General features: G+C 45.6%; 113 protein-coding genes, 4 riboswitches and 2 other annotated features (2 of these 119 only partly in view). Of the genes, 76 read left to right on the top strand and 37 right to left on the bottom strand.

Annotated elements, in window-relative coordinates; all coding sequences use genetic code 11:
* From P8596_RS19430 to P8596_RS19420, 3 genes are all read left to right on the top strand, one after another.
* On the top strand, window positions 1-708 hold the 3' portion of the coding sequence (locus P8596_RS19430; protein WP_279724778.1) for an o-succinylbenzoate--CoA ligase. 783 nt of this gene lie to the left of the window's left edge; the window shows 708 of its 1,491 coding nt (coding positions 784-1,491); its start codon lies beyond the left edge, outside the window; its stop codon occupies window positions 706-708.
* Window positions 698-1,807: an o-succinylbenzoate synthase gene (gene menC, locus P8596_RS19425; RefSeq protein WP_279724776.1), complete on the top strand. Its 1,110-nt coding sequence runs from the start codon at window positions 698-700 to the stop codon at window positions 1,805-1,807. The genes P8596_RS19430 and menC overlap by 11 nt, the downstream gene beginning before the upstream one ends.
* Before the next feature lie 80 nt (window positions 1,808-1,887).
* Window positions 1,888-2,259 carry a VOC family protein gene (locus P8596_RS19420; protein ID WP_224522105.1) on the top strand — a complete coding sequence of 124 codons (372 nt, stop codon included), beginning with the start codon at window positions 1,888-1,890 and terminating at the stop codon, window positions 2,257-2,259.
* Window positions 2,260-2,300: 41 nt separating this feature from the next.
* Here P8596_RS19420 and P8596_RS19415 read toward each other — a convergent pair whose 3' ends face one another.
* From P8596_RS19415 to yidD, 5 genes are all read right to left on the bottom strand, one after another.
* Window positions 2,301-3,023 carry a 3-ketoacyl-ACP reductase gene (locus P8596_RS19415; RefSeq protein ID WP_279724774.1) on the bottom strand — a complete coding sequence of 241 codons (723 nt, stop codon included), beginning with the start codon at window positions 3,021-3,023 and terminating at the stop codon, window positions 2,301-2,303.
* A gap of 117 nt (window positions 3,024-3,140) precedes the next feature.
* Entirely contained in the window at window positions 3,141-4,172 is a 1,032-nt protein-coding gene (locus P8596_RS19410; RefSeq protein WP_279724773.1) for a cytochrome d ubiquinol oxidase subunit II, read from the bottom strand.
* Window positions 4,173-4,190: 18 nt separating this feature from the next.
* Window positions 4,191-5,549: a cytochrome ubiquinol oxidase subunit I gene (locus P8596_RS19405; protein WP_224522107.1), complete on the bottom strand. Its 1,359-nt coding sequence runs from the start codon at window positions 5,547-5,549 to the stop codon at window positions 4,191-4,193.
* Between the two features lie 126 nt (window positions 5,550-5,675).
* Window positions 5,676-6,602 carry a metal ABC transporter solute-binding protein, Zn/Mn family gene (locus P8596_RS19400; RefSeq protein WP_347815195.1) on the bottom strand — a complete coding sequence of 309 codons (927 nt, stop codon included), beginning with the start codon at window positions 6,600-6,602 and terminating at the stop codon, window positions 5,676-5,678.
* A 152-nt stretch (window positions 6,603-6,754) separates the two neighbouring features.
* Window positions 6,755-6,991 (bottom strand): membrane protein insertion efficiency factor YidD, encoded by a 237-nt coding sequence (gene yidD, locus P8596_RS19395; RefSeq protein WP_061810775.1) that lies wholly within the window; start codon window positions 6,989-6,991, stop codon window positions 6,755-6,757.
* Window positions 6,992-7,168: 177 nt separating this feature from the next.
* Here yidD and P8596_RS19390 point away from each other — a divergent pair, with 177 nt between their 5' ends.
* Window positions 7,169-7,642 (top strand): S-ribosylhomocysteine lyase, encoded by a 474-nt coding sequence (locus tag P8596_RS19390; protein WP_034765503.1) that lies wholly within the window; start codon window positions 7,169-7,171, stop codon window positions 7,640-7,642.
* Window positions 7,643-7,683: 41 nt separating this feature from the next.
* Here the strand turns inward: P8596_RS19390 and ytzI are convergent, their stop codons facing one another.
* Entirely contained in the window at window positions 7,684-7,857 is a 174-nt protein-coding gene (gene ytzI, locus P8596_RS19385) for a YtzI protein (RefSeq protein WP_224522108.1), read from the bottom strand.
* 157 nt (window positions 7,858-8,014) lie between these two features.
* Between ytzI and P8596_RS19380 the strand changes: the two genes are divergently transcribed.
* The gene (locus P8596_RS19380; protein ID WP_224522109.1) at window positions 8,015-8,197 is read left to right on the top strand and encodes a hypothetical protein; all 183 of its coding nucleotides are present in this window, start codon (window positions 8,015-8,017) and stop codon (window positions 8,195-8,197) included.
* A gap of 56 nt (window positions 8,198-8,253) precedes the next feature.
* Here P8596_RS19380 and P8596_RS19375 read toward each other — a convergent pair whose 3' ends face one another.
* A complete protein-coding gene (locus P8596_RS19375; protein ID WP_060672906.1) occupies window positions 8,254-8,499 on the bottom strand; it encodes a DUF6154 family protein in 246 nt (81 codons plus the stop codon).
* Window positions 8,500-8,710: 211 nt separating this feature from the next.
* On the opposite strand from P8596_RS19375, the gene P8596_RS19370 reads away from it, so the two are divergent.
* The 3 genes from P8596_RS19370 (at window position 8,711) to ytkD (ending at window position 10,063) form a co-directional block, all read left to right on the top strand.
* A complete protein-coding gene (locus tag P8596_RS19370; RefSeq protein ID WP_224522110.1) occupies window positions 8,711-9,100 on the top strand; it encodes a phage holin family protein in 390 nt (129 codons plus the stop codon).
* 56 nt (window positions 9,101-9,156) lie between these two features.
* Window positions 9,157-9,495, top strand: a complete 339-nt coding sequence (locus tag P8596_RS19365; RefSeq protein WP_034765509.1) for a hypothetical protein — start codon at window positions 9,157-9,159, stop codon at window positions 9,493-9,495.
* Window positions 9,496-9,589: 94 nt separating this feature from the next.
* Window positions 9,590-10,063, top strand: a complete 474-nt coding sequence (gene ytkD, locus P8596_RS19360) for an RNA deprotection pyrophosphohydrolase (RefSeq protein ID WP_279724771.1) — start codon at window positions 9,590-9,592, stop codon at window positions 10,061-10,063.
* Here the strand turns inward: ytkD and P8596_RS19355 are convergent.
* From P8596_RS19355 to P8596_RS19345, 3 genes are all read right to left on the bottom strand, one after another.
* Complete coding sequence (locus P8596_RS19355; RefSeq protein WP_034765514.1) at window positions 10,053-10,853, bottom strand: ABC transporter permease; 801 nt, start codon at window positions 10,851-10,853, stop codon at window positions 10,053-10,055. The genes ytkD and P8596_RS19355 overlap by 11 nt on opposite strands.
* Window positions 10,834-11,610 carry an ABC transporter ATP-binding protein gene (locus P8596_RS19350; protein ID WP_279724767.1) on the bottom strand — a complete coding sequence of 259 codons (777 nt, stop codon included), beginning with the start codon at window positions 11,608-11,610 and terminating at the stop codon, window positions 10,834-10,836. The genes P8596_RS19355 and P8596_RS19350 overlap by 20 nt, the downstream gene beginning before the upstream one ends.
* Window positions 11,611-11,679: 69 nt before the next feature.
* Window positions 11,680-12,636, bottom strand: a complete 957-nt coding sequence (locus tag P8596_RS19345) for an ABC transporter substrate-binding protein (RefSeq protein ID WP_279727036.1) — start codon at window positions 12,634-12,636, stop codon at window positions 11,680-11,682.
* A gap of 243 nt (window positions 12,637-12,879) precedes the next feature.
* On the opposite strand from P8596_RS19345, the gene P8596_RS19340 reads away from it, so the two are divergent.
* Both P8596_RS19340 and P8596_RS19335 read left to right on the top strand, forming a co-directional pair.
* Window positions 12,880-13,650 (top strand): alpha/beta hydrolase family protein, encoded by a 771-nt coding sequence (locus tag P8596_RS19340; protein ID WP_224522326.1) that lies wholly within the window; start codon window positions 12,880-12,882, stop codon window positions 13,648-13,650.
* Window positions 13,651-13,676: 26 nt separating this feature from the next.
* Window positions 13,677-13,919 (top strand): DUF2584 domain-containing protein, encoded by a 243-nt coding sequence (locus P8596_RS19335; protein ID WP_079534072.1) that lies wholly within the window; start codon window positions 13,677-13,679, stop codon window positions 13,917-13,919.
* A gap of 39 nt (window positions 13,920-13,958) precedes the next feature.
* Here the strand turns inward: P8596_RS19335 and P8596_RS19330 are convergent, their stop codons facing one another.
* Entirely contained in the window at window positions 13,959-14,291 is a 333-nt protein-coding gene (locus tag P8596_RS19330) for a hypothetical protein (protein WP_279724765.1), read from the bottom strand.
* A gap of 140 nt (window positions 14,292-14,431) precedes the next feature.
* Between P8596_RS19330 and P8596_RS19325 the strand changes: the two genes are divergently transcribed.
* From P8596_RS19325 to P8596_RS19305, 5 genes are all read left to right on the top strand, one after another.
* Window positions 14,432-15,124, top strand: coding sequence for a copper homeostasis protein CutC (locus tag P8596_RS19325; RefSeq protein ID WP_279724763.1), 693 nt, complete (start codon window positions 14,432-14,434; stop codon window positions 15,122-15,124).
* Window positions 15,125-15,205: 81 nt separating this feature from the next.
* Window positions 15,206-15,322, top strand: a riboswitch (TPP riboswitch).
* 149 nt (window positions 15,323-15,471) lie between these two features.
* Window positions 15,472-17,229 carry a phosphomethylpyrimidine synthase ThiC gene (gene thiC, locus P8596_RS19320; protein WP_279724762.1) on the top strand — a complete coding sequence of 586 codons (1,758 nt, stop codon included), beginning with the start codon at window positions 15,472-15,474 and terminating at the stop codon, window positions 17,227-17,229.
* Window positions 17,207-17,404: a hypothetical protein gene (locus P8596_RS19315; protein WP_279724761.1), complete on the top strand. Its 198-nt coding sequence runs from the start codon at window positions 17,207-17,209 to the stop codon at window positions 17,402-17,404. Before thiC ends, P8596_RS19315 begins: the two co-directional genes overlap by 23 nt.
* A 95-nt stretch (window positions 17,405-17,499) precedes the next feature.
* Window positions 17,500-17,610: riboswitch (SAM riboswitch) on the top strand.
* A gap of 71 nt (window positions 17,611-17,681) precedes the next feature.
* Window positions 17,682-17,866: riboswitch (cobalamin riboswitch) on the top strand.
* Between the two features lie 158 nt (window positions 17,867-18,024).
* Window positions 18,025-20,316 (top strand): 5-methyltetrahydropteroyltriglutamate--homocysteine S-methyltransferase, encoded by a 2,292-nt coding sequence (gene metE, locus P8596_RS19310; protein WP_279727035.1) that lies wholly within the window; start codon window positions 18,025-18,027, stop codon window positions 20,314-20,316.
* 361 nt (window positions 20,317-20,677) lie between these two features.
* The gene (locus P8596_RS19305) at window positions 20,678-21,238 is read left to right on the top strand and encodes a biotin transporter BioY (RefSeq protein WP_034765532.1); all 561 of its coding nucleotides are present in this window, start codon (window positions 20,678-20,680) and stop codon (window positions 21,236-21,238) included.
* A gap of 39 nt (window positions 21,239-21,277) precedes the next feature.
* Here P8596_RS19305 and P8596_RS19300 read toward each other — a convergent pair whose 3' ends face one another.
* Window positions 21,278-22,069, bottom strand: coding sequence for a GNAT family N-acetyltransferase (locus P8596_RS19300; protein WP_279724759.1), 792 nt, complete (start codon window positions 22,067-22,069; stop codon window positions 21,278-21,280).
* 182 nt (window positions 22,070-22,251) lie between these two features.
* Here P8596_RS19300 and P8596_RS19295 point away from each other — a divergent pair, with 182 nt between their 5' ends.
* A complete protein-coding gene (locus P8596_RS19295) occupies window positions 22,252-22,401 on the top strand; it encodes a lmo0937 family membrane protein (RefSeq protein WP_106298475.1) in 150 nt (49 codons plus the stop codon).
* Between the two features lie 61 nt (window positions 22,402-22,462).
* Here P8596_RS19295 and pckA read toward each other — a convergent pair whose 3' ends face one another.
* Complete coding sequence (pckA, locus tag P8596_RS19290) at window positions 22,463-24,052, bottom strand: phosphoenolpyruvate carboxykinase (ATP) (RefSeq protein ID WP_224522116.1); 1,590 nt, start codon at window positions 24,050-24,052, stop codon at window positions 22,463-22,465.
* 320 nt (window positions 24,053-24,372) lie between these two features.
* Window positions 24,373-24,516: riboswitch (SAM riboswitch) on the top strand.
* A 215-nt stretch (window positions 24,517-24,731) separates the two neighbouring features.
* Between pckA and metK the strand changes: the two genes are divergently transcribed.
* Complete coding sequence (gene metK, locus P8596_RS19285; protein ID WP_229594245.1) at window positions 24,732-25,934, top strand: methionine adenosyltransferase; 1,203 nt, start codon at window positions 24,732-24,734, stop codon at window positions 25,932-25,934.
* A 113-nt stretch (window positions 25,935-26,047) separates the two neighbouring features.
* On the opposite strand, the gene P8596_RS19280 is transcribed toward metK, so the two are convergent.
* The gene (locus P8596_RS19280) at window positions 26,048-26,563 is read right to left on the bottom strand and encodes a gamma carbonic anhydrase (protein ID WP_034765544.1); all 516 of its coding nucleotides are present in this window, start codon (window positions 26,561-26,563) and stop codon (window positions 26,048-26,050) included.
* A gap of 84 nt (window positions 26,564-26,647) precedes the next feature.
* Between P8596_RS19280 and P8596_RS19275 the strand changes: the two genes are divergently transcribed.
* The 4 genes from P8596_RS19275 (at window position 26,648) to P8596_RS19260 (ending at window position 32,391) form a co-directional block, all read left to right on the top strand.
* On the top strand, window positions 26,648-27,451 hold the full coding sequence (locus tag P8596_RS19275) for an alpha/beta hydrolase (protein WP_224522118.1): 804 nt from the start codon (window positions 26,648-26,650) through the stop codon (window positions 27,449-27,451).
* A 13-nt stretch (window positions 27,452-27,464) separates the two neighbouring features.
* Complete coding sequence (locus P8596_RS19270; RefSeq protein ID WP_279724758.1) at window positions 27,465-28,538, top strand: tetraprenyl-beta-curcumene synthase family protein; 1,074 nt, start codon at window positions 27,465-27,467, stop codon at window positions 28,536-28,538.
* Window positions 28,539-28,860: 322 nt separating this feature from the next.
* Complete coding sequence (locus P8596_RS19265) at window positions 28,861-31,281, top strand: immune inhibitor A domain-containing protein (RefSeq protein ID WP_481900304.1); 2,421 nt, start codon at window positions 28,861-28,863, stop codon at window positions 31,279-31,281.
* A 105-nt stretch (window positions 31,282-31,386) separates the two neighbouring features.
* Window positions 31,387-32,391 (top strand): LLM class flavin-dependent oxidoreductase, encoded by a 1,005-nt coding sequence (locus P8596_RS19260; RefSeq protein WP_224522120.1) that lies wholly within the window; start codon window positions 31,387-31,389, stop codon window positions 32,389-32,391.
* Between the two features lie 40 nt (window positions 32,392-32,431).
* On the opposite strand, the gene mnmM is transcribed toward P8596_RS19260, so the two are convergent.
* Window positions 32,432-33,004 (bottom strand): tRNA 5-(aminomethyl)-2-thiouridylate-methyltransferase MnmM, encoded by a 573-nt coding sequence (gene mnmM / locus P8596_RS19255; RefSeq protein ID WP_279724756.1) that lies wholly within the window; start codon window positions 33,002-33,004, stop codon window positions 32,432-32,434.
* Window positions 33,005-33,019: 15 nt separating this feature from the next.
* Window positions 33,020-33,958, bottom strand: coding sequence for a tRNA modification radical SAM protein MnmL/YtqA (gene mnmL, locus P8596_RS19250; protein ID WP_481900345.1), 939 nt, complete (start codon window positions 33,956-33,958; stop codon window positions 33,020-33,022).
* Between the two features lie 209 nt (window positions 33,959-34,167).
* On the opposite strand from mnmL, the gene P8596_RS19245 reads away from it, so the two are divergent.
* The 3 genes from P8596_RS19245 to P8596_RS19235 all read left to right on the top strand — a co-directional run bounded on the left by P8596_RS19245 (window position 34,168) and on the right by P8596_RS19235 (window position 35,946).
* A complete protein-coding gene (locus P8596_RS19245; RefSeq protein ID WP_279724754.1) occupies window positions 34,168-34,461 on the top strand; it encodes a YtzC family protein in 294 nt (97 codons plus the stop codon).
* On the top strand, window positions 34,458-34,622 hold the full coding sequence (locus tag P8596_RS19240; RefSeq protein WP_060672924.1) for a hypothetical protein: 165 nt from the start codon (window positions 34,458-34,460) through the stop codon (window positions 34,620-34,622). The genes P8596_RS19245 and P8596_RS19240 overlap by 4 nt, the downstream gene beginning before the upstream one ends.
* A gap of 136 nt (window positions 34,623-34,758) precedes the next feature.
* Entirely contained in the window at window positions 34,759-35,946 is a 1,188-nt protein-coding gene (locus P8596_RS19235) for an MDR family MFS transporter (protein ID WP_279727033.1), read from the top strand.
* 332 nt (window positions 35,947-36,278) lie between these two features.
* On the opposite strand, the gene P8596_RS19230 is transcribed toward P8596_RS19235, so the two are convergent.
* Window positions 36,279-36,782, bottom strand: a complete 504-nt coding sequence (locus P8596_RS19230; protein WP_279724752.1) for a cupin domain-containing protein — start codon at window positions 36,780-36,782, stop codon at window positions 36,279-36,281.
* 175 nt (window positions 36,783-36,957) lie between these two features.
* On the opposite strand from P8596_RS19230, the gene P8596_RS19225 reads away from it, so the two are divergent.
* From P8596_RS19225 to P8596_RS19200, 6 genes are all read left to right on the top strand, one after another.
* Window positions 36,958-38,316 (top strand): sigma-54 interaction domain-containing protein, encoded by a 1,359-nt coding sequence (locus tag P8596_RS19225; protein ID WP_279724750.1) that lies wholly within the window; start codon window positions 36,958-36,960, stop codon window positions 38,314-38,316.
* Window positions 38,317-38,586: 270 nt separating this feature from the next.
* On the top strand, window positions 38,587-39,909 hold the full coding sequence (locus tag P8596_RS19220) for a GntP family permease (RefSeq protein ID WP_279724748.1): 1,323 nt from the start codon (window positions 38,587-38,589) through the stop codon (window positions 39,907-39,909).
* Window positions 39,910-39,913: 4 nt separating this feature from the next.
* Window positions 39,914-40,690: a 3-hydroxybutyrate dehydrogenase gene (locus tag P8596_RS19215; RefSeq protein WP_279724747.1), complete on the top strand. Its 777-nt coding sequence runs from the start codon at window positions 39,914-39,916 to the stop codon at window positions 40,688-40,690.
* 155 nt (window positions 40,691-40,845) lie between these two features.
* Window positions 40,846-41,068 (top strand) — a binding site (T-box leader).
* Between the two features lie 66 nt (window positions 41,069-41,134).
* Complete coding sequence (gene leuS / locus P8596_RS19210; RefSeq protein WP_279724746.1) at window positions 41,135-43,549, top strand: leucine--tRNA ligase; 2,415 nt, start codon at window positions 41,135-41,137, stop codon at window positions 43,547-43,549.
* A 171-nt stretch (window positions 43,550-43,720) separates the two neighbouring features.
* Entirely contained in the window at window positions 43,721-44,035 is a 315-nt protein-coding gene (locus P8596_RS19205) for a rhodanese-like domain-containing protein (protein ID WP_261749861.1), read from the top strand.
* A 345-nt stretch (window positions 44,036-44,380) separates the two neighbouring features.
* On the top strand, window positions 44,381-44,563 hold the full coding sequence (locus P8596_RS19200) for a sporulation protein Cse60 (protein WP_034765594.1): 183 nt from the start codon (window positions 44,381-44,383) through the stop codon (window positions 44,561-44,563).
* Window positions 44,564-44,610: 47 nt separating this feature from the next.
* Here P8596_RS19200 and P8596_RS19195 read toward each other — a convergent pair whose 3' ends face one another.
* Entirely contained in the window at window positions 44,611-45,873 is a 1,263-nt protein-coding gene (locus P8596_RS19195) for a BaiN/RdsA family NAD(P)/FAD-dependent oxidoreductase (RefSeq protein ID WP_279724745.1), read from the bottom strand.
* A gap of 197 nt (window positions 45,874-46,070) precedes the next feature.
* Between P8596_RS19195 and P8596_RS19190 the strand changes: the two genes are divergently transcribed.
* Both P8596_RS19190 and P8596_RS19185 read left to right on the top strand, forming a co-directional pair.
* Window positions 46,071-47,690 carry a putative polysaccharide biosynthesis protein gene (locus P8596_RS19190; RefSeq protein WP_224522131.1) on the top strand — a complete coding sequence of 540 codons (1,620 nt, stop codon included), beginning with the start codon at window positions 46,071-46,073 and terminating at the stop codon, window positions 47,688-47,690.
* Window positions 47,691-47,832: 142 nt separating this feature from the next.
* On the top strand, window positions 47,833-48,558 hold the full coding sequence (locus P8596_RS19185; protein WP_347815217.1) for a pseudouridine synthase: 726 nt from the start codon (window positions 47,833-47,835) through the stop codon (window positions 48,556-48,558).
* A 103-nt stretch (window positions 48,559-48,661) separates the two neighbouring features.
* Here the strand turns inward: P8596_RS19185 and P8596_RS19180 are convergent, their stop codons facing one another.
* Window positions 48,662-48,883 (bottom strand): DeoR family transcriptional regulator, encoded by a 222-nt coding sequence (locus tag P8596_RS19180; protein ID WP_034765604.1) that lies wholly within the window; start codon window positions 48,881-48,883, stop codon window positions 48,662-48,664.
* Between the two features lie 1,153 nt (window positions 48,884-50,036).
* Here P8596_RS19180 and pepV point away from each other — a divergent pair.
* The 3 genes from pepV to P8596_RS19165 are packed head-to-tail and all read left to right on the top strand — an operon-like array spanning window position 50,037 to window position 52,612.
* Window positions 50,037-51,443 (top strand): dipeptidase PepV, encoded by a 1,407-nt coding sequence (gene pepV, locus P8596_RS19175; RefSeq protein WP_279724742.1) that lies wholly within the window; start codon window positions 50,037-50,039, stop codon window positions 51,441-51,443.
* A gap of 24 nt (window positions 51,444-51,467) precedes the next feature.
* Window positions 51,468-52,316: a D-amino-acid transaminase gene (gene dat / locus P8596_RS19170; RefSeq protein ID WP_279724740.1), complete on the top strand. Its 849-nt coding sequence runs from the start codon at window positions 51,468-51,470 to the stop codon at window positions 52,314-52,316.
* Window positions 52,317-52,336: 20 nt separating this feature from the next.
* Window positions 52,337-52,612, top strand: coding sequence for a hypothetical protein (locus tag P8596_RS19165; RefSeq protein WP_034765612.1), 276 nt, complete (start codon window positions 52,337-52,339; stop codon window positions 52,610-52,612).
* 48 nt (window positions 52,613-52,660) lie between these two features.
* On the opposite strand, the gene cysK is transcribed toward P8596_RS19165, so the two are convergent.
* Window positions 52,661-53,590: a cysteine synthase A gene (gene cysK / locus P8596_RS19160; RefSeq protein WP_279724739.1), complete on the bottom strand. Its 930-nt coding sequence runs from the start codon at window positions 53,588-53,590 to the stop codon at window positions 52,661-52,663.
* 390 nt (window positions 53,591-53,980) lie between these two features.
* Here cysK and thpR point away from each other — a divergent pair, with 390 nt between their 5' ends.
* From thpR to P8596_RS19140, 4 genes are all read left to right on the top strand, one after another.
* On the top strand, window positions 53,981-54,532 hold the full coding sequence (gene thpR, locus P8596_RS19155; protein ID WP_279724737.1) for an RNA 2',3'-cyclic phosphodiesterase: 552 nt from the start codon (window positions 53,981-53,983) through the stop codon (window positions 54,530-54,532).
* A gap of 23 nt (window positions 54,533-54,555) precedes the next feature.
* A complete protein-coding gene (locus P8596_RS19150) occupies window positions 54,556-55,503 on the top strand; it encodes a nuclease-related domain-containing protein (protein WP_224522138.1) in 948 nt (315 codons plus the stop codon).
* Window positions 55,504-55,742: 239 nt separating this feature from the next.
* The gene (gene pulA, locus P8596_RS19145) at window positions 55,743-57,881 is read left to right on the top strand and encodes a type I pullulanase (protein WP_279724736.1); all 2,139 of its coding nucleotides are present in this window, start codon (window positions 55,743-55,745) and stop codon (window positions 57,879-57,881) included.
* A 192-nt stretch (window positions 57,882-58,073) separates the two neighbouring features.
* On the top strand, window positions 58,074-58,847 hold the full coding sequence (locus P8596_RS19140; RefSeq protein ID WP_034765627.1) for a phosphotransferase family protein: 774 nt from the start codon (window positions 58,074-58,076) through the stop codon (window positions 58,845-58,847).
* Between the two features lies 1 nt (window position 58,848).
* Here P8596_RS19140 and P8596_RS19135 read toward each other — a convergent pair whose 3' ends face one another.
* Window positions 58,849-59,127: a YtzH-like family protein gene (locus tag P8596_RS19135; RefSeq protein WP_034765629.1), complete on the bottom strand. Its 279-nt coding sequence runs from the start codon at window positions 59,125-59,127 to the stop codon at window positions 58,849-58,851.
* 234 nt (window positions 59,128-59,361) lie between these two features.
* Between P8596_RS19135 and trmB the strand changes: the two genes are divergently transcribed.
* Entirely contained in the window at window positions 59,362-60,003 is a 642-nt protein-coding gene (gene trmB / locus P8596_RS19130; RefSeq protein ID WP_279724735.1) for a tRNA (guanosine(46)-N7)-methyltransferase TrmB, read from the top strand.
* A gap of 121 nt (window positions 60,004-60,124) precedes the next feature.
* The gene (locus P8596_RS19125) at window positions 60,125-60,967 is read left to right on the top strand and encodes a YtnP family quorum-quenching lactonase (protein ID WP_279724733.1); all 843 of its coding nucleotides are present in this window, start codon (window positions 60,125-60,127) and stop codon (window positions 60,965-60,967) included.
* Window positions 60,968-61,009: 42 nt separating this feature from the next.
* On the opposite strand, the gene P8596_RS19120 is transcribed toward P8596_RS19125, so the two are convergent.
* Window positions 61,010-61,324, bottom strand: a complete 315-nt coding sequence (locus P8596_RS19120) for a PepSY domain-containing protein (RefSeq protein WP_061811407.1) — start codon at window positions 61,322-61,324, stop codon at window positions 61,010-61,012.
* 234 nt (window positions 61,325-61,558) lie between these two features.
* On the opposite strand from P8596_RS19120, the gene P8596_RS19115 reads away from it, so the two are divergent.
* From P8596_RS19115 to P8596_RS19105, 3 genes are all read left to right on the top strand, one after another.
* Window positions 61,559-62,632: a M42 family metallopeptidase gene (locus P8596_RS19115; protein WP_279724731.1), complete on the top strand. Its 1,074-nt coding sequence runs from the start codon at window positions 61,559-61,561 to the stop codon at window positions 62,630-62,632.
* Window positions 62,633-62,743: 111 nt separating this feature from the next.
* Window positions 62,744-63,274, top strand: a complete 531-nt coding sequence (locus P8596_RS19110; protein WP_224522143.1) for a DUF84 family protein — start codon at window positions 62,744-62,746, stop codon at window positions 63,272-63,274.
* A gap of 115 nt (window positions 63,275-63,389) precedes the next feature.
* On the top strand, window positions 63,390-63,692 hold the full coding sequence (locus P8596_RS19105; RefSeq protein ID WP_279724729.1) for a hypothetical protein: 303 nt from the start codon (window positions 63,390-63,392) through the stop codon (window positions 63,690-63,692).
* A gap of 86 nt (window positions 63,693-63,778) precedes the next feature.
* On the opposite strand, the gene P8596_RS19100 is transcribed toward P8596_RS19105, so the two are convergent.
* Together P8596_RS19100 and P8596_RS19095 are read right to left on the bottom strand one after the other, a co-directional pair.
* Window positions 63,779-65,272 carry a peptide MFS transporter gene (locus tag P8596_RS19100; RefSeq protein WP_159362620.1) on the bottom strand — a complete coding sequence of 498 codons (1,494 nt, stop codon included), beginning with the start codon at window positions 65,270-65,272 and terminating at the stop codon, window positions 63,779-63,781.
* Window positions 65,273-65,487: 215 nt separating this feature from the next.
* A complete protein-coding gene (locus P8596_RS19095) occupies window positions 65,488-65,934 on the bottom strand; it encodes a YtoQ family protein (protein ID WP_224522145.1) in 447 nt (148 codons plus the stop codon).
* Between the two features lie 171 nt (window positions 65,935-66,105).
* On the opposite strand from P8596_RS19095, the gene P8596_RS19090 reads away from it, so the two are divergent.
* The 9 genes from P8596_RS19090 (at window position 66,106) to murC (ending at window position 76,339) form a co-directional block, all read left to right on the top strand.
* The gene (locus P8596_RS19090; protein WP_224522146.1) at window positions 66,106-66,609 is read left to right on the top strand and encodes a hypothetical protein; all 504 of its coding nucleotides are present in this window, start codon (window positions 66,106-66,108) and stop codon (window positions 66,607-66,609) included.
* Window positions 66,610-66,800: 191 nt separating this feature from the next.
* Window positions 66,801-67,832 (top strand): PTS sugar transporter subunit IIC, encoded by a 1,032-nt coding sequence (locus tag P8596_RS19085; RefSeq protein WP_224522147.1) that lies wholly within the window; start codon window positions 66,801-66,803, stop codon window positions 67,830-67,832.
* A gap of 1 nt (window position 67,833) precedes the next feature.
* On the top strand, window positions 67,834-68,151 hold the full coding sequence (locus P8596_RS19080) for a thioredoxin family protein (protein WP_034765661.1): 318 nt from the start codon (window positions 67,834-67,836) through the stop codon (window positions 68,149-68,151).
* Window positions 68,152-68,324: 173 nt separating this feature from the next.
* On the top strand, window positions 68,325-69,134 hold the full coding sequence (locus P8596_RS19075; RefSeq protein WP_034765664.1) for a DUF1444 domain-containing protein: 810 nt from the start codon (window positions 68,325-68,327) through the stop codon (window positions 69,132-69,134).
* Window positions 69,134-69,739: a YtpR family tRNA-binding protein gene (gene ytpR, locus P8596_RS19070; RefSeq protein ID WP_224522328.1), complete on the top strand. Its 606-nt coding sequence runs from the start codon at window positions 69,134-69,136 to the stop codon at window positions 69,737-69,739. Before P8596_RS19075 ends, ytpR begins: the two co-directional genes overlap by 1 nt.
* A gap of 432 nt (window positions 69,740-70,171) precedes the next feature.
* The gene (locus tag P8596_RS19065) at window positions 70,172-72,979 is read left to right on the top strand and encodes a DNA translocase FtsK (protein WP_481900303.1); all 2,808 of its coding nucleotides are present in this window, start codon (window positions 70,172-70,174) and stop codon (window positions 72,977-72,979) included.
* Window positions 72,980-73,091: 112 nt separating this feature from the next.
* Window positions 73,092-74,195, top strand: a complete 1,104-nt coding sequence (locus P8596_RS19060) for a nicotinate phosphoribosyltransferase (RefSeq protein ID WP_079532871.1) — start codon at window positions 73,092-73,094, stop codon at window positions 74,193-74,195.
* 8 nt (window positions 74,196-74,203) lie between these two features.
* Window positions 74,204-74,860: a hypothetical protein gene (locus tag P8596_RS19055; protein WP_224522149.1), complete on the top strand. Its 657-nt coding sequence runs from the start codon at window positions 74,204-74,206 to the stop codon at window positions 74,858-74,860.
* A 159-nt stretch (window positions 74,861-75,019) separates the two neighbouring features.
* Window positions 75,020-76,339: a UDP-N-acetylmuramate--L-alanine ligase gene (murC, locus tag P8596_RS19050; RefSeq protein WP_224522150.1), complete on the top strand. Its 1,320-nt coding sequence runs from the start codon at window positions 75,020-75,022 to the stop codon at window positions 76,337-76,339.
* 86 nt (window positions 76,340-76,425) lie between these two features.
* Here murC and P8596_RS19045 read toward each other — a convergent pair whose 3' ends face one another.
* Entirely contained in the window at window positions 76,426-77,541 is a 1,116-nt protein-coding gene (locus P8596_RS19045; protein ID WP_061811459.1) for an aminopeptidase, read from the bottom strand.
* Between the two features lie 200 nt (window positions 77,542-77,741).
* Here P8596_RS19045 and P8596_RS19040 point away from each other — a divergent pair, with 200 nt between their 5' ends.
* From P8596_RS19040 to P8596_RS19025, 4 genes are all read left to right on the top strand, one after another.
* Window positions 77,742-78,263: a DUF948 domain-containing protein gene (locus tag P8596_RS19040; protein WP_034765684.1), complete on the top strand. Its 522-nt coding sequence runs from the start codon at window positions 77,742-77,744 to the stop codon at window positions 78,261-78,263.
* A 16-nt stretch (window positions 78,264-78,279) separates the two neighbouring features.
* Complete coding sequence (locus P8596_RS19035; RefSeq protein ID WP_224522152.1) at window positions 78,280-78,768, top strand: YtxH domain-containing protein; 489 nt, start codon at window positions 78,280-78,282, stop codon at window positions 78,766-78,768.
* Between the two features lie 122 nt (window positions 78,769-78,890).
* Window positions 78,891-79,205 carry a bacillithiol system redox-active protein YtxJ gene (gene ytxJ, locus P8596_RS19030; RefSeq protein WP_034765690.1) on the top strand — a complete coding sequence of 105 codons (315 nt, stop codon included), beginning with the start codon at window positions 78,891-78,893 and terminating at the stop codon, window positions 79,203-79,205.
* A 453-nt stretch (window positions 79,206-79,658) separates the two neighbouring features.
* Window positions 79,659-80,213, top strand: a complete 555-nt coding sequence (locus tag P8596_RS19025; protein WP_079532882.1) for a YtxH domain-containing protein — start codon at window positions 79,659-79,661, stop codon at window positions 80,211-80,213.
* Window positions 80,214-80,259: 46 nt separating this feature from the next.
* On the opposite strand, the gene P8596_RS19020 is transcribed toward P8596_RS19025, so the two are convergent.
* Entirely contained in the window at window positions 80,260-82,419 is a 2,160-nt protein-coding gene (locus P8596_RS19020; protein ID WP_224522153.1) for a cell division FtsA domain-containing protein, read from the bottom strand.
* Between the two features lie 205 nt (window positions 82,420-82,624).
* Between P8596_RS19020 and P8596_RS19015 the strand changes: the two genes are divergently transcribed.
* The 4 genes from P8596_RS19015 to motS all read left to right on the top strand — a co-directional run bounded on the left by P8596_RS19015 (window position 82,625) and on the right by motS (window position 86,742).
* On the top strand, window positions 82,625-83,701 hold the full coding sequence (locus P8596_RS19015) for a bifunctional 3-deoxy-7-phosphoheptulonate synthase/chorismate mutase (RefSeq protein ID WP_034765697.1): 1,077 nt from the start codon (window positions 82,625-82,627) through the stop codon (window positions 83,699-83,701).
* 455 nt (window positions 83,702-84,156) lie between these two features.
* Window positions 84,157-85,155 carry a catabolite control protein A gene (gene ccpA, locus P8596_RS19010; protein WP_224522154.1) on the top strand — a complete coding sequence of 333 codons (999 nt, stop codon included), beginning with the start codon at window positions 84,157-84,159 and terminating at the stop codon, window positions 85,153-85,155.
* Between the two features lie 59 nt (window positions 85,156-85,214).
* The gene (gene motP / locus P8596_RS19005; RefSeq protein ID WP_224522155.1) at window positions 85,215-86,030 is read left to right on the top strand and encodes a flagellar motor protein MotP; all 816 of its coding nucleotides are present in this window, start codon (window positions 85,215-85,217) and stop codon (window positions 86,028-86,030) included.
* Entirely contained in the window at window positions 86,020-86,742 is a 723-nt protein-coding gene (gene motS / locus P8596_RS19000) for a flagellar motor protein MotS (protein ID WP_224522156.1), read from the top strand. Before motP ends, motS begins: the two co-directional genes overlap by 11 nt.
* 66 nt (window positions 86,743-86,808) lie before the next feature.
* Here motS and P8596_RS18995 read toward each other — a convergent pair whose 3' ends face one another.
* The 3 genes from P8596_RS18995 to fdhD are packed head-to-tail and all read right to left on the bottom strand — an operon-like array spanning window position 86,809 to window position 91,077.
* Complete coding sequence (locus tag P8596_RS18995) at window positions 86,809-87,297, bottom strand: helical membrane plugin domain-containing protein (RefSeq protein ID WP_034765705.1); 489 nt, start codon at window positions 87,295-87,297, stop codon at window positions 86,809-86,811.
* Window positions 87,290-90,235: a formate dehydrogenase subunit alpha gene (gene fdhF, locus P8596_RS18990; RefSeq protein ID WP_224522157.1), complete on the bottom strand. Its 2,946-nt coding sequence runs from the start codon at window positions 90,233-90,235 to the stop codon at window positions 87,290-87,292. The genes P8596_RS18995 and fdhF overlap by 8 nt, the downstream gene beginning before the upstream one ends.
* 38 nt (window positions 90,236-90,273) lie before the next feature.
* Window positions 90,274-91,077: a formate dehydrogenase accessory sulfurtransferase FdhD gene (gene fdhD, locus P8596_RS18985; RefSeq protein ID WP_224522158.1), complete on the bottom strand. Its 804-nt coding sequence runs from the start codon at window positions 91,075-91,077 to the stop codon at window positions 90,274-90,276.
* A 312-nt stretch (window positions 91,078-91,389) separates the two neighbouring features.
* Here fdhD and P8596_RS18980 point away from each other — a divergent pair, with 312 nt between their 5' ends.
* Genes P8596_RS18980 through modB form a run of 7 tightly spaced genes read left to right on the top strand, consistent with a single transcriptional unit; the run spans window position 91,390 to window position 96,431 of the window.
* Complete coding sequence (locus P8596_RS18980; RefSeq protein WP_224522159.1) at window positions 91,390-92,403, top strand: MoeB/ThiF family adenylyltransferase; 1,014 nt, start codon at window positions 91,390-91,392, stop codon at window positions 92,401-92,403.
* A gap of 10 nt (window positions 92,404-92,413) precedes the next feature.
* A complete protein-coding gene (locus P8596_RS18975) occupies window positions 92,414-93,730 on the top strand; it encodes a molybdopterin molybdotransferase MoeA (RefSeq protein WP_279724727.1) in 1,317 nt (438 codons plus the stop codon).
* A complete protein-coding gene (locus tag P8596_RS18970) occupies window positions 93,723-94,199 on the top strand; it encodes a molybdenum cofactor biosynthesis protein MoaE (protein ID WP_224522161.1) in 477 nt (158 codons plus the stop codon). The genes P8596_RS18975 and P8596_RS18970 overlap by 8 nt, the downstream gene beginning before the upstream one ends.
* On the top strand, window positions 94,192-94,422 hold the full coding sequence (locus P8596_RS18965; RefSeq protein ID WP_224522162.1) for a MoaD/ThiS family protein: 231 nt from the start codon (window positions 94,192-94,194) through the stop codon (window positions 94,420-94,422). The genes P8596_RS18970 and P8596_RS18965 overlap by 8 nt, the downstream gene beginning before the upstream one ends.
* Before the next feature lie 21 nt (window positions 94,423-94,443).
* On the top strand, window positions 94,444-94,974 hold the full coding sequence (locus tag P8596_RS18960) for a MogA/MoaB family molybdenum cofactor biosynthesis protein (protein WP_224522163.1): 531 nt from the start codon (window positions 94,444-94,446) through the stop codon (window positions 94,972-94,974).
* A 9-nt stretch (window positions 94,975-94,983) separates the two neighbouring features.
* Window positions 94,984-95,742: a molybdate ABC transporter substrate-binding protein gene (gene modA / locus P8596_RS18955; RefSeq protein ID WP_224522164.1), complete on the top strand. Its 759-nt coding sequence runs from the start codon at window positions 94,984-94,986 to the stop codon at window positions 95,740-95,742.
* A 29-nt stretch (window positions 95,743-95,771) separates the two neighbouring features.
* The gene (modB, locus tag P8596_RS18950) at window positions 95,772-96,431 is read left to right on the top strand and encodes a molybdate ABC transporter permease subunit (RefSeq protein ID WP_061811124.1); all 660 of its coding nucleotides are present in this window, start codon (window positions 95,772-95,774) and stop codon (window positions 96,429-96,431) included.
* Between the two features lie 35 nt (window positions 96,432-96,466).
* Here modB and moaC read toward each other — a convergent pair whose 3' ends face one another.
* Window positions 96,467-96,958: a cyclic pyranopterin monophosphate synthase MoaC gene (gene moaC, locus P8596_RS18945; RefSeq protein WP_224522165.1), complete on the bottom strand. Its 492-nt coding sequence runs from the start codon at window positions 96,956-96,958 to the stop codon at window positions 96,467-96,469.
* 98 nt (window positions 96,959-97,056) lie between these two features.
* Here moaC and mobB point away from each other — a divergent pair, with 98 nt between their 5' ends.
* The 3 genes from mobB to moaA are packed head-to-tail and all read left to right on the top strand — an operon-like array spanning window position 97,057 to window position 99,223.
* On the top strand, window positions 97,057-97,599 hold the full coding sequence (gene mobB / locus P8596_RS18940; protein ID WP_279724726.1) for a molybdopterin-guanine dinucleotide biosynthesis protein B: 543 nt from the start codon (window positions 97,057-97,059) through the stop codon (window positions 97,597-97,599).
* Window positions 97,592-98,182, top strand: a complete 591-nt coding sequence (locus tag P8596_RS18935) for a molybdenum cofactor guanylyltransferase (protein ID WP_279724725.1) — start codon at window positions 97,592-97,594, stop codon at window positions 98,180-98,182. Before mobB ends, P8596_RS18935 begins: the two co-directional genes overlap by 8 nt.
* A gap of 33 nt (window positions 98,183-98,215) precedes the next feature.
* Window positions 98,216-99,223, top strand: a complete 1,008-nt coding sequence (gene moaA, locus P8596_RS18930) for a GTP 3',8-cyclase MoaA (protein ID WP_224522168.1) — start codon at window positions 98,216-98,218, stop codon at window positions 99,221-99,223.
* A gap of 63 nt (window positions 99,224-99,286) precedes the next feature.
* Here moaA and P8596_RS18925 read toward each other — a convergent pair whose 3' ends face one another.
* The 4 genes from P8596_RS18925 to P8596_RS18910 form a co-directional block, all read right to left on the bottom strand.
* Window positions 99,287-100,396: a hypothetical protein gene (locus P8596_RS18925; RefSeq protein WP_224522169.1), complete on the bottom strand. Its 1,110-nt coding sequence runs from the start codon at window positions 100,394-100,396 to the stop codon at window positions 99,287-99,289.
* 187 nt (window positions 100,397-100,583) lie between these two features.
* A complete protein-coding gene (locus P8596_RS18920; RefSeq protein WP_279727031.1) occupies window positions 100,584-101,759 on the bottom strand; it encodes an acetoin utilization protein AcuC in 1,176 nt (391 codons plus the stop codon).
* Window positions 101,756-102,403, bottom strand: coding sequence for an acetoin utilization AcuB family protein (locus P8596_RS18915; RefSeq protein ID WP_034765732.1), 648 nt, complete (start codon window positions 102,401-102,403; stop codon window positions 101,756-101,758). Before P8596_RS18915 ends, P8596_RS18920 begins: the two co-directional genes overlap by 4 nt.
* A gap of 29 nt (window positions 102,404-102,432) precedes the next feature.
* The gene (locus P8596_RS18910; protein ID WP_254652174.1) at window positions 102,433-103,065 is read right to left on the bottom strand and encodes a GNAT family N-acetyltransferase; all 633 of its coding nucleotides are present in this window, start codon (window positions 103,063-103,065) and stop codon (window positions 102,433-102,435) included.
* A gap of 253 nt (window positions 103,066-103,318) precedes the next feature.
* Between P8596_RS18910 and acsA the strand changes: the two genes are divergently transcribed.
* The gene (gene acsA, locus P8596_RS18905; protein ID WP_224522172.1) at window positions 103,319-105,037 is read left to right on the top strand and encodes an acetate--CoA ligase; all 1,719 of its coding nucleotides are present in this window, start codon (window positions 103,319-103,321) and stop codon (window positions 105,035-105,037) included.
* A gap of 276 nt (window positions 105,038-105,313) precedes the next feature.
* On the opposite strand, the gene P8596_RS18900 is transcribed toward acsA, so the two are convergent.
* Window positions 105,314-108,274: a transglycosylase domain-containing protein gene (locus P8596_RS18900; protein WP_254652173.1), complete on the bottom strand. Its 2,961-nt coding sequence runs from the start codon at window positions 108,272-108,274 to the stop codon at window positions 105,314-105,316.
* A gap of 177 nt (window positions 108,275-108,451) precedes the next feature.
* Window positions 108,452-108,659: a binding site (T-box leader), on the top strand.
* A gap of 54 nt (window positions 108,660-108,713) precedes the next feature.
* Here P8596_RS18900 and tyrS point away from each other — a divergent pair.
* Window positions 108,714-109,976 carry a tyrosine--tRNA ligase gene (gene tyrS, locus P8596_RS18895; protein ID WP_224522174.1) on the top strand — a complete coding sequence of 421 codons (1,263 nt, stop codon included), beginning with the start codon at window positions 108,714-108,716 and terminating at the stop codon, window positions 109,974-109,976.
* Window positions 109,977-110,114: 138 nt separating this feature from the next.
* Here tyrS and rpsD read toward each other — a convergent pair whose 3' ends face one another.
* Window positions 110,115-110,717, bottom strand: coding sequence for a 30S ribosomal protein S4 (gene rpsD / locus P8596_RS18890; protein WP_034765742.1), 603 nt, complete (start codon window positions 110,715-110,717; stop codon window positions 110,115-110,117).
* 336 nt (window positions 110,718-111,053) lie between these two features.
* Here rpsD and P8596_RS18885 point away from each other — a divergent pair, with 336 nt between their 5' ends.
* The 3 genes from P8596_RS18885 (at window position 111,054) to megL (ending at window position 115,139) form a co-directional block, all read left to right on the top strand.
* Window positions 111,054-111,653 (top strand): hypothetical protein, encoded by a 600-nt coding sequence (locus tag P8596_RS18885; protein ID WP_279724724.1) that lies wholly within the window; start codon window positions 111,054-111,056, stop codon window positions 111,651-111,653.
* Window positions 111,654-111,694: 41 nt separating this feature from the next.
* The gene (locus tag P8596_RS18880; protein ID WP_279724723.1) at window positions 111,695-113,509 is read left to right on the top strand and encodes a sensor domain-containing diguanylate cyclase; all 1,815 of its coding nucleotides are present in this window, start codon (window positions 111,695-111,697) and stop codon (window positions 113,507-113,509) included.
* A 448-nt stretch (window positions 113,510-113,957) separates the two neighbouring features.
* Window positions 113,958-115,139 (top strand): methionine gamma-lyase, encoded by a 1,182-nt coding sequence (gene megL, locus P8596_RS18875; protein WP_279724721.1) that lies wholly within the window; start codon window positions 113,958-113,960, stop codon window positions 115,137-115,139.
* A gap of 49 nt (window positions 115,140-115,188) precedes the next feature.
* Here the strand turns inward: megL and P8596_RS18870 are convergent, their stop codons facing one another.
* On the bottom strand, window positions 115,189-115,343 hold the end of the coding sequence (locus P8596_RS18870; RefSeq protein ID WP_279724720.1) for a phosphatase PAP2 family protein. Its footprint extends 487 nt past the window's final position; the window shows 155 of its 642 coding nt (coding positions 488-642); its start codon lies beyond the right edge, outside the window — the gene reads right to left on this strand; the stop codon is at window positions 115,189-115,191.

Below are 115,343 nucleotides of genomic sequence, written 5' to 3'. Positions count from 1 at the left end.
AGTTTCCGCTGCATGTTGTTGGGCGGTGGTCCCGCGCCACTTCCATTACTGCAGAAGTGTAAAGAAAAAGGGGTGCCGGTCTTCCAAACCTATGGTATGACAGAGACCGCCTCTCAGATCGTGACATTGTCGCCGGAGTACAGTATGACAAAGCTCGGATCGGCCGGAAAGCCCCTCTTCCCTTCTGAATTAAAAATCAAGAGTGAAGAAGGAACCTCCAAGGCGAACCAGGAAGGCGAAATCCTTGTGAAAGGCCCGAATGTGACGGGTGGATATTACCGGAGGGAGGAAGCCAACGCCAAAAGCTTTGTAGACGGCTGGTTTCATACGGGGGATATCGGATATGTGGATGAAGAAGGGTTCTTATTTGTCCTGGACCGGCGTTCGGACCTGATCATTTCCGGAGGGGAAAATGTGTATCCGGCTGAAATCGAAAGTGTCCTCCTCAGCTGTGCCGGTGTGGAGGATGCAGGTGTGGCAGGGATTACAAGTGACGAATGGGGACAGATGCCGTGTGCGTTCGTTGTAAAGAAAGACCATCTGACAAAAGAGGATATCGTAACACACTGCAAGAAGAACCTGGCGTCTTATAAATGTCCGAAAAAATTCGTGTTTGTAGATGAACTCCCACGGAATGCGTCAAACAAATTGCTGAGGAGAGTTTTAAGAGAGCAGTGGGAAGAAGGGATGGTTGCAGATGAAGATTGAATCCATCACCCTTCACATTATTTCCATGCCTTTAAAAAAGCCATTTGTGACCCATCTTCAGACGGTTAAAGACCGCGAAGGCATCATCGTCGAAGTCAGGGACATTGATGGAATGTGCGGACTGGGGGAAGGTGTCGCCTTTTCCACACCATGGTATACAGAAGAGACGGTGAAAACATCCTTTCATATGCTGAAGGATGTGTTGATCCCCCTCATGAACAGTAAAACATTTTACCATCCTGGGGAAATCGGTAAGCGGTTCGAAGCGGTACGGGGAAATGCCATGGCGAAGGCTGCCCTTGAAATGGCCTTATGGGATCTTTATGCAAGGAAGCAAGGGGAGCCACTATGGAACATGATCGGCGGGACGCGAAAAGAAATTCTTGCCGGAGCTGTGGTTGGATCGGGTACCTTGAAAGAGATGGTCGCACAGACCACAGATTTGGTGGAGGAAGGGTACCAGCGGATCAAGCTGAAAATTTCCCCGGGTGCCGATAGGGAAATTGTAAAGGAATTACGTACCCATTTCCCTGACCTCTCTCTTTTAGCCGATGCCAATTCAGCGTATAAGCTGGAAGACAAATCACAGCTTCAGGCTTTGGATGAATTTGATTTAGAGATGATCGAACAGCCGCTTGGGGTCGATGATCTAATTGAACATTCTTTATTACAAAAGGAGATAACCACGCCGATCTGCCTCGATGAAAGCATCGTGACCCCCCACGACATGAAGAGTGCCATTCATTTGAATAGCTGTGGAGTGGTTAACATCAAGCTTGGCAGGGTCGGGGGCTATACGAGTGCGCTTGAGATCTACCGGTTGTGCCGGGAAAACGGGATCAAGGTATGGTGCGGCGGGATGATCGAATTCGGGGTGTCCCGGGCTCATAATCTGGCGCTTTCCACCCTTGAAGGATTCCGGATTCCCGGTGATATCTCTTCGTCCTCGAAGTATTGGGAGGAGGATATCATCTCTTCTCCGATTATTGTGAAAAATGGTGTCGCGGATCGTCTGGATGGAGCTGGGATTGGAGTGGAGTTAAATCGGGCACGCCTGAAAGAAGTCACATTTTATAAAGAGACATTGTCCTCCCGCTGATCACCTGAATATAAAACGGGAAATATTGTATTTTCAAACATGTCCCTTTATACTTAAAGAAAATCATTAGAGGAGGAACCATGAAACTAGGTGCATTTTCTGTTAGTTTAAGTGTAAAAGACATCCATTTATCAAAATCATTTTACGAAAACCTTGGATTTGAAGTCATGGGCGGGAATATCGATCAAAATTGGTTGATCATGAAGAATGAAAGTTGTATTATCGGTCTGTTCCAGGGAATGTTTGAAAAGAACATCCTGACGTTTAATCCAGGCTGGGATCAAAATGCGGAAAATCTAGAATCTTTTACGGACGTTCGAGACCTTCAAAAGAATCTGAAAGCAAAAGGGATATCGATGCTGTCTGAAGCGGATGAAACAAGCGAAGGACCAGCCAGTTTCACGATTGAAGATCCAGACGGTAATACCATCCTTGTCGATCAACACCGGTAAAAAGCCAGAGAGCGCATGCTCCCTGGCTTTCTTTCATTCATTTAAAACGGATTTGTCGCCCACTGAAGGGATTGTTTGATGAAGATCCTCTGGTGTAATTTCAGCTGTGATACCATATGCTCTGCCAAATCCTCGGGCTGCATATACTTTTCTTTGTCTGCTTCGTCAAGCTTATCTCCAAAGGTCAGGTCCGTTGCCACCAGGCTCGGATTCAGGGTCATGACACGGATGTTATGTTTTCGGACTTCCTGCATCAGTGCCTCTGTCATTCCTTGGACGGCAAACTTCGATCCACTGTATGCCGTGCTTCCTTCAGTACCCTTCAAACCGCTGCTGGATGAGATATTGATGATGTCCCCCCGATTCTTTTCGATCAGTTGGGGCAGGACGGCACGGGTTACATAGTAGGTTCCGAATACATTGACCTCAAAGGTCCGCTTCCACTCTTCGGGATCGATATCCAGGAACGAGCCGTACGTTCCGATACCGGCGTTATTGATTAAGATATCTGCCGGTCCCAATTCATTTGTAAGTTTTGAAACGGCCGTATCCACTTGTTCCATATCGGAAATATCCGCTACAGCCACACTGGCTTTCACTCCAAGGGATCGTGCTTCCTCCGCCACTGTTGCCAGGGTGCTTTCTGTACGTGCGATCAACCCGACATGCACGCCTTCACGGGCAAGCTCTAATGCAGTCGCTTTTCCGATTCCCCGGGCAGCCCCCGTAATATAAGCCGTCTTGCCTTTAATCGATTGTGCCATCTTTCATCATCCTTTCCATAAGGTTCTATCGTAAGTGTAAAGTGTAGGAGTGCGGATAGGCAACTAATCTACCTGAAGGATCAGAATGAAAAAAGCCCCGGGAGTCCCGGAGCGCGCTTATTCACTTTTTTGCCGCAAGTACCTTTTATCATTCATGAATAAACTCCAGAAGTAGACAAAACCAGGGAACAGGATGATGAACCCGACGATATAGGTGATGAATACAGCCTTAAAGGAGTTTGGGTCGGTAAAACCCGATTGAATCGTAACCTCAGGATAGATGATATAAGGTAAATGTGCTTTACCGTACACATAGCTTGCCAGTACATATTGAAAGGTAACGGCAATGACGGCCACCCGGGGCATCCCTTTCATCCCTTCCTTATTCGTCGGCAGGAACAAAGCACCTCCGGCGACGAGGAACCCGAGAAGGGAGACGAGTAGAATTGGCAGGTCATCCATCATAAGATCGTAAATCCATCTTGCCTCACTTTTCATGGTGAACATGATGAGAAAGGCCATGATAACCGAGATGGGACCGATGATCAGAGCGTCCCGGCGATATACCTTGAAGGCTTCGAATTCCTTTGAAGCCTTGGAATAGTCAGCGAGAAGTAGAGATGACAGAAATAACGTACTTGCGACGGCGAAACCGAAGAAGGCATATTCATGTGGACTACTAAACAATTTTCCCAAGTGAAGGGTCTGTCCGTCGCTGAAGTCAATATAAGGGCCGTGGGAAATGGGCAGTACACTGATGAGCAGGCCCGGAATCAATAAGCCGGTGATCCCTGTGACGTAGGTCAGCGGCTTTCTGTAGTCATCTGCTACATGAGAGAATACAAGGAAGGCACTCCTCAGGGCCAGAAGTAAAAGAATCAGGCTTCCTGGAACGAGCAATACGGTACCTAACGAATAGGCGGCTCCAGGGAACATACTGTACACGGCGACGACCAGGGCGACGATGAATGTATTGGTGACCTCCCAGGTCGGGGACAGATAGCGATTGGCGATATTCGTCGCTTTCGTTTTGTCATGATTGATGTAGATCATCGACCAGAATCCTGCACCGAAATCCATCGTTGCCATGACGGCATAGATAAAAACGAATCCCCATAGGATCGTGATGGCAATCAATGATTGTGTCATATCTTCACCTCCTGCTGTTTAAGTTGATAAAGGTATATCCTTCTGACTCGCTTCCGCTTTGTTAATATCCTTTTCAGGTGGATTCCGTTTGAAATAATAGAGAAGAACCAGAACGACAGAAACAGCCAAAATCGCATAAACCGAAACGAATAGGATGAATAGGGTTCCTAAGTTCCCTGAAGTGGTCACAGAGTCTTCTGTACTGAGAATACGGTAGATCGTCCAAGGCTGTCGGCCTGTACAGGCGAAGATCCACCCGAATTCGATGGCCAGGATCGACAGCGGCCCACCAGCGACGAATGCCCACATCAGCCATTTCGGGAATCGGTCTTTCTTAAGTAACTTGTTCCATACATATGCGACCAGTGACAGTAAGATAAGCAGTGAGCCAATCCCGACCATCGCGTTGAAGAGTGTATGGACGAATAGAGGCGGCCAATATTCCTCGGGGAAATCGTTCAATCCGATCACTTCCGTATCGAAACTGTTACCGGCAAGGAAACTGAGGGCCCACGGAATTTCAATTCCCCACTTCACTTCTTGAGTGACTGGGTCGGTGAATCCTCCAACTGAAAGCGGGGCATGAGTCTGGGTTTCGAACAAGCCTTCCGCTGCAGCCAGTTTCTCAGGTTGATACTCATGGAGCTTCTGGGCTGATTCATGTCCATTGATGGCGGTCAAGAATGCGAAGACACCCCCGACTAATAAGCAAATCATGAGCGATTTGCGGTGAAAGGCATAAATCCTTGATCCGAAAGAAGAACGGAGCATTTTAAATGCGGATACCGTCGCAATCGTGAACGACCCGACTACATAGGCCGATAACGCCACGTGTCCGGCCGTCACGAAGAAACTCGGATTAAAGAATGCTTTCCACGGATCTACGTTGGTGATTTGCCCGTTTATGATTTCAAATCCGGCAGGCGTTCCTTCAAACGCATGTACATTGGTGATCAGTACGGCTGAAGCAAGACCGCCGATGGCGACAAGGACCAGACTCACAATCCTCATCCACGGTGCGATTCGACTTGCTGCATACACATAAATGGACATAAACAATGCTTCCACAAAGAAAGCATAGATTTCAATTTGAAACGGCAGGGCCATGACGCGCCCGATGACCTCCATGAACCCCGGCCAAAGGAGTGACAGTTGAACGCCGGCGATCGTCCCTGTAGGGATTCCCACCCCTAACAGGACGGCAAACGCCTTCGTCCAGCGCTTCGCCATCACGGAATAATCCAGGTCATTGGTCCGTTGAAACATGATTTCGGCCACGAGGATCATTAACGGAATACCCACTCCAAGTGTGGCAAAAATGATATGAAACCCCATTGTGATCCCAAACATGGACCGAGCGATTACTAATTCATCCATTTTCAAATCTCCCTTACTAGTCTTTAACATTTCCTTATTGTCCACTTAATGGAAAAAAATATTCATGTTTTTTAGGAGGGAGGGTTTAAAAAAGAGCAGCCACCGTGGCTGCTCTTTTCACTTATTCTATTGCAATGCTTTTTTCAACGTATCAATGTTCCTTTTCATCAGTGAAAAGTAATCCTCATCCTTTTTTCGATCATCTGCTGTAAGGACAGATAAATTATGAAGTGTCAGTGACTTCGCACCGAGTTCATTTTGGACGACTTCTGTCAGTCGTGAAGAGACGTTTTGTTCAAAGAGGATGTATTGAACATCGTCTTTTTTTCCTTTTTCGATGATTTCCTTCAGCTCCTGCTGGGACGGTTCATTGGCTGTGTTCAAGCCGGCGATGGCTTCCTGGTGAAGTCCATAGCGTTCTTCCCAATAGCTGTAGGCGGCGTGGGACACGTAAAATGTCTTCTTTGGCGCATTGTCAGCCATCTTTTTGAACTCCGTGTCCAACTCGTCCAGGTCACTCGACAACGTTTTAAGATTAGCCTGGAACTCATCCTTATGCTCGGGCATTTCCTTCGAGAGGGTGTCGGCGATGTTCTTGGCCATTTCCTTCGAATATACGGGATCCAGCCATATGTGAGGGTCCACATCATGGTGATGGTCGTCATGGTCGTGTTCATCAGCCTCTTCTTCATGAGGCAATTCGATTCCTTTACTTGCCGGTACCACAGTAACGCCTTCATTTTCTAATAGAGATTTGGAGTTTTCAACGAATCCTTCAAGACCCATTCCAACATAGAAGAAAACGTCCCCGTCGGCCATCTTCATCATATCTTTCTGAGATGGTTCGAAGGTGTGTTCATCGGCCCCAGGAGGGTAGATGCTTTCAACATCCACATAGTCCCCGCCGATTTTTTTGGTGAAATCCTCCAGTGGATAGACGGTTGTGTAAATCTCTAACCTATCTTTCTTTTTGCCGTCCTGACCTGAGTCGGCTCCGCAGGCAGACAATACGAAAATCAATAATAATAGCAAACTCATGCGAATATAGTTCAAGAGGAATCCTCCTTTTTAGTGGTGTTCGTTCCTTAACTGTAATGATTACGATTTAGCACAAAGGTTATTTTACTACCGATAAGGGGAATAAGCAAGATAAATGGATTTTTTTTATTAAAAAAGACTGCCTCCCGATTTGGAGCCAGCCTGAATCATTTATCTTTTTGCCTTGGCCATTCTTCCGGCACGTGGTCGATCCCTCCAGGATGAAATGGGTGACATTTCACGATCCGCTTGATCGTCAGCCAGCCGCCCTTTAGTGCACCAAACCGGCTCACGGCTTCGACACCGTAATGGGAGCAAGTAGGATAAAAGCGGCAAGTAGGGGGTTTAAGAGGAGAAATGACGCGCTGGTAAAACTTGAACAATACTAACAATACTCGTTTCATGATCCGTCTCCCTGTTGATTTTCTTTTACTATATCAGAATCTGGAGGGGGATTGAAAGGTTTTGGCCTGTCAGCCCGGGTGGGAAAATAGGATTTTCGTCTAATTCAGATTAAGTTGATGAAATAACTATGAATTTACGTTATACTATGAAGTAGAAACTAAATGGGAGTGATTTTAATGCCTTCAGTAGAAAGCTTTGAATTAGATCATGATGCAGTGAAAGCACCATATGTGAGACATTGCGGTGTCCATAAAGTGGGAAGCGACGGACTTGTGAATAAGTTTGATATCCGTTTCTGTCAGCCGAACAAGCAGGCGATGAAGCCTGATTCCATTCATACTCTTGAGCATTTATTAGCCTTCACGATCCGTAAATATGCTGAGCCGTATGCTCATTTTGATATTATTGATATTTCCCCGATGGGTTGCCAAACAGGCTATTATTTAGTCGTTAGCGGTGAGCCGAAAGTGGAAGAGATCATCGACCTGTTGAATGCTACCATGAAAGAAGCGGTAGAAATCGAAGAAATTCCTGCAGCCAATGAGAAGCAATGCGGGCAGGCGAAGCTTCATGACCTGGAAGGGGCCAAGAAACTGATGCGTTTCTGGTTGAGTCAGAGCAATGAAGAATTGAAGCAAGTATTTGCATAATGAAAAACCACCGTTCATCATGAGCGGTGGTTTTTTTGAATTTATTCTTTCTTTTCCTCATCCTGTTTCATCTGTTCGAGGTGAGGATTGTTTTCGAGTGGATCGACTGTATGTTTAACGGTTGTATAGGCTTTGGACGTGGTAAGGGCACTGACGAAAATCACCAGGATACATATGACAACCGCAATAATCAGAACAAGAGTCATTGACATCATGAAACCCCCTTTTTTCACTATTTTACCATATAAGGATCAGCCATATAGGAGAAAAAAACAACATTTTTATGACGTTTCCTATGTTTTCCATTGAATGTTTGGTATTCTGAATATAGTATGCACGATCCTTGAAAGACGAAGCGAGGGGGAAGATACCATGGAAATGTCTTCTATGATGGGAAAACAGGTGGCTGAGCTTCAGAGGACGCTCAGCATGAACCTGCTTAAGAGCCAGATGGCGACTCAAACGGCTCAGGTCACGGTAATGATGAGGGATCTGCAGGCCAGTCAACCTGCTCCTCATCCAAGTAAAGGACATGCAGTGGATATAAAAGGATGAAAAAAGCGTTGCTCCGGTTAATCGGGGCAACGCTTTTTTTGCGAAAAGATTTCGGCTTAATGAAGGCTTTTCTTCTCCAGTCTCACCCGTTCTTCGCTGTTGGACCATTTTTCTTTCAATGTTTCAAATATGTATAAGCGGAAGAAGTATTGCAATTCTTCTGTTTCCATTTCCTGGATCATTTCCAATAATTCGTTCCTGGATGTATCTTCTAAGATTGTAAGGGCAATGAGGTCTAAGTCTTCGTCGGTACCTTTGATTCTTCCACGGTACATTTCATAAATCTCTTCGATTAACTTCATGCACTTCACCTCCCTTTTGTTTCATTTTAACATGAACGTTTATGAATTACTCTACATATTATGCTAGGACAACTCTTATTTGTCTTTACCCTTTTATCGGACTTTTTAACCGTGTAAAGGCGTGCTACCTTAGCAGGAGCGAAGTCGCTGCATTGGTGATGAAAAGGTTGTCTGCGATAAAACCAGCCACTACGAAAAGGAGATGCTTTAATTGGAGAAAAGCTTGCTGTTCGTTGGGTCGGGTCTCAGTGCCCTTATTCTTAATTTATTCGGAGAGTGGGACATGCTGATTACGTTTCTGTTGATTGCCGTGACCCTCGATTACTTCACAGGAATGATTGCGAGCGGGATAGAAGGTGAACTGTCAAGCAAATTCGGGATGAAGGGAATCGGCCGGAAAGTGCTTATTTTCTCGCTTGTCACCGTTGCTCACCTTATTGATACTATACTAACAAATCAACACTTTATTCGTAATGCGACGATTATTTTTTATTTATGCAATGAGTTGATTTCGATCATTGAGAATGTCGGGAGAGCCGGTGTGCCCGTACCGGAATTTTTACGGAAAGCGGTTGAAGTATTGAAGAAGAAATCCAAGTGAATAGAATTCCGTCAATTGAGGAAAATGAAGGGTAAGTACAGTGAAGGAGTGGGAAGATGAGCGAAGAACGACATGATTATTATATTGAAGTGGCCACCGGTGAAATTTCAAGAAGCTCGACGGATTCCGAATGGAACTTTAAAATATCTGCGACCGATGAAGAAATCACCCAGCTCCGGGAAGTGTTCGATTCCAATCATTCGGTCGACTGGCAAAATTTCTACAGGGCTCACGTTCCATATGTTCAATATCATTTTGACCGGGAAAATGATGCCTATGATGAAAACCTGCATCAAGTGTATGAAATGCTTCACCGCCTGGGAGATGAAGACGTCAAGACTTTCATCGAAAGCATAGGCATCCTCGACTCCAAGCCCCATGAAGATCACGAGTAATGATAAAAGTGTTGGTTCAGAAGTGATATCTGTGGACCAATGCTTTTTATTTGTGGTTAGATGAAAGAAAGCGTGTACGGATGAGGTGACGTAGATGGAACGGTTTATAGATGAAAATGGCAAGAGAGTGGAATTATCCTTTCATAAGGGGCAGTTTCAACAGGAATCCACTCATGTCCTTGTGATCTGCCGCTATGAAGGCCAATGGTTATTGACCCGTCATAAAAAAAGGGGTCTCGAGTTCCCAGGGGGAAAGAGGGAAAAGGGGGAGACCCTGGAGGAAGCTGCGATTCGCGAAACGTTTGAAGAGACGGGGGGAGTGATCAAAGAGCCTCTTTTCATTGGGGAATATAAGGTGTTTGACCATACTCCATTTGTCAAAACGATTTTCTTTGCGGAAGCAGAAAAGATGATCCAAAAAGATGATTACCTGGAAACAGAAGGATCCGTGCTTTGGGACGGTGATTTTAAACAGATTCACGAAGACCTTTCCTTTAGTTTCATCATGAAGGATCGGGTGGTGGAATCGGCCCTGAAAAGAGTGAGAGACCTCGATCTTATGACTTGATCCATTTCTTCTCGAGCTGCTCCACGAGTTTATACATAATGGTTGCGAATACGGCAATGACGAGTAGGGAGAGAAGGACAAGGGTGAAGTTGAAGACCTGGAATCCGTAGATGATCATGTATCCGAGACCTTTGGCGGACACAAGGAATTCACCGACGATGACACCGACCCAGGATAGCCCTACATTGACTTTCAAGGTCGAAATGATCGTAGGGAAGGAAGCGGGAAGGATGACTTCTTTAAACATCTGTCCCCGTTTCGCACCGAATGTCTGCATCACCTTCAAGTAGTTCGGGTCGACTTCCCGAAAGGATGTATAGACGACGATGGTGGTGATGATGACAGAGATGACGGTCCCCATGGCAATGATGGAGGTGAAGCCGGGCCCAAGCCCCACAATCAGGATCGGTCCCAGGGCGACCTTAGGCATGGCGTTCAGAATGACAAGATAAGGGTCCAATACTTTCGAAAGAAACGGAGACCACCAAAGTAAAGCGGCAAGCAGGGTCCCAAGCAGGGTGCCGAGGATGAATCCGATGACGGTTTCACCAAGGGTCACAGACAGATTGGCTAAAAGGCTCCCGTCCCCCAACTTTACGATAAACAGCTTCCATATCTTCGAAGGCGAACTGAAGATGAGTGGGTCCACCCAGCTGTTTCGGCTGGCGATCTCCCACAGTGAGAAGAAGACGGTGAAAATAAGGGCTTGATAAAACCAAACCCATCGCTGCTCCCTTTTCAATGATTGAATGTATTCCTGGTGTTTTTGTTTAATCGATTCTTGATTCAAGTTTCTCAAGCTCCTTCCAAATCGTTTGGAAAAATTCCGGATACGCTTCATGATTTCTGACCTCGAAAGGCATCAACCCCTTTAACGGTTGTGGCACTTCGAATATGATATGAACACGCCCCGGTTTCGAACCGAATAAAATGATGCGGTCACTCATGGAGATTGCTTCCCCGATATCATGTGTGACGAGGATGGCCGTTTTCCCGAAGGACTTCAAAGTGGAAAATACCAGATCCTCTAACTTCAATTTCGTTTGATAATCAAGTGCAGAGAAAGGTTCATCCAGGAGAAGCAGTTGAGGCTCGGTGATGAGTGTCCGGATCAGTGCGACCCGTTGCCGCATTCCCCCTGACAATTCCCGTGGGTAGGATGTCTCTACACCCTCAAGGCCCATTTCCTTCAATAAAGCATGTGCTTCTTTTCTTTTATCCTCTGTCAGGTTCCCCATAATGGCCAAACCGAGGAAAATATTCTCTTCAATCGTCTTCCACGGAAACAGATAGTCCTGCTGAAGCATGTATCCCAATTTCTTCTTCATCTTCCTGATGGGCTTATTGTGTAAGGTGACGGTTCCTTCTGTCGGTTGAATGAGACCGGCAATGATGGAAAGCAGCGTCGTCTTTCCGCACCCCGATGGACCGATGAATGAGACGAATTCCCCTTCCTCTACCTGTAATGTTATGTCTGTGAGGGCATGGGTGGCCGTTTTCGGTGAGAAGTAGGTGTGGTGGACGGAATCGATCGATAGAAAGTTCACTGTTTTAAGCCTCCATTTTCGAATTTTTTTATAACGGAAGGGCTGACATGTGTCAGCCCCCGGGTATTGCTACTTTGCTGCTTTTTCAGCGATGAAAGTGTTTACGAGCGTTTTGTGATCAATGGACTGAGGGAGTTCACCTGCTTCATCCATGATGGCCTGAAGATTGTTCCACTCTTCTTCATCCAGGATCGGGTCTGTTGCGAAGGATCCTTGTGATTTATACCGGTCGACAACCGTTTCAATCAGGTCCACTTCCGTATCTTCAAAATATGGCTCAATCACTTTGGCGATGTCGGCCGCTGAATGTTCTTCCACCCATTGCTGGGCTTTGTAAAGGGCTTTCGTGAATTTCTCCACCGTTTCTTTGTTTTCTTTCATATAACTGTCTTTCGCCATGAAGGTTGTATACGGCACATGCCCTGATTCGGTCCCAAAGGAAGCGACGATATGGCCTTTGCCTTCTTGTTCGAAGATAGAGGCGGTCGGTTCGAATAATTGGACGTAGTCGCCGGTACCGGATGCAAAGGCATTGGCAATATTGGCGAAATCAATGTTCTGAATCAGGTTCAAATCGTTCTGAGGGTCGATGCCGTGATTCTTTAACACGAATTCCCCGACCATTTGCGGCATGCCGCCTTTACGCTGGCCAAGGAAGGTCGAACCCTTCAACTGATCCCATTCGAAGTTCTCCACCTTTTCCCTGGAGACGAGAAACGTACCGTCGGTTTGGGTTAATTGAGCGAAGTTGATGACGGGATCATCCGATCCTTGTGCATGGACGTAGATGGACGTTTCAGAGCCGACCAATGCGACATCCGCACCGTTTGATAATAGGGTGGTCATTGTTTTATCCCCTCCCCATGTGGTGGTCAGTTCGATGTCGAGTCCTTCTTCCTTAAAGAATCCTTTTTCAATCGCTACATATTCAGGTGCGTAAAAAATAGAGCGGGTCACTTCCGCTACACGAACCTTCTGGACAGCCTCCTCTTTTTCTCCACATGCAGTCAATCCAATGGTCAGCATAAGAATGAGGAATACACCTAAACCGCTTCGAAGCCATTTTTTCAATTTAATCTTCCTCCTTTACTTTTCCACGTAATCAGTAGTCGGGATGAGTGCAGCCCTGCCTTGTTTATTTAGTTGGCAGTAGGGTAGGATGGTCATAAAGCAACGTGAATGCAATTTGCTAAAATAGTCTATGTAGAGTATAAAAAATGTGTGAATACCCATAGCACGTTTTGAAAGGAAGAGAATATGAAGAACGGAATGATCGTGAAGAAAACGTTGTTTCCCTCTCCGAACCCACATGTCGAATTATATGAAATTACCTATATATCCTCGGGACTGAGGGTGAAGGGCTTACTGGCTGAGCCTGTTTTAAAGGGTACATACGACGGTTTCCTTTATTTAAGGGGAGGGATCAAAGGTGTCGGCATGGTCAGGCCCGCCAGGATCGCTCAGTTTGCATCACACGGATTCATCGTGTTTGCGCCATATTACAGGGGGAACCTGGGGGGAGAAGGGAATGAAGATTTCGCCGGGGATGACCGTGAAGATGCTGTTGCAGGCGTAGAACTGTTGAAAAATCACTCCCGGGTCGCAAAGAATCGTATCCATGTTTTCGGCTTCTCGAGGGGCGGTGTCATGGCCCTGATGGCAGGGATCGAGTCGAAGGACGTGACATCCATCGTCACATGGGGAGGTGTGTCTGATATGTTCTTGACGTATGACGAACGAAAGGACATGCGGAGAATGATGAAGAGGGTGATCGGGGGAAGTCCGAATAAAGTGCCCGAACGATACCAATGGAGGACTCCCCTGTATTCACTTGAAAACCTTGAAGCGCCGGTCTTGATCATTCACGGGGAAAAAGATCAGAACGTTTCCGTCGAGCATGCATATAGATTAGAAAAACGATTGAAGGAGCTCGGGAAACGGGTTTCGTCCCATTATTTCAAAGAGTTTACGCACTACTTTCCGCCACGGAAGAATCAAGAGATCGTTTCCCTGCTGGCATCATGGATGAAAAGTCAATAAACTAATAAGGATTGAGGTCATATAAGATGGGCATGGGTCTTGAGTTAAATACGATGATTGTGACAAAAGGAAAAGAAGTGAGAAAAGAAGAGAATCTGTTTCAGCTTCAAAAGGACGGATACCGCCTCTATCCGATGCATCTTCCCATAGATGTGAAAAAAACGAAGCACAGTGATCCGAGTGGTTTCGGGAGAATTGAAAAGATGGAGTGGAAGGATGAGAAGACGACGATCGTCTACCGGCTCATTTCCCTCAATTCCACCAATTGAAAACGGAAGGCTGTAAACAAATGCTTACAGCCTTCCGTTTTATTTGATTTCCTCATATAGCAGGTAGCGATTATCCTTCGTTTGCGCGATTAGATAGTTCTTGTGGTCTTTTACGCTATAAATGGGGGTACCTTCCGCCAGCGTATTGGCGGTGAAATTATTGACGGGGTGATACTTGGTTTCGATCTTTTCTTTAATGGATCCCACCTTTTTCTGAAGGGTGAGTTTCTTCTCGGCAGATACCTTCACATATTCTTTGTCGTTCACGACCATCATATCCCCATACCCGCATAATTCATACGATGCAGGTTTCTTCTCCCCGCAGGCACTCAATAGGAATACACATAATAGTAAGAATACCAGACGCTTCATGTTTCTCCTCCTTTTCCATTCGGCACATATTCAAAGGATATTCAAGTTTGTACGGTAACATGTTTGTTTTTTGGACAATCCGATTCATTTTCTACATATGATAAAGTATAGGGAACACTATGAGGTTAGGAGAAATCAACATGAGTATACTGGAAGTGATTGTATTAAATGAGGAAGAAGCGAGAGTGGCAGAAGCATCCGGAGCAGACAGACTAGAATTAGTGTCTGCCATACACGAGGGAGGATTAACGCCTGATTTTCATGTGATAGAAAAAGTATTAAGAGCTGTTTCGATTCCTGTTCAGATTATGATCCGATTACATAGTAAATCTTTCTCGTATCAGTCTGATGAATTGCATACCATGGCCGAACAAGTTAGAACCATAGTTGAAATGGGTGGACGGGGTATCGTTTTTGGCGCATTATCCAATGATGGGAAGCTTGATTCACATGCTTTAAACGAAATCGTACAAAATGCCAAAGGTCAATCGATTACTTTTCATCGAGCTATCGATGTGTCAGGTGATCCAGTAGCCTTATGTAAAAGAATATTCCATTCAGGCATAAATGTTGATCGAATTCTCACATCAGGGGGAAGGTCTGAAGTGAGTAAGGGGTTGGATATGATTGGTGAAATGAGAGAAATAGAGAAAATGGGTGGTCCCATTATTATGCCGGGTTCAGGTTTAAATGTGAAAAACATAAGAGAAATACACAGCAAGCTAAATGCAAGAGAATATCATGTAGGATCAGGTGCCCGTCATAGGGGGAGCTTTGAATTCGGAATAGACTCTGAAAAGGTAATGGAAATCAAACGTGCGATCATGTCCTAATTTGAATTGTTACTATACTACTATATAAAAAAAGAATGAATTATGGTAAAAATAGTATGTAATACAACATCATACTATCAATATTTCTACTAGGGGAGTCCGATACATTGCTTGGACTGAGAGAAGAACGCATAAGTTCTTTGACCCTTTGAACCTGATCTGGATGATACCAGCGTAGGGAAGTAGTACGGATGCGCTTCGTGTGTATTTTAGCGCATACTACTTTTTGACATCTCGGGTTCTGATTTTTCAGGGCCTTTTTTTGTGTCTCCATGTCCTATTTTTTGAACAAAGGGGGATGCCTGACGCAGTAACTTCTGGATCCAATCAAAAGGAGGAGAAGTAAAATGGCAATCAAATTGAAATCGCAATTTACAAACAGTAAAAAAGTATATGTTGGAGGATCAAGGCCTGACATAAATGTACCGATGAGAGAAATTGAACTGAGCAGGACGAATGTTGCCTTAGGTGTGGAAGAGAATGAACCTGTTCGAGTATATGATACAAGCGGACCTTATACAGATGAGCATTACCATGTCGATATTAAGAAAGGATTACCTTCTGTCCGCACAGAATGGATCTTGGAACGTCAGGATGTCCGGGCTTACCCGGGACGTGAAATCAAACCGAAAGATAACGGTTATAAAGGAGAAGGTCCCAGTGCAAACGTAGAGTCGTTCCCAACTATCAAACGTACCCCAATGCGTGCAAAAACGGGTCGTAATGTGACTCAAATGCATTATGCGAAAAAAGGAATCATTACACCGGAAATGGAGTTCATTGCTATCCGGGAAAAGATGGATCCTTCATTTGTCAGAGAAGAAGTAGCAAATGGCAGGGCCATCATTCCTGCTAATATCAATCATCCTGAATGTGAACCGATGATCATCGGTCGTCACTTTCATGTGAAAATAAACGCCAATATCGGAAACTCGGCCGTATCCTCATCCGTTGAAGAAGAAGTGGAGAAAATGACGTGGGCAACTCGCTGGGGTGCCGACACCATAATGGACTTATCAACAGGAAAAAACATCCATACAACAAGGGAGTGGGTCATTCGAAATTCGCCTGTCCCTGTAGGTACCGTACCGATTTATCAAGCACTTGAAAAGGTTAACGGGATTGCAGAGAATCTGACATGGGATGTGTATAGGGATACATTGATCGAACAGGCGGAGCAAGGTGTTGATTACTTCACCATCCATGCAGGTGTATTATTGCGCTATATTCACCTGACGGCTAATCGTACAACGGGAATCGTATCGCGCGGAGGTTCAATCATGGCACAATGGTGTCTTGCCCATCATAAAGAGAATTTTCTTTATTCACATTTTGAAGATATATGTAAGATTTTAAAAGCCTATGATATCTCCGTTTCCCTAGGAGATGGTTTAAGGCCCGGATCAATTGCTGATGCGAATGATGAAGCACAGTTTGCCGAGCTTGAAACATTGGGTGAGCTAACCAAAATTGCTTGGAAGCATGATGTACAGGTGATGATTGAAGGCCCTGGTCATGTACCTATGCATATGATTAAAGAGAATGTGGATAAGCAAATGGAAATCTGTCATGAAGCTCCTTTTTATACCCTGGGGCCATTAACGACAGATATTGCACCGGGGTATGATCACATTACTTCCGCCATAGGGGCTGCCATGATCGGTTGGTTTGGAACAGCTATGCTGTGCTATGTAACACCGAAAGAGCATCTGGGATTACCGAATAAAGATGATGTGCGAGAGGGTGTCATTGCTTATAAAATCGCCGCACACGCAGCGGATTTGGCGAAAGGGCATCCAGGGGCACAAGTAAGGGATAATGCCGTTTCTAAGGCTCGATTTGAATTTAGATGGAATGACCAATTTAATTTATCCCTGGACCCGGAACGTGCAAGGGAGTATCATGATGAAACACTTCCTGCAGAAGGGGCAAAAACGGCCCATTTTTGTTCAATGTGTGGACCGAAATTTTGTTCAATGAGAATATCACATGATATAAGGGGAATGGAGCAGAATAGCATTGATGATGTTCATAAGGAAATAGAAAAAGGATTGAAAGAAAAATCGAAGGAGTTTGTGGAAAATGGATCAAACATCTATCGATAAACCTACCTGTCATGTCCTCAAATTGAAGTATGAGATCATAAAGCTCAATCAGAAAATCACCCAACTCGAAAAAGAAGTGAAGAGCATTCAGGAAAACTGCAGGCATGTCTTCTATGAGACTGATGTAACAAGGTCTTGTATCAAATGTCATTATGTAGAAAGTACCTATTATTAGAAAAGTGTAAGTTATTGATTGAATTTCTTTTGACAGCTCTTATGTACCGTGCTACGATTATTACAAATTTCAGAATAGTAAATGAATATGTGAAACTCTTATTGAGAGAGGTGGAGGGACTGGCCCTGTGAAACCCGGCAACCATTCAACGGAATTGTTGAAAAGGTGCTAATTCCTGCAAAGCAAACGGCTTTGGAAAATAAGAGAGGATTCTATTAACATGAAACCCTCTCTACAGTAGTTAGAGAGGGTTTTACGTTTTTTTGAAAGAAAAATTAAATAGACCAATGCAATAGGTGCTGAGACACTCTCAGCTAAAAGGGAAGACCGGTGAAAATCCGGCGCGGTCCCGCCACTGTAACGGGGAGCGACTTATCATTCAACCACTATTTCTGTTGAAATGGGAAGGGATAAGAAGCTGTGAACCTAAGTCAGGAGACCTGCCTGTTGTATGCGCTTATGCTCTACGTGGATATAGAGAGGGGTGAGGAATACGTGTTGAGGATATCAGTTTGTCTCGACTCTAGTTAGATATGCGTATGAATCTCTCTTTCATTTGAAAGGGAGATTTTTTTGTTGGGACTACGTACTAAAGATGATAAAGATGGGGAGTGTGAATGATGAGTAAGGTCATGAGTTCGAGTTTAGGGTATCCGAGGATTGGAGAAAATCGTGAGTGGAAAAAGACATTGGAAGAATATTGGGCAGGTAAGGTTGACGAAGATTCCTTCCTGGAACAAATAGAGAACATTCGCCTGGATCATGTGAAGAAGCAGCTGGATCAAGGGGTGGATTTGATTCCACTCGGGGATTTCAGCTTATATGATCATGTACTTGATACTGCGGCCATGTTCGGAATCGTTCCCGACAGATTTCACTATAAAGGCGGGAAAGTCAGTCTGGATACGTATTTTGAAATGGCAAGGGGGGCAAAGGGGGCAGCAGCATCAGAAATGACGAAATGGTTTAACACCAATTATCATTATATTGTCCCGGAACTTGGGGAATCCGTACCTCAACTGGTGGAAAATCGTCCGCTATTCTATTACAAGGAAGCGAAAGAAAAGCTTGGTATTAAGGGGAAGCCGGTAATAGTGGGTCCATTCACCTTCGTGAAATTATCTAAAGGATATTATGAAGTAGACTATCAATCAATCGTAAACGACTTTGTGCCTTTATATGCCGGGATCTTGCGAGAATTGCAGGAAGAGGGAGTAGAATGGGTGCAGATCGACGAGCCGATCCTGTGTGCTTCCATCACAAAACAAGAGATTGATCGATTTACCGAAATTTACGGAAGATTAAAGAAAGCCGCTCCTGATGTAAAGATTATTCTTCAAACCTATTTTGATCATTTAGAACACTATAAAGAGGTGACAGCCATTCCTGTAGACGGGATAGGTATGGATTTTATATATGACCGGGGAGAGAATATGGCTGCACTAAAGCAAAACGGTTTCCCTAAAGATAAAATTCTGGCAGCAGGAGTTGTGGACGGCAGGAATATCTGGAGGACGAATCTTGTTGAAGCCCATTCATTTTTATCTGAATTGACTGATTATGTACCAAAGGACCGCTTAATCATTCAGCCATCATCCAGTTTGCTCCATGTACCGGTGACCGTGCGGAATGAAGAAACTTTGGATAAAACGCTTCGTAATGGTATTTCATTTGCTGATGAGAAATTGCAGGAAGTCGTCCTCCTAACAAGAGCCCTCGGGGAAGGAATATGGAGAGTGCAGAGTGATGTGGATGAATGTTTGAAGTCCATAAGTGACTTACATACATCGCCAAATAGAAACAAACCATCTGTTCAAGATAAGTTAAAAGGATTGAATCCATTAGATGTCGGACGAAAATCTCCATTTTCGATTCGCATGGTAGCACAGTCAAAGCTCCCTCTTCTTCCCACTACCACAATTGGCAGCTTCCCTCAGACAAGGGAGGTAAGAAGACAAAGGAAGAAGTGGCGTAATGGAGAGCTTGATGAGGGTGAGTATCAACGGTTCATTCGTGCAGAAATAAAGCGGTGGATCGACATTCAGGAAGAAATCGGCCTGGACGTATTTGTACATGGAGAATTTGAACGGACCGATATGGTGGAATTTTTCGGTGAGAAACTAGAGGGATTTCACTTCACTACATTCGGATGGGTCCAATCCTACGGGTCCAGATGTGTGAAGCCTCCAATCATTTATGGGGATGTGAATTTCAAAGAGCCGATGACAGTTAAAGAAACCGTGTATGCCCAATCTCTAACTGATAAACCGGTAAAGGGAATGGTAACGGGCCCTATTACCATTCTAAACTGGTCCTTTGTTCGGAATGACATTCCCCGCTATATAGTAGCTAATCAAATAGCGCTCTCTCTTCGGAAAGAGATTGAGTCACTCGAAGATGAGGGAATATGGATGATCCAGGTAGACGAACCGGCACTTAGAGAGGGTTTACCCTTAAAAAAGGAACGGTGGGAAGAATATTTACAGGCTGCGGTCTTTTCATTTAAGTTAGCCACATCATCGGTGCAAAATGAAACTCAAATTCATACTCATATGTGTTACTCTGATTTTGAAGATATCATTGAAGCAATCCGTAACCTTGATGCTGATGTACTCTCCATCGAAACCTCAAGGAGTCATGGTGAATTAATCAATGTATTTCAAGAAAATAGGTACGACAAAGGGATAGGATTGGGCGTTTACGATATTCACAGTCCCTTTATCCCTGATCGTGAGGAGATCATTTCGCATATTAGACGATCTTTACAGGTGCTGGATCCAAAACAATTCTGGATCAACCCTGATTGCGGATTGAAAACACGGGGGATACCTGAAACCATTTCATCGCTTAAAGTGATGGTGGAAGCAGCGAAACATGTTCGGAAGGAATTACTGGTAAAGAGAGAATCATAAAGGGAGGTGACGCAATTCAATCGTTGAATTGCGTCTTTCCCTGTAAAGCTTTTTGAAAGGAGCTCAAAAGTTGTCATACATAGCTATAGGAAGAATCATACAGGTGTACAATGAACGATGCCCTGACCGCACTTTTCTATATATGATTAGTGACAAAGGGGAAGATGAATTAGAGCAGGGTAGAATATCATTGAGAACGGCATTGAGGCTTGAGGCATGTAAAAAAATCTGTAACATATATGCCCCTAGTTAAAATTAAAAGTCGATTTGATTAGATGGAGGGCAAAAAGTTCTTCCCTAAATCCTAGACTTTGTGTTAACTTATTGTTATATAGGGTTTACATACAAGGGGGATTTTAACATGAATGGAGAAAAACTGCGGATGATCATTCACTGTGCCATCTTTGCTGCCATGACAGGAATTTTCGCACAGATTGAAATACCACTGCCACTCGTTCCCATCAGCGGCCAAACCCTGGCTGTCGGGATCACGGCTACGATACTTGGAAGCAGATACGGGGCGCTGTCCCTGATATGCTATGCGGCACTGGGCGCGGTAGGGGTCCCGGTGTTTGCCGGTTTCAGTGGAGGGGCACAAGTCCTGGTCGGTCCGACCGGAGGCTATATCTTCGGGTTTATCATTGCGGCTTACTTTACAGGACTCATTCTTGAAAAAACGAGATTTACGATTCCGATGGCGATGATCGCCAACACCGTCGGCATGATCATCACGTTAATTCTTGGGACCATCCAACTGAAATTTGTGGCGGATCTTGGCTGGAGTCAGGCGATGGCAGCGGGGGTTTATCCGTTTATCGTCGTGGGACTCATTAAAGCATTCCTGGCAAGCTGGATTGGAATCACAGTGAGAAAACGCTTGGTACAGGCGAAATTGATCCAGAACCGGAACGTGGCAGCATAATAGAAAAGTGGACTCCTATTTTTAGGAATCCACTTTTTTTTAGTTGAATTTATACATTGACCAATAGCCGATGTCTTTAAAGCCGATACGCTTATAAATTTTTCCTGCTTCAGGATTGTCATAAAAGAGGCATAGTTCTTTTCCTTCGTTCAACACGTCACGGCAAAGCTTTGTCATGCACTCTGTTGCGTAGCCCTTTTTCTTGTATTGGGGATGTGTGCATACGGCGACGATCATGGCGGACATGCTGTTTTCAGCTGTTGTGGAAGCGGAAGAAACGAACTTTCCGTCCTCTTCTACATAGTAACTGCGGGCTACGCCCTTTTCCATCCCATGCTTTCTTTTCTCTACGGTAAAGTCTCCTCCGCTGAATTCCGGGATAGCGTTCAACAGCTCCACGAGTTGCGGCAGATCGGTGAAAGAAGCTTCTTTCACATGAGGAAGCTCCCGGTCTTCCATGGAGGATGCACTGTCACATTTGGCGTAATACATATGTCTTTTCGAATTGATTTCCCTGGATAAGAAGGGTTCAACTTCAGTGACAATCCGTTTCAATCCTGAAACGATGCTGTAGTCTTTTGTTTCGTTGATAATGGCGGCAAAGCCTTCTGCGTCAAAATCCCCCATGGAATAAGGGATGAAATTTTCTCTGTATTTGAGGAGGATCCCCCGGAGATTTCCTTCCTCATCAAAATCTCCCCAAATCTTCTGGAAATCCTGTTCAAACCCAAAGGCTTCGATGTCCCCGATGATGAACAAGTTCTCAGCAGGCTGCTGCTGAATGAGTCGCTGACAAATAACATGATCTTTCTCTGTAAGCTGTCTGATCATCTCAATTCCCCCTGTAAAATTTAATCATAATCATACCAAAATTAGTAATATTTAGTAAAGTGTTATTTTACTTTGGAATCGAAAAAAAGAATAGGGAAATGGTAGTGGTTTTAAATTTCATCTTTTAGGGAAACTTATGAGCAATACTCGTTTTTCTATAACAGTTCTAAGGAGGAGCACACATGCTTTGGACCATCATCGGAATCTTATTAGTTCTTTGGTTACTAGGATTGATCTTTAAAATCGGTGGAGCCGTCATCCATGTTCTACTGATCATCGCCGTTGTCGTATTCTTATTCAACAGAATCACCGGCCGGAAAAAAGGGCTATAACGATAACAAAGGTCCGTCCCTCAATCGTGAGGGACGGACCTTTGTATGTTAGTTAAGAGATTTATTTAACGGACGGGCCGCCTTTTTGTTCGATGTCAGAAGGGACGTTCGAGAATTTCTTGAAGTTCTCGTTGAATTTGTGAGCAAGTTCTTTTGCTTTGACTTCATAAGCCGCTTCATTGGACCATGTTTTCTTAGGTTGAAGTACTTCGTCTGGAACGCCAGGAACGTGAACCGGGATGTTCAGACCGAAAATCTCGTCTGTTGCCGTTTCCACATTCGTAAGTTCACCCTCAAGTGCCGCCTGTATCATGGCGCGGGTGTAGGAAAGCTTCATGCGATTCCCCACTCCGTATTCTCCGCCGGTCCAACCTGTATTCACGAGGAATACCTGTGCATTGTGCTCATCGATCTTCTTACCGAGCATTTCTGCGTAACGAGTGGCAGGAAGCGGAAGGAATGGAGATCCAAAGCAAGTTGAGAAAGTTGCCTGTGGTGAAGTGATTCCACGCTCCGTACCTGCAAGCTTCGATGTATATCCACTTAAGAAATGATACATTGCCTGTTCTTTTGTCAGCTTGCTGATCGGAGGTAATACGCCGAAAGCATCAGCTGTTAAGAAAACAATCGTATTTGGGTGTCCTGCGATACTTGGTTCCACGATGTTTTCCATCGCTTGAAGGGGGTAGGCAGCACGCGTGTTTTCTGTTAAAGTGTTATCATCATAATCCGCGATGCGGGACATGTCATCAAGAACGACATTTTCAAGTACCGAACCGAAACGGATCGCATCAAAGATCTGAGGTTCTTTTTCACGTGTAAGCCCGATGCACTTAGCATAGCATCCGCCTTCGATATTGAATACGCCGTTCGGGGACCATCCGTGCTCATCATCACCGATCAAACGGCGGTTTGGATCTGCGGATAAAGTCGTTTTACCAGTACCGGATAATCCGAAGAACAACGCTACATCGCCTTCGCGTCCAACGTTTGAAGAACAGTGCATGGAAAGGATGTCGGATTCAGGAAGTACATAGTTCATGACCGAGAAGATGGATTTCTTCATTTCACCGGCATATTCCGTACCGCCGATCAACACGATCCGTTTTTCAAATGAAACGATGATGAACGTTTCAGAGTGAGTGCCATCCACTTCTGGATCAGCCTTGAAGTTCGGTGCTGAAATGACGGTGAATTCAGATTGATGATCTTTTAACTCTTCTGTTTCCGGGCGGATGAATAATTGGTGGGCAAACAGATTATGCCAGGCAAACTCATTGATCACCTGGATCGGTAGTCTATGTTTCGGGTCTGCCCCTGCGAACCCTTTAAATGAAAATACTTCTTCTTTTTCTTTTAAGTATTCGATGACTTTTGTATATAATTTATCGAATGATTCCGAAGAGATCGGCTGATTGACAGAACCCCATTCGATTTTATCTTTCGTCGTTGGTTCTTCTACAATAAATTTATCTTTAGGAGAGCGTCCTGTGTATTTACCAGTTTCTGCTCTGATTGCACCTGATGAAGTTAAAACGCCTTCATTTCGTTGAAGGACCTTTTCGACTAGTTGAGAAACAGATAATTGTTCCTGGATGTTTTGACCATTAAGTAATTCCGTTAATTCATTAGACATGCTCACTGAATTCATTCGAACCCTTCCTTTATATAAATTTATTTAAATGGTATCGTTTACTTTACAAAAATAGTATAACACAATCAAGCTATTAGTCTATACTATTTATTTAATTTTATAATGTGTCTTCATTTTGTCACATTTCTTGACCGAATAAAGCTTGTTTCTTCTTATTTATATGAAATGCACCTCGCAATGATTAGCCTCATTACCCCATTAGGTTATGTACATGATAAAAAAACAGGCTGAAACCACGAAATGAATGGTTAAACCTGTCACTCAAAAAAAGTTGACACCACTTGTCCTAACCGTTATCATTGTTCCTTGAACGGATACTCTTATCCTGAGCTGGTGGAGGGAGCAGACCCTATGAAACCCAGCAACCTGCTAAATAGTGAATGGATCCATTTCTTTAATGAATCCGATTAAGCGAAGGTGCTAAACTGAGGCAAGGTCTCTAAAACCTTGAACGATAAGAGAGAAAAGGCGCGGCTATGATCTGAAACCTTTCCTCTGAAACTTTTTCCACGAGGAAGGGTTTTTTCTGTTTATAGTGGACCACATGCACATAAATCATGATTTATTTATAAAAGAATCATGTTTACTTCATACTACTTAGGGAAATGAGTACCGTATCTGTTTACTGTTTTGTCAGAAGAATTGTTCTGACAAATATGCTTAAGGAGGAACCTTGATGTCAACTAAACGTCGTCTGTTTACATCTGAGTCCGTAACCGAAGGACATCCAGATAAAATTTGTGACCAAATTTCTGATTCAATTCTTGATGCAATTCTGACCAATGATCCGAATGCACGTGTAGCGTGTGAAACGTCTGTCACAACGGGTCTTGTGCTTGTTGCAGGTGAAATCACTACGAATACGTATGTTGATATCCCGAAAATCGTTCGTGAAACGATCCGTGAAATTGGCTATACCCGTGCGAAATACGGCTTTGATGCTGAAACATGTGCAGTTCTGACTTCCATTGATGAGCAGTCTGCCGATATCGCTCAAGGTGTCGATCAGGCCCTTGAGGCCCGTGAAGGTCAAATGACGGATGAAGAAATCGATGCAATCGGTGCAGGTGACCAAGGATTGATGTTCGGATTCGCTTGTAATGAAACGAAAGAGCTTATGCCTCTTCCGATTTCCCTTGCCCACAAAATCTCCCGTCGTTTAACGGAAGTACGTAAAGAAGAGATCCTTCCTTACCTTCGTCCGGATGGAAAAACACAAGTAACCGTTGAATACGATGAAAACGATAAGCCGGTCCGCATCGACACGATCGTCATCTCTACTCAGCATCACCCTGAAGTGACGCTTGAGCAAATCCAACGCAACCTGAAAGAATATGTCATCGACCCGGTTGTACCGAAAGAACTGATCGATGAAGAAACGAAATATTTCATCAACCCGACTGGCCGCTTCGTAATCGGTGGACCACAAGGTGATGCAGGTCTGACAGGACGTAAAATCATCGTTGACACATATGGCGGATACGCACGTCACGGTGGCGGTGCCTTCTCTGGTAAGGATGCAACGAAAGTGGACCGTTCAGCGGCTTATGCAGCGCGCTATGTAGCGAAGAACATCGTGGCAGCGGGACTTGCTGAGAAATGTGAAGTTCAATTAGCGTATGCAATCGGTGTGGCGAAGCCCGTATCCATCTCCGTTGATACATTTGGAACAGGGAAAGTGTCAGAAGATGTATTAATTGACGTTGTGAGCAATAACTTTGACCTTCGTCCTGCAGGAATCATCAAGATGCTTGACCTTCGTCGTCCGATCTACAAGCAGACAGCTGCTTACGGACACTTCGGCCGTAACGATCTTGATCTTCCTTGGGAACGCACAAACAAAGCGGATGCGTTGAAAGCAGAAGCATTAGGCGAATAAGGAAAGATAGAAGAGACCAACACTCTTTGGGGTGTTGGTCTTTTTGTTGATGATCAAAAGAAAATCTTCCATGAGTATTCTCAAGGAGGATGGGGTATCCCAAGTATAGGAAGTTAAAACGGTTTGATGTTCTTATAATATTGTCCTTTTTCTGCGTATTCTCTTGAAATGCGCTTCATTTCACTGATATCGTGCTCATTGAGCTCCCTCACGACTTTTGCCGGCCGTCCGAATGCAAGGGTATTTGGCGGGATGACCTTCCCTTGTGGGACAAGGCTTCCGGCTCCGATGAACGCCCCTTCGCCGATTTCGGCATTATCAAGAATGATGGAGCCCATGCCAATCAATGCCTTTTTCCTGATTTTGCAGCTATGTAGGATCACCCCATGGCCGACGGTCACTTCATCTTCAAGGATAAGAGGGTTATTTGGACTCTGATGGAGAATGGAGTTATCCTGTATATTTACTTTATCCCCGATTTTTGTGGGAGCGACATCCCCCCTGATGACGGTATTGAACCAGATACTTGATTCTTCACCGATCTCCACGTCCCCTGAAATGGTGACATAATCGGCGATGAATGCCGAACGGGCGATGATGGGTTTCTTATCATAATACGGATAGAGCATTTTTTACTACCCCTTTCAATAATATTTATTATAATAATGGTAGCAGAATTCATTCATGGAGAGAACTACAAAGGAGGAATTGCCATGTGGAAATGGGAATCAGATCAAGAGGCAAAGGCAGTCATCGTCATCATTCATGGAGCGATGGAACATCACGGAAGATATGGTTGGCTCATTGAAATGTGGCGTGCATCAGGCTTTCACGTCGTCATGGGTGACTTACCCGGTCAGGGAATGACGTCAAGAAGCCAAAGGGGACATATCGATTCCTTTGATGAATACATTGTGGAAGTGAAGGACTGGGTCCAGGCAGCCTATCAATTTGAACTGCCCGTCTTTGTGATCGGCCATAGTATGGGCGGGCTAATCGCCATACGACTCCTGCAGGAATCCCATGTGAACGTAGCAGGTGTCATTTTATCCTCGCCGTGTTTAGGATTGGTTACGACCCCGGCTAAACCGGTCGAGCTATTATCCCTCGGTTTAAATAAAATCGCTCCGATGGTGAAGTTCCCGTCAGGATTAACCATCGATATGGCGACCCGAAACGCAGATGTCCGGGAAATCGACAGCAATGATACGCTTTATATCACGAAAGTATCTGTCCGCTGGTACAGGGAGCTTGTACAGGCGATGAAGCAAGCATTTGCCAACCTGGAAAAAATGCCAGACGTCCCATTGCTTGTGATGCAGGCAGGGGATGATAAAATCGTCGAAAAAAAGACAGTGAAAAAATGGTTTAATGAGCTGTCATTATCTGAAATGCATTACAAAGAATGGCCAAAGTGCTATCATGAAATTTATAATGAACCTGAAAGAGAAGAGATCTATGAGTATTCTAAGATCTTCATTGAAAGCAGATTGAAAGCGCTGGGATACATTTTGTAAAAGAGGTGATGAAATGTCGATACCAAGTGATCCCTTTTCATTAATGACAAGAGTGTACCGCACCGTTTTTCCCATCGTGCACGAAGAATTGGACGGCTGGAAAAAGCGGGCGGAAACAATACCGAATCAGGAACTGAGGAATCAGGCACTTGCGAGCATCCAGCATAAAACATTCCATTGCGAGGGAGGATCGATCCTTTCCCTTCTGGCATTGGAGCATAAAGCAGATACGATCCGGTTCATCGTCGCGTATCAGACGATCAGCGATTACCTGGATAATCTGTGCGATCGCAGTGTGTCCCTTGATCCCGATGACTTTGCCCTCCTGCATCAGTCCATGAAGGATTCCTTGACGGTGGGGGCAGAACCTGTCAATTATTATGCTTTAAGAAGGGACCAGGATGATGGAGGATACCTGAGGGATCTGGTCCTGACATGTCAATCCGTTTTGCGCAGCTTACGCCATTACGAAAGCATCAAGGATGATCTCCTTGAACTGTGTGAGTATTATTGTGATCTGCAGATACATAAACACGTGAAGAAAGAAGAGAGGGTGGCCAGGCTTCAAGGATGGTTTGAAACCCACCGCCCGAACCTGCCTGAAATGGACTGGTATGAGTTTTCCGCTTGTTCAGGTTCGACCCTTGGCATCTTCTGCTTGGTATCTTATGCCAATCGAAGTGACTTCAAGCCTTCGTATACGGAGAAAATCAAGCGGGGCTATTTCCCGTATATACAGGGATTACATATCCTTCTCGATTACTTCATCGATCAGGATGAGGACCGGGAAGGGGGAGATTTGAACTTCTGCTTTTACTATGAAAATGATGAGCATTTAAAAGAGCGTCTCATCCATTTTCTGCAGAAGGCCGACGAACATACCCATGAGCTTCCCCATGCTCACTTTCACCGTTTGATCAATAAAGGACTCATCGGCGTCTACCTGTCTGACGACAAAGCAAGTAAACAGGCAAGCGTCCAATCCTTCTCCAAACAATTCATCAGAGAAGCCGGCTGGATCACCAAATTCTTCTACCTGAACGGGAAAATCTACCGCAAATGGAGAAACCGCAAAAAAACATCTTAATAGACGATCGAGGGACGGACCTCCGAAATACTTCGGAGGTCCGTCCCTTTTTCTGTCTGTTTTGCCCAACCAAAGTTGGACATGGTTATCCAATATACGACTAAAAATCCCATATTTATACATAAATTTTTTGTTGATTTTTCTATTTTTGTGACAATAGTCCTTTATTTGCGTCGAGTGTACATGGATCCTTTTGACTACATCCTTTTTATTTCGTAATACTAAATAACCAAATGCTATCTGAATATATTTACTTTTCTGAATAGTGGAGTATATTGTAGTTAGTGTAAAAATTTAGTACATAACTAAGGGGGAATCGTGCTTGAAATCACGTAAAGTATTATCCATGGCCATGGCTGCTGCGCTTAGTGTAGGGGCATTCGCTGTACCTGCATCAGCTGCAACAGTAGGACCTCAGAATGTGTTAGCGAAGCCAACGGTGAAATATGATCATAAGCATGGAGGGGCGTTCGATTTAGGGATTGCGAATGATGATCGACTGATCGAAATGCTGAAGGAAGAAGGCAAGATCAAGAAAAATGCTTCTGCTGCAGAGGCACAAAAGGGACTGCAGAAATTCCTTGAAGCCAAAGCAGAATCAGCTGAGAAGCAAGCAGATGAAGGTGAAGGCGAACTTCACAACGAAGAAGCAGAAGCGAAAGCAAAGCTTCAAAAATCCATGAAAGACAATGGTGTAAAGAACGGTAAAGGAAATAAACTTGGACATGCAAAGAAGAACTCTCCTGACCCGGTAAAGGAAGAAGCATATGATGGTGAAAAACGTACCGATGAAGTATTGGTACTTCTTGTAGACTATCCGGACAAGCCTCATAATTCCATGACGGCTGATGAGACGGATATGTACTATGAAGGGGAGGATGCATACTCCCGAGAACACTATCAAGATATGCTATTTGGTACTGGAGGATGGAAAGGTCCAGATGGAAAGACATACGTTTCCATGAAGCAGTACTATGAGCAGCAATCTGGTGGAAGTTATTCAGTGGATGGAAACGTTGCAGGCTGGTACACAGCAAGTAAACCGGCAGCGGCATATGGCGGGAATGATCCACAGCCGGACGGCAGCGATGTCGATGCACGCGGTCTGATCAAAGAAGCTCTTGCACAAGCAGCAGCGGACCCGAACGTTGATCTTTCAGAATACGACAAATGGGATCGTTATGATCTTGACGGTGATGGGAACTACTTAGAGCCGGATGGACTTGTTGACCACCTGATGGTTATCCATTCTGGTGTAGGTGAAGAAGCAGGTGGAGGATCATTGGGATCTGACGCTATCTGGTCTCACCGCTGGAACCTTGGTGGAATCTTCCCGATTGCGGGATCTCCAACTCCTGAAGTTGATTATTGGGGTGCAGGAACAATGTACGCGTACGACTACACAATCGAACCTGAAGACGGTGCAGTCGGAGTTATGGCCCATGAATTCGGACATGATTTAGGGCTTCCTGATGAATACGACACACAATACACTGGAACGGGTGAACCGGTGAGCTACTGGTCAATCATGGCAAGCGGAAGCTGGGCTGGGGATATCCCAGGTTCAATGCCTTCTGGATTCAGCCCTTATATGAAAGAAATGCTGCAGGCTTCTGCTGTTGTGGACAATGAAGGAACACAAGGAAATTGGCAATCTGGCGATGAAATCAATGCAGCGGATGTTACCCGCAAAGGTAAGGAATATCTGTTGGATGAAGCTGCGACAAAGGGTACCAACAATGATGTCGTGAAAGTGAACCTTCCAGACAAAGAGGTACAGGGTATCCTGCCTGAGTTTGGTGAAAAGTACTACTACAGTACAAAAGGAGATGACCTTAATACATCACTCGTTTCTCCTGAATTTGATCTAACAAATGCAACAAACGCTACATTCAGCTTCAAAACCTTATATGATGTTGAGTACGATTACGATTTCCTTCACGTTGTTGCTAAGACAGCCAATGGCGAGGAAGTAGAAATTGACACAATCGGTGACGACGATACTGATGAAGACGGCCGTGCTGAATCTACAAAAGGTCAGTGGGTTGATAAGTCTTACGATTTAAGCCAATTTGCCGGTCAAAAGGTAACACTTACATTCAATTACGTTACAGATGGCGGTCTTGCCCTTGATGGTTTCGCTTTGGATAACGCCACTTTAACTGTCGATGGAAATGTCGTATTTGAAGATGGTGCAGAAGGTGAGCCTCAATTCAAAACAGAAGGCTTCGAAGTATCAAACGGAATTTCCCTGAAGGAGCACTACTACCTGCTTGAATGGCGCAGTCATAACGGTGTAGATGAAGGTCTTGCCAACATCCGCCGCGGTGCAAGCTTAATGCAATTCGATGATGGTTTAGTCGTATGGTATGTAGATAAATCATACAGCGATAACTGGACAGGTAATCATCCTGGAGACGGTTTCGTAGGGGTTGTCGATGCTGATCAGAAAACAAACTACTGGAGCGACGGATCTGTAGGATCTACACGCTACCAGGTTCACGATGCAGCATTCAGCCTGGATAAATCAGAAAAAATGTTCCTGGATTACACGGAATTACTTGGGCTGACGATGAAAGACAACCATACTAAACGTAATCCACTATTCGACGATAGTAAAGATTACAGCAACAAAGGTATGGTAGACGCTGGACGCAACGTACCAAACTACGGATTGAAATTCCGTGTAACCGGTCAAAGTGCTGACGGTACAGTAGGTAAAGTGTTAATCTACAAAAAATAAGTAACCTCAAAAGGGTGACCGCCTTCAAAGCGGTCACCCTTTAAGCATGTTAGTGGACATTTTTTTCATCAGAATTGATAATAATACACACATCAATCAAAGGAGATGTCCATTTTGAAGCTAAGTGTACTAGATCAGTCACCGATTGCAGAAGGAATGAGCCCACAGGAGGCTTTGAATAATACAGTAGAGTTAGCCAAACATACAGAGAAATTAGGATTTGAACGGTTCTGGGTATCCGAGCATCACGATTCAACGAGCCTTGCCGGTTCATCACCGGAAGTGCTGATTGCCCATCTTGCCCAAAATACGTCAAGAATCCGTGTCGGGTCCGGAGGGGTCATGCTTCCCCATTACTCATCTTATAAAGTAGCGGAAAATTTCCGTTTGCTTGAAGGTTTGAATCCGAATCGGATCGATTTAGGGTTGGGAAGGGCTCCCGGTGGAATGCCGATGGCCACGATGGCCCTGCATGACGGGAAACCGCGGGATGTAAATCGTTACCCAGAACAAATCGATGACTTACTCGGTTATCTGACGGATTCCCTGCCTGATGCCCATCCGTACCAGGGACTGACGGCAGCTCCGATGATCAAAACCATGCCGGAAGTCTGGATGCTCGGATCAAGTCCATCCAGTGCCATGCTTGCCGCGCAAAAAGGACTGCCATACACATTTGCCCAGTTCATCAATGGGGAAGGCGGACCGCAATATACACAAGCCTACCGGAATAACTTTGTTCCTTCCGAGTACTTGAAGGAACCGAAGAACATCGTAGCCGTTTTTGCCATTTGTGCCGAAACGGATGAAGAAGCGGAAAGGGTCGCATCAAGCATCGACCTATCCATCCTGATGATCGAACAGGGCATGCGCTCGAACGGAACTCCGAGCCCTGAGAAGGCGGCAGCGTATCAGTACACCCCATTCGAAGCAATGAGAGTGCGGGAAAACCGCAAACGCATGGTCGTCGGTGGTCCGAAAAAAGTAAAAGAAAAGCTACTCGCACTAAGCGAGCAATACCAAACCGATGAAATCATGCTTGTCAGCATCACCTATGACTTCAAAGATAAACTCAAATCATTCGAACTGATCGCAAACGAATTATTATAAATAGATAGGGACGGACCTCCGCGGAGGTCCGTCCCTATTTTTATCTCTTCTCTAATGCCACGATAAACGGCGGATTATTCAGTTGGTTCATGAACTGGTATCTCAGGACATGAACGTAGTTTTGATCCAGCCGCTCTACATAGCGGAGGATGTAGTCCCGTTCGACGGCTCCTTCAGGATGCCCGTGATAAATGACAAGGACAAGGATCCCTTCAGGGGCCATCATTTCAAGGATCTGATTCAAGGCGAGTATCGTCGTCTTCGGACGGGTGACGATATCCTTGTCACCGCCGGGTAAATACCCAAGGTTGAAGATGGCCCCCGTCACTTTCCCGTAATGCAATGGGGGGATGACGTTCATGACGGTCTCATGTCCCTGGTGGAAGAGGGTCACCCGGTCGGCGAGATCATGAGTGAGAAGTTGTTCCCTCGTGTTGTGGATGGCTTCTTCCTGGATATCGAAACCGTATACCCGGCCATTTTCTCCGACCAGGCGGGAGAGGAACAGGGTGTCATGCCCATTTCCAAGCGTTGCGTCTATCGTAATATCTCCCGGCTTGACCGCCCGTTCCAGAAGCTCTCTCGCGAAAGGTAGTATTCGATCTAATTTCATGCTTTCACATCCATTTTATAAAATTTTTCCCTGCCAGCTGTCCCGGCGTTTCAATTCATCATCAATGGCGTTCAGTACGCTCCATTTATTCACGCTCCACATCGGTCCTATCATCAAGTCGATAGGTCCGTCCCCGGTGATGCGATGAACGATCATCTCAGGAGGGAGAACTTCTAATTGGTCACAAACGAGTTTGACGTAATGATCAAAATCCATGAATTCCAACAGTCCTTTTTCGTATTGCTTGACCATGGGTGTTCCCTTCAGTAAGTGAAGAAGATGGATCTTGATTCCCTGGACGTCAAGCTTTGCGACTTCACGTGCCGTTTCCATCATCATTTCCTCATTTTCCTGGGGAAGTCCGTTAATAATATGGGAGCATACACGGATCCCGTGCTTGCGCAATTTTTGAACGCCTTCCATATAACACTGGTAATCATGGGCCCGGTTGATCAAGCCCGCCGTTTTTTCATGGACGGTTTGAAGCCCGAGCTCAACCCATAAATACGTTCTCTCATTCAATTCAGCCAAATATTCGACGACGTCGTCAGGAAGGCAATCAGGACGTGTGGCGATGGAAAGGCCTACGACTCCATCCTGCTTCAAAACGGATTCGTATTTTTCCCTCAAGACGTCAACGGGTGCATGGGTATTCGTGAACGCTTGGAAATAGGCCATGTACTTTCCGTCTTTCCACTTTTGATGCATTCTTCCCTTGATGTCATTGAATTGTTTCTCTAAGGAGTCGACCCTGCTTCCGGCAAAGTCCCCGGAACCGGCTGCACTGCAAAAGGTACAGCCGCCGTGTGCAACCGTGCCATCCCTGTTCGGGCAATCGAACCCGCCGTCGAGGGCGACTTTAAACACCTTATGTCCGAAATGATTTCGGAGGTGATAATTCCATGTGTGATATCGTTTTGAATCTGTAGCATATGGAAATGGGTTTGTCCCGATGACAAACACCTCCTAAATTTCAAGTGATATAGCGGTATGTATGACGCTAAAGAGATTTTATCATGAACACGGGGACAAATGTATCCTGACCATTGAAATAGGCGAAGATTACCACTTCTGAAACGGGCAAACAAGTTCAAACTAAGATGGAGGGGAGTAAGGATAGGACCTTCCTCTTCTTGATTCCAATCATCAAGGAGGTAGTCGAAATGGCAACAAGGAATTCGATGGATGAATGCATTCAGAAATGCGAAGATGCCATTCGTTACGCTCAGCTACAATATAAAGCAGGGTCACAGCAGGAGCACTATCATGATGTGGAATATACACAGGCCATGCAGCAACTTGAAGAAGCCGTCAACGACGTGGCGCACATGGCGAACAGTGCAAACTCCCAGCAGCGTGAACAACTGCATCGCATGAGACTTCAACTTCAAACCTTGCAGAATGAAATGATTTTGCTGGATCATGATCCGAATGTAGTGGGAGGTAAATTACATTGAGTACACGCTCTGATCAAAACAACCCTGAACAAAAGACCCGCAGTGATTTCCGAAAATTGGATACAGAATTCGGTGCTGAAAACAATCCTGTCAAAGAAGCCAAAAAGCGCTACGAGAAACAGGGTCAGCCCGTTAAATCCAATCATCATAACGGGAAATAAAACGTCCCCGGCCAGGTGCTCATAAGGAGTGCCTGGTCTTTTTTTGGATATGAAAAAATAATTCTTGCCCCCTTTCGTGAAAAGGAGTAAAATCCTTTTGGGACTCGAAATAAAAGAGTGGAAAGGGGGCAGAATGATGCCCAAATCATTATGGTTACTTGTCATTGGAATGATGGTGAATGTGACGGGAGCCTCTTTTTTATGGCCGCTTAATACGATTTACCTTCATGAAAATTTAGGAAAGTCATTGTCTGTAGCGGGAATTGTGCTGATGATGAATGCAGGCGCTAGTGTGATCGGGAATCTGATCGGAGGGACGTTATTCGATCGTTTTGGCGGTTATCGTTCCATCCTGTTGGGAATTTCAATCACATTATCCGCCCTGATCGGAATGAATATATGGCACGGCTTTTCATACTATGTCGTCTTCCTGACCGTTGTCGGATTCGGTTCAGGTATCGTATTTCCTTCCATGTACGCCATGGCAGGTTCGGTGTGGCCGGAAGGGGGACGGAAAGCATTCAATTCCGTCTATGTCGCCCAGAACATTGGGGTGGCCGTCGGAGCCGCATTGGGCGGGTTCGTCGCCTCATTCTCTTTTAACTATATATTTATGGCTAACCTGAGTATGTATATCGTCTTTTTCTTCATCGCCTTCTTCGGATACCGGAACATTTCGGTTGCGGGTCATCAAACATCGGTATTGAATGAATCGAAGGTGATAAGGGACAAATCGAAGCTGAAGGCGTTGCTCTTCATATGTGTTGCTTATCTTTTATGCTGGATGGGGTACGTGCAATGGCAGTCCACCATCGCCACCTATACGCAGGAAATCAATATATCCCTGAAACAGTATAGCTTATTGTGGACGATCAATGGAGCGTTGATCGTTCTTGCTCAGCCGCTTTTATCCAAAGCGATCAAGCGTTTTGAGAACAATTTAAAGCTCCAAATCATGATCGGGACCATCATTTTCATGATTTCGTTCGGTGTAGCGTCGATTGCCGATCAATTTCAGTGGTTTGCCATTGCCATGATCATCCTGACGGTCGGCGAAATGCTGATCTGGCCGGCGGTCCCGACGATCGCCAACTCACTTGCTCCAAAGGGCAGGGAAGGATTTTACCAGGGGATCGTCAACAGTACGGCAACGGGTGGAAGAATGATCGGTCCGTTTATCGGAGGGGTGCTGGTGGATGTATTCAGCATGCAGGTGCTCTTCATGACGCTGATCGCGTTTTTCGCCGTATCATTATTGATTACCAGTCAATATGACCGGCCATTGAAAAAGAAAAGCGCCGTGACAGTATCCGTTCAACAATAAAGAAACCCCCAATGAGGAATCATTGGGGGTTTTCTTCATATAAAAAGGGCTCCCATTTCCTATGGAAGCCCACTTGCAAAAAATTGAGGCGGATAATCAGCAAACGCCACATCGTTTGTTGTCACTAGGACGTGATCACCGACTTACACAATTCAGCTCATCGCTATAATAGAATAGCATAGGACTTGAAAGAAAACAAGACTATTTTATAAATATAATCTTTAACCGAAGATTACATTGGACTTTTATAATTAATGATAGTCGTTTCTAGGAAGCATTACTATAGAGAAATAGGAATGAAAGCGTCAATACTGTGCAGAATGGTTTCTAACTCATTTTTTGAGCCAATATTTTATCAGAGGACCCTTATCGCCAAATACTGGGTCTGATGTTGGAAGGGGAACGTTTTTGATCTCAATTAACACACTGGGACGTTCACGTAATGAACCCTTTTTTAAATTATAACTGTCTCCACCCGGATAAGCGCCGGCGACTTTAAAGTCGGGACTTGCTGACAATCTCTTATGACCGGTCCCGGCTGGCAGGACCATCACATCCCCTTGATGAACCGTCACTTCTTCGCCCATTTCACCGCCTAATTGAACTCTGGCCTCACCCTGCATGACACCCAATACTTCGTGGGCGTTGCTGTGATAATGGTGATAATCGTAAATGCCGTTTGTCCAGCTGTTTAGCCAGTGATTTCGATTGAATACCTCTTCGGCTTCATTTGCCTGATCGAGTGCGTTCCGATAAATGAGTACGGGCAGGTCCGGGTTATTCGGGATGATTCCATCGTCTTCGAAATAAAATATTTTCAGTTCTGCGATTTTCATCCTTTCATTCCTCCATTCATTGTTATGAAGATTCCCTAATACGGCAGGCATTAAACCGAATCACGACTGGTAATTGAAATTATTGACAAATCTGAATGGTTTTCAAAAAACACATGATAGGATGTGCTACTATAGAAGTATATATTCTCTTGCAAAACAGCGGAGGCGATGGGAAATGAGCAGTTTATTGAAAAAGGTGTCCGTCGACATGATTGAAATCATTCTTGAAAACGCTTTCGAGTGGTTGGTCGTCGTCGATGACGAAGGGATCATCATCTACATAAACGACAATTACTGTCGCTTTCTTGAGGTTGAACGGGATAAAGCGATAGGATCACACGTAACAAACGTGATTGAAAACACGAGGATGCACATAGTGGCGGAGAGCGGGAAAGAAGAGGTGGCAGATCTTCAATATATTAAAGGAAATTACATGATCGCCAACCGAATCCCGATTCTGGTGGACGGGAGGGTGATCGGGGCATTCGGGTCCGTCATTTTCCGTGACACGAGTGAATGGATGCAAATGAGTTCACATGTGAAAAATATGATGTCAAAGATCCAAAGTTACATACAGGATATCAATACCGGGGTGAAATACTCGCTCAATGACATCATTGGGGAATCACCCGGTTTGAATGAATTGAAGGACAAAGCCCAAATGATCGCGCCGAGTGATATTTCCATCCTGATCAGGGGGGAGAGCGGAACGGGTAAAGAGCTGTTCGCACACAGCATCCACCAGCTGAGTGAAAGGAGCGGACAGCCTTTCATTAAAGTGAACTGTGCAGCGATCCCCGAACAGCTCTTGGAGTCGGAGCTCTTTGGTTACGAAGAAGGAGCATTCACCGGGGCCAAAAAGGGCGGAAAAAAAGGGAAATTCCAGCTTGCCCATAAAGGGACATTGTTCCTTGATGAAATCGGTGATATGCCTCTTAATATGCAGGCGAAGCTTCTCAGGGTATTACAGGAAGGGGAAGTCGAGGCAGTCGGTTCAAACCGGGTACAGAATGTGGACGTGAGGATCATTGCCGCCACGAACCGTCCACTGGAGAAAATGATGGAAGAAAAGAGATTCCGGAGTGACCTGTATTACCGGATCAATGTCATCCCGTTTCAGATCCCTCCTCTGCGTGAGCGGAAAGACGATATTGAAACCCTCGCATCCTTTTTCTTGGGAAAATCCACAAAATCCTCGGGAAAGCGCATCAAGGATTTCGATCAGGAGGTGATGCGGATTTTTCTTTCCTACAGCTGGCCGGGGAATCTCCGTGAATTGGAAAATGTCATTCACGCTTCCACCTATCTGACGAATGGAAGCACGATTTCCCTTCAGTCATTACCGACTTATATGAAGACGGGTAATGTATACGGAGTGGGAACTAAAACGCTGAAAGAAATCCTGGAAGAAACGGAAAAGTCCGTTCTCACCCAGAGTCTGCAAGCCCAGCCTGATAAGCGAAAGGCTGCAGAGTCATTGGGAATCAGTAAATCTAGTATGTATGAAAAATTAAATAAGTATGGTCTTCTATAAACTCATGAGATAGTCCGGAAATACGGAAAACAGTCCGCTTTTCCGGACTATCTTATTTTTTAGAAAAATGGTGAACATTTCGTGACTGAAGGATGAATTTGTCCAGGATTTCGGAATCGGAAAAATTCTAAAAGGGTTCCAATAGTAATCTGAAAGTTGGCACAATTATTGCATGTTTACTAAGTGAACATATTTTTGGGAAAGGGGAGCGTACGCATCAAGATAAAAATGTAAGCGTCATCATCTTTGGAGATCAAAGGGGGAAATATCATGTTAAGCATGATCGGTCTGATTGGAGGACTCATTTTATTAATCTTTTTAACGATGAGGGGCATGAACATCCTGATCGTTGGACCCATCTCGGCATTATTTGTAGCCGTGCTAAGCGGAATGCCGCTTTTTCCGCAACTGGCGGGAGAAGGTGAAGCGGATCTCGTCACGAACTATATGTCAGGTTTCACAAGCTTTGTCGCTGCCTGGTACTTGATGTTCTTACTGGGAGCCGTGTTCGGGAAAGTAATGGAGGATAGCGGTGCAGCAGACAGCGTCTCTCGTTTTGTAGTAGAAAAATTGGGGATGAAATACGCTGTATTCGCCATCGTACTTGCCTGTGCGGTTTTGACGTACGGGGGAGTCAGCCTGTTCGTTGTCGCATTCTCGGTTTATCCTATGGCGGTGAGTCTGTTTAAGCAAGCGGACCTGCCACGCCGTTTCATTCCGGCGGCACTAGCGTTCGGGTCGGTCACGTTCACGATGACCTCAGCCGGTTCACCGGAAATCCAGAACTGGATCCCCATCGAATATTTAGGCACGACACCTTATGCAGGCTGGGAAGTCAGCTTGATCGTTGCCGTATTCATGGCGGTGTTTGGATACTGGTGGTTAAAGCGCATGATCACAAAGGCTGTGAGAAAAGGAGAGAAATTCCACGCCCGTGAAGAAGATCCGGTCATTGATGAAGGCAGACCGTTACCAAACCCGTTCATGGGATTGATTCCATTATTGGTCGTCCTCATCCTGGCTTTTTCATTCCATGATTCTTTAAAACAATCGGCTCTGATCATCGCATTGCTCGGCGGGGTCATTTCCGCTTATGCGTTGAATCGTAAGTATTTCAAAGGCTTCTGGGGAGCGGTTTCCGAGGGGACAGTCGGAGCGTTGATCGCCATCGGGAACACGGCGGCCGTTGTCGGTTTCGGTGGGGTGGCCAAAGCCGTTCCTGCCTTCACTACTGCAGTCGACGTCATGACGAATATTCCTGGTTCACCATTGATCGGTGGAGCCATCGCCGTCAGTGTGATTGCCGGTATGACAGGTTCTGCTTCGGGCGGTCAGGCGATTGCCCTTCCGATCCTTGCACCGCACTATGTCGATATGGGTGTGAACCCAGAGGCCCTGCACCGGGTAGTGGCCATATCTTCAGGAGCACTGGACTCACTGCCGCATAATGGATATGTCGTGACGACGATCCGCTCGATCTGTAATGAATCCCATGGAGAAGCGTATGGCGCTGTCGGAGCATTGACGGTCATCGTCCCTCTTATTGGATTGGCACTTGCGATCGTATTATTCAGCTTGGGAGTGGGGATTTAAGAAAATGGTAGAAAATAAAGTGGTATTCATAACAGGGGCAGCCCAGGGGATCGGCTACCAAATCGGCAGAGAATTCGCCGCAGCTGGAGCGAAAGTCGTCCTCACGGATCTGAAGGAAGATGCTGTGGGGGAAGCTTCAGAATCTCTTAAAGCAGAAGGATATAAGGTTCTCGGATTGGGCTGTGACGTGACATCAGAATCAGAATTAAGAGAAGCGATCGGGAAAACGATGGAATACTTCGGTAAGCTCGATGTCCTGATCAACAATGCAGGGCTTCAGCATGTATCATATATCGAAGAGTTCCCTACTGAAAAATTCGAGCTGCTGTTAAAAGTCATGCTGACGGCCCCGTTTATCGCGATCAAGCATGCTCTTCCCCACATGAAGAAGCAGGGATCAGGGCGGATTATCAACATGGCGTCCATTAACGGATTGGTCGGTTTTTCAGGCAAAGCCGCCTATAATTCTGCGAAACACGGAGTCATCGGTTTGACCAAAGTCGCGGCACTGGAAACGGCAGAGCACGGGATCACCGTAAATGCGGTTTGTCCGGGCTACGTGGATACGCCCTTGGTCCGGAATCAACTGGCGGATCTCGCTAAGACTCGCAACGTCCCTTTCGAGAGAGTGATCGAAGAAGTCATCTATCCATTGGTGCCTCAGAAAAGGCTCCTGGACGTAAAAGAAATTGCCGACTATACGATGTTCCTGTGCAGTGATGCCGCAAAAGGGATCACCGGGCAGGCAGTCGTATTGGACGGCGGCTATACGGTTCAATAGAATGATGGAGGAGAGACGGTTCTTTAGGGACCGTTTCTTTTATTTTCGAACATACTCTTAAACAAATGACAAAATTCTTATCCACAAACCAATAATAGGCTTGCGCTTCTGTATATTTTTCACTAAAATAGTGAATACATATAGTGTTTACTTATATTGAAACGTTGATCGGGAGTAGTAGTGACGGTTTTCTGTCGTAGAGAGTTGACGGGTGGTGAAAGTCAACCAGAAGCATCATGAACTCGCCTGCTGAGTTGCAAGTGTGAAGTAACAGTAAGACTTGCCGTTTTCCGCGTTAAGGATGAATGAAGCTGAGTGCGCGTACACTAATGTGGGTGGTACCGCGGGAGAATGTACATACAAACTCTCGTCCCAAATATTTATTTGGGATGAGGGTTTTTTTTATTTTTTTAAAGAACATGAAAACTAAAGGAGGATCTCAATATGAGTTTTAATCATAAAAGTGTTGAGACGAAATGGCAGCAGTATTGGGAAGAGAATAAAACGTTCAAGGCAACGGAAGACGAAGGGAAGTCCAATTTCTATGCACTGGATATGTTCCCGTATCCATCAGGTGCCGGTCTTCACGTGGGGCATCCGGAAGGCTTTACGGCGACGGACATTCTTTCCCGCATGAAGCGTATGCAGGGGTACAATGTCCTTCATCCAATGGGCTGGGATGCATTCGGTTTACCGGCTGAGCAATATGCCCTTGATACAGGGAATGATCCGGCAGAATTCACTCAAAAAAATATTGATACATTCCGCCGACAAATCAAATCACTTGGTTTCTCATATGACTGGGACCGTGAAGTCAATACGACGGATCCCGGCTACTACAAGTGGACGCAATGGATCTTCACTAAGCTTTATGAAAAAGGATTGGCCTATGTGGATGAGGTTGCCGTGAACTGGTGTCCGGCACTTGGAACGGTCCTTGCCAATGAAGAAGTCATCGATGGGAAAAGCGAACGCGGTGGTCATCCTGTAGAGCGCCGTCCGATGAAGCAGTGGATGCTGAAGATCACGGCTTATGCCGATCGTCTTGTTGAAGACCTTGAAGAGGTTGACTGGCCGGAAAGCATTAAAGATATGCAGCGTAACTGGATCGGGCGCTCTGAAGGGGCAGAAGTGAATTTTGCCATCGAGGGTTATGACAAATCATTCGATGTGTTCACGACACGTCCGGATACGATCTTTGGTGCGACATATGCGGTACTTGCTCCTGAGCATCCGTTCGTTGCAGACATCATGACGGACGAACAGCGCTCGAAAGTGGATGAGTACATCGACAAGATCAAGTCGAAAAGCGATCTTGAACGTACAGATCTTGCAAAAGAAAAAACGGGTGTTTTCACAGGAGCTTATGCGATCAACCCTGCTAACGGTGAGAAAATGCCGATTTGGATCGCCGACTACGTTCTGATGAGCTACGGTTCCGGCGCCATCATGGCGGTTCCTGCCCATGACGAACGGGATTATGAGTTTGCGAAAGAATTCGATCTTCCAATCGTGGAAGTCGTCGCTGGCGGGAACGTTGAAAAAGAAGCGTACACTGGTGACGGAGATCATGTGAATTCCGGTTTCCTTGATGGACTTGGAAAGGAAGAAGCAATCGCCAAAGCCATTTCCTGGTTAGAAGAGAAGAATATCGGAACGAAGAAAATCACGTATCGTCTACGTGACTGGTTATTCAGCCGCCAGCGTTACTGGGGTGAACCAATTCCAGTCATCCACTGGGAAGATGGTACGACAACGACTGTACCAGAAAGTGAGCTTCCGCTTGTCCTTCCGAAGACGACTGAAATCAAGCCGTCCGGTACAGGTGAATCTCCACTTGCGAACATCAGTGAATGGGTGAACGTCGAGGATCCTGAAACAGGCAAAAAAGGCCGTCGTGAAACGAACACGATGCCACAGTGGGCGGGAAGCTGCTGGTACTACATCCGCTATATCGATCCACATAACGAAGATGCCCTTGCCGATGCGAAGAAAATGCAGGAATGGCTGCCGGTGGATACGTATATCGGAGGAGCCGAGCATGCGGTGCTTCACTTGCTGTATGCACGTTTCTGGCACAAGTTCCTTTATGATATCGGCGTAGTTCCGACGAAGGAGCCATTCCAAAAGCTATTCAACCAAGGAATGATCCTTGGGGAAAACAACGAAAAAATGAGTAAATCAAAAGGGAATGTCGTGAATCCGGATGAAGTTGTGGAATCTCACGGTGCCGATACCCTTCGTCTATATGAAATGTTCATGGGACCACTTGAAGCATCCATTGCCTGGAGCACGAACGGACTTGACGGAGCTCGCCGCTTCCTTGACCGTGTATGGCGCCTTCTTGTCGAAGAGGACGGTTCATTATCCTCTAAAGTGAAAGATGCACCGAATAGTGACCTTGATAAAACGTATAACCAAACCGTTAAGAAAGTGACGGAAGACTATGAGGGACTTCGTTTCAACACAGGGATTTCACAGCTGATGGTATTCATCAATGATGCCTACAAAGCGGAAACCCTACCGAAGGATTACGTTGAAGGCTTCATCAAGCTTCTGTCTCCAATCGCGCCTCATATGACAGAGGAACTTTGGAGCAAGCTTGGTCACGAAGGAACGATCTCTTACGAAGCATGGCCGACATTCGATGAATCGAAGCTAGTCGACAACGAAGTCGAAATCGTTCTTCAAGTGAACGGAAAAGTAAAAGCCAAGGTCATGATCCCACGTGACATGACCAAAGATGACCTGGAAAAAACAGCGATGGAAAACGATGAAATCAAAACACAGATCGAAGGCAAAACCATCCGCAAAGTCATCGCCGTACCTGGCAAACTAGTCAACATCGTAGCCAACTAATAAATGGGAGGGACGGACCTCGAAATGGGCCTGATTTTAAGCGGGAATCGCTTTAAATCGGCGTTTCGATGAGGTCCGTCCCTCTTTTTGAGTCTGATATTTTTGTTTGGGGGACAGGCTTTGGTATAATCGTGTTGAATAATGATTGAATGTGGAAAGGAAGTTGAGAAGATGGATACTATTAAAACGATTACGACGGATGAGTTAGAGCAGAAGTTGAAGAACGGTGAAGATCTGCTTTTAGTGGATGTGCGTGAGGATGAAGAAGTGGCAGAGGGTATGATTCCGGGAGCGAAGCATATCAAGATGGGGGAAATCCCTGAGTCACTTGATCAATTTGATAAGGATAAGGAGTATATCTTTATCTGCCGTTCCGGAAACCGCAGCGGAAATGTTGCTCACTATATGCAGGAACAAGGCTATAAAGTGGTGAACATGGAAGGCGGCATGATGAACTGGGCAGGGGATACGGCTGCGAAGAAATAGGAGATTTAAGTGGGGAAGCACATTCTTTTTTTAAAAAAGGGTGTGCTTTTTTCGTGTGTTTAGTAGAAAACAGGTAGAAAGTGACTACACTAGAGAGCTGGATTTGGAATGGAAAAGGATTTATCAGCGAAATCGGAGATATATCAGCGCAAAATTCATTTTATCGGCGAAATCAAAAATATATCAGCGAAATCTCAAATATATCAGCGAACTCCAATAAACACCACACATACCGCGACAACCACACTCACCACTCCATCCAATATAAAAATTCCCTACCTCAATTGTTTGAAAAAGAAATATTCTGACAATACTGATACCAAAAACCATCCGGGAGGGGATTCCATGATCCAGGTGAAGGTATTCGATTACGAGCATGAAAAAGATTTAGAGAAAGATATGAACCATTTTCTCAGTAAAATGGATGATAAGAAGATTGTGGATATTAAATATCATGTGGCTGCAATGTCGGAGGAAGTGGAGGACCAGATCTATTGCTTCTCTGCCATGGTGGTGTACAGAAAATAAAAAGGTTGATCGCTCAGGGTATGAGGATCAACCTTTCTTTCTGACCATTAAACCTTTGCTGCATTCAACCCGGCAAGCCGGCCGGTCACTAAGGCAGAGGTGATATTGTAACCGCCTGTGTATCCATGGATATCAAGCACTTCCCCGCAGAAGAAGAGGCCCCCCATCTTTTTTGAAGCCATCGTTTTCGGTTCGATTTCTTTGATGGACACCCCGCCCCCTGTTACAAAGGCTTTGTCAATGGATAGTGTGCCGTTCACATTGAAGGTGAACTGCTTTAAGAGCTTGGCAAAATGACGGATTTTTTCTGAGGAGATGTGATCTCCTTTTTCGTCATGATCGATTTCTGCACAGTCAAGTAAAAATAGCAGGTACCGCTCAGGAACCAGGCCTTTAAAGATATTTTTCGCCGCTTTCTTTCCATCTTCCTTCACCTGTTTATGCAGGGACTGGAAAAGCTGCTCTTCATTTTGATCGGGCATGGAGTCAATCTGCATGGCCACATGTGTCAGGTTCCATTTCTTCATGGCCTTGACGACGTATTGGCTACAGCGGAGAACAGCCGGGCCGGAAATGCCGAGGTGGGTGAAGATCATGTCCATCTTATGAGTGACAATCTTTTTCCCTTTCGGATTCAGCACGCTTAATTCGACGCTTCGCAAAGAAAGGCCCTGAAGCTCTTTCTTTTTCACAAATGGCTCATCCGACGTTAGGGGAACCTCTGTCGGAAACAGATCCGTGATCGTATGACCGGCTTTGGTCGCCCATGGGTACCCGTCACCTGTCGATCCGGTGTGAGGGACGGACTTTCCTCCGACCGCAATCACGACAGCATTGGCAGCAATTGTTTCCCCGTCTTTCAAGAGGATGCCCGCCGTTTTGCCATTTTCGTACAGAACCTCTTCGACACTGGTGCTTGTCCGGGTGTCGACCTTCAATTCCTTCATGCGTCCGAGTAAAGCTTCGACTACATCCATGGCCCTGTTCGAAACAGGGAACATCCGTCCGTGATCTTCTTCTTTCAGCTGAATTCCCAAGTTTTCAAAGAAGGAAATGATATCTTCATTATTAAACTCTGAAAATGCACTGTATAGAAAACGCCCGTTTCCGGGGATATGTTTGATGATTTCCTCTACAGGAAGACGGTTGGTCACATTGCAGCGGCCCCCACCTGATATTGCAAGCTTTCTTCCAAGCTTTGTCCCTTTATCTACAAGGAGGACTTTCGCGCCGTTTTCCCCGGCTGCGATACTGGCCATCAAGCCCGATGGTCCTCCACCTATGATGATGACATCGTATGTTTTTACCATTTTTTCCACCAACTTTTAATATTCGCTTCTAGAAAAGAAGTTTCACCTTATTTTAAAGGGGATGGGTTTTAAATACAACATTCGAAAAAAATTGTCATTCGATTCGTACAGTAGTAAACTACTGATAGTGTGTAAATTTCGAGTTGGATTTTATTTTGTTTGTGTAACGGGCAACAAGATATATAGAGAGGGATACTATGTCATCTAAATTAATAAGAGGAACGTTTATCTTAACGTTAGGGACCTTTATTTCGAAGTTTTTGGGTCTTTTTTATGTTATACCGTTTGATGATTTGTTAAAAGGTCATGAAGAAGGGGCATCCCTTTATCAATATGGATATGTACCTTATACGATCTTTCTGACAGTAGCGACTGCAGGAGTGCCACTGGCCGTTTCAAAATTCGTTTCAAAATATAATGCCATCGGGGAATATGCCGTAGGGCGTAAATTATTTAAATCCGGGCTCTTGCTCATGACGCTGACTGGTGTCGTATCATTCCTCATCATGTATGCATTCGCACCAATCTTTGCAGAAATGACGATCAAAAGCGATGAGCAGGTCATTTCCGTTGCCCAGGTGACCACCGTCATCCGGGCCGTGAGCTTTGCCCTGATCATCATTCCGTTCATGAGTTTGATCCGGGGCTTCTTCCAGGGTCATCAATCCATGGGGCCAACAGCAGTTTCCCAGGTGATCGAACAGATCGTCCGGATCGTCTTCCTCCTTGGGGGGATTTATGTCGTATTGAACATACTGGATGGGACCGTGACAACGGCCATTTCAGTTGCGACATTTGCAGCGTTCGTTGGGGGACTTGCAAGTCTCGGAGCATTGATCTGGTATTGGTTCAAGCGAAAACCTCATTTGGATGAACTACTTGAAGAGGACCGGGGGAACGAAGAGATTTCGTTAAAAGCGATGTACAAAGAAATCATTGCCTATTCGATTCCCTTCATTTTTGTAGGACTCGCCAATCCATTGTTTCAACTGGTGGATCAGATCACATTCAACACTGCCATGGCTGATATCGGGAACGCGAAAGTTTCGGACCACGCTTTTGCCGTATTGAACTTCTATACGCACAAACTCGTCATCATTCCGGTATCACTGGCGACAGCTTTTTCCATGACGCTGATCCCGCTGATTACGACATCGTATACGAGCGGTGACCGGAAGACGATGCGCAGGAACATTGATCAGACCTTTCAGATTCTGTTGTTTCTGACCGTGCCGGCAGCACTCGGACTGGCCCTTTTGGCTGAACCGATGTATACGTTGTTCTATCACAGTGACGCTCTTGGGACGTCGATTTTACGATCATATGCACCTGTAGCGATCCTCTTTGCACTATTTGCCGTGACAGCAGCGATCCTTCAAGGGATCGATGAGCAGAAGTTCACGATTTTCAGCCTGCTTGTAGGACTGCTTCTGAAGCTGGTGCTGAACATCCCGCTCATTCGCCTGTTTGAAACACAGGGTGCCGTGCTTGCGACAACGATCGGATATGCAGTGGCAATCTTGATCAATCTCTATGTGATCAAAAAGTATGCTCGATATCAATTCAGGTTGATTTTGAGAAGGACCATGTTCATCGGCGCATTGAATGCCGTCATGGCCGGGGTCGTATTGGTGCTGTATGCTGTACTGGTTAAATTCCTTAGTCCGGAGACAGGATTCCAATCGATCATCCTTGTAGCCATCTGCGGCGGAGTGGGAGCACTCGTATACTTCTACCTGAGCTTAAGAAGCAAACTCGCAGACAAGTTGTTCGGTGACAAGATTTCGAAGATCCGCAGTAAGCTGCGTATCGGGTAAAAGAAAAAGGGATGATGCGTGATCATCCCTTTTTTATTTTGAGTAAAGCTGCTTACCTTCAGCAGCCTGTGTGAAGAATAATAGAAGGAAGGGCGAATGCCCGTTGAAGTACGACCTTAAAAGGAATAATGAATGGAGTGTGATTGACTTGAGAATAGATAAAATGCTTGCGAACATGGGCTATGGCAGCCGGAAGGAAGTAAAGAAACTATTGAAGGATGGCGGCCTTCAGGTGAATGGGGAAGTCATCAAGGATGGAAAGGTCCATATTGATACAGAAAAGGATACCGTCATGCTGTACGGTGAACACGTCGAGTATAAGGAATTCATCTACCTGCTGATGAATAAGCCGCCGGGAGTCATTTCCGCCACTGAAGACGGACAGGATGAAACGGTCATTGATTTACTTCAGCTGGAAGATCAAATCTTCAATCCGTTTCCAGTGGGAAGACTGGACAAGGATACGGAAGGCTTCCTTCTGATCACGAACGACGGTCAATTATCCCACCAGCTTCTTTCACCAAAGCGACATGTGCCGAAGACGTATTTTGCCGTCATCGAAGGAGAAGTGACCGAAGCCGATGTGGAAGCATTCAAAAATGGTGTTACATTGGACGACGGGTATGAAACGAAGCCGGGGGATTTAACGATCTTAAAATCGGGTCTGACTTCGGATATCGAATTGACGATTACGGAAGGGAAATTCCATCAGGTGAAAAGGATGTTTGAAAGTGTCGGGAAGCGCGTAGTTTATCTGAAGCGTTTGACCATGGGACCTCTGGAGCTTGATGAAGACCTGGAGCTTGGTGAGTACCGTGAACTGACGGAAGAGGAAGTAACGCTCCTGAAAGAATATAAACCACAATAAAAAAACGGGGCAGCACCCTTCGCTAAAGGTGCTGTCCCGTTTTTTTGTTATTAATGATTTTAGTTAGTCAGTTTTAATTTAGGCGGTAACCGTCAACGTCTGTTTAAGAAGTCAACTTCACCTTTTTCTCTGTGGTTGTCCACTGACCCCGGCTCGGGCTTTGGACAAGGTCGTTATAGGCTAACACGTTGAGATCTCTTTGTATGGTTCGAGGAGTAATGCCAAATTCGTCTACAAGATCTTGAGTTGTTACAGTACCCTTCTGTTTGATGTACATGTATACAGCTTTGATTCTAGTGAGCATACGATTGGTTGAAGGTTTCAAAAAACCACTCCCTCATCATTTTTCCAAAAAGGCAAAGACTACATGCGTCATGTGTGCACCTCACGTGCTACCATATGTACTATGCGCTTTAGACAACCCCTTTTCTACAAATAGAGTTTACTCACAAGATGTCAGACAATTACATTGTACTCCTAATCCGACAAAATTTCTAGAATATTGTCCAAATTTACAAACAATTTACCTAGTAACTTGTTGGGTGTATTCCTAGAATATGAAGAAAATGCTAAAAATATGTATTAATATCTATAAAGCTCTTCTTGCGTAGTGTATTGTGCCCCACAGATGATAGGAAGTAGTTGAATTGCGCTTGAGGACGTGTGTAGGAATAAAACGTAGACCGTTCCTTTCCGCTGCAGGCACAAGACTCGCGCGGGGAGGAAGTTGAGCCTCCTCGGGCTTTGCCCTGTGGGGTCTCAACCTTTCCTCTATTTCCCGCAGGAGTCAAGTGCCTTCCGCTACAATCCACTCTGTGCTTCTATATTCTGACTGCCTAATGACGGATACACAAAAAATTTAAAGATATGTTAATGGTTTATTTCAACAACAAATTACTTATATATCACCGATTAACCTTATTATGATAGCTTAATAATCATTACCACTGAGGATTTGGTTTAAAAGTATGTAAGGCTCTTTTCTTAGATTTTGATTTGCAAATGCCATTTCATTCAAAATCTGCAGGAGGGAAAGCATAAATGGTTCATCCGAATAAAGGAAAAGATTATTAGTATCATTAGCTATTCTGGTCAATGAAGTAGAAAAAGTTTTAGTTGAAAGCAATGGTGAGATTAAATCTATAAGGGGAAACACTTACACTTGGAAAGTTGATTGGAGCGGAAGGTGCTCGACTCCTGCGGGAATTGCGGGAAAGTTGAGACCCCGCAAGGCAAAGCCTGAGGAGGCTCAACTCACGCCCCGCGGAAAGCGAGCAACTGGAGCGGAAATCAACCAACCTCTCGCTACATCAAAAGCAACAATGGTTACGAAAATAGCTTTATTTAAAGATAAACCATTTTAATCTTAGAAAAGTTTTCATAAGTAAGGATTTTTCTTCATTCGCCCCGTTTGGATTTCCCCGTCAAACAGTATAAAATGGGAGGGGAAGACAATACATATAAAGCAGGTGGTAGGGTTGAGTATCAATTGGACGAATGAAGTGGAGAAACGGAAAGATGATTTGCTTAAGGACTTGCAGAAATTTCTTCAGATCAAAAGTGTGCTGGATGAAGAGGATGCAACAGAAGAAGCTCCTCTTGGAAAAGGTGTGAAGGAAGCTCTGTCTTACCTGTTGACGCTGGGTGAAAAAGACGGTTTCACTCCTAAAAACGTTGATCACCTTGCCGGGCATTTGGAATTCGGTGAAGGGAAGGATCTTCTCGGCATTCTTTGTCACGTGGATGTGGTTCCTGAAGGGGACGGATGGAGTGTCGATCCTTATGGCGGTGAAATCAAGGACGGGAAGATTTTTGCCCGTGGAGCGATTGATGATAAGGGACCGACCATGGCTGCTTATTATGCCATGAAAATCGTCAAGGATCTGGACCCAACCTTCAATAAGAGGATCCGCATGATCATCGGTACGGATGAAGAGAGCGATTGGAGATGCGTAGATCATTATTTCAAAAACGAGGAAATGCCTACAATGGGGTTTGCTCCAGATGCAGATTTTCCGATCATCCATGCTGAAAAAGGGATCGCGGATTATGATCTGGTCCAGGTGAAGGCAGAGCAGGTGGCTGATTCAGGGATCAAAGTCCTTTCCTTTGAATCCGGACGCCGGTACAATATGGTACCTGATTATGCAAAGGCCATCCTGGTTGTTGATGAGGATCATACGAAATGGGTACAGAACTTTGAAATCTTCACAAAGGATGAAGGGGTCAAAGGAAGCTATTATATCGAAAATGGAGAACTCGTGTTTCAGGTGGAAGGTGTATCTTCACACGGTATGGAGCCGGACAATGGGAAAAATGCAGGGCTTTATTTAGCCGCGTTCTTATCAAAACTGCCACTTTCTTCGCAGGGAAAACAGTTCTTTGAATTCACGACGAAGCATTTCTTCAAGGATTCAAGGGGGATCCAGCTTGGTGTCAGCTACACGGACGACATTACGGGGGATCTGACCATCAACGTCGGGAAGCTCCGTTATTCGGAAGCTGAAGGCGGTCGATTAGGGTTGAACATGCGGTATCCGGTGACCTTTGATATGGATAAAGGGAAGGGCATCATCGAGAACATCGAGGGGTATTCCATCGAGAATTTCACTGATAGCAAGCCTCATCATGTTTCCAAGGATGATGAACTCGTCCAGACCCTGAAAAAAGTATATGAAGATCAAACGGGTGAAAGAGGAGAGTTGCTGAGTATCGGTGGAGGGACATATGCGAGAAGTCTCGAAGCCGGCGTAGCCTTTGGAGCATTATTCCCGGGACGTGAAGATATTGCCCATCAGAAGGATGAGTATATGTATATCGAGGATCTCCTTAAAGCTACGGCCATTTACGCCCAGGCGATTTATGAATTAGCGTGTGAATCATAAGAGAGAAAAGGGGGAGAGGATAGGATGAACACTGTATTTGTAAACGGGGAACTGATCGACCGTGACAAGGCGAAGGTCGATATCGAGGACCGTGGTTATCAATTCGGGGACGGCATTTATGAAGTGATCCGGGTGTACGACGGAATCACATTCACCATGAAGGAGCATATGGAAAGACTGTATCAAAGCGCTGAAAAAATGAAGCTTTCCATTCCGTATGAAGAAGAGGATTTCACATCTAAGCTCCTTCATTTGATTGACGTCAATGGCGTCAAGGACGGAATCGTCTATTTGCAGGTGACACGCGGTGTATCGGCACGTCAGCATCATTTTCCTTCAGAAGATGTAGTGGGAAGTGTCGTCGCGTATACGAAGGACTTCCCTGTTCCGGCTCACCAGATGCAACAAGGGGTAACAGCCAAGCTCGTGGAAGATATCAGATGGTTGCGCTGTGACATAAAGAGCCTTAATCTCCTTGGAAACCTTCTGGCAAAGCAGGAGGCGGCGTCAGAGGGGCACTTCGAAGCGATTCTGCATCGCGGCGACACGGTAACCGAAGGCTCGTCTTCCAATGCGTTTATGGTGAAAGATGGGGTCATTTATACGCATCCCGTAACAAACCTGATCCTGAATGGAATCACAAGAAGAGTCATTGAAGATCTATGCAGAAAAAATGGGATCTCTTTTCAAGAAGAAACGTTTTCCGTTTCTGAATTGATGGCAGCAGATGAAGTATTCATTGCCAGCACCACTTCAGAAGTGATGCCTGTGGTCAAGATCGATGGACAGGATATCGGAGAAGGAACACCAGGTGCTGTCACGAAAAGGCTTCAGTCGTTGTTCAATGAAAGAAAAGGGATGGAAGCCCGTTAAACCAGTTTTGGAGGCAATACATGTTGATTTGTTCACAACCATTTATGAAGACCGAACGAAGAATAGAAGACAACCAGCAATTCACCGTAGAGACGGAGGAGCATCTTTATTTGTACAGTGACCGGATCGTCACGCCTACCAAAAGCTTCACCATCAGTGATGTGATGGATGTGACAAGTAAGCCCCTGTCCGCTTACTATACGTTCCTGTACCTTCATACGATTGAAGGGGTCTGGACGTTCGTCGTCAAATCTTCTCCAGAACAATTCATCTCCCATTATCATAGCGTTAAATGAACATACGAAAGAGGCTGCCCCATAAACGGGCAGCCTCTTGTCATTTTATTAAAATCTGAATAAATCACTTGATAGATAACGTTCTCCCGTATCGCAGGCGATGCATACGACGACATCTTCAGGCGATAATTTCTTCGCGACTTCGATCGCAGCGTAACAGGCGGCTCCTGATGATGGTCCGACTAAGATTCCTTCTTCCCTTGCCATTCGGCGGGCGATGTCATAGGCCTGTTCGTCTTCGATTTTATGAATTTCATCATACACATCCGTATTCAGGATGTCAGGAACGAAGCCTGGACTTGTACCGACCAATTTATGCCTGCCTGGTTTTCCGCCGGATAGGACCGGTGATCCCGCCGGTTCCACTACATGGACAGCAAGCTCGGGATAATGCTCCTTGAGCACCTCACCTGTTCCGGTAATCGTTCCTCCTGTACCCGCCGTAGCGACGAATGCCGATAGGGGCTTGCCGATTTCCTTCATGGCTTCGACGATTTCAAGGGCCGTTGTTTTCCGGTGGGCCTCGGGATTTGCATCGTTTTCAAACTGCATGGGCATGAAGCTGTTAGGGATCTGCTCTGTCAGTTCTTTGGCTTTTTCGATGGCACCGGGCATTTTGTCATCCCCTGGTGTCAATACCACTTCAGCTCCATAGGCCTTCAAGAGGTTGATCCGTTCTTGAGTCATCGTATCGGGCATGACAAGGATCGCACGGTACCCTCGTGCTGCTGCATTCATGGCGAGGCCGATCCCCGTGTTTCCACTCGTAGGCTCGATGATGGTCGCACCTTCTTTCAACAAGCCTTCCTTTTCCGCTTCCACGATCATTTGATAGGCGGCTCTGTCCTTGACGCTTTTACTCGGATTGTAGAATTCCAATTTCACATATACATCCGCACCGTCAGCAGGGTTTAACCGATTTAATTTTACAAGGGGGGTGTCCCCGATCAAATCTGCGATATTTTGTACAACTTTCATGTTCATCTTCCTTTCAGAAAACTTTCTTCTTCTATCGTACTAATTCAGATAAATCTTATCAAATAAATGAGCTTTGTATTTCATTTTTGTTGCATTTCCTTCTAGTCATTCTCTCTCATGACACATTTTGCTAAAATGAAAGTAATAATAGAGAGCTGATTTTTGATTTTGTCTTTTTGGAGCGTGTGGTGGTTGATTTCCACTCCAGGTGCTCGCTTTTCGCGGGGCGTGAGTTGAGCCTCCTCGGGCTATGCCCTGCGGGGTCTCAACTTTCCCGCAATTCCCGCAGGAGTCGAGCACCTTCCGCTCCAATCAACTTACTGAACATAATTTTATTACTTACTTCAGCCAAATCGTACGTTATGAATGTTAACAGAAAGGACGAAAGATATGTTGAACCCCCACTATTTCTTTGCACTTTCCCTGCCTGAGGAAACGAAGCGGTATTTGAATGATAGCATGGAGCCGATGAGGCTTGAGGGCTCGTTTAAGAAATGGGTCCACCCGGAGGATTTTCACCTGACTCTGGCCTTTTTGGGGAGCGCAGATGAACTCGTGCCGGTCATGGACAAAGTGGGGCGGTTGACGCATCCTTCTTTTCCGTTGACCTTGAGCGGATTTGGTACGTTTGGGAAGAGTGATTCCCCGAGGATCCTGTGGATGGGGGTCGAGCCTTCCGACATGCTTCACCGTCTCAGGGGCCTTGTGTTTGGTGCATGTGAAGAAGCGGGCTTTCAATTGGATCAGAGACCCTTTTCACCGCATATCACAGTGGGGCGGAAATGGAATGGGGAAACCCAATTTACCCAACAGTGGCTGAATGGATGCAAGCCTCCTGAACGTCATACGTTTACAGCAACAGAAGTGGTATTATATCAAACCCACCCGAACCGGCTGCCTAAGTATGAAGCCATCCATACCATACCTTTACAGGCAAATTGACCGACACGAAAGGACCGATTCCTATGGCACAGCTGATTAAACTTCAAGACTACGTTTCACGTTACGAAACGGATTTATATAGATATCCTTCCCAATTTGTCCGATTAAAAAAGCAGCAATGGGAAAAAATGAAACAACATTGGGAGAATGGAGATTTGCCAGAGCCATCACCACCCGTACAGGAATTGGCTGACGAGGAGAAGAACTCCATGAAAGACAAGCTCTTTTCCCTATTTAAGAAAAAAGAGGATGAAAATGAAGAAGAAACGATTCCCCAGCCGAGTGATGAAGACCTTCATTTGGACATGGATGCAGGTCAGGATATCCATTCGGAAGAGGAATTGAAGGCTTCCTTCTTGAACCTTGTATTTGATTTTCAGCTGAGGTGGGCGAGTTCCACCATCACGGAGAAATCCTATGTGGATAACAGCTACCATTATGACGAACGATTACGGTATCTCCTTCAGCGTTTCCCGGATAATATTTTTGTCATGTACAACCCCGTCCTGAAAATTAAAAATGCACCCGTCGAACTGGAAACGGTCTTGATCACGCCTACAGGCATATGGTGTTTGACCTTTCTCGAGTTTGAAGAGGGAACAGCCTATATCGGTTCAGGAGAGCGGTTCTGGGTGAAAAAATGGGGGGATAGGGAAGAAAAGGTGTTAAATCCCCTAATCGGGTTGAAAAGGATGGAGAGAATCGTCCATCAGATCATCCGTTATGCCGGGGTAGAACTGCCCATTTACCAAGCTGTCATAAGCAGGAATGGTTACATAGATTATCCTCTATCCCCAGTCGGGATTCAGTTTTTGGATAAACGGATCCACCAAGAATGGTTCCAGCAGCAGCGTTCAAGCTCTTCACCGATCAAGAGTGTCCAGCTGAAAGCGGCTCAGGCCATTATGGAGTATTGTCAAACAACATCCTTCAAGAGGCTGCAGTGGGAAGAAGCGGCGTCAGATGAGTAGCCGTCGGTTTTGCGAAGACGGGTATAGGGTATATTCTTTTAAATAGCGCTTGTTTGACTACTTCATAAAAAGCAGGCATATACCTTAATAGAGAGTCAAGATAGAGATGGGATATGAAACCGTGAACAGCGGAGCAAATAGGAATGCAGTGAATACTATAAGGTAGCGGTCATTTTAACGAATACAGTTCAAAAGATGGCAGAGAGTCGGAAAATGTTAAACAAAAGTGGGTGGCAGAAGTGTTAGTCATTAGCAGGCAGTATGACGCGTTTTTAGATACATTCAATGTAATTACCATGATCCTTCCATACGATTATCATGAAGGGAATTCCAATCACTTCACCCTGATCAAGGATGATGAAAAGATCGCTCTTCATATCGAAGAGAAGATCCCCCTTAATGATGTTATGAAATATGTGACGACCATTCAGAGTGAAAAGATCATCTTAGGCGACACGTATGAAATCGTCGACGAGCATGGTACAAAGACGGACCTTCAGATCGGTGCGGTCATACGGACCGAAGAATTTGATCAAAGGTACTATTATGATGAAAATGACCTCGGTGTTACGTATCAGGATGGATGCACCGTATTCAAGGTATGGGCCCCTACAGCGACAGAGGTTCGGTTGAAGCTCAAATCCCCGGATGATGAAGAAATCCAATACCCGTATTCCAGAATGGAAAACGGTGTATGGGAATGCCGGGTCGATCACGATATAGAAGGCTATTTTTATTCGATCCTTCCGTGCATCAATCTTGTTTGGGATGAGCTGCTCGACCCTTATGCGAAAGCAGTCTCATTGAATAGCGAGTGGGGCTGCGTCATCAATCCCGGGGAAAAGGTTGCTCCCCTCGCTCCATTAGCCTCTCCGACGGATAGCGTGATTTACGAATTGAATATCAGGGATTTTTCTGCCCAGAAAGAGAGCGGGATGAAATTTCGGGGGAAGTACAGCGCCTTCACGGAAAAAGATACGAAGACACCGAAAGGATTCTCAAGTGGGATCCAGTACTTAAAGGAACTCGGTGTCACACATGTGGAGCTGCTTCCCGTTAACGACTTCGACGGTGTGACGGATAATCCTTCGAACACCACCTATAATTGGGGATACAATCCTTTATTTTTCAATGCACCTGAAGGGAGCTACAGCTTAAAGCCTGAAGATCCATATGAGCGGATAAAGGAATTAAAAGCTGTGATCCAAAGCCTTCACGATGAGAATATCAGGGTCATTCAGGACGTGGTCTACAACCACGTGTTCATCCGTGAAAATTCACCTTTTGAAAAACTTGTGCCCGGTTATTTTTTCCGACATGATGAAAACGGCTTACCGTCAAACGGGACGGGGGTTGGGAATGACTTTGCCTCAGAACGTCTCATGGCAAGAAAGTTCATTGTCGATTCGATTCTTTATTGGATGAAAGAATACGGTGTCGACGGTTTCCGTTTTGATCTGATGGGGATCCTGGACGTCAAGACGATGACCGTGATCCGTGAAGAAGTGGATAAAGTGTTGCCGGGGGCGATTTTAATAGGAGAAGGATGGGATCTGAATACGCCACTCCCTCCGCACCAAAAAGCCAATCTCCGGAATGCCCATCATCTTCATGGAATCGGGCAATTCAATGATTGGTTCAGGGACACCATTAAAGGAAGTACATTCAATCTGTATGATAAAGGCTTTGCCCTCGGTCACGGACACCTCGAACAGAAGGTGGAGCTGGTCCTCACCGGCAGCATCGGAATGAAGAGCGGTGAACGGGGCCTCTTTAAAGAACCCTCTCAATCCGTCAACTATGTAGAGTCCCATGATAATCATACTCTTTGGGATAAAATGAAGGCGTGCATGAATGAAGATGAAGAAACCCTTAAGGCAAGGCACAGATTAGCGACCACGATGGTGCTCCTGTCTCAAGGGATTCCGTTTCTCCATGCAGGGCAGGAATTCTTCAGAACAAAAAAGGGAATCGAAAACAGCTATAACTCACCCGTTGAAATCAATCAGCTGGACTGGGTCAGAAGAGAAGAGTACGACGAAGTGGTCCGATATGTGAAGGCCCTGATTCAGATACGGAAAAGTCACGGGGCCTTCCGTTTTCAACAAAGTGATTTGATCCGGGAGCATGTAAAAGTATCACACAGCAAGGCGAATCTCGTGGATGTCACCTATCAGAATGTCCATCCGTATGGTCCTTGGGATGAGATCCTCATGGTCTTTCACTCGGATACAAAATCCTGTGAGTACTCCTTCGCTGAAGGAAAACAATGGATCTGTTTATCCGATGGCAATCAGGCAAGCGTAAGCGGCCTGTATGATGTGAAGGAGACTTCCTTCACCCTCCGGCCGGTGTCTTCCTATGTATTTGTAAGGTGACCATTCATTCCAGTGCTTGACGAAAACGCAAGATGACGATAAAATCGTAAACAGATGGCTATTGATTTGTATTGCCCAATAGCTGTCTTTTTTATTTTATTAGACCTTTTTAATAAGGCACCAACATGATAAAAAAGACCCTATAAACGTAAACATATAAACATGACAAAGGACCAATAGAAGGTGAATATATTGGAACACTTATTTGACCAAGATTGGGAAATAGTCCCCGCAGGCGGTGCGACGGGAGAAGCGTTCTTTGCTCAGTATCAGGAGCAGAGGTTATTTTTGAAGCGTAATTCTTCCCCTTTTGTGGCTGTTTTATCAGCAGAAGGAATCGTGCCCAAGCTTGTTTGGACGAAACGAATGGAAAACGGGGACGTCATCACGGCACAACACTGGTTAAATGGGAGAGAGTTAAAGCCTGAAGAGATGAAGGATGAACGGGTGGCGAGGCTGTTGAACAAGATTCACTCCTCAAAGCCTCTTTCAACCATGCTTGAGCGGCTTGGGAAAGAACCGTTTCAACCGGAGCATATGCTGACGGAAGTGGAGACGGGTCTCGAGTTCGATCTTCTTTCATTGCCTGTCATCAGAGAGGCGCTTTCCTTTCTTCAAAAGGAGCTTATGGAAGTACAGCAGGATGAATATGTGGTCTGTCACGGAGACGTCAACCATAACAACTGGCTGCTGTCTGATTACAACCAGTTGTATTTAATCGACTGGGACGGAGCGATGATCGCCGATCCGGCCTTTGATGTAGGCTTACTGTTATACTGGTATATCCCTGAGGATCAGTGGGAAAGCTGGCTGACCCAGTATGGTGCCGAGCTGACCGATAACTTGAAGCTGCGCATGAAATGGTATGTGGTGGCTCAGACGATCCTATCCATCCAGTGGCATAAAGGGAAAGCTCGTTTCCACGAAATGAATCATTGGATTCAATATTTACACAAGGTGATATGAATCAGGAGTAGCTGTTCATATCCGTGACCCATTGGGACAGGTTTTGTTTATTCGTCGTAATATGGTTCGTTAAGTCAGATGATGAAATCCCGCTTTGACTGTACTGGTAAATTTCCTGCAGAACGGGTTTGACGTTTTCATGAATATCGGCATTGACCATCAATGACTTGACCAGCCGTTCAACCTGCTCACATTCCGAAACCGAACCGCAGCAATCCGTCGAATGATTGCTTAATATATCTGATAACAACTGCATTTGATTCTGTGAATTTAAAGGCATCGGGTACACCCTTTCATTTTTCGTATGGTTGAATGAAACACGTACATCCCAAGGTCCCTTCAAATGACCAGACCCAAAAAGGAATTCACTACTAGTGTGTGAATTCCTTTTTCATTTATGCGCCCTTTTTTGAGGGACGGACCTCTACTTAGGCGCTCCATTCCATTTTTGGCTCTTGCATAGGACAGGGAGTCATGGTATGGTTTTTTCGATAATAAAAAATGAGGTGTCTACATGCGTTTACGTCATAAACCATGGGCTTCTGAGAAAATCAGTGATCATCCACAGTATGTTGTGGCAGAACCCCAGGAGAAAAAAGGTCATTGGAACAAAGAGTTTGGTAATGATAACCCGATCCATATCGAGGTAGGGACAGGAAAAGGTCAATTCGTCACGGAAATGGCAAGGGCCAATCCGGACGTTAATTATATTGGAATCGAGTTATATGAGAGTGTCATCGTGACAGCTCTTGATCGCCTGATCAAAGCGGAACTTCCGAACGTCAAGTTGTTGAATGTCGATGCAAGGAATCTAACGGAATACTTCGAAGCAGGGGAAGTGGACAGGGTCTATCTGAACTTCTCTGATCCATGGCCGAAAAACCGCCATGAAAAACGCCGCCTGACATATAAGGATTTCTTGTCCATGTATGAACAGATCCTGGTCAAAGGTGGGGAAATTCACTTCAAGACAGATAATCAAGGATTATTCGAGTACTCTTTAAAGAGTTTCTCATGGTACGGACTTCATCTGAATTTCTTAAGCCTCGACCTTCATAACAGTGAATTCGAAGGCAATATCATGACAGAGTATGAAGAAAAATTCTCCGCCAAAGGGCAAAGAATCTACCGTGTCGAAGCCCAGTTTCAAAATTGATCATAAGAGGAAGACAGCCCAGTGAATATGCAGGGCTGTTTTTTGTATGCCGAGGCATCCGCCTACAAGTTGTCCGTGTATTCTGATAAAATGAAGGGGTATGAACAAAGGAGGAATCAGGATGGAAACGTTGAAGGTTGGAGATCTTACGATACACTGGTTGAACGGCGGCGTGACTCACATGGATGGGGGAGCCATGTTTGGAGTGGTTCCAAAGCCCCTGTGGTCCAAGAAGTATGAGGTTAATGAATACAACCAGATCGAATTGCGAACCGACCCACTTTTCTTTCAGTGGGAAGGGAAAAATGTCTTGATCGAATCGGGTATCGGCAAAGGGAAGCTGAATGAAAAACAAAAGCGCAATTACGGTGTGCATGAAGAATCGGATATTGAAGCCTCCCTTGCGTCCCTTGGCCTTACGCCAAACGATATTGATGTGGTCTTGATGACACACATGCACTTTGACCATGCATGCGGATTGACGAAGGTTGAGGGAGAGGAACTGGTTCCTGCCTTCCCGAATGCCGTCATCTACACCTCTCAGGTGGAATGGGATGAAATGAGGAATCCTAATGTGCGCTCCCGCAATACATATTGGAAAGAAAATTGGGAAAGCATTCAATCGCAAGTGGAAACGTTCAATGGAGAGATGGAGGTCCTTCCGGGAATCAAGATGGTCCACACCGGCGGTCACAGTGACGGCCACTCGATCATCCTTTTGGAGCATGGCGGAGAGACATTCATTCATATGGCAGATATCATGCCGACTCACGCACACAAAAATCCATTATGGGTACTCGCGTATGATGACTATCCGATGACGTCCATCGGGGCCAAAGAAAAATGGATAGGGAAAGCGTTGGAAGAAGAGTACTGGTTCCTTTTCTATCATGATGCGGTATACAGAGGCATCAAGTGGAATAGGGACGGGGAAATCATTGATAAAGTTTTAAGGGAAAAATAAGAAAAGGATGATCCCGGAATCAACCGGGGTCATCCCATTTTTTTACGTTAAAGGATATACATCCACCACTGTACCGGTATAAGCGTCGGCTACGAACTCATACTGCTCGAGTTCGCCGTCTTTTCGTCTTGATATACCGCCTTTATACACCTTGGTGCTGACGTGGTGCTTCTGATAGTCTTCAGGCTTCATTCCAATCCATGAACCATCGATGCTGCCCTCTTTTTTGAAAGAAAGTTTGACGTCTTTTAATACTTTTTCAGCAGAAATAAGGCGGGAATCATCAAGCTTTTCTTTAAGCAGATATCCGCCCGCTGCTCCGATTCCCAGTCCAAATACGAAAGATTTCCAGTTCATCCTTTATTCCCTCCACAGGCTAATTTCACGTGCCGGAAGCTTCGGACCGAAAACCTTTAGTCCCTGCAAGCCTTGCCCGGCAATGATCGATAATTTGTCATCCTTAGGTACATTCTATCAAAGAAAACAGAAAAAAGAGAACTGCTTTTGTTCTCAATAGGTGGTAAGAGGTGCGAAAGTTCTGTAAAATAAGATTATACATACTGCAGATTTTATATAAAAGGGGCATAAGACATGAAACAAGATACGTTAGAGTTATTTAAGACATTGACTGAATTACAGGGAGCTCCCGGTAATGAGCATGCGGTCCGGGCATTTATGAAAGAACATCTCTCCAGATACTCTGATGAAATCGTACAAGATCGATTAGGCGGAGTATTCGGTGTAAGAAAAGGCAGCGATCAGGATCCCGTCGTCATGGTTGCCGGGCACATGGATGAAGTGGGCTTCATGGTTACATCGATCACAGACAATGGAATGATCCGTTTTCAAACCCTCGGTGGCTGGTGGAGCCAGGTGCTGCTTGCTCAGCGGGTCCAGATCATGACGGATAACGGGCCGGTGACAGGTGTGATCGGAAGCATACCGCCTCACCTGTTAGGGGAAGAACAGCGCCGCAAGCCGATGGACATCAAGAATATGCTCATCGATATCGGTGCGGATGATCGGGAAAATGCCCGTGAAATCGGAATCAAACCAGGTCAGCAGATTGTACCGATCTGTCCGTTCACCCCGATGGCAAATGAGAAGAAGATCCTTGCCAAAGCCTGGGATAACCGTTATGGATGCGGATTATCCATTGAATTATTAACAGAGCTTCAGGGCGTGAACCTGCCCAACACCCTTTACTCCGGTGCGACGGTCCAGGAGGAAGTTGGACTGCGCGGCGCCCAGACGGCAGCCAATATGATCAATCCGGATATTTTCTTTGCTCTCGATGCGAGTCCGGCAAATGATATGTCAGGGGATAAGAATGAATTTGGTCAACTTGGAAAAGGGGCCCTTCTCCGCATCCTCGACCGATCCATGGTGACGCACAGGGGAATCAGGGAATTTGTTTTGGATACAGCAGAGTCCAACGACATTCCGTATCAGTACTTTGTCTCACAAGGCGGGACAGACGCCGGAAGAGTACACATGTCAAATGAAGGCGTACCGAGTGCGGTAGTGGGCATCTGTTCAAGATATATTCACACTCATGCGTCCATGATCCATGTAGATGATTATGCGGCAGCCAAAGAGCTGATCGTCAAGTTAGTAAAAGAGTGCGACCGCTCGACCATCGAAACCATTAAATCCAATGGTTGATCACGACTAGAAAAATAGCAAAGGGCTGTCTCATTCATATACGAGTTGGGACAGCTTTTTTATAGAGAGAAAAAAGGCGTTTATCAGACCTTTTAGAAATGAGGGTTGAATTTGTTAAAGATAGCAATCGGAACAACGAATCCAGCGAAGGTGCAAGCCATACAGAAAGCGTTCGAAGAGCAATACAAGGAGGTTCAGTTCCAGTGCCTGAAAACCGAGTCCCAAGTAAGTGAGCAGCCCATGACCGATCAGGAGACGATCGAAGGGGCATTGAACCGCGCAAAAAATGTTCTCCAGGCAACAGATAGTGACGTAGGGATCGGCCTTGAAGGGGGAGTATCAGAATCCCTCTACGGAATGTTTGTCTGTAACTGGGGGGCGCTTGTCGACCGGCAGGGGAACGAAATCATCGGCGGCGGGGCCAGGATTTCCCTGCCAAACGAGATCAGCCGGGAGTTAAAAGCAGGGAATGAGCTCGGGCCCTTGATGGACGAGTATACCCAACGTACGGGAATCAGGAAGAAAGAAGGGGCCGTGGGGGTATTCACCAATGGACTCATTACAAGGGAAACGATGTTCCTGCACGTCGTTCAGCTCCTGCTTGGGCAGTGGCAATATAAAACAAACGTCCAAAACAAGTAAATCCCGGTACATTTAGGGGTTACTTGGCCCATACCAAATCATCCAGTCCTTCATAGGATGGAGTATATCAGACTTTATTTTATCTGATAAATTCTTTCTAAGGAGGTTAGAATTTATGGGATGCAATTATTGTAACGACCGTGTCGGCGGACGCCGGGATGATGATCGTCGTGATGATCGCTGTGACGACCGTTTCTGTTGCGACTGGGATAAATTCCTGTTTGGGGACAGAAGAAGATGCAACTTGTTTGGGGCGAATGATGATCGTAGAAAATGCGGATGCGATAGAGACAACGTAAGAGGAGCAGAAGACCGTAACAGAGGATGCAGAGGCAGAAGAGGCGATGATGACAATCGTGGAAGATGCGGATGCAAGAGACGCAAGCGCTGTGGTTGTGGCTGCGGACTTTTCTGGTAAGAACAGTGGAACCCCATGGTGAATGGGGTTCTCTTTTTTTTATGCAAAAAAATCCCCCTGAAACAAGTCCAGGGGGATTAAAATGATTATTTTACACCTTTCATCGCTCGTTGGATCATAGGTGAAATCAGGAATAAAATGACACCTAACGCGATGGCCATACCACCGATAGAACCAAAATAAATGGTTTCATTTTCAGGTGAATAGAAGCGGACAAGCTGTGCATTCAGAGCCTGTGCACCGGCAGAAGCCAGGAACCAAAGACTCATCGTTTGAGCAGAGAACGCCTCAGGAGCAAGCTTTGTTGTAGCTGACAGACCGACTGGTGATAAGCATAATTCACCAAGAACAACGATGAAGTAACTTAGCACAAGCCATAATGGATTAACAAGTGAACCTTCTCCACCCATTTGTGCAGGTAACAGGATCACTAAGAAAGATAAACCGGCAAACAATAGACCGAATGAGAATTTCTTCGGGATGGATGGCTGACGGTCACCCAATTTTACCCACATCCATGCAAATACTGGAGCCAGCAGGATAATAAATAATGGATTCAATGACTGGAACCATGCAGGAGAGATCGAAATCCCCATGAAATCAAGCTGTGTACGCTTGTCTGCATAGGCAGCAAGGATAGTGGATCCTTGTTCCTGGATCGACCAGAACATCACGGCTGAAATAAATAATGGAATATATGCTAGTACCCTTGAACGCTCCGTTGCCGTTGTTTTCGGACTATAGTACATCACAATAAAGTAGATGGTTGGAACGACGATACCAAAGATTCCGACAATATTGATGAATACGTCCAGTGTAAATAAACCTGCTGGAATTGTAGTACCTAAGATGATCGCCAAAGCAACGACGACTGCACCTACGATTAATCCGTATTTCTTCTTTTCACGCGCATTAAGCGGATTTGGTACATACGTACCTGCAAGACCAAGATTCTTTTTCTTCGTTAACATAAATACAACAAGACCTAAGAACATACCGATTGCGGCTGCCGCGAATCCCCAGTGGAAACCTTTCGATTCCATCAGGCTACCTACGATCAGTGGAGCGATGAATGCACCTAAGTTGATCCCCATGTAGAAAATACTGAATGCCGCATCACGGCGGGTATCATTTTCACTGTACATTTCACCTACAACTGTAGAAACATTCGGTTTTAATAAACCTGTTCCGACAACAATCAATACCATTGAAACAAAGAACAGAGATAAGCTCCCTGGAAATGATAAAGCGATGTGACCAAACATGATGAATATTCCACCGTAGAAGACGGCTTTCGAAGTTCCGAATATCCTATCAGCCAACCAGCCTCCGATGACCCCGGACATATACACGAGTGAACCGTATATGGACATGATGGCTAAGGCTGTGCCTTCCTCTAGACCCAGTCCACCTTTTGATACCTCATAGTACATGTAGAATACGAGGATGGCACGCATTCCATAATAGGAAAAGCGCTCCCAAAATTCCGTGAAGAATAAAGTGAATAATCCCTTCGGATGTCCAAAGAAACCTTTTTGAGGGACACTATCCACAATTTTCTGTTTATTCATTGATGACATGTTACTACCTCCCTTATTCTTTTACTATAATATTTTAATATTTTCTTAAAGTCAAAAAAAGTTTGCAAATGGTTAATTATAACATAAAATTTCTATAGATTGCTAATATTTAATTATTTTTAAATAGTAAAAATAATTAGGTCTTTAGGTTGTCTTGGGATTGCGCAGAAAAAAGCCTGCAGGATTAATCCTGCAGGCTTTTTGACATATTTGGGTCATTCGGATTCAAATATGTAAGAAAGGGTCTTTAGTGCTTGTTCAATGGACGTTACTGTGACATTCGCCTTATTTGTAAGCTCTTTCAATGGATGGTGAAGTTTTTCCGGGCGAATGAGGATCAGGGGCTTTTGTAGGGTAATGGCTGTGCTCGCGTCCATCGCCGTGTTCCATTGCTTATATTCTTCACCGAATAAAGCAATCACCACATCGGATTTCTTCATAAGCAGTTCGGTCCGGAAATTATTGATGGCAGAAGCAGCTTCATCCCGGAATATCTTGTTCGGCTGCTCACCGAGGATTTCTTCCCCGATCGAATCGGAACGGTCGTGATTTTCCATGGGACCGACGAACTGAAGGGGGAGTCTGAGCGCTTTCGCTTTCTCTTTTAATTCGTCTCTCCAGGAGCTATGTATCTCTCCGGCTAAATATACGGTTAATTCCATATTGATCACCTTCCTGTTTTTAGTCATATTATCATAAATACCCTTTCGAAGGTATTTCAACCACTTTTCCCATGAAAAAGGCAGAATTTCTTTTTGGAAGGGTTGTCAGCTGGGACTTTATGAGGGTATCATAAGCGTAGGTCCTAGGTATGAAAGGGAGGGAAATCGAGGATGAAAACCACAGCATCGATCATTTTCTTTATACTATTGCTTATTTTAGCAGGATGCAATACATCGATCGACCAGGAAAAAGAGGAGACGGCAAGCGTGGTGGAGGGAGCTTTGGACTCCAATGAGAAAGCCGGTGAAGACGCTGGGAACATCAGCTTTTATCTCCCGTTTGGTGCCAAGATAGAAAAAGAATCTCCTTATAATATCATTATTTCAAAAGATTCTGATACGTTTATACTTTTCACGAACCCTCAAGAAGATAAGGATAGTGAACTTCTATATAAAATGGCCATTAATGACAAAGAGAGCCTCGTGAAGCATGGGACTTTTAAAGAAGACAACCGCTTAGGATATTATGTCATTAAGGAATTGCCGGATACTGAAGAATACGAACTTACTGTAGGAGTGGGCGGAACGAAAGTGACAACTCAGTCAGAAATGAAAGACTTGGCGGATAACGCTGAAATGATGATGAAAATCGCAGCATCAGTCAAACACAACTAGATAGATACAGACCGGTTTTTTTCTGCGGATGCAGGACGGGGCCGGTCTTTTTTTATGGAATTAGAATAGATAAGCAATGGGAAAAGGAAAATAAAAGAAATCCGACCATACTGAAGAATGAAAAATTATAGACAAATTAAACATGTGTCTTTACACTAGTAAAGGAAATGATATACAGAGGAGTGAGGGGCATGAGAGGTTATTTAGAGAAAAAAGGTGTTACGTTTTCGGCGAAGACGTATTTTATAGATGCTTTAAGTTATATGGCACTGGGGTTGTTCAGTTCGTTGATCATTGGATTGATCATTAAGACGATCGGGGAGCAGCTTCCCCTTCCGGCAGGGTTGAGTGAATTCTTCATCGAGATGGGGACACTTGCCATCAGCTTGATGGGGCCGGCGATCGGTGTGGCGATTGCCTTTGGACTTGGGGCGCCGCCGTTGGTCATATTCGCTGCCGTGGTGACAGGGGCTGCCGGAGCGACTCTTGGAGGACCGGCAGGAGCGTATGTAGCGGCTGTCCTGTCTACGGAAATTGGAAAGCTCGTCAGTAAGACAACGAAAATAGATATTATTGTGACGCCATTTGTCACGATTTTTGCAGGATTCACGGTCGCTTACTTCATCGGGCCGGGAATCGCCGACTTTATGAGTATGTTTGGAAGCTGGATCAGCTGGGCGACGGAACAGAGACCGATCATCATGGGGATCCTCGTTGCGGCCCTTATGGGTCTTGCCCTGACTGCTCCGATTTCAAGTGCGGCCATTGCATTGATGCTTGATTTGAATGGGGTCGCTGCCGGTGCCGCCACGATTGGCTGTGCCGCTCAAATGGTTGGATTTGCCGTCATTAGTTATCGGGAGAACCGGGTGGGCGGATTATTCGCCCAGGGAATCGGGACTTCCATGTTACAGGTCCCGAATATCGTTCGAAATCCTCTTATCCTCATTCCTCCGACTCTGGCTGGTATGATTCTCGCTCCCATAGGTACGACCGTTTGGCTGATGGAAAACAATGCAGCCGGTGCCGGGATGGGAACGAGCGGATTTGTCGGACAGATCATGACGTTCAAAACGATGGGATTCAGCTGGGATGTCACAATGAAAATCCTGCTGTTGCATTTTGTTGGACCTGCATTCATAAGCCTGTTAATATCTGAATATATGCGTAAACTAGGTTGGATCAAACCAAACCAAATGACGATTGAAACAGGGGGCAAATAAAATGCGTAAACTTGAATCAGTGGAAGAATTCCACCAATTGAAAGAAAGCGGGAAGCATGTATTCATGTTCTCAGCTGACTGGTGTCCGGATTGCCGAATCATCGAACCGATCCTTCCGGAAATCGAAAGTGAGTACAGTGACTATACATTCTTATATGTAGACAGAGATCAATTCATCGACCTCTGCATCGAGCTTGATATCTTCGGAATCCCGAGCTTCCTCGCATACGGAAACGGTCGTGAACTTGGACGCTTCGTAAGCAAAGACCGGAAATCAAAAGAACAAATCGAGGACTTCATGAACTCGTTAGCTTCATAAATGAAGGCAAAGGGGATCTCCTAAAAAACGGGATCCCTTTTCTTTTTCCCTAAATCAAAAGGTTCCTTTTGTAATCTCGCCATTTTCATGTAAAATGTTATAAGTGAGAATGAAAAACGAAGGTTTAGGATCAGTACTTTCTATATAAATGTATCACCAAAGGAGGATCAGATTTGGACATAAAAAAGCTAAAAAGCATACTCCAGGAACGATTAGAGAAACCAAATCGTACGTTTACATATGATCGGGATAAAGATTCACTGAGAATCGAGAACACCACTACGAAAAAAGGGATCACCGTCGCCCTGCCGCCGATCGTATCGAAATGGAAGGAAAACAATAAATCCATCATCGATGAAGTCGTCTATTACGTAGAAGAAGCCTTAAATGTGATGGGAACAGAAGCGGATCTTGCCAGTAAACAGAAGAAGGTCTTTCCTGTCATCCGTTCCACCTCTTTTGCAACTGAATCCAATGAAGGTGTGGCACTCGTGACCGACGAGCATACAGCTGAAACGCGTATCTACTATGCCGTTGATTTAGGGAAAACCTACCGTCTGCTGGATGAAAACATGCTGAAGGCTGAAGGCTGGACCCATGAGCAAATGAAGGAGACTGCCCTTTTCAACGTCAGAAGCCTGCCAACAGACATGAAAAAGGATGAAGTAGCAGGAAACCTATTCTATTTTCTCAATAACAATGACGGATACGATGCCAGCCGTATTTTGAATGATAGTTTCTTAAAACAGGTTAGCAAGGATATTCAAGGTGAGATGACGGTATCGGTCCCCCATCAGGATGTATTGGTCATCGGGGATATCCGTAATGAAACGGGCTATGACGTCCTTGCGCAGATGACGATGAGTTTCTTTACGACAGGAAATGTTCCGATTACAGCATTATCATTTGTATATGAAGAAGGGGAATTGGAACCGATCTTCATTTTGGCAAAAAATCGCAAAAAGGAAAGGGAGAAAAAATGATGAATGTATTTTATAACTTGGAAGGCATTGGTGATACCCTGATCGTTACACTGGATCCGGGCTTTGAAGGAGACGTACAACACGAAAGAAAAGAAGACGCAGCACGTTTATTCGATGAGAAAACAGGGAAAACACTCGGCTATAACCTATTCCATGCATCCAAGTATATAAGTGTAAGTGAAGTGGGACCTGTCGAAATGAATGACGAGAAGCTCCAATTGATCAACCAAGCCATCAAGAAGAACGGCTTTGATGAGGTATTGGAAGCAGACTTTTCACCGAAATTTGTTGTCGGCTATGTATCTGAAAAAGAAAAGCATCCAAATGCAGACAAACTGAACATCTGTACCGTCGATGTTGGAGATGAAACCCTGCAAATCGTGTGCGGTGCACCTAACGTAGACAAAGGCCAAAAAGTCGTTGTCGCAAAAGTTGGCGCCGTCATGCCGAGCGGAATGGTCATCAAAGATGCTGAACTCCGCGGAGTCGCATCATCAGGCATGATCTGCTCTGCCAAAGAACTTGCCCTTCCCGATGCACCCCAAGAAAAAGGCATCCTTGTTCTTGAAGACACATACCAAATAGGTCAACCATTCACAGCATAAAAACAAATACCTGGGTCCTGAGTGTGGGCTCAGGTATTTTTTGTTTCATTTTTATTTTTTTTATAAAAAACAAAAATGAAAATTTTCGGGTGAGTTACGATCGGTTATTTTACAGATTTCTAAAGTTTTAACCGATCATTCATAAGTTGATTGAAGCGGAAGGTGCTCGACTCCTGCGGGAAAAGCGGGAAAGTTGAGACCCCGCAGTGCGAAGCACGAGGAGGCTCAACTCACGCCCCGCGGAAAGCGAGCACCTGCAGCGGAAATCAACCAGCACTCACTCATATGACGAATCTACGTATTACATTCTCTTTACACCTATGTTTATTTCGACACAATCCTTTAACAATTCTCTTATTCTATCGAAATGACTCGAATTTTTCTCTTTACCTGATAAAATAAATAGTAAGTATGAAAGAAAGAGTGATGTTTGTGAGCTGGATAAAAAAAATATTTGGTAAATTATCAGATAACGATGAACAATTTGAAGAGTACCATGATGAAAACCACGACGATGTTCAGCAGCTCGAACCGACAAAGGCTGAACGTAAACATATAGCAGGGCCGAATCATTCACGTGATGTAGAAGCAAGGATGACCTATCAATATCCAAAAGGGAATTTCCGATTTCCCCTGATATCAGACGGTGAAAACAGAGAGCGTCCACGGAGAACACAAAGGAATCAAGAAAGAGATAGAGAAAGGGAAAAACCTAAAGAGCAGGAGCATAGGCAGACGAAAAGCCGAAACCAATCTTCGGGCAACCGGAAATGGAAAGAAGAGAACCAGTCCACTCCCATCAAGACAAAGAAAGCGACAAAGGTGGAAAAAGGAAACAGCCGGCCGTTTACGCCAACCGAGATTCCGTCACCCATCTATGGTTTTAGAGGGAGACCGGTTAAGAAAGAAGAAAGTGTCGAATATGAGCTGAATAAGTTTTTACATAATGAAGAAGAGAGAAAAGAAGCAGTCATCAATCCAAAAGCTCTATCGATCGTAGAGGAATCCCTTCCTTCCGGAGAAAAAGAATCTGCCATTGCCAAGGAGCCAGAGGCTGAAGCCCGTGTTCAGTCACATACGGAAGAAATAAAAGAAACCTTCCAACCTGTAGAACATCCTGCTCACGCTGAGAAGATAAAGTCAGAAGAGAAACAACCGGATCGAATAATTGAAACTGAACAAGAAGACGACGGAGTAACAGTCATTCCCACGTCATCACATGAGCGTATTTCACTAATAAATGAACCTGAGCCGGTTAAAGAAGAAACCGATATGGCAGGACAACGTGATACGGTTCAAGAGTCAGGTCCGTCCCTCCGATTCGAAGCAGCGGAAACAGTCGAACCTGTACAGGAAGCTGCCGGCGAGACACCTCAATTGCACCAAGAAACAGCAGTCGTTGAAACGGCAGAAGAAGAAGGACCGGCTATTGATGAAAAGCCTGTCATGGAAGAAGAGTCTCTTGTTGAAGAAAGTCCCGTCGACGAAGAACCAGAAGCGGCCGTATCTTCAGAACCGATCAAGAAGGAACCGGAAAGGCGGAAGAGATCGCATCTTCCTTTTAACGTGCTGATGCTTAAACAAGATAAGCGCCAGATGGATACTCGCAGATCGTCCGCACGTACGGAAGGTTCCCCTTCCGTGGACAGACAGAGGATCACTGAACAAACGGCACCTCCCGTTCAAGAGGCTCGTGTTGAAGAATCCGCTGAAGACGTGCGACGTGAAGAAAAGCCGCCTCATCAGGAAAAAGCGCCTCAACAGACTCAGGTCCAAGGAGAAGAAGCGGTAAAGAGCTACAGTGAATTGAGCTCTTCATCGAAACGGACAAGAGACTACGTCTTCCCGAAAGTGGATTATTTGACGCCGCCCGTATCAAAGGAAATGAGCGAAGAGTGGCTGGATTCTCAAAGACTTTTACTTGATGAGACCCTGCATAATTTCAACGTCAGGGCAAAAGTGGTGAATGTCACCCAGGGGCCGTCGGTCACACGTTTTGAAGTGCAGCCTGAACCAGGGGTGAAGGTCAATAAGATTACGAATCTGACAGACGACATAAAGCTGAGCCTGGCAGCTAAGGATATCCGGATGGAAGCGCCGATTCCGGGTAAACACACCATCGGGATCGAGGTGCCGAACAGGGAGAGCCGCCCGGTATGCATCAGTGAAGTCATTGCGAGTCCTGCCTTCCAGGAGCCGTCTTCACCATTGACCGCGGCCCTCGGACTGGATATTTCCGGTCAGCCCATCGTGACGGATCTGAGCAAGATGCCCCATGGTCTCATCGCCGGTGCGACCGGTTCGGGAAAAAGTGTATGTATCAATTCGATTCTCGTCAGTCTTTTGTATAAGTCATCTCCGGATGAATTGAAGATGCTTCTCATTGACCCTAAGATGGTCGAGCTTGCACCGTATAACCGGATCCCTCACTTGGTGAGCCCGGTGATCACGGATGTGAAAGCAGCGACCGCCGCCCTTAAATGGGCCGTGGAGGAGATGGAAAGACGATACGAATTATTTGCCCACACAGGGGTAAGGGATATCAAGCGTTTCAACGAACTCGCCAAGCGGAATAAACAATACAGCGATATGCTTCCTTACCTCGTCATTGTCATCGATGAGCTCGCGGATTTGATGATGATGTCGCCGGCAGATGTGGAAGAAGCCATTTGCCGTATCGCCCAAAAGGCACGTGCCTGCGGAATTCACTTGATCATTGCCACTCAGCGTCCTTCAGTTGACGTCATCACAGGCTTGATAAAGGCGAATGTACCGACAAGGGTCGCATTTTCCGTTTCTTCAAGCGTCGACTCAAGGACGATCATCGATGGGAGCGGGGCAGAGCGCCTGCTCGGTAAAGGGGATATGCTGTTTCTTGAGAATGGCTCATCCAAACCGGTGCGTTTGCAGGGTACGTTCGTATCCGATGACGAAATCGATGACATCATCCGCCATGTCAGGGAACAACGGGAACCGGATTATCTCTTCCAGCAGGATGAATTGATTAAGAAAGCGCAGGTCACCGAGGAAGAGGACGACTTGTTTTTAGAGGCATGTGAGTTTGTCGTCGATCAGGGCGGAGCATCGGCCTCAAGTCTGCAGCGCCGATTCAGAATCGGTTATAACCGTGCCGCAAGATTGATGGAAATGATGGAGAGTAATGGAATCATTTCCGAGTCCAGAGGCAGTAAACCAAGGGATGTCCTCATTTCCGAAAGTGAATTGGAGACACTCGCATAGACTAGTACAAATATTTAATACATGGTATTCTGTTTATATCTGTCCAACAAGGACGAATGTAAACAGAATACCTATTCTTTTTGTGTAGGAAGAGCCATAAGGAGCACTAGTGATGAAAGAAATAGAATTGAAACTTCAAGGAAAACTCAACAGGTTGACCAATCATACATTCAAGTTTGATGAAAGAATCAAGGATGGCTGGTTTTCAGCTGTGTATTTTTTAAAGACGAAGGAAATTGCGAAGAAACATAAACCGGATGCAGTCATCACCATGCAATTCTTTCAAAAGACACATGCCGTGATTTGCGGAACGGACGAAGTCATCGCCCTTCTCCATACATTCGCTGATAACCCGCAGAATCTTGAGATCCACTCCTTAAAGGATGGAGACCAGATCTCTCCGTTTGAAACCGTACTGACCATCAAGGGCCGCTATCAGGACTTTGGATATTTAGAAGGCATCATCGACGGCATTCTTGCGAGAAGGACGTCCGTTGCGACGAGCGTTTACAATGTGATGAAAGCTGCTTCCTTATCGGGGAAACAGAAGCCCGTGATCTTTATGGGAGACCGTGACGATCATTTTACCCAACAGGCGGGAGACGGTTATGCAGCCTTCATAGGAGGGTCTACCGCCCAGGCGACCCACGCCATGAATGAATGGTGGGGAAAAAAAGGGATGGGAACCATGCCTCATGCCCTCATTCAATTATTCAATGGGGATATCGTAGAGGCAACGAAAGCGTACAAGGAAACATTCCCCGAAGATGAGCTCATCACCCTGGTCGATTACAATAATGATGTCATTACGGACTCATTGAAGGTCGCGAGAGAGTTTGGCCAGGAATTAAAAGGGGTAAGGGTAGATACATCAAGAATGATGATCGATAAATACTTTCTTCGTAATCAGCATGTGCTTGGAACCTTTGATCCCCGCGGGGTCAATATGCAGCTCATCAATGCATTGAGAGATGCTTTGGACGAAGAAGGGTACCACCATGTCAAGATTGTTGTGTCGGGCGGTTTTAACGAAGACCGCATACGCCAGTTTGAGGAAAATCAAGTTCCAGTCGATATGTACGGAGTCGGAAGCAGTCTTCTGAAGATCCATGTAGGATTCACTGGGGACAACGTCGTCATCGACGGTTCCCCGGAAGCGAAGGCAGGAAGGAAGCTTCGCCCGAACCCCCGTCTGGAAAAAGTAGAATTCGAATAGGTGAGAACATGCAAGAGCAGGAAAGCACGCTAGATCTTGAGCGGTTCAGGCAGAAAAAACAGCAAATCGCCGAGGATCATATTGAGGACCTCTACCGGAGAGCGTATGAGTACGCTTTGAAGGAAACGAATATAAGGGAAAAAGTACGGGCTAAAATGATTTTCTCTAAACGGTTCCTTCAACACGATGAGGCCCGGATAGAGGCTCGAGCCGAGAAATTGTTTCAAGAATGGTTTCTATTTGATTATAAAACGATCAAGGGGCAAACCTTATTCTTTCAGTTTCTGCAGTCACATCCCCTTCAGGAATCAACCAAACTCCTTGGAGCCGTTGTATTGACGGCTGCCTGGGAACCCGTCATAGTCAAAGGGACAGAAGGACGGACCGTACGCTGCCAAACGATCATTCAGGGAGAAGAAGTGATTGTTAAAATGAACCCTGATTGGATAGAAAAGGAAATATCTGAAGGACAGGTCTATTTCGTGAGGAAAGTCCCGCTGGTCGTTCATCAGTGGATCTTAGGTCCTGTTTTTCCCGTGAAATCAATGGACGTAATAGCAAATCTGCAAACACACTATAGTCAAATGAATCAAAAAACTGGGGTATTATGGAGGACGTTCTTAAAGGAAGAAGCGCCAAATTTCATTCTGCCCAGTCTTTCGTAGCTTCTGCATGGTCAGGGATTTCAAAAAATGATATAATATTTCAAGTTGAAGAAAGTACGCTTTTTTCTAAACTCACATATCGAAAGCTAAAGACCGATGGCAAAATAAATATAGATTTCATATAATGCTTTTAGATAGACGATTGTTGGAGGTTCTATTATGACGATATATCATTTCGTAGGAATAAAGGGGTCGGGCATGAGTGCATTAGCCCAAATACTCCATGATATGGACTACGAGGTCCAAGGATCTGACGTAGATAAGTATTTCTTTACTCAGAAGGCTCTGGATGAATCAAATATAAAAATACTACCTTTCCAAAAAGAAAACATTGGAGGGGATATGCATGTGATCGCAGGGAATGCTTTCCCTGACACCCATGAAGAAATACAAGCGGCCGTTGAACAAGGACTGCCTGTCACCAGATATCATAAATTCCTTGGCGATTTCATGCAGGAATTCACAAGTGTTGCAGTAACGGGCGCTCATGGGAAAACGTCGACAACCGGTTTACTGGCCCATGTCATCAGTGGCGCAAAGCCGACTTCCTTCCTGATCGGGGATGGAACCGGTAAAGGCGAAGTGGATGCGAATTACTTTGTATTCGAAGCATGTGAGTACAGACGACACTTCCTGTCTTATTTCCCTGACTATGCCATCATGACGAACATTGATTTCGATCATCCCGACTACTTTGCCAATGTGGATGACGTCTTCTCTGCTTTCCAGGAGATGGCCATGCAGGTGAAAAAAGGAATCATTGCATGCGGGGATGACGAGCAGTTACAAAAAATCCAGGCACAGGTACCGGTGGTGTTTTACGGTTTCGCCGAGGAAAACGACTTCCAGGCGAGAAACGTAACACGGGACAGAACGGGTACATCATTCGATGTGTTTGTGCGTAATGAATTTTATGCTGCATTCAAAATCCCGACATTCGGTGACCATAACATCATGAACGCCTTATCCGTCATTGCCATTTGTCATTATGAAGAGCTTGATACGGCCATCGTTCAAGAACGATTAAGCACATTTAAAGGAGTCAAGCGCCGTTTCTCTGAAAAAGAAGTGGGCTCACAGATCCTGATCGATGACTATGCTCATCATCCGACTGAAATCAAGGCAACCGTTGATTCGGCAAGACAGAAATATCCTGAAAAAGAGATCATCGCTGTCTTCCAGCCTCACACATTTACACGTACGCAGACTTTCCTGACCGAGTTTGCCGAAACCTTGAGTCTTGCGGACAAAGTGTACTTATGTGAAATCTTCGGTTCCGCACGGGAAAACCACGGAAAACTTTCCATCCACGATCTTGAAAGTAAGATCGAAGGATGCGAAATCATAGACGAACAAGATACGACCGCACTACTCAAACATGAAAACGCCGTACTGATTTTCATGGGGGCGGGAGACGTACAAAAGTTCCAGCAGGCGTATGAACAGAAGCTTGGGGAACAATTGAAAGAAGAGAAATAATAGATAAAACCGGCTCTTATGGGAGCCGGTTTTTTTGTGGTTTGATAAAAAAGTCACCGTCAGTAATGACGGCGGCTTCAAACTTCTTACTTCAAATTCTCCGGATTCAACACTTCAAGCTCTTCGATGACAAACCTACCATCTTTTCGAATCAATACATCATCGAAATAGATTTCGCCGCCGCCATATTCAGGACGCTGGATCATCACCATATCCCAGTGGATGTTCGAGTGGTTTCCGTTATATGCCTCTTCGTAGCATTCCCCTGGTGTGAAGTGGAAGCTGCCGTCGATCTTCTCGTCAAAGAGGATGTCCTGCATCGGATGTTGGATGAATGGGTTCACGCCGATGGCGAATTCCCCGACATATCGTGCCCCTTCATCCGTATCAAAGATTTTGTTGATACGGTCTGTATCATTCGCAGTGGCTTCGACAATCTTTCCTTCTTTGAATGTCAATTTGACGTTTTCAAACGTAAATCCATTATAAGGAGATGGCGTATTGTAGGAAATCACGCCGTTCACGGAATCCTTCACAGGTGCACTGTACACCTCGCCATCCGGAATATTCAGGCGTCCCGCACATTTCACAGCAGGAATGTCCTTGATGGAGAAAGAAAGGTCCGTCCCTTCACCAACAAGGCGGACTTTATCTGTGTTGTTCATGAGTTCAACGAGGTTATCCATCGCTTTGTCCATTTTGCTGTAGTCCAGGTTGCAGACGTCGAAGTAGAAGTCTTCGAAGCCTTCTGTACTCATATTGGCGAGCTGTGCCATCGATGCCGTCGGGTAGCGGAGCACGACCCACTTCTTCTTAGGGACTCGGATTTCTCTATGTACTTTCTTCCCGATTGTATTGCCGTGGATCTTCATTTTTTCGTCAGGCACATCGGACTGTTCGCTGATGTTATCGCCTGCACGTAAACCGATATACGCATCCATCTGCTCCATGACATTCGCTTCAAAGCTTGCGATCATATCATATTGCTCTTCCTGTGCTCCCATTAATAATGCGCGGTCGACTGCGTGATCTTTGATGGATACGAAAGGATGTCCTCCGGCTGCATATGCTTCTTTCACGAGAGCCGTCACCAGTTCACGCTGTAATCCGAAGTTTTCGATCAGCACTTTTTCTCCAGGCTGTAATTGCACAGAATATTGAATTAAATTTTTTGCCAGCTTTTCAATGCGTGGATCTTTCATTTCTTTTTCCCCCTTATATGTAGTCTTTTTTATTGTACCCTAAAATGCGTTGGCATGACTCGACCAAAATGTGAAATGCTAACACAAGAAAAAATATTTATTTTTCATGCAGGAAATTGGTTTGGGATGAAGAAATACTAGTATAATGTTTATTTGTTCATCATAAGGGTAAAGAGTTTCTATACATGGAGGTGTGGCATATGGAAATCATTCTTTATCTAAGCGTAGCTGTCATAGCAGTTGCATTTTTCATTTTGGTTATGAGTTTGATGAAGACTTTGAAGTCCCTGGGCTCTACATTGGACAGTGTCTCAACGACAATGACCGGACTTGAGAGCCAGCTTCAAGGAGTAACAAGAGAGTCTACAGAATTACTACATAAAACAAATTTATTGGCTGAGGATATCCAGAAGAAGTCTGAGGATCTGAACACGGTTGTTTATGCGGTAAGAGATGTAGGGCATTCCATCCAGAACCTTAATAACTCGGTGAAGAAGGTAAGTACATCCATTTCAACTGAACTGGAGCGCAACCAGGGCAAGATCTCACAGGTGGTTCAATGGGGTAATGCATTTATTGAGTTAAAGGACAAATGGAAACAAAAACAGGAAAAACAGCCAACACAACCTGATGTTGCTGATGTAGCTGTTCCAAACCAAGCATCCAAGGAAGTTCGATCTCGAGAAAAATTAGTTAAAAGAGCAAGATCTTATAACAATTAGAGAGGGGAATTTTTACATGACTCAACAGTACAATCAAAATCAAAACCAGAACCAAAACCAGACAAATGACAGCAACAACATCAACTCAAAGGATTTCATGATCGGGACACTGATCGGGGGAATCGTGGGAGCGGCAGCAGCCCTTCTAATGGCCCCGAAATCAGGTAAAGACCTTCGAAATGATATCAATGAGAAAACCGTTGTCCTTAAGGAAAAGACAGGACAATGGAAAGACACGGCTGTAGAGAAGAGCAATGAGCTTGCAGCAGTGGCAAAAGAAAAATCTTCTGCCCTTACAAAATCCGTACAAGAACAGTCCAACAATGTGGTTGGGAAGCTGAAAACATACCGCTCCAATAATAACGAACTGCAAGAAACCAATGATGAGCTTCAAGCTGTTTCGGCAGTGGGAACGACACCTGCTGATGAAACGGAAGATGTGAATCAGAAGCTTGAAGAAACAAAGAAAGCTTTTGACGAAACTGAAAAAACATACAATCAATAATCATTGATTCAAAGGGCGGTGAAGTGATATGATGACTTCACCGTTTTTTTGTTGAAATGAAAAGGTTTATAAATCGCTTTGGCTAAGGAACCATTACAATTGTGAAAGGAAGTATGGAACAGATGAAAAAGATCGATACCGTTCAGGAGTTTGAACAACTTTCCGAGACAAATCCGCGTTTCTTCTTTATGAAACACAGTCTCACTTGCCCTGTAAGCTCGAATGCCTTTACTGAATACCAGGCATTTTTGAACAAGCATGAAGAAGAAGATGGCTACTATCTGGCCGTCCAGGAATCAAGGGAACTGTCCCAGCATATCGCTGAAAAATACGGCATCCGCCACGAATCACCCCAAGCCTTCCTCTTCATAGAAGGCAAACCAGGCTGGAATGCCTCCCACTGGAAAATCACCGAAAGCGAACTGGACAAACTATAAGAGAAAGGACCCTGACTCAATCAGGGTCCTTTTTTTCGTGATATTCGTGATAATGATCTACTCAACCAACCGTCAACCAGGGTGGATTATATCAATCAGGGAAAAAGTATTTATTAATTTCCTTCCCCCATTGCAGACAATAGTAGGGGGGGAGGATTTTCATTTATCTATACAGTTAAACACATGCCTAGTAAGTTGATTGAAGCGGAAGGTGCTCGACTCCTGCGGGAAACGCTGGACAGGTGAGACCCCGCAGGCGCAGCCGAGGAGGCTCACCGCCAGCCCCGCGGAAAGCGAGCACCTGCAGCGGAAATCAACCACTACTCGCTCCTTCATAAGCAACAAAGGTCAAAAGTTGATAATATTTGGTAAATCCCTCCTTAACGTTTATTTATCCGCTCACAGGGAAGGTAACTTATAAGACTAAAAAACAAATAAATGGAGGAACGATTTATGACACAGCCTGTACCTTATGAAACTGGGACAAGAAATAATGCGAAAGTGAACGGAAAAAGGAGCGGCAAATTAGTAAAAGGAATGGTGATGGGAGCCGTCGTAGGTGGAGCCCTTGCCATGCTGGATAAAACAACGAGGAAAAATGTGACATCAAGAACATCTGACATGAAGGACTCTACAATGGGGATGGTTGCCAAAGTGAGAGAGAATCCTTCAGGAGTGGTGAATGACTGGCAGGATCGCTTGAAAACAGCGTCCAATGTGTTAAAAGAAGCCATCAACGACGCGCAGAACCTGTACGAAAAGGTGAATGACGATGTGGTGGATCAAGTCAGTCAAATCAAAGATGATTCTACTGAAATGATTGCCACGACGAAAGAAGCCGCAGAAGAATTAAAGGATATCGGCAGCAAAGTGAAGGAAGCGGGAGAAGAAGTGACAGGTGAATCCACACCATCTCAGCCTGCGACAAGCTCTACTTCCACATCGGAAGATCAGTCGATTCATCCAACGAACCGTACAAGCAGCATTCCGGGACAAGTTGGATCATAATAATAAAAAAACTGGCGTAATCGCCAGTTTTTTTGTTGTCTGAGATTTATCTGCGGGAGGCTTGGGGCCAGATGATTTCCAGTTCGTCACCCTGCTCGATTTCTTCGTAAAAAGTGGTTTCGACTCCATTTTTCAAAAGGACAAAGCTTCCGTTCGAATGAGGGGGCATGTTGATTTCCACTGCATTAAATAAGTCCTGAAAGATAAATGAACCCGCGTGTTGTTCTTCAATCAGGATGCTATCACCGGAGAATAAACGATCTTCCATGGCGAGCTTGATGTCATTCCGGGTGATGATGCTGCTTTCTTTCCGAAGATGCAATTCCTGTCCGTTAAACATGATCGTGATGGCTTTTGCTACGGTAAACTGTTTCTTGGCAAGCAGTTCATTCACCGTTGGAGTGACACCGGGTTTGTATGAGATGACATCCCCATTCTTGACTTTAGATGAGTGTTTAGCCTCGATCCCATTGATCAATAATTTTCCGGAATAGGCCGGGAAGAAGGTATCCACCCCGTTGATAGTGATTCGATAAGGCTTGGTACCCTCCATCCATTCGTTGTAGCCAAAATGGGTCAACAGATCCTGGAGGGTATCAATTAATTCAATCCTAATGGCATCACGATCACAAATCCTGTCTTCCATTCGTGCAACTTGATTATTCCTGAAGACGAGAGGGGAGAGAAGATGCGGGTTCCCGTCTATGACAATCTGTTTTGACGAAGAGGAATCCACAAGTTCTCCGATCGTCACCTGAGGGGATGATCCGTCTTCCCCTTTCTGAACCGAAATCCGGTCATGATTCTGAATTTTTTCATCCAGTGCACACTGGAGGCCATTTTTTTCGATGAGGGGAGGCTCTCCGTGACCACCGGGTAACTTGATATCCTGTCCGTTCACATTGACAAAGAAACCATTCCCTGGTGTACCATGCCACTTGGTTAATTTTAATCCCGCTGCAAGGAGGCAGTCGCCTATTGTCAGATCCTTGACTTCGAATAAGCGGACAGGCTGGTCGTTTACATACGCCGTGACATATTGGACCGGGGCCAGCTTCGCTGCAATGGCAATCCCAATAGGCGTGACAAGTTCAGGTCCCTTTGTCACTTCATCTGATACAGTCACGCTCTGAATCGCGTCCACGCCTCTTACGGCCACCCGGTTGGCAGGCAGCTCCAGGGATGAAGCCAGTTGTACCGGAAGTCCGGGTGTCAGGCTTCCTCCCCCTACGAGCATGACGGCCTGTGGAGGCTTTCCGTTATTCAGGCGCAGGATTTCACTTGAAATCTCGCCTGCCAGCCGGTTCACAGAAGGGGAGATCTTCTCTACCACTTCATGGGACGTGAAACTCGTTTCGAACCCGAGGATATCGGTCACCGTGATCTCTTCTGAAGACTGCAGATCCCTTTTCGCCTGCTCGGCCAATGGGAAATCGAGCAATAATTCATTACTGATCGCTTCAGTTATTTCATCCCCAGCTGTCGGCACCATCCCATAGGCGATGACCGTGCCCATATTGGTGATGGCGATATCCGATGTTCCCGCCCCGATATCAACCAAGGCAACGTTCAGCCGGCGCATTGATTCAGGAATAAGCACGTTGATGGCAGCGATGGGCTCAAGCGTCAGGGCTTCCATCTCGAGCCCGGATCGTGTCAGTGCCGCAATCAGGGAGTCCACGACGACACGGGGGAGGAAGGTTGCGATGATTTCGACGCTTGCTTCATCCCCCTGCTGGTCAATCAGGCTGCCGATCTCCTCGCCATCCAACCGGTAAAAAAGGACGGAGTACCCAACGCAATAATAATGATAGCCCTTCGAATCGTTCTCGTTTTCTGCAGCTGCTGCCTGTGCCTGCTGAACGGCGCTCAATTCCAGATGAAGGACATCGTTTTTCTGAAGGAGGGGTTTTCCCTTGATCGTTGACGTTGATAGGGCCGTTTCGGTTTTCAGGGCACGCCCTGCAGCTGCCACACATACTTTGTAAAGGGGACCGTGTTTCTTTTCCAATTGTCCCTTGATGGAGGAGATGACCTCAGAAACAGCTGGGACATCATGAATCTGTCCATCGAGCATGGCCCGTTTCTTATGTTCTTCTATTAATATATCGGAAACTTGAAATATTCCGTTTATTTCTTCTAAAATGATCCCGACAACCGATCGTGTTCCGATGTCCAATGCAAAGATTTTTTGCTTTTTTTTCAATTCGTATTCACCCGCTTTAGCCTAGTCTCATACAATACTAAAATACTTTAGCGCTTAAAAGCGTCTAATTAATAAAGAATTTTATCGTGACATTTTCGATGTGTTCTATTATAATAAGTTTCAATATCAAAAATGTATCATACTTTCTTAAAACTATAACAGTTTTTACGTATGAACAGGATAAAAAAAGAAAGGGTGCTGTATTGTGAGTAATCAAGAGCTCGATCAATTACGTAAACAAGTAGACGAGATGAACTTAAAACTATTAGACACCATTAATGAACGTGCTAAACTAGTTCAAGAAATCGGTCGTGTCAAGGAGACTCAAGGAGTATACCGCTATGATCCTGTTCGTGAACGAGGAATGCTTGATCTGATTAAAGAAAATAATGATGGTCCATTCGAACATTCGACCATTGAACATATTTTTAAAGAAATCTTCAAAGCCGGTCTGGAACTACAGAAGGACGATCACCGGAAAGCCCTGCTGGTTTCCCGTAAAAAGAAACCGGAAGACACGATCGTCAATATCAATGGAGAAGCCATTGGAGATGGAAAGCCTCATTTCGTCTTCGGTCCATGTGCCGTTGAATCATACGAGCAAGTGGCAGAAGTCGCCAAAGCCGTCAAAGCAAAAGGATTGAAAATGCTCCGTGGCGGTGCGTTCAAACCAAGAACGTCGCCTTATGACTTCCAGGGTCTGGGGATTGAAGGCTTGAAAATCCTTAAAAAAGTGGCGGATGAATATGATTTGGCTGTCGTCAGTGAAATCGTGAATCCTGCTGATATCGAACATGCGGTGGAATACATTGATGTGATTCAAATCGGTGCAAGAAATATGCAAAACTTCGAATTATTAAAAGCAGCCGGTGCCGTTAAAAAGCCGGTATTGCTTAAACGTGGTTTAGCCGCAACGATCGATGAATTCATCAATGCTGCTGAATACATCATCTCTCAAGGGAACGGTGACATCATCCTTTGTGAGCGTGGAATCCGTACGTACGAGAAAGCAACTAGAAACACACTCGACATTTCAGCTGTACCAATTCTTAAGCAGGAGACGCATCTACCGGTATTCGTGGATGTAACGCACTCAACCGGACGCAGAGATCTGTTGCTTCCAACAGCGAAAGCGGCACTTGCCATCGGCGCAGATGGCGTCATGGCTGAGGTTCATCCCGATCCTGCCGTTGCCTTATCTGACTCCGCTCAGCAAATGGACCTTGACCAATTCGATCATTTCTACAAGGAAGTATTGAAGGGCAGAACGATAGAAGTATAATAAATGAAGGGCTGAATCCTTTTCAACGGGGATTCAGCCCTTTTTTAGTTTTGGAAAGCAGAGCATTGTATGGAAGGACGATAAGGATATCAGCGGAATTCGTATTTTATCAGCGATATTTTAGATATATCAGCGAAAATCCCGTTTTATCAGCGAAATCAAAAATATATCAGCGAAATCCCATTTTTACCTATTTCACCACATCAAAAATAAACCGACCGTACTCCTCCTCAATATGCTATAATAATCTTTTTGCACAAATGAAAAGGTGGTCATTGCAGTAATATCAAGACTATCGTATGATTATCTACATAATTGCAGATAAATAACCTATATAACACTAATGTGAACATAAATATGTGCATTTTTTAACAAACTATTGTAATCGCTTTTTTCTTTAGGTTTATTTGGTGTAGAATAAGGTAAATGAGTAGAAGAGTAAAGGAGTGTAAGCTATGAACGTGACAATATATGATGTAGCAAGAGAAGCAAATGTAAGTATGGCGACGGTTTCACGAGTGGTTAACGGAAATCCGAATGTCAAACCCGCAACAAGGAAGAAGGTATTAGAGGTCATCGATCGACTCGGCTACCGTCCGAATGCTGTAGCAAGAGGGCTTGCGAGCAAGAAAACGACGACGGTAGGGGTCATCATCCCTGATATCTCAAATATTTTCTATGCAGAACTCGCACGTGGGATAGAAGATATCGCCACAATGTATAAATACAATATCATCTTAAGTAACTCGGATCAGAATACTGAGAAGGAACTTCATTTATTGAATACGATGCTTGGGAAGCAAGTGGATGGCATCCTGTTCCTAGGCGGCCATATTTCAGAAGAGCATGTGCAGGAATTCGAACGTTCTCCGGTTCCAATCGTATTGGCTGGTGCCGTTGAAGAAACGAACAAGGTTCCGTCCGTGAACATTGATTATAAGGCGGCGTCCTTTGACGCGGTTTCTGACCTCCTTGAGAAGGGCCACAAGCGCATCGGCTTTGTAAGCGGTCCTTTCCACGATACGATCAACATGAAGTTCAAACTTGAAGGATACAGGGAAGCACTTGCCAAGGCAGGCGTCGAATACAGTGATGACCTGGTTGTAGAAGGTGAATACACGTATGATTCGGGACTTGAAGCATGGCAGAAGTTCTCTGAGCTATCGGACAAGCCGACAGCCATCTTCGTCGGGAATGATGAAACGGCCCTTGGTGTCGTCCATGGTGCTCAGGATCAGAACGTGTCCATCCCGGAAGAAGTGGAAGTCATCAGCTTTGATAACACACGACTTGCCCTGATGGTCAGACCTCAGCTGACGTCCGTCGTTCAACCTTTATACGATATCGGTGCAGTGGCGATGCGTTTATTGACGAAATACATGAACAAGGAAACGGTTGAAGAATCAACGGTTGTTCTTCCTCATCGACTTGAACACCGTAACTCAACAAAGTAAGGAGTTTGTCGATATAAAGGATAAAGACAAACAGAACTTATTTTGTAGGGAGAGTCAAAATGAAAAAGCTTGATGTTCTTACACCAATCGGGGTTGTAGTAGGGTTTCTATTCGTTGCATTCGCGATCATTTCGAATGCGGGAGTGACCGGATTCAGTTCCTTCATCGACCTTCCATCCATCTTCGTGGTGATCGGCGGATTGATCGCAGCCATGCTGGTCAGCTTTTCGATCAGGGAATTGAAACAGCTGGGGAAAGTGATGAGAGAATCCTTCAGGGATGTAGAATATGATCTTCATGACTTGATCCGGACGTTTGTGATCCTGTCAGAAAAGGCGAGGCGGGAAGGTCTCCTCTCACTTGAGGCAGAAGTGGAAGCGGTCGAGGATCCCTTTATCCGAAAAGGGGTCCTGCTCGCAGTCGATGGAATCGAGCAGGATGTGATCGTAGATATCATGAATGCTGAAATCATTGCGTTAGAAGAGCGGCACCGTAAAAATAAGAGTTTATTGGATAAGGCAGGGGAATATGCCCCTGCATGGGGGATGATCGGTACGCTGATCGGTCTCGTCCTGATGTTAAAGAATTTAAACGATCCTGCTTCACTTGGTCCCAATATGGCGATCGCTTTACTTACGACCCTGTATGGATCCCTGCTTGCGAATCTCGTTTTCCTGCCAATGGCCTCCAAGCTTGCGATGAAAACAGAGAAAGAAGTGTTTATGAAACAAATCGTGATCGAAGGTGTCATCGGGGTACAATCTGGTCAAAATCCGAAAATATTGGAAGAAAAATTAAGAGTGTTCTTATCCAACGAGGAATTACAGATGTATACAGACAGGAAACAAGAAGGGGCAGCATCAGATGAAGCGTAGGCGAAGACCGGCATCTCAGCCTCCGGGGGCTCCAAAATGGATGGTTACGTTTTCTGATCTCATTACTCTTATTCTTGTATTCTTTATTCTATTATTCTCGATGTCACAGATCGATATTGTGAAATTCAGGACCATCGCGGATTCCTTTCAGCAGCGGCAGATTCTCGAATTCTATCCTTCTGTCATCCCTTTTGATCAACCGTCGGCAGAACCAGAAGTGAAATCTGGTGAAGGCAGAGAAGCGGAACAGGACCTGAATTCGTTACTGGCCGATATTCAGAGCTATTTGAGCGAAAACAAATTGACTGATGTCGTGGTGGCGACCAGGTCTGAGCGGGGAGTCGTGCTGGTCCTTCAGGAACAAGCACTGTTTGCTTCAGGTGAAGCGACAGTCCTTCCGGATGCCTATCCGTTTTTGGACAAGGTCGGCGTGCTGTTATCCGAAATCCCGAACTTTGTAAAGGTGGAGGGGCATACAGATAACCGCCCGATCAATACATATCGTTTCCCGTCAAACTGGGAGCTCTCGTCGGCAAGGGCGAGCAGTGTGGTGCGTTACTTGATCACAACCGAAGATCTCGATCCGAAGCGATTCATCGCCGTCGGATACGGGGATACGCGTCCGGTCGCACCTAATGATAAAGTGGAGAACCTTCAGAAAAACAGGCGGGTCGAAGTGATCATCACAGATCCAGCGTATGAGGAACAATAGACGTACAGGAAAAAAAGAAAACAGGCTTCCACCTTTAAAGGTCGGAAGCCTGTTTTTTTGTATAGATTATTTCTTGTCGTTTTTCACCCGGTTTTTACCGATTCCTCTTAAAATATAGATGATGATTGTAATCGTACGCTGAACGGCCGGGTCCCCTAAGGCGCGGAACAGTCCGAAAATCCCGGTTCTCTTGGTCGGCGGCCTTTCTTTTCCTATATTCAGATTTCGCGTATTCCGGACACTCAATGTTTCAATCCCTTCCAGATTCAAACTCCCCAGTAATTCAGTCATACGGGCCAGGTTATTAAGGATCGCCGCGTTCTGATCTTTATTGGCTTCTTTTGAGAAGTTATACAGGATGTCCTCCTGATGGTTTACCATGGCGCTGATTGTATCCAGGTTTCGATTTTCATCCATGTGCTTAATGATTCCGATGACCTTTAAAAGGGAATCTTTATTGTCAGCCAGTGCTTCTATCAATTCATTTAAGTTCTGCTCCTGAATTTTTTCTTTCGGAATCTCGAGAGGAATAATCTTATCAATGGATTTAGCCATTCGTATCAACCTCACTTCCCGGGAAGACGTAATCTTTTCGATCCCATTTTCTTTCTACTTCAGGTCCCATTTGCGGATTGCGTGTTGCCCAGCGATGATTATTATGGGGAATGGGCGATTTCCCTTTTTTCTCGAGGACTTCTACTTTGGCAGGAACCTCTTTATAAGCAGGTGTATCCGTGTCTTTATCCACATTGCTGCTCGTCAAATAGTTCACCGCATTTTTACCGTCACTGTTTAAGGTGATAAACAATTCCTTCTCGAACACTTCCTTCGTTACATGGACCCTGCCGGTGCTCTCACCATTATCATTGGAAAGCTTGATGAGGGCCCCTTCTTCGATGTCAAGTTCCTTAGCCATTTTCTCAGATACTTCAAAGAATGGTTCGGGAACTTTGTTTCGGATGCCTCTCGTATGGGAGGTCATATTTCCTTCATGGAAATGTTCAAGAACCCGACCGTTATTCACATGATAATCGTATCCTTTTTGTGCAGGATAATTGTATTCATATTGGAGCGGATAGAATCGGGCTTTTCCGTCATCGAAATGGAATCCGTCCGTGTAAAGGAGAGGTGTATCCGTCCCATCCTCCTGCACAGGCCATTGCAGACTGTTGAATCCTTCCAATCTGTCGTAGGAAACCCCTGCAATCAATGGAGTGAGTGAAGCGGCTTCATCCATGATGTCTGCCGGAGATTGATAACCCCAGCTAAATCCGAGTTTTTCAGCTATACCTGAATAAATCTCCCAGTCGGGTCTTGCTTCCCCCAATGGCTCGAGTGCTTGGTAAATACGCTGAATGCGTCGTTCTGTATTCGTGAAGGTTCCTTCCTTTTCGACACTTGGTACGGCAGGAAGCACCACGTCGGCATATTCGGCGGTCTTTGTAAGGAACAGATCCTGGACGACGAAGAACTCAAGCTTCTCAAATGCGTCTGTCACGTAATTGATGTTAGAGTCGACGATTCCCATATCCTCACCGGTGACATACAATCCTTTCAGGTTTCCTTCATGGATTTCCTCCACCATTTCATGGTTGTTCATACCGATATCTTTAGGAAGCTCTGCATTCCAGGCCTTTTCGAATTTTGCACGGATTTCTTCATCTTCAACACTCTGGTAGCCGGGGAAGGTATTGGGCATGCTACCGAAGTCGCTGGCTCCCTGGACGTTGTTATGACCACGGAGAGGGTAAGCGCCTGCCCCGGGTTTTCCATAGTTTCCTGTCACCAGCAGGAGGTTGGAGATGGCAGTGGATGTATCGGACCCGATTTGATGCTGGGTAACACCCATTGCCCAGCAAATGACCGTTGAACCTGCCCGGTGGATATTCTCTGCGACGGCTTTGAGATGTTCCTGGGAAATACCCGTTTTTTCCTCGGCATATTCCATTGTGAAAGGAGCAAGACTTTGATAAAACTCATCGAAATCATTCACCTTTTCATCGATGAACTCTTTATCATGCCAACCTTGATCAATGATGAATTTGGATAGGGCAGATAGCCATACGAGATCGGTCCCTGGATTTGGATGTAGGAAAAGATCGGCTCTCTGGGCCATTTCATGCTTTCGTAAGTCAGCCACAATCAATTTTTGTCCAAAGAGTTTGTGGGAACGTTTGATTTTGGAAGCGAGCACAGGATGGGCATCTGCTGTGTTTGTCCCGACAAGCATGACCAGGTCGGCATGCTCGATATCCTTCATAGAACCTGCATCTCCTCCGTATCCGACGGTCCTGAATAACCCTTTGGTTGCGGGAGACTGACAATAGCGTGAACAATTATCCACGTTATTCGTTCCTATGACCTGCCTGGCTAACTTCTGCAGGAGATAGGACTCTTCATTGGTGGCCTTGGATGAAGCGATGAATCCGAGTGCGTCCGGTCCATTCTTTTCTTTGATTTCCTTGAATTTCTCTGCCACATACTGGAGGGCTTCTTCCCATTCGACTTCTTTGAAATGATCACCCTCGCGGATCAACGGACGGGTGAGACGTTTGTCGCTGTTCACATGGCCGTACCCAAATTTTCCTTTCACACAGGAGGCGATCCCATTAGCCGGCGCTTCTTCTGTAGGCGACATCTTTAAAATATCCCTTCCTTTTGTCCACACATTGAAGCTGCAGCCTACGCCGCAATACGTACATACGGTTTTGGTTTTCTTGATTTGATCATCCCTCATCTGGGCTTCTGAATCAGAAACGGCGAAAAGGGGGCCGTAGCCTGTTTCCACATTTTTCGTGATATCTATCATCGATCTCAAGAGGCTCGTATTATAGCCCGTCATATAACCCGCTTTTCCGAGCATATCGTTTTCCATGAGGGCATTACATGGACATACCGTCACGCATTGGCCGCAGCTGACACAGGAGGACTGATCGATCGGAACATCCTGATCCCAAATGACACGGGGATTTTTACGTTCCCAGTCAATGGACAGTGTTTCGTTGACCTGGATATCCTGGCAAGCTTCCACGCATTTACCGCATAGGATGCATTGATCCGGATCATACCGATAGAACTGACCGGAGAAATCTTTCTCATAAGGCTTCGGTTCAAACGGTTTCATTTGATGTTCGAGCCCCATCATAGCCACTGTATTATGAAGGGTGCAGTCCCCATTGTTTTTCTCACAGACCGTACAGTATAGCTCGTGGTTTTCGAGAATGGTGTCCATCGCTTTGAATCTGGCCTCTTTCACATGGGAAAGCTCCGTCTGAATATCCATTGCTTCCTGAAGCGGTGTCCCACAGGCTCTCCTTAATTCCCCATTAATGGAGACAATGCATGTATCACAGGTTTCGATGGCACCGAGACTTTCCTGATAACAAACCTGTGGAATTTCCACCTTATTCAGATTAAGAAATTCAAGGACAGACATACCTGGTTCTGCCTCATATTGAATGCCATTGATGAATACGGTTACCTTTCCTTCCATTAAAAAAACTCCCCCTCTTGATCGATTTACGTGTTTTCCTACATATGTAGCTCTGTACCGGTGATCCTTTCAGGGTGTGTATAGATATTCATCCTGTCACCCCTGATAAATCCGACGGCCGTGATCCCCAGGTCATCTGCGAGTTCCAATGCAAGATTGGTCGGTGCCGACTTGGACAGCAGGATGGCGATTCCCATCTTGGAAATCTTCAGCAGTACCTCAGAAGAGATCCTCCCGCTGAACGCAATGACCTTATCCTTGACGGGAATGTGATTTATGAGGCAATACCCATAGAGCTTATCCAGTGCGTTATGTCTTCCGATATCCTGATAGCATTGGATGATGCCTGTTGTGCTGCAAATCGCTGCATTGTGCATTCCCCCTGTCCTGTGAAAATCGCGGGAATGCTCCTGCAGCTCTTGCATGTGGTGAATGGCCATGACAGCGGTAAGTTCCGTATTGGCCGTAACCGTTTTAGCCGTGAGCATATCGTTCGTGAAATAAAATTGTCTGCTTTTCCCGCAGCAGGAACCGATAAATCGTTTCGAGGTATTCCTGGCCCTGTCTTCCGGCAGCTTATCGATTTGTACATAGGCGAACCCTTTATCCTGATCGATGGAGAAACGGGTGATTTCGTTGAAGCGCCGAATGATCCCCTCTGAAGCCAGAAAGCCAACCACCAATTCCTCCAGGTTGGAAGGAGAACAGACCATCGTCGCCCATTCTTCCCCATTCAAATGAACGGTAAGCGGGAATTCAGCCGCCACCTCATCCTCTTCATCAAAAAAGGCTCCATTTCCATATTTGCGGACAGTACGGGTTAGAATACTTTTATCCTCCAACAGCATATCCTCCCCTTTATGAAACTATCATCATATCGTGTTTTCCCTATTAAGTAAGAAAGGAAAACATGAAATGTTTAAAAAAATGAAAAAATAGTTCCTTCATTTGATATAAACCGTATAAACGGTGTGATGTCGGTAAAAAGAGAGATTGATAGAAACTTATAATTATATATAGGAATATAAATGGTCACTTTAGGGTAAAAGATAATGTTTCTATAATTTTTAAGAATGCTCTGAAAAATAGAGTTCGGGGAAGGGATGCCAATCCTTCACTTGAAACGAACAGAGTTTAAAAGGGGCGGAAGCAGGATGAGTGACAGATATTCCCGACAAATGTTGTTCAAACCGATAGGAGAATCCGGGCAGGGAAAAATAGCTGAAAAGCATGTCGTCGTGATTGGGGCGGGGGCGTTGGGATCTGCCAATGCAGAATCCCTTGTCAGGGCGGGTGTAGGTAGATTGACAATCATTGACCGCGATTATGTGGAGATGAGCAACCTTCACCGTCAACAGTTATATACAGAGAGCGATGCCATGGAGGGGTTACCTAAAGCGATCGCCGCCAAAAGCCGATTAGAAAAGATTCATTCAGGAGTACATATCGCCGCCTGCGTGGCAGAAGCTGACGCAGAGTGGTTGTCGGAAATCGCCAGGGATGCGGATCTGTTGTTGGATTGTACGGATAACTTTGATATTCGATTGATCATAAATGACATCTCTCTTAAATATCACGTTCCGTGGATATATGGATCCTGTGTCGGGAGCACAGGGATGAGCTATACGATCCTTCCGGGAAAGACGCCATGCTTGAATTGTCTCACGGGATCCGTTCCGATGTCGGGGGGGACGTGTGATTCTTCCGGCATCATCGCTCCTGCGGTGCAAATGGTAGCGGCCTATCAAACGACGGAAGCACTGAAGCTTTTAGTGGACGATTACGACTCATTGAGAAGCGGGCTGGTCACCTTCGATCTGTGGGGCAATCAATCCTTTACGATGAATGTATCAAAGGCGAAAAGAGAGGAGTGCCCTTCCTGTGGTGAAAATCCTGTTTATCCATATTTACAGTTCGACAACCGGATAAAGACAACGGTTCTTTGTGGAAGGGATACAGTGCAGATCAGGTCGCCCCATCACCCACACTCTTTACATGAACTGGAACGAAACTTAGAGGGGTTAGGGGAAATGAAGCGGAATCCCTATTTACTTTCATTTCATTATGAGCCGTACAGGATCGTGTTCTTCCATGATGGCCGGACATTCATCCACGGAACCAATGATATGAACGAAGCTAAAAAGATTTATCATCGCTTAATCGGATAGGAGGGAGCAGATGTTGGAACGTCGAACGCCCGTGAAGGTAGAAGAAGCCATAGAATGTCTCCTGAAGTATAAAAAGAGAGGCACAATCGAAACCGTTGAAATCGAAAAGGCATCCGGAAGAATCCTTGGGGAAAATCTATTTGCCGATCATGATGTCCCTCTATTTGACCGCTCCCCATATGATGGATTTGCCATAAGAGCCGAAGATACGGTGGATGCGTCGAGGGAAAATCCTGTTAAGTTGGAAGTGGTTTCTGAAATAGGGGCAGGAAGTGTATACGATCAACAACTAAAAGAAAACCAGGCTGTCAGGATCATGACAGGTGCACCGATTCCCGAAGGAGCGACCGCAGTGGTCATGCTTGAATTGGTGAAGAACTTGGACGAAAACGGAAGAGCATACATGACTATAAACCGGCCGTATAAGGAAGGGGACAATATTTCCTTCCGCGGGGAGGATACGAAAAAGGGGACGATCCTTGCTGAAAAAGGAACGTTCATCAATCCCGGGATCGTGGCGCTCCTGGCCACATTCGGCTATAAGGAAGTACCTGTCAGCAGGAAACCGAAAGTAGGGGTCCTGGCGACTGGGAGTGAATTGCTTGAAATAGATGAATCACTCGTACCCGGCAAGATCCGGAACAGTAATTCCTATATGGTTCTCTCCCAGATTGAACGGGCAGGAGGCGAAGGGATCTTCCTGGGGCAATTGAGCGATGACTTTGACTTGTGCTTCCGACACGTGGAAAAAGCCCTTCAACAGGTGGATTTCCTGATCACGACAGGCGGTGTATCCGTAGGCGATTATGATTACCTTCCGGATATTTATCGTAAGCTTGAAGCCAATGTGCTGTTCAATAAAGTGGGAATGCGTCCTGGAAGTGTCACAACGGTAGCAGAGAAGGATGGAAAGCTCCTATTCGGGTTATCCGGCAATCCATCTGCCTGTTATGTAGGTTTTGAATTATTCGTCCGACCGGTCATTCGATTTTATTTACAGTGCCCCCACCTTTTTGTCAGAAGTGAAGAAGCCGTTCTCGGTAAAGATTTTCCCAAGCCGAATCCCTTTACCCGGTTTGTCAGGGGTGAAATGACGTATTCAGGCGGAAACGTGTTTGCCGCACCTACAGGTCTGGATAAATCAGGGGTCGTTTCCTCCCTGGCATCTGCCAATGTCCTTATTGTCCTTCCGGGTGGAACAAGGGGATATAAGCAGGGGATGCGGGTTCAGGTCCTGCTGCTGGACGATCAGCAGGGCAGTGATCAGTTCGGGAATCCTTTTCAGAAAAAGGAATCAAGTGAAGAAAGGATGCAGCTCCGTGAATGATGATTTATTTGTGATAACAGACGCTCCTATTCATCCAGAAGAAGTTTCTGCGAAAGTGGAAAGCCGGGACGCCGGAGCCGTGACCATTTTTTGCGGCACCGTCAGGGAATGGACGAAAGGAAGAAGAACCCTCTATTTGGAGTACCAGGCATATGAATCTATGGCTGTAAAGAAACTTGCAGAAATCGGGGGGCAGGTCCAAGACAAATGGCCGGCTGCCAAGGTAGCGATCACACACCGGGTGGGAAGGCTCGAAATATCCGATCTCGCAGTGGTCATTGCCGTATCATCCCCCCACAGGAAAGCGGCATATGAAGCCAATGAATACGTGATTGAACAGATAAAGAAAGTCGTCCCGATCTGGAAGAAAGAGCACTGGGAAGATGGGGAACAGTGGATAGGAGATCAACTCGGCCAGGTGGAATATCCTGACGGGAAACCGATGAAAGGAAGTGGAAGGAATGATTAAAGTATTCCTTTTTGCCCATCTGCAGGAACGGGCAGGTCGACAAGAGGTGACGATCGATAAGGGGGAACTCACCGTGAAAGAGTTAAAGGAAAGGCTGATGGACGAGTATCATCTTCCCCTGGATGGCGTCATGATTGCCGTCAATGAACAATACTCCCTGGAAGATGAAGTAATTTCATCAGGAGACGCTGTTGCCCTCATTCCCCCAGTCAGCGGGGGATAATGGACAACGAAAGATAAAGATATGAAAGGGGACGATCCATTGCTAGCAGAACATCGGAAGTCATCAGCTAAAGTAATCTCATGTAAAGTGTTGACAGTAAGCGATACAAGAACAATAGATACAGATAAAAGCGGAAAGCTGCTGAAGGAACTTCTCCACCAATCAGGACATGCAGTCGCTGAATATGAAATCGTAAAAGATGATATCAGCCTCATCACGGCCGAACTGGAAAAAGCAATACATAATCAAGATATACAGGCGGTTCTATTAAATGGTGGAACCGGTATAAGCAAAAGGGATGTAACGATAGAAGCGGTAAAACCTTTATTGGATAAAGAATTGGTAGGCTTTGGTGAACTGTTCCGATTCCTGAGCTACCGGGATGATATAGGGTCTGCCGCCATCCTATCAAGGGCGATTGCAGGGGTATCGGGTGACACGGTCATCTTTTCCATGCCGGGTTCATCGGGGGCTGTGAAACTTGCGATGGAACAATTGATCATTCCCGAAATAGGTCATATAGCAAATGAATTGACAAAGGATTCGAGGTAGAAGGAACACATGATGAGAAAAGGGATATGGATCATCATCACCACAATACTCTTCGTAACCGGCTGTTCTCCTGAAGACCGGGACAAGGTCACCCTGACCATTTCGGCAGCGGCCAGTCTGAAGGATAGTATGATGGAAGTGAAAAAGGATTTTGAAAAGCAGCATCCCACCATTCAGGTCGTCTTTAACTTTGGAGGGACCGGGTCATTAAGAAAACAGGTGGAACAGGGGGCACCGAGTGATGTGTTCCTTTCTGCATCAAAAAAGGATTACGAGAGATTGGTAGACCGGGCATTGATTGACCCAAGTCTTGGAGGGTCGTTCTTAACAAACCGGTTAGTGATCATCGCACCTGTTTCCAGCAGTGGTCGGAGTCTTGATGACCTTTCCCGCTCAAAGGATAAGCTTGCCATAGGGAACCCGGCATTCGTACCGGCGGGAAACTATGCGAAACAGGCACTTATGGGAATGGATAAATGGAATATGGTCAAGGATCAGCTGGTATTGGCCAAAGATGTTAGAGGGGTGCTTACACTGGTAGAGAATCAGTCTGTTTCGTTCGGGATTGTCTATGCCAGTGATTTGACCGTAAGCGAAAAGGTGAAATCCATTCAGGAGATCGACCCTTCCTATCATTCAAAGATCGGTTACTACGCCGGAGTATTGACAAGCAGCAAGCATCCTAAAGAAGCAGCCGCTTTCTATAAATTTGTCATCAGTGATAAAAGAAAAGCGACGTTTGAAAGATTTGGATTTTCGAAAGGGTAATTTGTGAATAAAAGTAGGTGGACATTCAGATGGAATCATTTTGGTTCCCTATCAAGCTTTCCCTTTTGGTCGCAGCATCAGCAACTATTTTTACGTTCATTGTTTCTGTAGCACTTTCTCATACGTTCTCCCGGATCAATTTTCGGGGCAAGACCGTTTTGGAAACCCTGTTCATGCTGCCGCTGGTATTACCCCCGTCGGTCGTTGGGTTTATCCTTCTCATAGTGTTTGGGATCAATAGTCCAATAGGGAGAGCTATAGAAAAAGTAATGGGAGAAACGATTTTGTTTACACCATATGCCGCCATCGTGGCCGCTGTCGTGGTGGCGTTCCCTTTGATGTATCAATCAGCCAAAGCGGGATTTCTCGGCATAGATGAAGATATCGAGGATGCATCACGGGTGGATGGGGCTTCAGAGAGGAAGACACTCATGTACGTTTCGATCCCGCTTGCAAGCAGATCCCTGCTGACCGGGTCGGTACTCAGTTTCACAAGGGCATTGGGGGAATTTGGTGCCACTTTACTGTTTGCAGGGAACATCCCTGGAAAAACCCAGACCATCTCAACGGCCATCTACGTTGCCATTGAATCCGGGGAAGACGGTGTAGCTTGGAAATATGTCGGGATAAGCATTGCCCTTTCCTTTCTCTTCCTGTTATTGGTGAACCGAATCAACGACCGGCCTTGAAAATCGAAGGCCGGAAGATTCATGGGGATGGCGTGTCACAGATGATCCCGGTTGAAATCACCATTTTTCCCGCCCGATTTATGCAATAAGTAGGTTTGTCCGATGATCATCCCTTTATCTACAGACTTACACATATCATACACACAAAGGGCTGTTGCCGTAGCGGCAGTCAAGGCTTCCATCTCCACTCCGGTGCTCCCTTTCGTTTTGACTTCTGCCGTAATATGTAACTCATAAGCGGCATCATTCATCTCTTTCCAATTAAAAGAGATATTGACACTGCTAATGGGAATGGGATGGCACATCGGGATAATGGCAGATGTTTGTTTTGCCGCCATGATACCGGCAACCTGTGCCACGCCAAGGACATCGCCTTTTTTGAAATCATGATGGACGATCTTTTGATGAATTTCCTGATTGACTTGAATCGAAGAGTGAGCAATGGCATTCCGGACGGTTTCCTCTTTACCGGATATATCAACCATCTTCGCTCTGCCCTCTTCATTAAAATGAGTAAAGTTAGACATTGTGTTCACCTCTGTTTTTAGTGTAATCGTAATGGATAGGAAAGTAAATTGCCCACTCCTGGAACAGGGATTTAATAAATGACAGAGAGGTGATGCGTGTGTTCAAGGGTGTCCCGGTCATACAGGTGGTTGGATATAAGAATAGCGGGAAGACTTCCCTGGTGTGCCGCATGATCGAATGGGCGACTTCATCAGGGGTTTCGGTCTCTTCGTGTAAGCATCATGGTCACGGCGGTACGCCCGATGTGGTTGAAGACACAGATAGTTTTTTTCACCAGAGGGCTGGAGCGAAGATATCAAGTGTAGAAGGAGATGGCATGCTTCAGCTGTCCATTTCAAAACCGGATTGGCAGCTTGATGATATTCTCTCAATCTATTCTTATATGAAAACGGAACTGATCATAGTAGAAGGATACAAAAGGGAACGATATCCCAAGATTGTTCTTCTCCGGCATCAGGGGGATCATCGACTCTTTCAGGAAATCGAGAATGTGATGGCGGTGATCGCCCCTTTCCCGATTGAAGGGCAGAAGGAGAAGATCGCTTATTTTTCACCTGACGGGATGAAGGAATTTGAAGAGTGGTATCTTTCATGGGTTCAGTCATCTTTGAAAAAGGAAAGAGGTGCGGAGGATGCGTGAAGTCAAAATAGCCGGAGTCATTGTGGCAGGTGGACAATCCAGGCGGTTCGGAAGCGATAAAGCTTTCTCACTCTACAAAGGAAAGCCGTTCTTTCAACACTCTCTTCAGGCCGTTTCTTCATTTGCTGATGAGGTGATCATTGTAACGAGCAGAACGTTATTTCCCCGATTCAATGCTTTGGCAAAGGTAAAGGTAGTGGAGGATATGGAAGAATTCAAAGGCTGTGGACCCCTGGCTGGAATCTACACGGCCATGAATGAATACCAAGCGGAATGGTATGCCGTCCTCCCTGTCGATGTACCGCTTGTGACGAGTAGTTTAGTGGACTGCCTGGTAAGTAAAATAGATGGAAAGTACGATGCAATTGTGCCGGTCATCGGTGGTAAGCTTCAGCCTCTATTGGCCCTGTACCGGGATTCTGTCAGGGAAAGAATCTATGACCAGCTCGTTAGTGAAGAGTACAAAATGGGTACTATACTTAAAGGACTCTCTGTCCTATATCTGACAGAAGAGGAAATAGGAGAAAGCGAAGCCTTTCATAATATCAATACGAAGCAAGATTACGACACTAATATTAAATGAAAGTATGAAATATGTAACTGGAGTGAGCCCTGCATGGAACATATCAAAGACAAGAGAACTCGAACCCTTCGTGATTTGAGGATTTCTGTAACGGATCGATGTAATTTCCGGTGCAGGTATTGCATGCCGAAAGAAATTTTTGGTGCAGATTATCCCTTTTTAGAAAGAGAAGAGATTCTTTCATTTGAGGAGATCACTCGTTTAGCCGGCATTTTTTCTGAGTTTGGTGTGGAAAAAATCCGGCTCACGGGAGGAGAACCGTTGCTTAGACGAAATCTGCCGGTACTGATTGAAAGCTTATATAACGTGTCAGGGATAAAGGATATCGCCTTGACGACAAACGGGGTATTCCTGCCGAAGCATGCAAAGGCATTGAAACAAGCCGGCCTGACAAGAGTGAATGTAAGTCTGGATTCCTTGAATGATGAGGTATTTATGAAGATCAATGATGTGGGCAGGGGAGTGAAGCCTGTATTAGATGGAATTCGCGCTGCACAAGGGGAAGGTCTTGAAGTGAAAGTGAATATGGTCGTGAAAAAAGGTCTTAGCGATAATGAGATCATGCCCATGGTCCACTATTTCAAACGAGAAGGGATCACTCTCAGGTTCATCGAGTTTATGGATGTCGGAACCACAAATGGCTGGAATTATAAAGATGTCATCAGCAAGAAGGAAATCCATGATCTCATAAACAGTCACTATCCGTTGGAACCCGTCGAGCCAGGTTACGTCGGAGAGGTGGCAAAAAGGTATCGGTATAGCGGGACCGATACGGAGGTAGGATTCATTTCCTCCGTGACCGAAAGTTTTTGTACGAGCTGCAACCGGGCACGGGTATCCACAGATGGAAAGCTGTTCACTTGTCTATTTGCCCAAAGCGGATTCGACTTGAAGTCCATGATACGGGGTAATGCTTCAGATGATGAATTGAAAGAAGCGATCAGAGGCGTTTGGGAAAAACGGGATGATCGTTATTCTGAAATAAGAACGGAAGAAAGCCAGGCATCCCGGAAAATTGAGATGTCCTATATTGGAGGATAAATGAAAAAGCAAGGATTTCTCATCCCAGAGAAATCCTTGCTTTTTTTATACGGGTCAACGTGATTACTGATAGTTGACGACTGCCGGACTCGGATCCATTTTCAGCACCTCTTCGGGTGTAAGGACAGGGAAATCCTTCTCATAGAAGACTTTGAAGGCACCATACTGGGTCGGTTCATCCCGGACGTATCTGCCATACAATGCCTGCTTATCCGCGGCTGCTCCCCAGCCATCGAAGTTGATGGCGACTTCAACGTTTTCAGTCGGTTTGATTGCATCTTTGTTCGTCAGCACGGGACCGGTGAATTGGTGGACGAGGACCAGTTTATCCGGGAGGTTATTTTCTTCCGCCATCGCCCCTATATACTCGATGGCCTCCTGGATGTCGCGGCCATCGACTTCACCGAGATCCTCTCCTGGTTTTTCCCCTTCCGCTACGTGGAATTCCGTATCAATGGCGAGGTGAACATTCGGGCGCTTAAGCCACTTTTCAACCATCTTCACCTGATTCATCACCGTATCCGTTCCGAGTTGGATATCGAGCAGTACGAGAGCATCATGCTTCTCGGCAAGCTTCACATACGTTTCGATATTCTCCTCAGACGTCATCTGGACATAGTCACCGTCTGGACCGGGCGCATTTTGGGCCATGGTGGTAATCAATTCAATCGTCGGGACCGCTGGACGGTCCGGATCGAGATCAGAATAGACCTGGGTTTGTTCTTTCAGTTTCTTTATGTATTCTTCTGGTTCGTATTTTCCGAGAATCCCCATATGTTTCGATGCCGGAGTTCCGTAGTAGGTTACGAGACGATGATTCTTTAATGGTCCGTCCGATGGGTCTTCCACACCGTTAGCAAGCGTCTCACCCAAAGGTACCGTACGCTGAGGTTTTTCCTTTTGCCCCTCCTGATCGGTCTCTGTTTCTTCGGCCGGTGTTTCTTCAGCGAGGCTTTCCTTCAGGGACACTGCATCCTTAGCCGGTTCCAACGGTTTGAAAGGAGGCTGACTCTCTTCCTTCTTTTCTGCCATCTTGTCTTCTTTCGGTTTTTTTTCCGCCTTGTCTTGTTCCGAAGCGGTTTCTTTCTTTTCATGTTCTTTTGTTGCAGTGGGGGAGGAACAGGCTCCCAGTGCAAGTGTTGCGGTTAACATTATCGGCAAATATTTATTCATTGCCTCACACATCCTTTTTCTTAGAAGATTATGGAGGAGTTTAACACATTTTCCTTTACAAGAAAGCTATGTAAACAAATTGATAGAAAGATTTAATCAGAAAAGCGCCAAACCCTGGCATATGTTTCGGGGCTCGGCACTTATTCTATCATTCTATCATCTCTACTGTACATTTGTTAGTCTTGCATTACATCGATGGTTTGTGTTTCAGCTGCTGCCGAATGGAATAAAGGGCTTTTTCAACGGTTTGTTTGTTCTTTTCCGTGATTTCTCCTTTTCGCGGTATCGGCTTATAGATATTGGGTGCATCTGTCCATTCTGTCGGTAAGGTGACGCCTGCTTTTTCTTTCCATCGTTCGACCCATTTGGACGGAAAAGCGGAAGCGAGGTCCACCTGCCCCGTCATTTCCATCCAGATCATGCTCCAGGCACGGGGGACGACCCTCCAAATGTCATAGCCGCCTCCGCCGACGGCAATCCATTTTCCATCGCAATACTCGTGGGCAAGCTCATGGGCGATGCGGGGGATTTCCCGGTAGATGTTCATGGTTGCCGAAAGATGGGTGAGTGGATCATAGTAATGGGCATCCGCCCCGTTTTGGGTGAGGATCACGTCCGGTTTGAAAAATTCAATGACTTCCCTGAAGGACGTCTCATAAGCCTCGAGCCACGATTCATCCTCCGTGAAGGCGTCGAGGGGGATATTGAATGAATATCCATATCCTTTTCCGTGACCACGCTCATTGATATTGCCCGTTCCCGGGAAGAGATACCGGCCTGTTTCGTGAATCGACAGGGTGCAAACATCGGGATCATCGTAAAATGACCACTGGACCCCATCCCCATGATGGGCATCGGTATCCACGTACAATACCCTTGCCCCGTATTTTTCCTGTAAATAACGGATTGCCACCGAACTGTCATTATAAATGCAGAATCCAGAAGCCTTCCCCTTGAACCCGTGATGCAATCCGCCCCCCAAGTGAAGGGCATGCTTCGCTTTCCCGGTCATGACGCAGTCGACGGCCGTCAGCGTGCCGCCCACTAAATACGCACTAGCTTCATGCATACCTTGAAACATAGGGGTATCTTCTGTACCGATCCCGAACCCTTCTGCCTGATCTTGAGAAAGCTGGCCATTACTCGCTTGTCTGACAGCGTTTACATAGTTGGGATCATGATTAAGGAACAACTCTTCATCAGTAGCCATCCGCGGAGGGACGATGTCATCCGGTTGAAGAGCCTTCACTTCCTTTAAGAGGTCCATCGTCAGGGTGATCCGGGTCTGATTGAAGGGATGCTCATCAGAGAACCGGTACCCCAGCAGTTCATCTGAATAAATGAAGACAGCATCCTTTGTCATGATGAGATTCCCGGCATGTTTGGCCATAACACGTCATATCCTTCTTTCTTAAGATCACTGATCACGTTCATCGGGTTCATCGTCCGTACCCTGAATACAAGGATTTTAAAGGCTTCGTCTTTTTTGTCCGGGTAGACGAGGACACTTTGGATATTGGAATTATGCCGTCTGATGATGCCGGCCACTTCATAGAGGATGCCTGCTTTATGAGGGACCTTCACTTCAATCTGGGATCCGGGCTGATGTGCACCGGTCAATTGAATGAGGGTATACAGCAGATCGGTTTCCGTAATGATCCCGACGAGCTTCTTTTCCTTCAGTATGGGAAGGCAGCTGATATGATGCTCATAAAAGAGGGCAGCGACTTCTTCCACGAAATCCAGTGGATGCCCCGTAATCACGTCGGTCTTCATGATGTATTTAAGAGGCTTCTGCAGCTCGGACGTAACGGATCCGTCATGGAAGATGGAAGGTGTACCATCCTTCACGTCCCGGTCACTTACGATGCCGACGACTTCCATCTCGTCATTCGTGATCGGGATATGTTTGATTTTCTTTTCCCTCATTAAATTGATGGCCGATTCGATCGTATCGTCGGCTTTCAATGTTTCGATTTTCGTTTTCATTATCTCTTCTACAATCACGCTCTCCACCCCTTTTAGAAACAGTCACGTCAATACATAAAACGATTCATAAATCGAAGCTGGTCAAATTGCTGAATGGAATCTGAATCCACCCGTTTGCCGATTCTCGCCATTAAGCAGTTGGCCGGATGGGAACTGATTTCAGGATCATCCGTTGCGTAGTATTCCAATCCGCCGGCGTTCATCATTTTCTCCATCACTTTCCGGTATTCCCATACATTAAGGCCCGTCCCTTTAAGGTCCCAGTGCCAATAGTATTCTGTCGTAATGACGATATAATCTTCCATATGATCATCCATCATGGATACTTTCAATAGATTTTTCCCGACGGCCGCCCCGCGGAATTTTGGGATGACCTCGATGGCCCCAAGCTCGATCAGGTTCTTCATCTTCCCCTGTGACCACCGTTCGAGGGGATCAGGGTATAAATATGTAACGTACCCGACGATTGTATGATTGTCCCTGGCAATCAAGATGCGCCCTTCCGGTAAACCGGCGATCTCGACAAGGGCTTTGTGCTGCTGGGCCGGGGGTCTGAAAGCGACCAGGTCCTCATGGAAATCAAGGCGTGATAACTCTTCTGCAGAAATCGGACCTTCAATAATGATATTTCCTTTTGTTGTCTTTAACTCTGTTGCATTATAGGTTTTTTTCAATTTCATCTGGACACCACCTAAAGATATTCCTCCCTTCCATTATACATGAAATTAAAAACGAGAGAGCGCTTTCACAAAAAATTCAGACGTTTAGATTCGGATTGTTATTCTGAAATACCTATTAATGACAAGGTTTAGAGGGGTTATTGAATCAGAATCCAGTGGATATACTCCATGGCAGATTTTTTAAAAAATTGAGAAAATATTCGTTTTATACTATAATAAGATTGTAATTTCTTACATAAGGGGGATACGGTATATGAAAGTGGAAGCGCTACCAGTGACAAAGGGAAACTATAATCTTGAAAACTATGAAAATACGTATGATTCATTCGATTGGAAAGAGGTCGAGAAGGAATTTTCATGGGCGGAAACAGGTCGCGTCAATCTTGCTCACGAAGCGATTGACCGGCATGCAGTGTCTTTCAGGAAGAATAAGGTCGCTCTTTATTACCGAGATGCAGAACGTGATGAAAAATATACGTACTCTGATATGAAGAAGATGTCGAACAAAGCAGGAAATGTATTGAAACGGTTTGGGGATGTGGAAAAAGGTGACCGTGTCTTCATCTTCATGCCAAGATCACCGGAGTTATATTTCTCCGTACTGGGTGCGATCAAACTCGGAGCCATCGTGGGACCGCTATTTGAAGCATTCATGGAAGGAGCTGTCCGGGATCGCCTGGAGGATAGCGAAGCAAAGGTTCTCATCACCACTCCCGAGCTATTGAAGAGGGTTCCTGTAAGTGAACTGCCGAATCTGAAGCATGTCTTCCTTGTTGGGGAAGAGGTGGAGGAGGATGATGTTCATGTGGACTTTATGGCTAAATTTGCTGAAGCAAGCGATAAGCTCCAAGTGGAATGGGTGGACCGGAACGATGGTCTCATCCTTCACTATACGTCCGGTTCCACCGGAAAACCTAAAGGGGTCCTTCACGTCCATAACGCGATGATCCAGCATTACCAAACGTCTAAGTGGGTATTGGATCTACAGGAAGAAGACGTGTATTGGTGCACAGCGGATCCAGGCTGGGTCACAGGTACTTCTTATGGAATCTTCGGCCCTTGGCTGACTGGCGCCTCCAATGTCATTGTCGGGGGACGTTTCAAGCCGGAGAACTGGTATAAAACAATTGAAGACTATGGTGTGACGGTCTGGTACAGTGCACCGACTGCCTTCCGGATGCTGATGGGTGCAGGGGATGAAGTCGTGAAGCAATTCGACCTGAGCTCCCTGCGTCATATCCTGAGCGTTGGGGAACCTTTAAATCCCGAGGTCGTCCGTTGGGGGATGAAGGTATTCAACCTGCGCATCCATGATACGTGGTGGATGACGGAAACGGGCGGACAGCTGATCTGTAATTATCCAAGCATGGAGATCAAACCGGGCTCCATGGGGAAACCATTCCCTGGCATCAAAGCCGCAATCGTCGATGACCAAGGAAATGAAGTACCACCTTACCGGATGGGGAACCTGGCCATCAAAAAAGGCTGGCCATCGATGATGAATCAGATCTGGAACAACCCACAGAAGTATGAATCATACTTCATGCCTGGCGATTGGTATGTATCAGGGGATTCCGCTTACATGGACGAAGACGGATACTTCTGGTTCCAGGGCCGGATCGATGATGTCATCATGACATCTGGAGAAAGGGTAGGTCCTTTCGAGGTGGAAAGCAAGCTCGTTGAACATCCGGCTGTCGCAGAAGCTGGTGTCATCGGGAAGCCCGATCCTGTCCGCGGTGAAGTCATCAAAGCATTCATCGCCCTTCGTGACGGATACGAAGTAACGGACGAGTTGAAAGAAGAGATTCGCCAATTCGTGAAAAAAGGACTCGCTGCCCACGCGGCACCGAGGGAAATCGAATTCCGCGACAAGCTTCCGAAAACTCGAAGCGGAAAAATCATGCGCCGCGTATTGAAGGCATGGGAGTTAGACCTGCCGACAGGTGATTTGAGTACGATGGAAGACTGATAGATGTGTTGGATGGACCCCTGCTCTTTGTGAGTGGGGGTTTTTTTGTGGGGTGAGTATTTTGGGGGGACGAAGTAATCAGGTGTGGCGAAATTTGTCGTTTTATGCAGACAGGCAGATAAAAATAAAAAATGGCAGATAACCATATAATCCGGCAGACAAATGACGAAAATGACAGATATATTCTCAAAATGGCACGAATCAAGACATCTGTCCATCATCACACAAAAAAAGAGGGAGACGTCACATCGACGTTTCCCTCTTTTCAATCAATCATCAGTTCTGCGCTGGTGGTGGATCCGGTTCTGTAGGTGGTTCGGTTCCTCCACCGTCACCACCGCCGTCTCCGCCTCCATTGCCGCCATCATCTGCAGGAGGTGGTGGCTCCGGCTTGTCCGGTTTATCGGGCTTTGGAGGTGGATCGGCTGGTTTATCACCAGGTGGTTTCGGATCTGTACCTGGTTTTTCAGGTTTCGGATCCGGTTTTGGTGCCGGTTGTCCGATCTGGACCGTGTTAGAACGGGCCGATTCTTTACCGGCGACATCGACGGCAACTACGTAGAAATCACCGTTTCCAACCGATACTGCTAAACTGGATCCGGACTTGACGCTTCCGACTTTTCCGCCGGATGTCCGGTATACTCTATATCCGACCACATCGCCGCTTGCGGATGGTGTCCATGTGATTTTGTTCCCGTTTCCGCTCGCATTGACGGTTCCAGGAGCTGCCCCGTCATCGGAAATCTTGTTCTCCGCGATGAGGACGTTTTTAAATCGTTCGTCTCCATCCGGGATCAGTTTGTCCGGATTTCCAGGCACTGCACCGAAGATGTTTTTCACAAAGTCAGGGTTCAGGATGACACCCGGCTGTGAAAATTCTGCCGGCGTATTCGGCAATGCCAGGTATTTCTTTCCGTTCACCATGACGTAACGACTCATAAGTAAGCTGTCATCCGTTTTGGTAGGAACGTATTTTGCATTGAATAAATCACTTTTAACAAGTCCCGCCTGGCTGCATGCTTCAGATGGAAGCAGTCCCGAGATGGAACAGAAGGATCTTCTGACGACCCCTTCCGGCTGTTGGAACGATGCATCAGGATCGATCAGATCGGGCGCAAGGTCCCTGACATCATTCAGTAGATACGACCATAAGCGGATGTTACGCAAGCCGTAATGTCCGTACCGGGCACGGGATCCAGGAGTGTTCAGTGACGAAGGTGTGTCGTAGCCGAACCAGGTCCCAAATGTGATGCTCGGATTCGTTGCTACAAACCAGTGATCTTTGTATTCCTGACTCGTTCCGGATTTCCCGGCCCAGTCTGAATTAAAGTTCAGGAAGGTTTTCGCATAACGTCCCGTACCAAGGTTATGATCCAGGGTATCCCTCATCATATCGATCGCTAAATAAGCGGTTTGCGGACTGAAGACATCCACAGGTTCTGTCTTGTGTTCAAAGACGACATTGCCGTCCTTGTCGACGATCTTGTCAATCATGAAGGCATCGATGAATTTTCCTCCATTGGCAAAGGTGGTGTAGGCATTTACGTTTTCTTCGACCGTGACACCCGTCGTCGTTGCCCCGAGAGTAAGGGACAGGTTGTTGTCATATCTGCTTGAAAGGGATTCGAAGCCCATTTTCAATAGAAACTCTTTAAATGGATTTCGGTTGTAAATATTCGCATATGTTCTGACCGCTGGTAGATTCAATGATTCTGCCAGGGCGAATCTTGCAGGGAAGAGTCCGCGCTCCCTGAACGAATAGTTTTCCGGTTTCCAGCCATTGATGTTGACGCCCACATCGGGAATCGGTGATCCCGGTGAGATGTAGCCGTATTCGAGTGCTGGTCCGTAAGCGAGCAAAGGCTTCATGGTAGAGCCGTTTGATCTGTGTGATTGAGTGGCATGGTTGATTTGTTCCAATTTAAAATCCCGGCCGCCGATGAAGCTGATGATGCGGCCCGTTTTGTTCTCGATCATCACGGCGCCGACCTGAACCGGCTCCTCGATTTCTACTTCTTTCCCTGTGTCAGGGTCTTTTACCGTTCTGGTTTTGGTAGGACCGTACATGTCATACGCATCCTTTGTTTTTTGCATCTGGTCATAGATCTTCTTGTTGATGGTTGAATGGATTTCATACCCGCTTTGACGGACATTGCGGTCAGCAAGCGTCTGGTATTTGTCTTCAAGTTCATCATTGTTTTCAAGATCCTGTTCAGAATATCCATCTTTCTTGGCAAGCACATTTTTCATGATTTCCACTGCCCTGCTTTCGAGTTCGGCAGTAAGCCATGGGTATTGCTCTCGAGGTGATGGCTTTGGTTTCACGAAATCATTTGAGATGTCATAGGCAACGGCATCGTCATATTGCTTTTTCGTGATGTATCCTTCCCGGTGCATCCGGTAGAGGACCGTGTTTTTCCGGCTCATCCCGGCTTCGAGATTCTCTTTGATCTCCCCATTATTCTTGAATGGTGTGTAAGAGAAGGGAGCCTGTGGAAGTCCAGCAATGAAGGCTGACTGTGGCAGGGACAAATCCTTGGCGTCCACTCCGAAAATCCCTTTGGCAGCCGATTGGACACCTGCGATATTTTGGCCGGATGAGTTCCGTCCAAGAGTCGCTACATTCAGATACGCTTCCAGTATTTCATCTTTATCAAAAAATCTTTCCAGGCGAAGAGCGAGAAGGATCTCTTTCGCTTTTCTTTCAAATGATACTTCATTCGTGAGGATCTGATTTTTGATCAGCTGTTGAGTGAGTGTACTCCCGCCTGATTGGGTGGCTGAATTCGTGAATTCCTGTAGGACGGCGCGCATGATCGCTTTCGGCACGACACCGTTATGTTCGTTGAAGTACTCATCTTCTGTTGCAATGACGGCATGCTGCAGATCTTTCGAAATATCTTCAAGCTTCACTTCTTCCCGTTCCAGGTCAGTCCGAAGTTTCCCGAGATAGACATCGTCCGAGAAGTAAAGTCGAGAGGTTTCTTCGTAGTTGTAGATGTCCTTTTTCATTTGGTCATAAGGACGGATCGGTTCTTCCTTGACGAGTGAAGCGAAATAACCCGCTCCGACTCCTCCTGCAAATGCGAATCCCAATACAAAGAGGACGATCAGGATCAAAGACAGGTTCCAGAATACACCGTATGTAATTCTTGCTCGTTTTTGTAGTCTAGTATTTGAAAAGAACCTGATTGCAGGGTCTAATTTTTCACGTAATATGTTCCATTTTTCCTTCATATATCATTCCCCCCAGAACATTCCCATTATAGCATAATTACAGGAAGGCTGTCGTAAAAAGTCAAATAAAATGGTCTTTTATCATGCATTTAGTTGACTATTATTTTGGAATATGGTAAAAACCTAATATAGTGATTGTAATGATCATCCGTCATCAATCGGATTTTTGTACAAATAATACATGCAATGAGAGGAATAAGTAGTCTGCCTTCCCTGTTACGAAGAGAGTCAGTGGGTGCTGTGAACTGACACAAATGGCCGATGAATTACATCCTGGAGCTTTTGTCGTGAACCTTAGTAGCGGCAAACGGTGAGAGCCGTTATCTCTATGAGTGAAGGATGTTATTCCTTAATTTGGGTGGTACCGCGCGACAGCGTCCCTGCATATATGCAGGGACTTTTTTGTTGTTTGCACGTTGAAATTAAAGGAGGAAGAGAGATGGATTTATTAAAAGACTTGGAATGGCGTGGGATCACGTACCAGCAAACGGATGCTGAAGGCTTGAAGGACTTATTGAATAAAGAAAGCATTTCGATTTATTGCGGGATCGATCCGACAGCGGACAGTATGCATATCGGTCATCTGCTTCCTTTCTTGACGCTTCGCCGTTTCCAGAATCAAGGGCATCGTCCACTTGTACTGGTTGGAGGGGCGACAGGTTTGATCGGTGACCCGAGCGGTAAAAACGAAGAGCGTAAACTCCAGACGGTTGAAGCGATCCAGGGAAATGTAGCAAGCATTAAAGGACAGCTCCAAAGCATTTTTGACTTCGAAGGGGAAAACGGTGCCGTGATGGTGAATAACTATGACTGGATCGGTGCGATGGATGTCGTCACATTCCTTCGTGATTTCGGAAAGCATGTGGGTGTCAATTACATGCTGGCTAAAGATACGATCTCGTCCCGTCTGGAATCGGGTATTTCATTCACTGAATTTACGTATACGATCCTTCAGGCGATGGACTTCAATCACTTATATGACAACTACAATTGTAAACTGCAGATCGGTGGAAGTGACCAGTGGGGGAACATTACGACGGGCCTTGAACTGATCAGACGCACACATGAAGAAGAAACGAAGGCATTCGGCTTCACGATTCCACTTGTAACGAAAGCGGACGGAACGAAATTCGGTAAAACGGAAAGCGGGGCGGTATGGCTCGATCCGAAGAAAACGTCTCCTTACGAGTTCTACCAGTTCTGGATCAACGCAGCCGATGCGGATGTGGTGAAATACTTGAAGTACTTTACCTTCCTTTCTCATGAAGAAATCGACGCACTTGCTACTTCCGTTGAAACAGAACCTCATCTTCGCAAAGCACAAAAGACGTTAGCGGAAGAAATGACGAAGCTGATCCACGGAGAAGAGGCCCTTGATCAGGCGATCCGTATCACTCAAGCGTTATTCAGTGGTGACATCAAATCATTATCAGCTTCTGAAATACTGGAAGGCTTCAAAGATGTCCCATCTTTCGAACAGGCAAAAGGAGAAGAAATCGGATTGATCGATCTCCTCGTTAATGCGAAAATCTCGCCATCCAAACGTCAGGCTCGAGAAGATGTCGGAAACGGTGCGATTTACATCAACGGTGAGCGTATCACGGATCTTCAGCATGTGATGGGCGAAGGGGACAAGATCGAAGGACAATTTACGATCATCCGCCGAGGAAAGAAGAAATATTTCAGAGTTCAGTACGTATAATAGAAAATACAATCTTTCAGCGCGGTATCCGTTTCTCTCATTAGGAGCGGGTACCGTGCTTTTATTATGGGAATTTCATGTTTTTCAGCACAAAAAAAAACACTGCCCATAGAATGGACAGTGTCTCTTTCACAAAGATTAACGAGAGTAGAACTCAACGATAAGAGCTTCGTTAATTTCAGCTGGTAATTCAGAACGTTCAGGAACGCGTGTGAATGTACCTTCTAATTTGTCAGCATCGAAAGTTAGGAATTCAGGAACAAAGCTGTTCACTTCCATCGCTTCTTTGATGATGTCAAGGTTACGTGATTTTTCACGAACTGAGATTGTTTGACCAGGAAGAACGCGGAATGAAGGGATGTCTACGCGAGATCCGTTCACTGTAACGTGACCGTGGTTAACAAGTTGACGTGCTTGACGACGAGTACGAGCAAGACCTAAACGATAAACAACGTTATCCAGGCGGCACTCAAGTAGCGCCATGAAGTTTTCACCGTGTTTACCTTGTAATTTGCCAGCTTGGTCAAATAGGTTACGGAATTGACGCTCAGTTACTCCGTACATGTGACGAAGTTTTTGCTTCTCTTGAAGTTGTAAACCGTATTCAGAGATTTTTTTACGTTGGTTAGGACCGTGTTGTCCTGGAGCGTAAGGACGCTTTTCTAATTCTTTACCCGTACCGCTTAGAGAGATTCCAAGACGACGAGATAATTTCCAGCTTGGGCCAGTATATCGAGCCATGAGAGACTCCTCCTTTATTGTTTTTATTTTGTTGTAAAATAAAAACACCTGTGAATAAACAATTATGTGCATTTTGTTTTCATGTACCTTCGCCCTAGCAGCAGAGGGTTACAAGATACACCTCAACGTAGAGGAACAAAATACGAGCATAAAGGACTTCACTGAAGCTGCATTATTTTACACAAAGAATATTATATGATGCGAGAGATTAGAAGTCAAGGAAGTATTTTATAGTTTCCTGAAAAGAGCGATCTGGATTGCACAAACAATATAGTTCATAAGTCATTTGTTGTGATATAATAAAAGTTGAAAATTATGTTAAATAGGTGAGCAGATTTGCAGGAATCAAAGAGAGAGAAATTTCTTCGATATCTATTGATCGGTATCTGTCTGCTGGTCGTATTGGGAGGTTCCCTTTATTCCTCCTCATCCGATAAAGTCGAGGAGATCAAACCATCCACACATGCCCAAGTATTGTCCAGGGGGGACGAAAGTCGGAACCCGGTCATCGCAGTGGCGAAGGTGGTAGAAGAGCAGCCGGTCCTTGTCATATATGAAATTGATCAAAAAAACCAATATTACTTTAAGGTATTACATAGTGTGTCGTTACACAATCCAGTGAAAACGCTTCGTGTTACAAAGGAACATAATGGGGTCTGGGTCCAAATGGAAGAGAAGAAGTGGATACTGTTTTCCGAATCGTTAGAGGTTTTACAGGAGCGGGAAAGTGAACCGTCTTCCGTCACTTCAAGCCGGCAGCCCTTTCATATTCAGGAGGGCACCGGATTGATCAGCATTCCCCGGGGATCCCGTGATGTCCGACTGGTTCTTACAGACAAAAGCGGGGAACCGGAAGAAATCCATTCCTTATCAGGAGACGATTCAGTATGGCTGGTTGTCTTTCAAAAGGATATGGTACTGGCCAGGAGCCGGTGATGTAATTCGTTTCACAAACCTTTCAGGTGTGGGTGAGAAAAATGTACGTTATTCAACATGCTCTGCATGAATACAAGTCCAAGCTATTCGATTTAATCTATGAAGAAATGTCAGCAGATGCAGATCATTCTGTTCAATTGCAAAAATGGCTGACGGTTGTGAAGGATTGCCTGGATATCGATCAGGCATTTTTATATTTTTATACCGATTCTACTTATTTCCTATATCAACCCCATCATCATGGTGGTGTTCCCCTCACACTTGCTGAAGCGACAGAGGAGTATATTCTCAGGCCGATCTTAATAGAAAAAGAAGATCTTTCTTCCATTAAGTTTCACTTTACGAAGAGTGATGGAAGTCCTTTGGCGATCCTCCAAGTGAAGACGGAGGATTCGAAAGGCTGGGCCGATGAAAGCTGGCTTCATTCCTTTTGGAAGGCGAGCAATCAGTTTTTACAGCATACAGGCAGCATCCAGACCGTCCTTGAAGACGAGAGAAGATATAGGGAATTATTCAAAGTGACAGAGATCTTCCATTCAACGAGGGACGTTCATACCCTCCTCGTACAGGTCATCGAGACATTGAAACAGGTATTCCCGATTGATGAGTTCCGTTTGTTATTGTCCAATGACCGGTATGACTTCGGCGAACTGCCCATCAAGAATTTTGATTTTGAACGTGCCAATGAATCGGCCATGCAGGCATTTGTCAACGGAAGCATTGAGTCCTGTGAAGAAGATATCCTTTATGCCCCATTAAAAGGGAAGCAGGGGATCTACGGGGTCCTTGAGGTGAAGTCCGTTTCCCGTGATTTTACAGATCAGAAGATCGAGTTCATCCGCCTCCTAGCCTATACAGCCGGGAGTGCCTTGGAGAACGCCAAGCTTTATGAACAGTCGAAGAGACTTATCACCGATCTTCAGCTTATCAATGAAACGTCCCATCAACTAAACTTGAATTTACGGTTATCTGAAACGGTCCTGTTTTTGAAGAAGCAGATTAAGCGTTCCTTCCAGGCATCCGCCATTGGCTTCGTCCTCCTTCAAAAAGGGGAGTACACCATTCTGGACGAAAGCTCCCCGATCTTTTCTGAAGAGATCGGCAGGAGTTATATTTCGTACGTTAAGAAGCGTATTGAAGAGGAGAGGGACTCCATCTTCTTAGGGGATGTCAGCGATCGATTTGAAGAAGCGACTGCTTTTCCGTCGCTCATGGCTGCTCCCATGGTTCAAAATGAAGCACTGATTGGATTCTGTGTGGTGCTCCATAAGGAACCGTATATGTTTTCGTTTGATATGTACAAGCTGCTGCAGTCGTTCATCCATCACTCCACCCTGGCCATCACTAATGCCACCCTCCGTGAAAAGTTGGAGCATATGGTCATCACCGATCACATGACCAAATTGTTCGCACGGAATTATTTGGATGATGAAATGGAATCCTCCATGAATCAGGATGAACTGGGAACGCTGCTCTTGATCGATATCGATGACTTCAAATCCATCAACGACAACTATGGTCACCAAATCGGGGATGAAGTCATCATAGAAGTGTCCAATCTCATCAAGGGAATCGTCAACCACCACGGATTCGTCGCAAGATGGGGAGGGGAAGAACTGGCAGCCTATCTGCCTTCCCTTTCCCTTGAAAAAGGAATGGAAATCGCGGAACGCATCATCAAGGACGTCCCATTGAAAACCGATCCATCCGTCACCCTATCATGCGGATTATCCATCTGGAGAGCGAATGATGACCACTGCCCTAAATCCGTCAAAGAACTAGTCAAAAAAGCCGACGAAGCACTCTACCTTGCCAAAAATAATGGAAAGAACCAGGTAGTAAAAGATTGTCAATAAACAATACAAAATCAACAGGATGAGCCGATAGTGGTTCTTCCTGTTTTTTATTTTGAAAGGCTTTTTCATAATCTGACATGTAACGCTGAATTAAAATGTGATGATCTTGAAAGGTAACTCGACCCTAAGGGAATAGATATTATATGTTGATTATAGAAAACACATGCTCAGTAAGTTGATTGAAGCGGAAGGTGCTCGACTCCGACGGGAATAGCGGGAAAGTTGAGACCCCACAGGGCGAAGCCCGAGGAGGCTCAACTCACGCCCCGCGGAAAGCGAGCACCTGCAGCGGAAATCAACCAACGCGTTACTTTGTATAGAAACAAAGATTAAGAAACAGCTAACTTCCTTTACCACTTTAGTGTAAACGCTTTCTTTTTCACCCGGAGTATCATATTCTAGAATAGTAGTTACTTAGACTTAAAGGGAATACTGGGAGGAATACTGTATGAAAGATGAGAAGCGTTTTGAAACAAGGGTGATTCACGAGGGGTATCAATCGTCTCAGCATTTTGATAGTTTAGCACCCCCTTTATACCAAACTTCTACTTATACCTTCGCAAATGCGAAACAAGGTGAAAATCGATTTGCCGGTGAAGAAGAAGGATATATATATTCAAGATTGGGAAATCCGACGGTATCCATATTGGAAGAACGGATGGCTTCATTGGAAGGCGGGGAAGCAGCCCTTGCATTCGGTTCAGGGATGGCAGCCGTAAGCGCGGTGCTGTTTTCACTGACAAAATCAGGTGATCATATTCTTTGCTCCCAAGGGGTGTATGGCTGTACGTTCGGACTACTCGAGCTCCTGCAGGAGAAATTTGCGATCGGACATGATTTTTCTTCCATGGACTCTGAAGAGGAAATCCGAGGGAAAATCACGGAAAACACCAGCTGTATTTATGTAGAAACCCCGATCAATCCGACCATGCAGCTCATTGACTTGGAACTCGTTGTGAAGGTTGCCAGGGAAAAGGGGATTCCGGTCGTGGTGGATAATACGTTCTGTTCACCGTATCTGCAGCGTCCGCTTGAACTAGGATGCGACATTGTCATCCACAGTGCAACGAAATATATTGGCGGACATGGAGACGTCGTTGCCGGCCTTGTTGTCGGTACACAGGAGAAAATGGCCGAGATCCGCATGACGACCCAAAAGGATATCGGCGGCATCATTTCCCCATTCGATGCATGGTTATTACTGAGGGGATTGAAGACACTGGCTGTACGGATGGACCGTCATTGTGACAGTGCTGAAAAGATTGCCGAATTATTAGCCGGGCATCCTGCCGTGGAAACGGTCATCTATCCCGGACATGAGAATCACCCTCAGCACGGGGTCATGAAGAAACAAATGAAAAAACCGGGCGGAATGATCTCCTTCACGCTGAAAGGATCCAAGGAAGAAGCGCAGAAGTTCATGGATGATCTAGACATGATCAAGATTGCCGTCAGCCTGGGGGATGCGGAAACATTGATCCAGCATCCCGCTACTATGACTCATGCCGTCGTGCCGGAAGAGTCGAGAAAGAGCATGGGAATCAATGACTCGCTTCTGAGGCTTTCGGTGGGACTTGAGGCACCGGAGGATATTTGGGACGATTTACTTCAGGCATTGGATAAAGCATAAGAAAAAAACAGGAAGGAGCCCGTCCAGCGGTTCCTTCCTGTTTTTTTAGTTATTTTTCCACATAGGCTTGCTTGGATTTCTTTGTGCTGACTCCATAAAGCTCGAACATAATCCCATAGAGGAAGACCGACAAAAAGATCGAGCTAATCATGTCGAGGATGAAGTGCTGTTTCACAAAAAGAGTCGAAAGGATGATCAGGGACC

The sequence above is a fragment of the Rossellomorea sp. DA94 genome (assembly GCF_029834455.1).
In the GTDB taxonomy this organism is placed as follows: Bacteria; Bacillota; Bacilli; order Bacillales; family Bacillaceae_B; genus Rossellomorea; species Rossellomorea vietnamensis.
This window is presented reverse-complemented; position numbering and strand designations above follow the sequence as displayed.

Coding starts and splice junctions, on each gene's coding strand:
- menC (WP_279724776.1), top strand. CDS start 698: ATGAAGATTGAATCCATCACCCTTCACATTATTTCCATGCCTTTAAAA.
- P8596_RS19420 (WP_224522105.1), top strand. CDS start 1,888: ATGAAACTAGGTGCATTTTCTGTTAGTTTAAGTGTAAAAGACATCCAT.
- P8596_RS19415 (WP_279724774.1), bottom strand. CDS start 3,023: ATGGCACAATCGATTAAAGGCAAGACGGCTTATATTACGGGGGCTGCC.
- P8596_RS19410 (WP_279724773.1), bottom strand. CDS start 4,172: ATGACACAATCATTGATTGCCATCACGATCCTATGGGGATTCGTTTTT.
- P8596_RS19405 (WP_224522107.1), bottom strand. CDS start 5,549: ATGGATGAATTAGTAATCGCTCGGTCCATGTTTGGGATCACAATGGGG.
- yidD (WP_061810775.1), bottom strand. CDS start 6,991: ATGAAACGAGTATTGTTAGTATTGTTCAAGTTTTACCAGCGCGTCATT.
- P8596_RS19390 (WP_034765503.1), top strand. CDS start 7,169: ATGCCTTCAGTAGAAAGCTTTGAATTAGATCATGATGCAGTGAAAGCA.
- ytzI (WP_224522108.1), bottom strand. CDS start 7,857: ATGATGTCAATGACTCTTGTTCTGATTATTGCGGTTGTCATATGTATC.
- P8596_RS19380 (WP_224522109.1), top strand. CDS start 8,015: ATGGAAATGTCTTCTATGATGGGAAAACAGGTGGCTGAGCTTCAGAGG.
- P8596_RS19375 (WP_060672906.1), bottom strand. CDS start 8,499: ATGAAGTTAATCGAAGAGATTTATGAAATGTACCGTGGAAGAATCAAA.
- P8596_RS19365 (WP_034765509.1), top strand. CDS start 9,157: ATGAGCGAAGAACGACATGATTATTATATTGAAGTGGCCACCGGTGAA.
- ytkD (WP_279724771.1), top strand. CDS start 9,590: ATGGAACGGTTTATAGATGAAAATGGCAAGAGAGTGGAATTATCCTTT.
- P8596_RS19345 (WP_279727036.1), bottom strand. CDS start 12,636: ATGCTGACCATTGGATTGACTGCATGTGGAGAAAAAGAGGAGGCTGTC.
- P8596_RS19340 (WP_224522326.1), top strand. CDS start 12,880: ATGATCGTGAAGAAAACGTTGTTTCCCTCTCCGAACCCACATGTCGAA.
- P8596_RS19335 (WP_079534072.1), top strand. CDS start 13,677: ATGGGCATGGGTCTTGAGTTAAATACGATGATTGTGACAAAAGGAAAA.
- P8596_RS19330 (WP_279724765.1), bottom strand. CDS start 14,291: ATGAAGCGTCTGGTATTCTTACTATTATGTGTATTCCTATTGAGTGCC.
- P8596_RS19325 (WP_279724763.1), top strand. CDS start 14,432: ATGAGTATACTGGAAGTGATTGTATTAAATGAGGAAGAAGCGAGAGTG.
- thiC (WP_279724762.1), top strand. CDS start 15,472: ATGGCAATCAAATTGAAATCGCAATTTACAAACAGTAAAAAAGTATAT.
- P8596_RS19315 (WP_279724761.1), top strand. CDS start 17,207: ATGGATCAAACATCTATCGATAAACCTACCTGTCATGTCCTCAAATTG.
- metE (WP_279727035.1), top strand. CDS start 18,025: ATGAGTAAGGTCATGAGTTCGAGTTTAGGGTATCCGAGGATTGGAGAA.
- P8596_RS19305 (WP_034765532.1), top strand. CDS start 20,678: ATGAATGGAGAAAAACTGCGGATGATCATTCACTGTGCCATCTTTGCT.
- P8596_RS19300 (WP_279724759.1), bottom strand. CDS start 22,069: ATGATCAGACAGCTTACAGAGAAAGATCATGTTATTTGTCAGCGACTC.
- P8596_RS19295 (WP_106298475.1), top strand. CDS start 22,252: ATGCTTTGGACCATCATCGGAATCTTATTAGTTCTTTGGTTACTAGGA.
- pckA (WP_224522116.1), bottom strand. CDS start 24,052: ATGAATTCAGTGAGCATGTCTAATGAATTAACGGAATTACTTAATGGT.
- metK (WP_229594245.1), top strand. CDS start 24,732: ATGTCAACTAAACGTCGTCTGTTTACATCTGAGTCCGTAACCGAAGGA.
- P8596_RS19280 (WP_034765544.1), bottom strand. CDS start 26,563: ATGCTCTATCCGTATTATGATAAGAAACCCATCATCGCCCGTTCGGCA.
- P8596_RS19275 (WP_224522118.1), top strand. CDS start 26,648: ATGTGGAAATGGGAATCAGATCAAGAGGCAAAGGCAGTCATCGTCATC.
- P8596_RS19270 (WP_279724758.1), top strand. CDS start 27,465: ATGTCGATACCAAGTGATCCCTTTTCATTAATGACAAGAGTGTACCGC.
- P8596_RS19260 (WP_224522120.1), top strand. CDS start 31,387: ATGTCCATTTTGAAGCTAAGTGTACTAGATCAGTCACCGATTGCAGAA.
- mnmM (WP_279724756.1), bottom strand. CDS start 33,004: ATGAAATTAGATCGAATACTACCTTTCGCGAGAGAGCTTCTGGAACGG.
- P8596_RS19245 (WP_279724754.1), top strand. CDS start 34,168: ATGGCAACAAGGAATTCGATGGATGAATGCATTCAGAAATGCGAAGAT.
- P8596_RS19235 (WP_279727033.1), top strand. CDS start 34,759: ATGCCCAAATCATTATGGTTACTTGTCATTGGAATGATGGTGAATGTG.
- P8596_RS19230 (WP_279724752.1), bottom strand. CDS start 36,782: ATGAAAATCGCAGAACTGAAAATATTTTATTTCGAAGACGATGGAATC.
- P8596_RS19225 (WP_279724750.1), top strand. CDS start 36,958: ATGAGCAGTTTATTGAAAAAGGTGTCCGTCGACATGATTGAAATCATT.
- P8596_RS19220 (WP_279724748.1), top strand. CDS start 38,587: ATGTTAAGCATGATCGGTCTGATTGGAGGACTCATTTTATTAATCTTT.
- P8596_RS19215 (WP_279724747.1), top strand. CDS start 39,914: ATGGTAGAAAATAAAGTGGTATTCATAACAGGGGCAGCCCAGGGGATC.
- leuS (WP_279724746.1), top strand. CDS start 41,135: ATGAGTTTTAATCATAAAAGTGTTGAGACGAAATGGCAGCAGTATTGG.
- P8596_RS19205 (WP_261749861.1), top strand. CDS start 43,721: ATGGATACTATTAAAACGATTACGACGGATGAGTTAGAGCAGAAGTTG.
- P8596_RS19200 (WP_034765594.1), top strand. CDS start 44,381: ATGATCCAGGTGAAGGTATTCGATTACGAGCATGAAAAAGATTTAGAG.
- P8596_RS19195 (WP_279724745.1), bottom strand. CDS start 45,873: ATGGTAAAAACATACGATGTCATCATCATAGGTGGAGGACCATCGGGC.
- P8596_RS19190 (WP_224522131.1), top strand. CDS start 46,071: ATGTCATCTAAATTAATAAGAGGAACGTTTATCTTAACGTTAGGGACC.
- dat (WP_279724740.1), top strand. CDS start 51,468: ATGAACACTGTATTTGTAAACGGGGAACTGATCGACCGTGACAAGGCG.
- P8596_RS19165 (WP_034765612.1), top strand. CDS start 52,337: ATGTTGATTTGTTCACAACCATTTATGAAGACCGAACGAAGAATAGAA.
- cysK (WP_279724739.1), bottom strand. CDS start 53,590: ATGAAAGTTGTACAAAATATCGCAGATTTGATCGGGGACACCCCCCTT.
- thpR (WP_279724737.1), top strand. CDS start 53,981: ATGTTGAACCCCCACTATTTCTTTGCACTTTCCCTGCCTGAGGAAACG.
- P8596_RS19150 (WP_224522138.1), top strand. CDS start 54,556: ATGGCACAGCTGATTAAACTTCAAGACTACGTTTCACGTTACGAAACG.
- P8596_RS19135 (WP_034765629.1), bottom strand. CDS start 59,127: ATGCCTTTAAATTCACAGAATCAAATGCAGTTGTTATCAGATATATTA.
- trmB (WP_279724735.1), top strand. CDS start 59,362: ATGCGTTTACGTCATAAACCATGGGCTTCTGAGAAAATCAGTGATCAT.
- P8596_RS19125 (WP_279724733.1), top strand. CDS start 60,125: ATGGAAACGTTGAAGGTTGGAGATCTTACGATACACTGGTTGAACGGC.
- P8596_RS19120 (WP_061811407.1), bottom strand. CDS start 61,324: ATGAACTGGAAATCTTTCGTATTTGGACTGGGAATCGGAGCAGCGGGC.
- P8596_RS19115 (WP_279724731.1), top strand. CDS start 61,559: ATGAAACAAGATACGTTAGAGTTATTTAAGACATTGACTGAATTACAG.
- P8596_RS19105 (WP_279724729.1), top strand. CDS start 63,390: ATGGGATGCAATTATTGTAACGACCGTGTCGGCGGACGCCGGGATGAT.
- P8596_RS19100 (WP_159362620.1), bottom strand. CDS start 65,272: ATGTCATCAATGAATAAACAGAAAATTGTGGATAGTGTCCCTCAAAAA.
- P8596_RS19095 (WP_224522145.1), bottom strand. CDS start 65,934: ATGGAATTAACCGTATATTTAGCCGGAGAGATACATAGCTCCTGGAGA.
- P8596_RS19090 (WP_224522146.1), top strand. CDS start 66,106: ATGAAAACCACAGCATCGATCATTTTCTTTATACTATTGCTTATTTTA.
- P8596_RS19085 (WP_224522147.1), top strand. CDS start 66,801: ATGAGAGGTTATTTAGAGAAAAAAGGTGTTACGTTTTCGGCGAAGACG.
- P8596_RS19080 (WP_034765661.1), top strand. CDS start 67,834: ATGCGTAAACTTGAATCAGTGGAAGAATTCCACCAATTGAAAGAAAGC.
- ytpR (WP_224522328.1), top strand. CDS start 69,134: ATGAATGTATTTTATAACTTGGAAGGCATTGGTGATACCCTGATCGTT.
- P8596_RS19060 (WP_079532871.1), top strand. CDS start 73,092: ATGAAAGAAATAGAATTGAAACTTCAAGGAAAACTCAACAGGTTGACC.
- P8596_RS19055 (WP_224522149.1), top strand. CDS start 74,204: ATGCAAGAGCAGGAAAGCACGCTAGATCTTGAGCGGTTCAGGCAGAAA.
- murC (WP_224522150.1), top strand. CDS start 75,020: ATGACGATATATCATTTCGTAGGAATAAAGGGGTCGGGCATGAGTGCA.
- P8596_RS19045 (WP_061811459.1), bottom strand. CDS start 77,541: ATGAAAGATCCACGCATTGAAAAGCTGGCAAAAAATTTAATTCAATAT.
- P8596_RS19040 (WP_034765684.1), top strand. CDS start 77,742: ATGGAAATCATTCTTTATCTAAGCGTAGCTGTCATAGCAGTTGCATTT.
- P8596_RS19035 (WP_224522152.1), top strand. CDS start 78,280: ATGACTCAACAGTACAATCAAAATCAAAACCAGAACCAAAACCAGACA.
- ytxJ (WP_034765690.1), top strand. CDS start 78,891: ATGAAAAAGATCGATACCGTTCAGGAGTTTGAACAACTTTCCGAGACA.
- P8596_RS19025 (WP_079532882.1), top strand. CDS start 79,659: ATGACACAGCCTGTACCTTATGAAACTGGGACAAGAAATAATGCGAAA.
- ccpA (WP_224522154.1), top strand. CDS start 84,157: ATGAACGTGACAATATATGATGTAGCAAGAGAAGCAAATGTAAGTATG.
- motP (WP_224522155.1), top strand. CDS start 85,215: ATGAAAAAGCTTGATGTTCTTACACCAATCGGGGTTGTAGTAGGGTTT.
- motS (WP_224522156.1), top strand. CDS start 86,020: ATGAAGCGTAGGCGAAGACCGGCATCTCAGCCTCCGGGGGCTCCAAAA.
- P8596_RS18995 (WP_034765705.1), bottom strand. CDS start 87,297: ATGGCTAAATCCATTGATAAGATTATTCCTCTCGAGATTCCGAAAGAA.
- fdhF (WP_224522157.1), bottom strand. CDS start 90,235: ATGGAAGGAAAGGTAACCGTATTCATCAATGGCATTCAATATGAGGCA.
- P8596_RS18980 (WP_224522159.1), top strand. CDS start 91,390: ATGAGTGACAGATATTCCCGACAAATGTTGTTCAAACCGATAGGAGAA.
- P8596_RS18975 (WP_279724727.1), top strand. CDS start 92,414: ATGTTGGAACGTCGAACGCCCGTGAAGGTAGAAGAAGCCATAGAATGT.
- P8596_RS18965 (WP_224522162.1), top strand. CDS start 94,192: ATGATTAAAGTATTCCTTTTTGCCCATCTGCAGGAACGGGCAGGTCGA.
- P8596_RS18960 (WP_224522163.1), top strand. CDS start 94,444: ATGAAAGGGGACGATCCATTGCTAGCAGAACATCGGAAGTCATCAGCT.
- modA (WP_224522164.1), top strand. CDS start 94,984: ATGATGAGAAAAGGGATATGGATCATCATCACCACAATACTCTTCGTA.
- modB (WP_061811124.1), top strand. CDS start 95,772: ATGGAATCATTTTGGTTCCCTATCAAGCTTTCCCTTTTGGTCGCAGCA.
- moaC (WP_224522165.1), bottom strand. CDS start 96,958: ATGTCTAACTTTACTCATTTTAATGAAGAGGGCAGAGCGAAGATGGTT.
- P8596_RS18935 (WP_279724725.1), top strand. CDS start 97,592: ATGCGTGAAGTCAAAATAGCCGGAGTCATTGTGGCAGGTGGACAATCC.
- moaA (WP_224522168.1), top strand. CDS start 98,216: ATGGAACATATCAAAGACAAGAGAACTCGAACCCTTCGTGATTTGAGG.
- P8596_RS18925 (WP_224522169.1), bottom strand. CDS start 100,396: ATGAATAAATATTTGCCGATAATGTTAACCGCAACACTTGCACTGGGA.
- P8596_RS18920 (WP_279727031.1), bottom strand. CDS start 101,759: ATGACAAAGGATGCTGTCTTCATTTATTCAGATGAACTGCTGGGGTAC.
- P8596_RS18910 (WP_254652174.1), bottom strand. CDS start 103,065: ATGAAATTGAAAAAAACCTATAATGCAACAGAGTTAAAGACAACAAAA.
- acsA (WP_224522172.1), top strand. CDS start 103,319: ATGAAAGTGGAAGCGCTACCAGTGACAAAGGGAAACTATAATCTTGAA.
- P8596_RS18900 (WP_254652173.1), bottom strand. CDS start 108,274: ATGAAGGAAAAATGGAACATATTACGTGAAAAATTAGACCCTGCAATC.
- tyrS (WP_224522174.1), top strand. CDS start 108,714: ATGGATTTATTAAAAGACTTGGAATGGCGTGGGATCACGTACCAGCAA.
- rpsD (WP_034765742.1), bottom strand. CDS start 110,717: ATGGCTCGATATACTGGCCCAAGCTGGAAATTATCTCGTCGTCTTGGA.
- P8596_RS18880 (WP_279724723.1), top strand. CDS start 111,695: ATGTACGTTATTCAACATGCTCTGCATGAATACAAGTCCAAGCTATTC.
- megL (WP_279724721.1), top strand. CDS start 113,958: ATGAAAGATGAGAAGCGTTTTGAAACAAGGGTGATTCACGAGGGGTAT.